Source organism: Streptomyces sp. NPDC051315 (assembly GCF_044455165.1).
Classification (GTDB): domain Bacteria; phylum Actinomycetota; class Actinomycetes; order Streptomycetales; family Streptomycetaceae; genus Streptomyces.
Window position 1 is genome coordinate 56676 of record NZ_JBITEN010000017.1, and the last position, 113893, is coordinate 170568.

Annotated in this window: 100 protein-coding genes, 1 tRNA gene and 19 pseudogenes (2 of these 120 only partly in view); 57 read left to right on the top strand and 63 right to left on the bottom strand. The window is 69.5% G+C overall.

Going from position 1 to position 113893, the window contains the following annotated elements:
- Positions 1-1537 carry the 3' portion of a family 43 glycosylhydrolase gene (locus ACIBBD_RS28755; protein WP_399422587.1) on the top strand. The gene continues 776 nt to the left of window position 1, outside the view, so 1537 of the gene's 2313 nt are visible here — the last part of the coding sequence; the start codon falls outside the window, past its left edge; it ends in the stop codon at positions 1535-1537.
- 532 nt (positions 1538-2069) lie between these two features.
- Here the strand turns inward: ACIBBD_RS28755 and ACIBBD_RS28760 are convergent.
- Positions 2070-2924 carry a PaaX family transcriptional regulator C-terminal domain-containing protein gene (locus ACIBBD_RS28760; protein ID WP_399422588.1) on the bottom strand — a complete coding sequence of 285 codons (855 nt, stop codon included), beginning with the start codon at positions 2922-2924 and terminating at the stop codon, positions 2070-2072.
- A gap of 79 nt (positions 2925-3003) precedes the next feature.
- Positions 3004-4395, bottom strand: coding sequence for an alpha/beta hydrolase family protein (locus tag ACIBBD_RS28765; protein ID WP_399422477.1), 1392 nt, complete (start codon positions 4393-4395; stop codon positions 3004-3006).
- 434 nt (positions 4396-4829) lie between these two features.
- On the opposite strand from ACIBBD_RS28765, the gene ACIBBD_RS28770 reads away from it, so the two are divergent.
- From ACIBBD_RS28770 to ACIBBD_RS28785, 4 genes are read left to right on the top strand one after another with little or no spacing between them, the layout of a single operon-like run.
- Positions 4830-5807, top strand: a complete 978-nt coding sequence (locus ACIBBD_RS28770) for an ABC transporter substrate-binding protein (protein WP_399422478.1) — start codon at positions 4830-4832, stop codon at positions 5805-5807.
- The gene (locus tag ACIBBD_RS28775) at positions 5804-6655 is read left to right on the top strand and encodes an ABC transporter permease (protein WP_399422479.1); all 852 of its coding nucleotides are present in this window, start codon (positions 5804-5806) and stop codon (positions 6653-6655) included. The genes ACIBBD_RS28770 and ACIBBD_RS28775 overlap by 4 nt, the downstream gene beginning before the upstream one ends.
- A complete protein-coding gene (locus tag ACIBBD_RS28780; RefSeq protein ID WP_399422480.1) occupies positions 6652-7437 on the top strand; it encodes an ABC transporter permease in 786 nt (261 codons plus the stop codon). Before ACIBBD_RS28775 ends, ACIBBD_RS28780 begins: the two co-directional genes overlap by 4 nt.
- A 37-nt stretch (positions 7438-7474) precedes the next feature.
- Positions 7475-8326 (top strand): ABC transporter ATP-binding protein, encoded by an 852-nt coding sequence (locus tag ACIBBD_RS28785; protein WP_399422481.1) that lies wholly within the window; start codon positions 7475-7477, stop codon positions 8324-8326.
- Here ACIBBD_RS28785 and ACIBBD_RS28790 read toward each other — a convergent pair.
- The 4 genes and pseudogenes from ACIBBD_RS28790 to ACIBBD_RS28805 form a co-directional block, all read right to left on the bottom strand.
- Positions 8305-8478 (bottom strand): helix-turn-helix domain-containing protein, encoded by a 174-nt coding sequence (locus ACIBBD_RS28790; RefSeq protein WP_399422589.1) that lies wholly within the window; start codon positions 8476-8478, stop codon positions 8305-8307. The genes ACIBBD_RS28785 and ACIBBD_RS28790 overlap by 22 nt on opposite strands.
- 225 nt (positions 8479-8703) lie before the next feature.
- A complete protein-coding gene (locus ACIBBD_RS28795; protein WP_399422482.1) occupies positions 8704-9000 on the bottom strand; it encodes an SDR family oxidoreductase in 297 nt (98 codons plus the stop codon).
- Between the two features lie 102 nt (positions 9001-9102).
- Positions 9103-9333, bottom strand: a complete 231-nt coding sequence (locus ACIBBD_RS28800; RefSeq protein ID WP_399422483.1) for a hypothetical protein — start codon at positions 9331-9333, stop codon at positions 9103-9105.
- Between the two features lie 101 nt (positions 9334-9434).
- A pseudogene (locus ACIBBD_RS28805) lies at positions 9435-9710 on the bottom strand (replication-relaxation family protein); the annotation flags it as partial.
- Between the two features lie 72 nt (positions 9711-9782).
- On the opposite strand from ACIBBD_RS28805, the pseudogene ACIBBD_RS28810 reads away from it, so the two are divergent.
- Positions 9783-10607: pseudogene (locus ACIBBD_RS28810) on the top strand (transposase); the annotation flags it as partial.
- Between the two features lie 124 nt (positions 10608-10731).
- Here the strand turns inward: ACIBBD_RS28810 and ACIBBD_RS28815 are convergent.
- The 9 genes and pseudogenes from ACIBBD_RS28815 to ACIBBD_RS28855 all read right to left on the bottom strand — a co-directional run bounded on the left by ACIBBD_RS28815 (position 10732) and on the right by ACIBBD_RS28855 (position 18291).
- On the bottom strand, positions 10732-11655 hold the full coding sequence (locus ACIBBD_RS28815) for an NADP-dependent oxidoreductase (protein ID WP_399422484.1): 924 nt from the start codon (positions 11653-11655) through the stop codon (positions 10732-10734).
- A 105-nt stretch (positions 11656-11760) separates the two neighbouring features.
- Positions 11761-12156, bottom strand: a complete 396-nt coding sequence (locus tag ACIBBD_RS28820) for a MerR family transcriptional regulator (RefSeq protein WP_399422485.1) — start codon at positions 12154-12156, stop codon at positions 11761-11763.
- 402 nt (positions 12157-12558) lie between these two features.
- Positions 12559-13216 (bottom strand): annotated as a pseudogene (locus ACIBBD_RS28825) (IS5 family transposase); the annotation flags it as partial.
- Positions 13217-13812: 596 nt separating this feature from the next.
- The gene (locus ACIBBD_RS28830) at positions 13813-14388 is read right to left on the bottom strand and encodes a hypothetical protein (protein WP_399422486.1); all 576 of its coding nucleotides are present in this window, start codon (positions 14386-14388) and stop codon (positions 13813-13815) included.
- Positions 14385-15782: a hypothetical protein gene (locus ACIBBD_RS28835; RefSeq protein WP_399422488.1), complete on the bottom strand. Its 1398-nt coding sequence runs from the start codon at positions 15780-15782 to the stop codon at positions 14385-14387. Before ACIBBD_RS28835 ends, ACIBBD_RS28830 begins: the two co-directional genes overlap by 4 nt.
- The gene (locus ACIBBD_RS28840; RefSeq protein WP_399422489.1) at positions 15779-16612 is read right to left on the bottom strand and encodes an ABC transporter ATP-binding protein; all 834 of its coding nucleotides are present in this window, start codon (positions 16610-16612) and stop codon (positions 15779-15781) included. Before ACIBBD_RS28840 ends, ACIBBD_RS28835 begins: the two co-directional genes overlap by 4 nt.
- Entirely contained in the window at positions 16609-17427 is an 819-nt protein-coding gene (locus ACIBBD_RS28845; protein ID WP_399422490.1) for a zf-HC2 domain-containing protein, read from the bottom strand. Before ACIBBD_RS28845 ends, ACIBBD_RS28840 begins: the two co-directional genes overlap by 4 nt.
- Complete coding sequence (locus ACIBBD_RS28850; RefSeq protein WP_399422491.1) at positions 17424-17954, bottom strand: RNA polymerase sigma factor; 531 nt, start codon at positions 17952-17954, stop codon at positions 17424-17426. The genes ACIBBD_RS28845 and ACIBBD_RS28850 overlap by 4 nt, the downstream gene beginning before the upstream one ends.
- Positions 17914-18291, bottom strand: coding sequence for a hypothetical protein (locus tag ACIBBD_RS28855; RefSeq protein WP_399422590.1), 378 nt, complete (start codon positions 18289-18291; stop codon positions 17914-17916). The genes ACIBBD_RS28850 and ACIBBD_RS28855 overlap by 41 nt, the downstream gene beginning before the upstream one ends.
- Positions 18292-18336: 45 nt before the next feature.
- On the opposite strand from ACIBBD_RS28855, the pseudogene ACIBBD_RS28860 reads away from it, so the two are divergent.
- The 10 genes and pseudogenes from ACIBBD_RS28860 to ACIBBD_RS28905 all read left to right on the top strand — a co-directional run.
- A pseudogene (locus ACIBBD_RS28860) lies at positions 18337-18646 on the top strand (RacP protein); the annotation flags it as partial.
- Complete coding sequence (locus ACIBBD_RS28865) at positions 18570-18983, top strand: Tn3 family transposase (protein ID WP_399422492.1); 414 nt, start codon at positions 18570-18572, stop codon at positions 18981-18983. The pseudogene ACIBBD_RS28860 and the gene ACIBBD_RS28865, both read left to right, overlap by 77 nt.
- A gap of 13 nt (positions 18984-18996) precedes the next feature.
- Positions 18997-19293: pseudogene (locus ACIBBD_RS28870) on the top strand (Tn3 family transposase); the annotation flags it as partial.
- The gene (locus ACIBBD_RS28875; RefSeq protein ID WP_399422493.1) at positions 19247-19846 is read left to right on the top strand and encodes a Tn3 family transposase; all 600 of its coding nucleotides are present in this window, start codon (positions 19247-19249) and stop codon (positions 19844-19846) included. The pseudogene ACIBBD_RS28870 and the gene ACIBBD_RS28875, both read left to right, overlap by 47 nt.
- Before the next feature lie 149 nt (positions 19847-19995).
- Positions 19996-20505: a hypothetical protein gene (locus ACIBBD_RS28880; protein ID WP_399422494.1), complete on the top strand. Its 510-nt coding sequence runs from the start codon at positions 19996-19998 to the stop codon at positions 20503-20505.
- A gap of 266 nt (positions 20506-20771) precedes the next feature.
- Complete coding sequence (locus ACIBBD_RS28885) at positions 20772-22805, top strand: tetratricopeptide repeat protein (RefSeq protein ID WP_399422495.1); 2034 nt, start codon at positions 20772-20774, stop codon at positions 22803-22805.
- 335 nt (positions 22806-23140) lie between these two features.
- Positions 23141-23449, top strand: a complete 309-nt coding sequence (locus ACIBBD_RS28890; protein ID WP_399422496.1) for a DNA/RNA helicase domain-containing protein — start codon at positions 23141-23143, stop codon at positions 23447-23449.
- A 125-nt stretch (positions 23450-23574) separates the two neighbouring features.
- On the top strand, positions 23575-23919 hold the full coding sequence (locus ACIBBD_RS28895; RefSeq protein WP_399422497.1) for a helix-turn-helix transcriptional regulator: 345 nt from the start codon (positions 23575-23577) through the stop codon (positions 23917-23919).
- Positions 23920-23928: 9 nt separating this feature from the next.
- The gene (locus ACIBBD_RS28900) at positions 23929-24495 is read left to right on the top strand and encodes a hypothetical protein (RefSeq protein WP_399422598.1); all 567 of its coding nucleotides are present in this window, start codon (positions 23929-23931) and stop codon (positions 24493-24495) included.
- A gap of 149 nt (positions 24496-24644) precedes the next feature.
- On the top strand, positions 24645-24905 hold the full coding sequence (locus ACIBBD_RS28905) for a hypothetical protein (RefSeq protein ID WP_399422498.1): 261 nt from the start codon (positions 24645-24647) through the stop codon (positions 24903-24905).
- Between the two features lie 654 nt (positions 24906-25559).
- Here the strand turns inward: ACIBBD_RS28905 and ACIBBD_RS28910 are convergent.
- Entirely contained in the window at positions 25560-25943 is a 384-nt protein-coding gene (locus ACIBBD_RS28910) for a hypothetical protein (RefSeq protein ID WP_057582352.1), read from the bottom strand.
- 164 nt (positions 25944-26107) lie between these two features.
- Here ACIBBD_RS28910 and istA point away from each other — a divergent pair.
- Positions 26108-27698, top strand: a pseudogene (gene istA / locus ACIBBD_RS28915) (IS21 family transposase).
- A gap of 123 nt (positions 27699-27821) precedes the next feature.
- Here the strand turns inward: istA and ACIBBD_RS28920 are convergent.
- The 8 genes and pseudogenes from ACIBBD_RS28920 to ACIBBD_RS28955 all read right to left on the bottom strand — a co-directional run.
- A pseudogene (locus ACIBBD_RS28920) lies at positions 27822-28124 on the bottom strand (transposase); the annotation flags it as partial.
- A gap of 58 nt (positions 28125-28182) precedes the next feature.
- Positions 28183-28587, bottom strand: coding sequence for a helix-turn-helix domain-containing protein (locus ACIBBD_RS28925; protein ID WP_399422499.1), 405 nt, complete (start codon positions 28585-28587; stop codon positions 28183-28185).
- A gap of 186 nt (positions 28588-28773) precedes the next feature.
- Positions 28774-30258 (bottom strand): SulP family inorganic anion transporter, encoded by a 1485-nt coding sequence (locus ACIBBD_RS28930; protein ID WP_399422500.1) that lies wholly within the window; start codon positions 30256-30258, stop codon positions 28774-28776.
- A 13-nt stretch (positions 30259-30271) separates the two neighbouring features.
- Positions 30272-30853 (bottom strand): carbonic anhydrase, encoded by a 582-nt coding sequence (locus tag ACIBBD_RS28935; protein WP_399422501.1) that lies wholly within the window; start codon positions 30851-30853, stop codon positions 30272-30274.
- 920 nt (positions 30854-31773) lie between these two features.
- Positions 31774-33021, bottom strand: coding sequence for a Mu transposase domain-containing protein (locus ACIBBD_RS28940; protein WP_399422502.1), 1248 nt, complete (start codon positions 33019-33021; stop codon positions 31774-31776).
- 399 nt (positions 33022-33420) lie between these two features.
- Positions 33421-34107, bottom strand: coding sequence for a response regulator (locus ACIBBD_RS28945; protein WP_399422503.1), 687 nt, complete (start codon positions 34105-34107; stop codon positions 33421-33423).
- Positions 34104-35519 (bottom strand): ATP-binding protein, encoded by a 1416-nt coding sequence (locus ACIBBD_RS28950; protein WP_399422504.1) that lies wholly within the window; start codon positions 35517-35519, stop codon positions 34104-34106. Before ACIBBD_RS28950 ends, ACIBBD_RS28945 begins: the two co-directional genes overlap by 4 nt.
- 11 nt (positions 35520-35530) lie before the next feature.
- On the bottom strand, positions 35531-37516 hold the full coding sequence (locus ACIBBD_RS28955; protein ID WP_399422505.1) for an APC family permease: 1986 nt from the start codon (positions 37514-37516) through the stop codon (positions 35531-35533).
- A gap of 642 nt (positions 37517-38158) precedes the next feature.
- Here ACIBBD_RS28955 and ACIBBD_RS28960 point away from each other — a divergent pair.
- Together ACIBBD_RS28960 and ACIBBD_RS28965 are read left to right on the top strand one after the other, a co-directional pair.
- Positions 38159-38353: a cold-shock protein gene (locus ACIBBD_RS28960; protein ID WP_399422506.1), complete on the top strand. Its 195-nt coding sequence runs from the start codon at positions 38159-38161 to the stop codon at positions 38351-38353.
- Between the two features lie 615 nt (positions 38354-38968).
- Entirely contained in the window at positions 38969-39139 is a 171-nt protein-coding gene (locus ACIBBD_RS28965) for a hydrophobic protein (RefSeq protein WP_386645971.1), read from the top strand.
- A gap of 210 nt (positions 39140-39349) precedes the next feature.
- Here ACIBBD_RS28965 and ACIBBD_RS28970 read toward each other — a convergent pair whose 3' ends face one another.
- The 3 genes from ACIBBD_RS28970 to ACIBBD_RS28980 all read right to left on the bottom strand — a co-directional run bounded on the left by ACIBBD_RS28970 (position 39350) and on the right by ACIBBD_RS28980 (position 41841).
- Complete coding sequence (locus tag ACIBBD_RS28970; protein WP_399422507.1) at positions 39350-39829, bottom strand: ATP-binding protein; 480 nt, start codon at positions 39827-39829, stop codon at positions 39350-39352.
- 195 nt (positions 39830-40024) lie between these two features.
- Entirely contained in the window at positions 40025-40390 is a 366-nt protein-coding gene (locus ACIBBD_RS28975; RefSeq protein WP_399422508.1) for an STAS domain-containing protein, read from the bottom strand.
- A gap of 8 nt (positions 40391-40398) precedes the next feature.
- Complete coding sequence (locus tag ACIBBD_RS28980) at positions 40399-41841, bottom strand: PP2C family protein-serine/threonine phosphatase (protein ID WP_399422509.1); 1443 nt, start codon at positions 41839-41841, stop codon at positions 40399-40401.
- 602 nt (positions 41842-42443) lie between these two features.
- On the opposite strand from ACIBBD_RS28980, the gene ACIBBD_RS28985 reads away from it, so the two are divergent.
- Together ACIBBD_RS28985 and ACIBBD_RS28990 are read left to right on the top strand one after the other, a co-directional pair.
- Positions 42444-42800 carry an STAS domain-containing protein gene (locus ACIBBD_RS28985; protein WP_399422510.1) on the top strand — a complete coding sequence of 119 codons (357 nt, stop codon included), beginning with the start codon at positions 42444-42446 and terminating at the stop codon, positions 42798-42800.
- Positions 42801-43426: 626 nt separating this feature from the next.
- Positions 43427-44266: an RNA polymerase sigma factor SigF gene (locus tag ACIBBD_RS28990; protein WP_399422511.1), complete on the top strand. Its 840-nt coding sequence runs from the start codon at positions 43427-43429 to the stop codon at positions 44264-44266.
- Between the two features lie 244 nt (positions 44267-44510).
- Here the strand turns inward: ACIBBD_RS28990 and ACIBBD_RS28995 are convergent, their stop codons facing one another.
- On the bottom strand, positions 44511-45404 hold the full coding sequence (locus tag ACIBBD_RS28995; RefSeq protein ID WP_399422591.1) for an alpha/beta hydrolase: 894 nt from the start codon (positions 45402-45404) through the stop codon (positions 44511-44513).
- A gap of 375 nt (positions 45405-45779) precedes the next feature.
- Here ACIBBD_RS28995 and ACIBBD_RS29000 point away from each other — a divergent pair, with 375 nt between their 5' ends.
- Entirely contained in the window at positions 45780-46085 is a 306-nt protein-coding gene (locus ACIBBD_RS29000; protein WP_399422512.1) for a DUF6233 domain-containing protein, read from the top strand.
- Positions 46086-46935: 850 nt separating this feature from the next.
- Here ACIBBD_RS29000 and ACIBBD_RS29005 read toward each other — a convergent pair.
- The 6 genes and pseudogenes from ACIBBD_RS29005 to ACIBBD_RS29030 form a co-directional block, all read right to left on the bottom strand.
- Complete coding sequence (locus ACIBBD_RS29005) at positions 46936-47997, bottom strand: GNAT family N-acetyltransferase (protein ID WP_399422513.1); 1062 nt, start codon at positions 47995-47997, stop codon at positions 46936-46938.
- A gap of 548 nt (positions 47998-48545) precedes the next feature.
- Positions 48546-49259, bottom strand: coding sequence for a 3-oxoacyl-ACP synthase III family protein (locus ACIBBD_RS29010; protein ID WP_399422514.1), 714 nt, complete (start codon positions 49257-49259; stop codon positions 48546-48548).
- Positions 49260-49375: 116 nt separating this feature from the next.
- A pseudogene (locus tag ACIBBD_RS29015) lies at positions 49376-49637 on the bottom strand (IS630 family transposase); the annotation flags it as partial.
- Positions 49634-49861: pseudogene (locus ACIBBD_RS29020) on the bottom strand (winged helix-turn-helix domain-containing protein); the annotation flags it as partial. The pseudogenes ACIBBD_RS29020 and ACIBBD_RS29015, both read right to left, overlap by 4 nt.
- Positions 49862-49965: 104 nt before the next feature.
- On the bottom strand, positions 49966-50559 hold the full coding sequence (locus ACIBBD_RS29025; protein WP_399422515.1) for an isochorismatase family protein: 594 nt from the start codon (positions 50557-50559) through the stop codon (positions 49966-49968).
- Between the two features lie 236 nt (positions 50560-50795).
- A pseudogene (locus tag ACIBBD_RS29030) lies at positions 50796-50918 on the bottom strand (HNH endonuclease); the annotation flags it as partial.
- 190 nt (positions 50919-51108) lie between these two features.
- Here ACIBBD_RS29030 and ACIBBD_RS29035 point away from each other — a divergent pair.
- Positions 51109-52362: an esterase/lipase family protein gene (locus tag ACIBBD_RS29035; protein ID WP_399422516.1), complete on the top strand. Its 1254-nt coding sequence runs from the start codon at positions 51109-51111 to the stop codon at positions 52360-52362.
- A 416-nt stretch (positions 52363-52778) separates the two neighbouring features.
- On the opposite strand, the gene ACIBBD_RS29040 is transcribed toward ACIBBD_RS29035, so the two are convergent.
- Both ACIBBD_RS29040 and ACIBBD_RS29045 read right to left on the bottom strand, forming a co-directional pair.
- Positions 52779-53174, bottom strand: a complete 396-nt coding sequence (locus ACIBBD_RS29040; protein WP_399422517.1) for a DUF6188 family protein — start codon at positions 53172-53174, stop codon at positions 52779-52781.
- A pseudogene (locus ACIBBD_RS29045) lies at positions 53171-53975 on the bottom strand (IS30 family transposase); the annotation flags it as partial. The pseudogene ACIBBD_RS29045 and the gene ACIBBD_RS29040, both read right to left, overlap by 4 nt.
- 628 nt (positions 53976-54603) lie before the next feature.
- Between ACIBBD_RS29045 and ACIBBD_RS29050 the strand changes: the two are divergent.
- The 3 genes from ACIBBD_RS29050 to ACIBBD_RS29060 all read left to right on the top strand — a co-directional run bounded on the left by ACIBBD_RS29050 (position 54604) and on the right by ACIBBD_RS29060 (position 58528).
- Complete coding sequence (locus ACIBBD_RS29050) at positions 54604-55653, top strand: hypothetical protein (RefSeq protein WP_399422518.1); 1050 nt, start codon at positions 54604-54606, stop codon at positions 55651-55653.
- Positions 55654-55912: 259 nt separating this feature from the next.
- On the top strand, positions 55913-56644 hold the full coding sequence (locus tag ACIBBD_RS29055) for a PDZ domain-containing protein (protein WP_399422519.1): 732 nt from the start codon (positions 55913-55915) through the stop codon (positions 56642-56644).
- A gap of 357 nt (positions 56645-57001) precedes the next feature.
- On the top strand, positions 57002-58528 hold the full coding sequence (locus ACIBBD_RS29060; RefSeq protein ID WP_399422592.1) for an RICIN domain-containing protein: 1527 nt from the start codon (positions 57002-57004) through the stop codon (positions 58526-58528).
- Between the two features lie 50 nt (positions 58529-58578).
- Here the strand turns inward: ACIBBD_RS29060 and ACIBBD_RS29065 are convergent, their stop codons facing one another.
- Positions 58579-59133 carry a hypothetical protein gene (locus ACIBBD_RS29065; protein ID WP_399422520.1) on the bottom strand — a complete coding sequence of 185 codons (555 nt, stop codon included), beginning with the start codon at positions 59131-59133 and terminating at the stop codon, positions 58579-58581.
- A 15-nt stretch (positions 59134-59148) separates the two neighbouring features.
- Entirely contained in the window at positions 59149-60261 is a 1113-nt protein-coding gene (locus ACIBBD_RS29070) for a hypothetical protein (RefSeq protein WP_399422521.1), read from the bottom strand.
- Between the two features lie 411 nt (positions 60262-60672).
- Here ACIBBD_RS29070 and ACIBBD_RS29075 point away from each other — a divergent pair, with 411 nt between their 5' ends.
- Together ACIBBD_RS29075 and ACIBBD_RS29080 are read left to right on the top strand one after the other, a co-directional pair.
- Positions 60673-61404, top strand: coding sequence for a hypothetical protein (locus ACIBBD_RS29075; RefSeq protein WP_399422522.1), 732 nt, complete (start codon positions 60673-60675; stop codon positions 61402-61404).
- Between the two features lie 67 nt (positions 61405-61471).
- On the top strand, positions 61472-63118 hold the full coding sequence (locus ACIBBD_RS29080; RefSeq protein ID WP_399422523.1) for an RICIN domain-containing protein: 1647 nt from the start codon (positions 61472-61474) through the stop codon (positions 63116-63118).
- A 342-nt stretch (positions 63119-63460) separates the two neighbouring features.
- On the opposite strand, the pseudogene ACIBBD_RS29085 reads toward ACIBBD_RS29080, so the two are convergent.
- The 3 genes and pseudogenes from ACIBBD_RS29085 to ACIBBD_RS29095 all read right to left on the bottom strand — a co-directional run.
- Positions 63461-63678: pseudogene (locus tag ACIBBD_RS29085) on the bottom strand (IS5/IS1182 family transposase); the annotation flags it as partial.
- A 167-nt stretch (positions 63679-63845) separates the two neighbouring features.
- Positions 63846-64178, bottom strand: a complete 333-nt coding sequence (locus tag ACIBBD_RS29090) for a hypothetical protein (RefSeq protein WP_399422524.1) — start codon at positions 64176-64178, stop codon at positions 63846-63848.
- A gap of 126 nt (positions 64179-64304) precedes the next feature.
- Complete coding sequence (locus ACIBBD_RS29095; RefSeq protein ID WP_399422525.1) at positions 64305-65216, bottom strand: SDR family oxidoreductase; 912 nt, start codon at positions 65214-65216, stop codon at positions 64305-64307.
- A gap of 122 nt (positions 65217-65338) precedes the next feature.
- On the opposite strand from ACIBBD_RS29095, the gene ACIBBD_RS29100 reads away from it, so the two are divergent.
- A complete protein-coding gene (locus ACIBBD_RS29100) occupies positions 65339-65929 on the top strand; it encodes a TetR family transcriptional regulator (protein WP_399422526.1) in 591 nt (196 codons plus the stop codon).
- Between the two features lie 568 nt (positions 65930-66497).
- Here the strand turns inward: ACIBBD_RS29100 and ACIBBD_RS29105 are convergent.
- Positions 66498-66958, bottom strand: a pseudogene (locus tag ACIBBD_RS29105) (DNA primase); the annotation flags it as partial.
- Positions 66959-66974: 16 nt separating this feature from the next.
- Positions 66975-68228, bottom strand: coding sequence for an MFS transporter (locus ACIBBD_RS29110; RefSeq protein ID WP_399422527.1), 1254 nt, complete (start codon positions 68226-68228; stop codon positions 66975-66977).
- 61 nt (positions 68229-68289) lie between these two features.
- On the opposite strand from ACIBBD_RS29110, the gene ACIBBD_RS29115 reads away from it, so the two are divergent.
- Positions 68290-68850, top strand: coding sequence for a CGNR zinc finger domain-containing protein (locus tag ACIBBD_RS29115; RefSeq protein WP_399422528.1), 561 nt, complete (start codon positions 68290-68292; stop codon positions 68848-68850).
- Between the two features lie 55 nt (positions 68851-68905).
- Here ACIBBD_RS29115 and ACIBBD_RS29120 read toward each other — a convergent pair whose 3' ends face one another.
- From ACIBBD_RS29120 to ACIBBD_RS29140, 5 genes are all read right to left on the bottom strand, one after another.
- Positions 68906-70252, bottom strand: a complete 1347-nt coding sequence (locus tag ACIBBD_RS29120) for a hypothetical protein (RefSeq protein ID WP_399422529.1) — start codon at positions 70250-70252, stop codon at positions 68906-68908.
- A gap of 92 nt (positions 70253-70344) precedes the next feature.
- Entirely contained in the window at positions 70345-70761 is a 417-nt protein-coding gene (locus ACIBBD_RS29125; RefSeq protein ID WP_399422530.1) for a thioesterase family protein, read from the bottom strand.
- 164 nt (positions 70762-70925) lie between these two features.
- Positions 70926-72071 (bottom strand): acyl-CoA dehydrogenase family protein, encoded by a 1146-nt coding sequence (locus ACIBBD_RS29130; RefSeq protein WP_399422531.1) that lies wholly within the window; start codon positions 72069-72071, stop codon positions 70926-70928.
- A gap of 60 nt (positions 72072-72131) precedes the next feature.
- Entirely contained in the window at positions 72132-73409 is a 1278-nt protein-coding gene (locus tag ACIBBD_RS29135) for an aminotransferase class III-fold pyridoxal phosphate-dependent enzyme (protein WP_399422532.1), read from the bottom strand.
- A 158-nt stretch (positions 73410-73567) separates the two neighbouring features.
- The gene (locus ACIBBD_RS29140) at positions 73568-74617 is read right to left on the bottom strand and encodes a 3-oxoacyl-ACP synthase III family protein (protein WP_399422533.1); all 1050 of its coding nucleotides are present in this window, start codon (positions 74615-74617) and stop codon (positions 73568-73570) included.
- A 547-nt stretch (positions 74618-75164) separates the two neighbouring features.
- Between ACIBBD_RS29140 and ACIBBD_RS29145 the strand changes: the two are divergent.
- Together ACIBBD_RS29145 and ACIBBD_RS29150 are read left to right on the top strand one after the other, a co-directional pair.
- Positions 75165-75691 (top strand): annotated as a pseudogene (locus ACIBBD_RS29145) (dihydrofolate reductase family protein); the annotation flags it as partial.
- Between the two features lie 141 nt (positions 75692-75832).
- Entirely contained in the window at positions 75833-76447 is a 615-nt protein-coding gene (locus ACIBBD_RS29150) for a hypothetical protein (protein ID WP_399422593.1), read from the top strand.
- A 744-nt stretch (positions 76448-77191) separates the two neighbouring features.
- On the opposite strand, the gene ACIBBD_RS29155 is transcribed toward ACIBBD_RS29150, so the two are convergent.
- Positions 77192-77782 carry a TetR/AcrR family transcriptional regulator gene (locus tag ACIBBD_RS29155; RefSeq protein WP_399422534.1) on the bottom strand — a complete coding sequence of 197 codons (591 nt, stop codon included), beginning with the start codon at positions 77780-77782 and terminating at the stop codon, positions 77192-77194.
- Between the two features lie 73 nt (positions 77783-77855).
- Here ACIBBD_RS29155 and ACIBBD_RS29160 point away from each other — a divergent pair, with 73 nt between their 5' ends.
- The 3 genes from ACIBBD_RS29160 (at position 77856) to ACIBBD_RS29170 (ending at position 81224) form a co-directional block, all read left to right on the top strand.
- Positions 77856-78695, top strand: coding sequence for an SDR family NAD(P)-dependent oxidoreductase (locus ACIBBD_RS29160; protein ID WP_399422535.1), 840 nt, complete (start codon positions 77856-77858; stop codon positions 78693-78695).
- Positions 78692-80119 (top strand): coniferyl aldehyde dehydrogenase, encoded by a 1428-nt coding sequence (locus tag ACIBBD_RS29165; RefSeq protein ID WP_399422536.1) that lies wholly within the window; start codon positions 78692-78694, stop codon positions 80117-80119. The genes ACIBBD_RS29160 and ACIBBD_RS29165 overlap by 4 nt, the downstream gene beginning before the upstream one ends.
- Before the next feature lie 199 nt (positions 80120-80318).
- The gene (locus ACIBBD_RS29170; protein WP_399422537.1) at positions 80319-81224 is read left to right on the top strand and encodes an NmrA family NAD(P)-binding protein; all 906 of its coding nucleotides are present in this window, start codon (positions 80319-80321) and stop codon (positions 81222-81224) included.
- A 540-nt stretch (positions 81225-81764) separates the two neighbouring features.
- Here the strand turns inward: ACIBBD_RS29170 and ACIBBD_RS29175 are convergent.
- Positions 81765-82295: a hypothetical protein gene (locus tag ACIBBD_RS29175; RefSeq protein WP_399422538.1), complete on the bottom strand. Its 531-nt coding sequence runs from the start codon at positions 82293-82295 to the stop codon at positions 81765-81767.
- A gap of 62 nt (positions 82296-82357) precedes the next feature.
- On the opposite strand from ACIBBD_RS29175, the gene ACIBBD_RS29180 reads away from it, so the two are divergent.
- Positions 82358-85750 carry a CHAT domain-containing protein gene (locus ACIBBD_RS29180; RefSeq protein ID WP_399422539.1) on the top strand — a complete coding sequence of 1131 codons (3393 nt, stop codon included), beginning with the start codon at positions 82358-82360 and terminating at the stop codon, positions 85748-85750.
- Positions 85751-87096: 1346 nt separating this feature from the next.
- Here ACIBBD_RS29180 and ACIBBD_RS29185 read toward each other — a convergent pair.
- Positions 87097-88794, bottom strand: coding sequence for a competence protein CoiA (locus ACIBBD_RS29185; protein WP_399422540.1), 1698 nt, complete (start codon positions 88792-88794; stop codon positions 87097-87099).
- A 397-nt stretch (positions 88795-89191) separates the two neighbouring features.
- On the opposite strand from ACIBBD_RS29185, the gene ACIBBD_RS29190 reads away from it, so the two are divergent.
- Both ACIBBD_RS29190 and ACIBBD_RS29195 read left to right on the top strand, forming a co-directional pair.
- On the top strand, positions 89192-89395 hold the full coding sequence (locus ACIBBD_RS29190; RefSeq protein WP_399422541.1) for a cold-shock protein: 204 nt from the start codon (positions 89192-89194) through the stop codon (positions 89393-89395).
- 56 nt (positions 89396-89451) lie between these two features.
- Positions 89452-89525 (top strand) — tRNA-Met (locus ACIBBD_RS29195).
- Between the two features lie 143 nt (positions 89526-89668).
- Here ACIBBD_RS29195 and ACIBBD_RS29200 read toward each other — a convergent pair.
- The 5 genes and pseudogenes from ACIBBD_RS29200 to ACIBBD_RS29220 all read right to left on the bottom strand — a co-directional run bounded on the left by ACIBBD_RS29200 (position 89669) and on the right by ACIBBD_RS29220 (position 92337).
- Positions 89669-90046 (bottom strand): fic family toxin-antitoxin system, toxin component, encoded by a 378-nt coding sequence (locus ACIBBD_RS29200; protein WP_399422542.1) that lies wholly within the window; start codon positions 90044-90046, stop codon positions 89669-89671.
- On the bottom strand, positions 90046-90282 hold the full coding sequence (locus tag ACIBBD_RS29205; protein WP_399422543.1) for a hypothetical protein: 237 nt from the start codon (positions 90280-90282) through the stop codon (positions 90046-90048). Before ACIBBD_RS29205 ends, ACIBBD_RS29200 begins: the two co-directional genes overlap by 1 nt.
- A 90-nt stretch (positions 90283-90372) precedes the next feature.
- Positions 90373-91425 (bottom strand): annotated as a pseudogene (locus tag ACIBBD_RS29210) (IS5 family transposase).
- The gene (locus tag ACIBBD_RS29215) at positions 91317-91718 is read right to left on the bottom strand and encodes a transposase (protein WP_399422544.1); all 402 of its coding nucleotides are present in this window, start codon (positions 91716-91718) and stop codon (positions 91317-91319) included. The pseudogene ACIBBD_RS29210 and the gene ACIBBD_RS29215 overlap by 109 nt, the downstream one beginning before the upstream one ends.
- Before the next feature lie 184 nt (positions 91719-91902).
- Positions 91903-92337, bottom strand: a complete 435-nt coding sequence (locus ACIBBD_RS29220) for an Rrf2 family transcriptional regulator (RefSeq protein WP_033325690.1) — start codon at positions 92335-92337, stop codon at positions 91903-91905.
- A gap of 123 nt (positions 92338-92460) precedes the next feature.
- Here ACIBBD_RS29220 and ACIBBD_RS29225 point away from each other — a divergent pair, with 123 nt between their 5' ends.
- The 4 genes and pseudogenes from ACIBBD_RS29225 to ACIBBD_RS29240 form a co-directional block, all read left to right on the top strand.
- Complete coding sequence (locus ACIBBD_RS29225; RefSeq protein ID WP_086741804.1) at positions 92461-93210, top strand: SDR family NAD(P)-dependent oxidoreductase; 750 nt, start codon at positions 92461-92463, stop codon at positions 93208-93210.
- 336 nt (positions 93211-93546) lie between these two features.
- Positions 93547-93645: pseudogene (locus ACIBBD_RS29230) on the top strand (transposase); the annotation flags it as partial.
- Between the two features lie 207 nt (positions 93646-93852).
- Positions 93853-94683 (top strand): aminoglycoside 6-adenylyltransferase, encoded by an 831-nt coding sequence (locus ACIBBD_RS29235; RefSeq protein WP_399422545.1) that lies wholly within the window; start codon positions 93853-93855, stop codon positions 94681-94683.
- 86 nt (positions 94684-94769) lie between these two features.
- A pseudogene (locus ACIBBD_RS29240) lies at positions 94770-95292 on the top strand (IS5 family transposase); the annotation flags it as partial.
- 245 nt (positions 95293-95537) lie between these two features.
- Here ACIBBD_RS29240 and ACIBBD_RS29245 read toward each other — a convergent pair.
- Together ACIBBD_RS29245 and ACIBBD_RS29250 are read right to left on the bottom strand one after the other, a co-directional pair.
- Positions 95538-96044 carry a DUF6624 domain-containing protein gene (locus ACIBBD_RS29245; protein WP_399422546.1) on the bottom strand — a complete coding sequence of 169 codons (507 nt, stop codon included), beginning with the start codon at positions 96042-96044 and terminating at the stop codon, positions 95538-95540.
- A gap of 123 nt (positions 96045-96167) precedes the next feature.
- Positions 96168-96633, bottom strand: a pseudogene (locus ACIBBD_RS29250) (transposase); the annotation flags it as partial.
- Positions 96634-96860: 227 nt separating this feature from the next.
- On the opposite strand from ACIBBD_RS29250, the gene ACIBBD_RS29255 reads away from it, so the two are divergent.
- From ACIBBD_RS29255 to ACIBBD_RS29275, 5 genes are read left to right on the top strand one after another with little or no spacing between them, the layout of a single operon-like run.
- Positions 96861-98441, top strand: a complete 1581-nt coding sequence (locus tag ACIBBD_RS29255) for an ABC transporter substrate-binding protein (protein ID WP_399422547.1) — start codon at positions 96861-96863, stop codon at positions 98439-98441.
- 23 nt (positions 98442-98464) lie between these two features.
- A complete protein-coding gene (locus tag ACIBBD_RS29260; protein WP_399422548.1) occupies positions 98465-99433 on the top strand; it encodes an ABC transporter permease in 969 nt (322 codons plus the stop codon).
- On the top strand, positions 99423-100304 hold the full coding sequence (locus tag ACIBBD_RS29265; RefSeq protein ID WP_399422549.1) for an ABC transporter permease: 882 nt from the start codon (positions 99423-99425) through the stop codon (positions 100302-100304). Before ACIBBD_RS29260 ends, ACIBBD_RS29265 begins: the two co-directional genes overlap by 11 nt.
- Positions 100301-101278, top strand: a complete 978-nt coding sequence (locus ACIBBD_RS29270; protein WP_399422550.1) for an ABC transporter ATP-binding protein — start codon at positions 100301-100303, stop codon at positions 101276-101278. The genes ACIBBD_RS29265 and ACIBBD_RS29270 overlap by 4 nt, the downstream gene beginning before the upstream one ends.
- Positions 101271-102008, top strand: a complete 738-nt coding sequence (locus tag ACIBBD_RS29275) for an ABC transporter ATP-binding protein (protein WP_399422551.1) — start codon at positions 101271-101273, stop codon at positions 102006-102008. The genes ACIBBD_RS29270 and ACIBBD_RS29275 overlap by 8 nt, the downstream gene beginning before the upstream one ends.
- A gap of 42 nt (positions 102009-102050) precedes the next feature.
- On the opposite strand, the pseudogene ACIBBD_RS29280 reads toward ACIBBD_RS29275, so the two are convergent.
- A pseudogene (locus tag ACIBBD_RS29280) lies at positions 102051-102185 on the bottom strand (Fe-Mn family superoxide dismutase); the annotation flags it as partial.
- A gap of 460 nt (positions 102186-102645) precedes the next feature.
- Here ACIBBD_RS29280 and ACIBBD_RS29285 point away from each other — a divergent pair.
- On the top strand, positions 102646-103425 hold the full coding sequence (locus ACIBBD_RS29285) for a hypothetical protein (protein WP_399422594.1): 780 nt from the start codon (positions 102646-102648) through the stop codon (positions 103423-103425).
- Between the two features lie 36 nt (positions 103426-103461).
- On the opposite strand, the gene ACIBBD_RS29290 is transcribed toward ACIBBD_RS29285, so the two are convergent.
- The 4 genes from ACIBBD_RS29290 to ACIBBD_RS29305 all read right to left on the bottom strand — a co-directional run bounded on the left by ACIBBD_RS29290 (position 103462) and on the right by ACIBBD_RS29305 (position 106103).
- Positions 103462-103944 carry a hypothetical protein gene (locus ACIBBD_RS29290; protein ID WP_399422552.1) on the bottom strand — a complete coding sequence of 161 codons (483 nt, stop codon included), beginning with the start codon at positions 103942-103944 and terminating at the stop codon, positions 103462-103464.
- Between the two features lie 11 nt (positions 103945-103955).
- The gene (locus ACIBBD_RS29295; RefSeq protein ID WP_399422553.1) at positions 103956-104675 is read right to left on the bottom strand and encodes a DUF6152 family protein; all 720 of its coding nucleotides are present in this window, start codon (positions 104673-104675) and stop codon (positions 103956-103958) included.
- Between the two features lie 304 nt (positions 104676-104979).
- Complete coding sequence (locus ACIBBD_RS29300; RefSeq protein ID WP_399422554.1) at positions 104980-105189, bottom strand: hypothetical protein; 210 nt, start codon at positions 105187-105189, stop codon at positions 104980-104982.
- Positions 105190-105209: 20 nt separating this feature from the next.
- Complete coding sequence (locus ACIBBD_RS29305; RefSeq protein WP_399422555.1) at positions 105210-106103, bottom strand: helix-turn-helix transcriptional regulator; 894 nt, start codon at positions 106101-106103, stop codon at positions 105210-105212.
- 222 nt (positions 106104-106325) lie between these two features.
- On the opposite strand from ACIBBD_RS29305, the gene ACIBBD_RS29310 reads away from it, so the two are divergent.
- The 9 genes from ACIBBD_RS29310 to ACIBBD_RS29350 form a co-directional block, all read left to right on the top strand.
- Positions 106326-107342, top strand: a complete 1017-nt coding sequence (locus ACIBBD_RS29310; protein WP_399422556.1) for a zinc-dependent alcohol dehydrogenase family protein — start codon at positions 106326-106328, stop codon at positions 107340-107342.
- Positions 107343-107371: 29 nt separating this feature from the next.
- Positions 107372-107782 carry a cupin domain-containing protein gene (locus tag ACIBBD_RS29315; RefSeq protein WP_399422557.1) on the top strand — a complete coding sequence of 137 codons (411 nt, stop codon included), beginning with the start codon at positions 107372-107374 and terminating at the stop codon, positions 107780-107782.
- A gap of 149 nt (positions 107783-107931) precedes the next feature.
- A complete protein-coding gene (locus ACIBBD_RS29320; protein WP_399422558.1) occupies positions 107932-108639 on the top strand; it encodes an SDR family NAD(P)-dependent oxidoreductase in 708 nt (235 codons plus the stop codon).
- Positions 108612-109154 (top strand): cyclophilin-like fold protein, encoded by a 543-nt coding sequence (locus tag ACIBBD_RS29325; RefSeq protein ID WP_399422559.1) that lies wholly within the window; start codon positions 108612-108614, stop codon positions 109152-109154. Before ACIBBD_RS29320 ends, ACIBBD_RS29325 begins: the two co-directional genes overlap by 28 nt.
- Before the next feature lie 40 nt (positions 109155-109194).
- Entirely contained in the window at positions 109195-110454 is a 1260-nt protein-coding gene (locus ACIBBD_RS29330; RefSeq protein WP_399422560.1) for an MFS transporter, read from the top strand.
- Positions 110455-110491: 37 nt separating this feature from the next.
- The gene (locus ACIBBD_RS29335) at positions 110492-111259 is read left to right on the top strand and encodes an SDR family NAD(P)-dependent oxidoreductase (protein ID WP_399422561.1); all 768 of its coding nucleotides are present in this window, start codon (positions 110492-110494) and stop codon (positions 111257-111259) included.
- A gap of 158 nt (positions 111260-111417) precedes the next feature.
- Positions 111418-112065, top strand: a complete 648-nt coding sequence (locus tag ACIBBD_RS29340) for a (2Fe-2S)-binding protein (protein ID WP_399422562.1) — start codon at positions 111418-111420, stop codon at positions 112063-112065.
- 12 nt (positions 112066-112077) lie between these two features.
- On the top strand, positions 112078-113058 hold the full coding sequence (locus tag ACIBBD_RS29345; RefSeq protein WP_399422563.1) for an FAD binding domain-containing protein: 981 nt from the start codon (positions 112078-112080) through the stop codon (positions 113056-113058).
- Positions 113055-113893, top strand: the beginning of a protein-coding gene (locus tag ACIBBD_RS29350) for a xanthine dehydrogenase family protein molybdopterin-binding subunit (RefSeq protein ID WP_399422564.1). The gene runs 1357 nt beyond the window's last position; only the first 839 of its 2196 coding nucleotides appear in the window; it begins with the start codon at positions 113055-113057; its stop codon lies off the right edge, out of view. The genes ACIBBD_RS29345 and ACIBBD_RS29350 overlap by 4 nt, the downstream gene beginning before the upstream one ends.

A 113893-nucleotide genomic window follows, 5' to 3' on the forward strand; every position in this document is an offset into this window, starting at 1 on the left:
GCTGAAGATCGCCGCCATCGTCGACGACGCGGGCAGCAGGATCACGCTGCCGATGAAGGAGGGCACAGACCTCACCGCGCTCGCCCCGCGGTTCACCCTCGCCCAGGGCGCGTCCATCAGCCCGGCCTCCGGCACCCCGCGCGACTTCACCAAGCCCGTGACGTACGAGGTGACCGGCTCCGACGGTGCGAAACGCACCTGGACGGTCTCGGCGCTCATCATGAAGAGCCCGGTCCTGCCCGGGCTCAACGCCGACCCGAACATCGTGCGGTTCGGCGACACCTACTACATCTACCCGACCACCGACGGCTTCGCGGGCTGGAGCGGCACGCAGTTCAAGGCCTACTCCTCCAAGGACCTGGTCCACTGGACGGACCACGGCGTCATCCTCGACCTCGGTCCCGACATCAGCTGGGCCGACAGCCGCGCCTGGGCCCCGACGATGACCGCGAAGAACGGGAAGTACTACTTCTACTACTCCGCCGACACGAACATCGGCGTAGCGGTCTCCGACTCCCCCACCGGCCCGTTCAAGGACCCTCTGGGCAAGCCGCTGATCACCCGCGGCGCCTACACCGGCCAGATGATCGACCCGGCGGTCTTCACCGACGACGACGGGCAGTCGTACCTCTACTGGGGCAACGGCCGGGCCTACGTCGTCCCGCTGAACGACGACATGGTCTCCTTCGACTCCTCGAAGGTCACCGACATCACCCCGAGCGGCTACAACGAGGGCACCTTCGTCATCAAGCGCAACGGCACCTACTACCTCATGTGGTCGGAGAACGACACCCGGGACGAGAACTACCGCGTCGCCTACGCCACCGGCTCCTCCCCCACCGGCCCGTGGACCAAGCGCGGCGTGATCCTGGAGAAGGACCTCTCCCTCGGCATCAAGGGCCCCGGTCACCACTCGGTCGTCCAGGTGCCGGGCACCGACGACTGGTACATCGCCTACCACCGGTTCGCCATCCCCGGCGGCGACGGCACCCACCGCGAAACCACCATCGACAAGCTGGAGTTCGACTCGGCGGGCCTGATCAAGAAGGTCGTCCCCACCCTGAGCAGCATCGACCCGGTCTCCGGCGGCACCGCCCTGCCCACGAACACCACCCGCTCGCTCCAGTCGGTCAACTTCCCCGGCCGCTACGCCGTCGTACGGTCGGACAGCCTGGGCTACCTCGACCCGGTGACGTCCTCCAGCACCACGGCGGTCAAGCAGAGCGCCACCTTCACCGTCGTCCCCGGCCTGGCCGACGGCAGCTGTTACTCGTTCCGTGACTCGTCCGGTCGCTACCTGCGCCACCTGGACTTCCGGATCCGCTTCGACGCGAGCAACGGCACGACACTCTTCAACAAGGACGCCACCTACTGCGCCCGGCCGGGTTCGGCCCCCGGCTCGGTCGGCCTGGAGTCGTACAACTACCTCGGCCGCTACCTCCGCCACTTCAACTACGAGCTGCGCGTCGACCCCTTCCAGGACAACGCCACGTTCCGCGCCGACAGTTCCTTCAAGGCGGTCAGCCCCTGGGCCTGACCGCATTCCCTCGCCCGCCAGGTGACCCGTACGGATCTGCCGCGCGGGTCACCTGTCTTCCGTCACCCCGGCCCGCGCCGGAACATGCTGCGCGGCCATCTCCTCGGACGCCATCTCGTGGAACGCCACCTCACAGAGCGCCCCGAGACCCTCGCGGTGTGAACGATGCCCGCTATCCGACGGCCCAGTCGCCGGAGTACCCGAGAACCGGGAGAGGCAAGGCGAAGGCCGCGCACCATCAGCCCGTCGCGGTGCGCGGCCGTGCCTGTCGCAGGTCGAGGTCGGTCGACGAGCACGCCGGTCCGAAGGAGGCCCATGGATAAGCCACCCGTGTTCACACCGGAGAAGATCGCCCGCTTCCGGGCCGAGTTGGCGGTCCGACGGGCGCCCGGTGCGTACGAGCCGGGGCGCTGGTCGTGAGCCCGCTCAACCGGCGTGCGGACGTGGTGGGTTCACTGCCTGCGACGGTCCGACTCGGGACGCCACCCTGCGCCGCGGGCCCGGTACACGGAGCCCAACGACAGGGAACCGCTCAGGAGGTCTGCAGCGGCGTTGTCTCCAGCAGTTCGGCGGCCACCCGGCGGGCAGGCTCCCTCGTCTGTTCCGCGATGCGCCGGAAGGTCTCCTCCGCCGATCGGGCGGGCCAGTCGGGCGGCAGGTGCCGGGCGGGCAGCCGGGGATCCGTGCGGATGGTGTCCAGCCACTCGGCGACCAGGCGCAGGTGGGTGGCCAGCGGATCGCCGTACTGATTGCCGACGTGGGTGATCCATCGGTTCTCGAAGGCGGTGTGGCGTGCGGCGATGGTCTGAAGGTCCCAGGTGTCGCGGATCATCACGTCGATGTCGGTTGCCGCGTAGGCGCGCGCGTGGAAGATCTTGACGTGGTCTGCGATGCCCAGCTCGGCGACTATCTCGGAGACGTCGACATCACCCGGCGCGATCCACAGCCCGCTGTAGAGGGAACCGAAGCCGGACCAGGTGAGATGTGAGCGCAGGTCGTGGCGCTGACGCTGCCAGGCTTCGGGCAGCGAGAAACCGAACAGGGTCCAGGTGCCGTCCCAGTCGTCGTTGACCGCGCTGGTGTGCCAGATACGTTTCCGGCCGTTGTGAAGGATTTGCGCCGCGTGCGGGGTCAGGCCGAAGTACATGCGCCGTCCTTGCCGCCGGCGCTGCAGCAGGCCGCGGCCCACCATCCGGGTGAGGGTGGAGCGGACGGCCTGCTCCCCGACTCCCACCCTTCCGAGGACGTCGATGATGCTGCCCGAGTACACGCACAGCGGGCCCTCTTCCAGGACGTGGTTGCCGAAGAAGGCGAGCAGCAGCGACTGGGGGCGCAGCTGCGGGCCGGCCGGGGAGTCCGGGGCGGCATCGGGGTACCTGTCGTCCACGTTGAGGGAGTTCACCGGGGAGAGGGTCACCTTGGCAAGGGTATGGCCGCCCGCCGTGGGCACGGCGGGCGGCGTGGCGTCAGGGGCGGTACCGGTCGGTGGGGTGGGCCAGGTCGTAGGGGCGCGGGTACTGTGCCGGCTGGTAGCTCACGTAACGCGCCGGTTCGGAGGGATCGACCTCCGTGGCACGGGCGTTGAGGGAGGCTGGATCGGTGCCCTGCCAGTGGCCGGTGGTGATACGGGTCTCCAGGGTGTGCAGGGCGGCGACCCCTTCGACACTGCTGAACGTGCAGTGCCCCGCGTTCTTGACGAAGGCCTGACGCAGCAGGGGGGCGGCGCCTGCCGCGGTGACCGCACGGTTGTAGGCGCTCGCCGACTGTACCGGGATGAGGCCGTCGCCCGTGGTGTGCACGGTCAGTTGCGGCTTGGCCAGCCGGCCGGTGAAGGAGCTGGTGAGGGCCATCTTGTCGACGGCCTGGGTGTCGGCGGCGATCCGGGGAGCGCTGTTCAGTGTGGTGAGGTCCTTGGTCAGGGACAGACCGGCCTTGGCATAAAGCTCGCTGACCTCCTTGTAGAGGGGGGAGTTTTGAAGCATCGCGGCGTAGTCGACGCCGGTGTTCCAGGACATGTTGCCCCCGACCCGGCTTTCGGCTTCCTGACGCCAGGAGAAGGCAGGCATCTGCACCAGGCCCATGACCGTCTGGAACTGGTTGGCCTGCTGGGCGTCCCAGTCAGTCGGTTCCGGCTGGGTCTGGGAGGTGTCGTTCCAGCCGGGGATGTTGTGCAGGGCGGCGGCCAGCGCGATACGGGCCCGGCCCGAGGCCGTGTTCTGCGCCTCGCCGACGGCCCCGGCCAGAGTGCCGGACGCCTCGGCGGCGGCCGCCTGGCTCCCCAGACCGGTCAGGGGGATGTCCGCATCCGGGGCAAGCAGTGTCTTCAACGCGAAGACCGGGTCGAGGGTGCTGTTCCAGTTGGCCACGCCGCCTTGGAGCAGGCCGCACATGGACAGTGATCCGCTGATGCGGTCCGGGTGGCGCTCGGCGATCATCGAGGTCACGAGCCCGCCGTAGGAGGCGCCCCAGGCGATGGTCCGCCGGGCTGTGCCGAAGCGCGAGGTGAAGGCGTCGAGCGTGGCGAGCTGGTCCGGGACCGCCTCGCTCACCGCCCACCCGTTGCTCGCGTAAGAGGAGCCGATGAGCGCGTAACCCTCCTTCAGCAGAATGGACTTGGTGGCGTCGTCGGGGGCGTTCCGCGCGGGATTGGGCAGGCCCGCCGGGGTGTAGCCGTGGCTGAACAGCAGGACCGTGCCGTTCCAGGATTCCGGCTTGTCCATCACGTAGCTCGCGCCGGACGGCAACGTGCCTTCGACGTGGGTGTCGGTCTCGGCCGCCTGGGCGGACGGGGCGAGGGGTGCGGCGAGCAGTAGTGCCGCCAGGGCGACGACCGTACGTCTGCGGATGCGGGGCTTCACGATGCGGACTCCTTTGTCTCGGTGAAGGTGGCGGGAACAGCACTGCGCGTGGGCGACAGGGGAGTCCCGTCTCCTCCGGGGGAGGGGCGCAGCCGGAGACCGGGAAGCCGGGGCAAGCCTTCGCGATCCCTCTGTGCTGGGGCATGACATCGCGAAGTTAGGCGTGTAGATTGCGGCCGTCAAGAAGCTGCACAACATACACAGCTTCGGCCCCGACGTGATCCGCCTGACTCCCTGCGGAGTCACAGCGGGAGGCCCAGCCACAGCCCACAACCCACGCCGGCGGAAGCCAGGCGCCCTTCGCGGAACTTCCGCGACTCTCCCATTGACGACTTGTTCAGAAACGCCATAACGTTCGCGCAACTCGCTCAACTCGGCGCATAAATGCGCAAATTAATCATTTTCTCATTCACGCTTCCGTCAGGAGGAGCCCTATGCGACGGCGCATTCTCGGGCTTGCGATAGCAGTGGTCACGGTCGCCGGTGCGGCCGGATGCGGGTCCTCGTCCGATGGGACGAGTGGTTCGTCGTCCTCGGGCGACGGCAAAACCACCCAGGTCAAGGTCGGCATCATCCCGATCGTCGATGTCGCGCCGCTCTATCTGGGCCAGACGAAGGGCTTCTTCAGCAGGCGCGGCATCCATCTGGAGATGGTGAGCGCCCAGGGCGGCGCAGCGATCATCCCCGGTGTGGTGAGCGGACAGTTCCAGTTCGGGTTCAGCAACACGACGTCGCTGATGATCGCCCAGACCAAGGGAGTTCCGGTCACGTCGGTGGTCAACGGAGCGGCCACCAACGGCAAGGTCGGCGCCGACGTCACCGGCGTCGCCGTCAAGAAGGACAGCCCGGTCAAGTCCGCCAAGGATCTCGCCGGCAAGACGGTCGCGGTGAACACCCTGCAGAACATCGGTGACACCACCGTGCGCGAGGCGGTCCGCAAGGACGGCGGCGACCCCTCGAAGGTCAAGTTCGTGGAGATGGCCTTCGACCAGATGCCGGCCGCCCTCGACGGCGGCCAGGTGGACGCGGCCTGGATGGGCGAGCCCGCGCTGACGATCGCCAAGTCCCAGGGGGCCCGGGTCGTGGCGTCGCCGTTCGCCGAGACCGACCCCAAGCTCACGGTGGCGACCTACTTCGCCTCCACCCAGCTGACGAAGGAAAAACCCGACCTGGTGAACAAGTTCGCCGAGGCGATGACCGAGTCACTCACCTACGCCTCCGCACACCCGGACGAGGCACGCCAGATCCTCACCACGTACACCAAGATCGACGGCGCGGTGCTGAAGAACCTGACACTGCCCTCCTGGCCCGCGCAGTACGACATGGCCTCCTTGGAGAAGCTGGCCGCGCTCGGCGAGAAGGACGGTCTCTTCAGCGACAAGAAGCCCGACCTGAACGCCCTGTTCTCATGACATCGGCCATCACGTCCGTGAAGACGAGGCCCGCCGGGACCGGTACCGGTTCCGGCGGGGCCCCCGCCCGGCGCGGCCCGGGCACCACCGTCGCACTGCGCGGGCTCGCCGGCCTGGCAGGTCTGGTGGCGGTCCTGGAGGTGCTCCCCCGCACCGGCGCGGTCTCGGCCGACTACCTTCCGCCCGCGTCGGAGACCGGCCGCGCGCTGTGGCACCTGCTCGCCGAGAGCGCGTTCTGGACGGCGCTCGGTGACACCCTGACCGGGTGGGGCCTGGGCCTGGCCATCGCGGTCGTGGGTGGTGTGGTCGCCGGCGTGGTGATCGGCTCCGTTCCGGTCCTGCGCGCGGTGACCGCCTCCACCATCGAGTTCCTGCGCCCCATCCCGTCGGTGGCCCTGATCCCGGTGGCGGTGCTGCTCTACGGCACCGACCTGGAGTCGAAGCTGCTGCTGGTGGTGTACGCCTCCTTCTGGCAGGTGCTCGTCCAGGTGCTGGCAGGCACACAGGACGTCGACCCGGTCGCCGAGGACACCGCCCGCAGCTATCACATGGGCAGTTGGGGGCGGGTGCGGTACGTCGTATGGCCCACCGCGCTGCCGTACGTGATGACCGGCGTGCGGCTGGCCGCGACGGTGGCACTGGTCCTGGCGATCACCGCCGAGCTCGTCATCGGCGCGCCCGGCCTGGGCAACCAGCTCGCGGTCGCGCAGACCTCCGGCGCCGTACCGCGGGTCTACGCCCTGGTCCTGGTCACCGGACTCCTCGGGGTCGCGGTCAACCTGGTGGCGCGGGCGGTCGAGCGGCGGGCACTGCACTGGCACCAATCGATGCGCAGGGAGGGACAGTGACGAACGTCCTCATACTGGCCAGGCGGACCGGGCTGGTCCTGGGCCTGCCCACGGTCCTGTTCGCCGTGTGGTGGTTCGCCACCGCGGACAGCACCGACTTCTACGTCCCCCCGCTGTCCACCATCCTGGGCAGGTTCGGGGAAGTGTGGACGGGCGAACGGCTGCTGTCAGACGTCGTACCCAGCCTGGCCCGGCTGGTCGCCGGCTATCTCCTCGCCGTCGTCGTCGGGGTGGGGCTCGGCCTGGTGGTCGGCATGAGCCGCCTCGTGCGGGATGTCCTGGAGCCCGTCCTGGAACTCTTCCGGGCCATCCCGCCCCCGGTGCTCGTGCCCGTCATCATGCTGTTCGCCGGCATCGGCGACACCATGAAGGTGATCGTCATCGTCAGCGGCTGTATGTGGCCGATCCTGCTCAACACCGTCGAAGGCGTCCGCGCCGTCGACGAGGTGCTCAGCGACACCTGCCGCTCCTACGGCATCACCGGCGTCGCGCGCCTGCGGCACCTGGTGCTGCGCTCGGCCAGCCCGCAGATCGTCACCGGCATGCGCCAGGCCCTGTCCATCGCGATCATCCTCATGGTCATCAGCGAGATGTTCGCCGCCAGCAACGGCCTCGGCTTCACCATCGTGCAGTTCCAGCGCTCCTTCGCCATCCCCGAGATGTGGAGCGGCGTCCTGCTGCTCGGCCTGCTCGGATTCGCCCTGTCGCTGCTCTTCCGCTTCGCCGAGAACCGGGTCCTGGCCTGGTACCACGGCCTGCGCCGCGCGCAGCGCAACCCCTGACGCCGCGCCCGGCGCAACCCCCGACAAGGAGACGTCGATGCTCGACGTACGCAACCTGCAGAAGATCTACACCGGCCGGCACCGCAACGTCGAAGCCCTGCGGAACCTGACTTTCCACATCGGTGCCGGTGAACTCGTGTGCCTGGTCGGCCCGTCGGGATGCGGCAAGACCACACTGCTGAAATGCATGGCGGGACTGCTGACCCCTAGCGGCGGCGAGGTAACCCTGGACGGCCACCCGGTCACCGGGCCCCCGCCCGGCATGGCCGTGGTCTTCCAGGAGTACGGCCGCTCCCTGTTCGCCTGGATGAACGTACGCGACAACGTCGCCCTGCCCTTGCGCCGCAAGAAGCTCGGCAAGGCCCGCGAGAAGGAGCTGGTGGACCACGCCCTGGAGGTCGTCGGCCTCGCCGACGCCCACCAGGCCTACCCCTGGCAGCTCTCCGGCGGAATGCAGCAGCGCGTCGCCATCGCCCGCGCCGTCGCCTTCGAACCGAAGGTGCTGCTCATGGACGAGCCCTTCGCCGCCGTCGACGCGCAGACCCGCGCCGAACTGGAGGACCTCATCCGGCGGTTGTGGCAGGAACTGGGCGTCACCGTCCTGTTCGTCACCCACGACATCGACGAAGCCGTCTACCTCGGCCAGCGCACCATCATCCTGTCCACCTCACCGACCGTGGTGCAGGAGGACCTGACCATCGACCTCCCCGACAAACGCGACCAGTTGCACACCCGCTCCAGCACGCGCTTCGCCGAACTGCGCGCCCACGTCTACGAACAGATCCAGCGCGCCAAACACCACAACGGCGACACGGCTTCGGGCGACGTGGCCCAGGATCTCGGCCTGGAATTGCAGGGAAGCGAGGCTCATGGCCGCCGCACCCCGTAGCCCACGGTACGCACCGTGTGGATCAGGTCGGGCGCGCCGGCGTCGGCGAGCTTGCGCCGCAGACAGCCGACGCAGCACGCCAGATTGTTGGTGTGCGGCCCGCAGTCGTAGCCCCATATCCGGCTGGAGACCGTCGAGGGTGCCAGCAGGATCCCCTCGTCGCACCATCAGCTCCAACAGATCGGACTCGGTCCTCGACAGCTGCAGTTCCTCGTCGGCCCACCAGGCTCGGCGAGCGTCCGGGGCGATGCACAGGGAGGCGGTCCCCAGCAGGCCGCCGGCCGGTATGTCCCCCCGGGCTTGCGGCGAAAGCGCGGCCTGGCACCGCAACGCAGGCAGGCGAGCGAGCAGATCGGGGAGGCGATTAGCGCGGCCCGTCAGTAGTGGATGGGTCCGCGCATTCCTCCGCTGGCGACGACCGGGTCGCCGTTGAGGGCGACGCCGCGGGGGCTGGCCAGGAAGGCCACGACGTCCGCGACCTCCTCGGCGGTCACCATGCGGCCGATCGAGACTGTCGACGCCGCCAGGCGCTCCGCCTCCTCGACGGAGATGCCCCGGGCTCGGGCCAGCGACTGAACGTGCTGTTCAAACGCCTCGGTGCGGGTCGGACCCGGGTGTACGACGACCACGTTCACCCCGTGAGGGCCGAGTTCGTCGGCGAGGTTCTTGCTCATGGCCGCCACCGCGATGTAGCGGACCACTTGCAGCCGCCACCGACAACGAGAGCGTGAAGACGACGGTGGGCCCGGCCTGGGTGGAGGCCGGGCCCACCGTGCTCACCGTGCCTTCGGCAGCGCGGCCAGAGAACAGCGGTCCTCGCCGCGGCCGTTGCCGACGACCCGCCACACCGGCCCATCGGCGCCGTGCCGGGTCAGCAGGGGCAGGGTCGTGGTCGCCACGGCGGGCCGGTAGTTCACGCTGCCAACGCGGCGGGCGCGGTCGTGGAAGGCGGCCTCCCTCGTTGCCGGGGCCGCGCGGCGCGGGGCGGGAGCGAAGACGAACAGCACCGGCGGGAAGGGCCGCTCCAGGGCCGGCCCGGCGTAGGTCTCCTGCCAGTGGCTGCGCGGGGCGCGGGCTGCGTTGCCGCGCCGGACGGCGGCGCGTTGCGCTAGGCGTCGTAGCGCTCCAGCTTGGCGACCAGACGGGCGTAGGACATGGTGCGGTCGATCTCCACGAACGCGCTGGAGCCGTCGGCCAGGAGCACCACGGCGTCGGGGACCAGGGAGCCGGCTGGGGTGGGGTGGGCGACTTCGAGTTGCCAGTCGGCGTGGTCGGCAGCCTCCGCCTGGTGGAAGGCGATGACGGTGTCGACCAGGGCGAGGCCGTGCTCCCGAAGGCCCGTCTTGCTGGAGGCGATGCGCTTCCCGGTGGTCCGGCCGACCGTCGGCGCGAGTTCGCCGGAGGCGGCGGCTTCGGCGAGGCCCGCCGGGGTGCAGTACCAGTAGCTCTGCTAGAGAGCGACGATACTGCAGGGTTAACCCAGCTCACAGACCTACTGACCGAACACGGAGACAGCGATGTCGCCCCGATCCCCATGGCGATCGAGACGTCACGCGGGCTCCTCGTCGCCTGCCTGCGTGCCACTGGGCGGCCGGTCTTCGCGATCAACCCGATGGCAGTTGCCCGCTACCGAGACCGCCACTCCATCGCCCGCGAGAAGTCGGACGCCGTCGACGCCGCGGTTCTGGCCAACATCCTGCGAACCGATATGGCCGCCCACCGACCGCTGCCTGCGGACTCCGAGCTCGTCCAAGCCATCGCCGTGCTCGCTCGGGCCCAACAAGACGCCGTCCGGGCCCGCGGCCAGGCCCACAACAAGCTTCGGTCCCAGCTCAGAGAGCTCTACCAGGCGATCCTCGACGCCTTTGCCCAGCACAAGAACGGATTGTGTTCGAGGGAAGCCCGCGCCATACTGGCCGCGGCACCCACTCCTGCCATGGCCGCGAAGCTGATGCGGCGACGCCTGCAGACACTGCTCAAGCAGGCCGGCCGGATCCGCCGCATTCAGGCCGACGTCGAACGGCTCCACGAGGTCTTCACACGCAACCGCCTCCACCAGCTCCCGCAGGTCGAAGCAGCTCTCGGACACCAGACCTCCGCTCTCCTCAGACAGCTCAACACCGCCTGCGGCAACGCCGAACAGCTCGATGAAGCCGTTACGCAGGCTTTCGACGAGCATCCTGATGCGACCGTCATCCGCAGCTTTCCAGGACTAGCCGCACTGACCGGTGCGCGAATCCTGGCGGAGATCGGCGACGACCGAGCCCGCTTTGCCGACGCCTGTCGGCGTACGCCTGAACGTGGTAACCCTGTACAGGTGAACGTGCTCAGTTGACGATGCGCTGACCACAGGCTCTCGGCAGTCCGCAAGGGATCGTCGACGGTGTTGGGCGGCCGGGCACCTCTCACGCCACCTTGATGACCACCTTGCCCGCAGTGTGGCCGTTCTCGACGGTTGCGAGGGCGGCCGGGGCGTCGGAGAGCGAGTGGACCGCGGTGATCACGGGTGCGAGGACTCCGTCGAGGGCCAGCCGGGCCGACCGCTCCAGGTTCTCCCGGTCGAGGCGACGCTCGACGAAACGCCCACCGAGATCGGGCACCGACATATCACCCACAGCGATGACCTGGCGTGGATCCCGGGCCAGCGGAGCGACCGTCCGCAGCGGGGTGCCTCCGACCAGGTCGACGATCCCGTCGAAGCCGTCCGGAACTAGCTCGCGTGCCGCGGCGACGACGTCCTCGGCGGTGTAGTCGATGAACCGCACCCCGATGGCCTCGGCGTGCTCGCGTTTGGCGGCACTCCCGGTGCCGATCACACGCAGCTCGCGCCCGACGGCCAGCCGGGCGACGGCGAGGCCGACCCCGCCCCCGACCCCGTTGACCAGGACCGTGGCATCGGCCGGGAGACCGAGCTGGTCGAGCACGTCCACCGCGGTCGTCCCGGCCACTGGAAGGGTTGCCGCCACGGTCGCGGACAGCCCTTCCGGGATGCGCGCGGTGTTCGGCGCGGACAGCACCGTCGTCTCGGCGTAGGTGCCGCCACCGGTGAGCGCGAGGCCGAAGACCGCGTCACCCACCTCGAGCTCGTCGATGTCCTCGCCCAGGGCGAGAACGGTTCCGGCTGCCTCCACGCCCAGCACGCGGGGAAACGGACGCCCGCCGTCGAGCCCGTCGACCAGACCCGAGCGCAGCATGTGGTCGAGGGGATTCACCCCGGCGACGTCCACCCGGATCAGCACCTCACCGCGGCCGGGTACGGGGTCGGGTCGTTGGAAGAACTCCTGCACCTCGGGCCCGCCATACCTGCCGAAACCCCATGCCTGCCCCATCTTCCGCCGCCTCTCGGTGACCGACCCGGTGATTCCGGGCGTTGTCGCCATCCTCACCTCTGACATTGATGTAAGGGGCAACCGGATGAGACGCAGATCACAGCATCAGGTCTGCTGTGCCACCGGTTCCGCGCCCGTGGACAGCTCCGCCCGGTGCCGACTGTTGGCTCTGATCAGCACGTCAAGTGCATTCCGGGTCTCGATCAGGTGGGCGATGTCGGCGTCGATCCGGTCGCGCTCGCGCATCATCGCCGTGTACGTCTTCTCGGCGACGCCCAGGTCACCCGGAATGTCCACGCATGGCAGCACCGTCGCGATCACCCGGCTGGACATACCCGCGTCGAACAGTTGTCGGATGAGCGACACGCGCTGGACCGCCGCAGCCTGATAGTGACGCTGCCCGGTATCGGAGCGTGAACTGGTCAGCAGGCCCTGCTCTTCGTAGTACCGCAATGAGCGCGGACTCACGCCCGTGCGCTTGGACAGCTCGCCGATCCGCATTCCTCAAAGCCTACGCTCGCGTGCTCCAGGTTCAGACCGCCGGCGAGCGATGGGCACCCACGGACACCGCCACGGCCGCGGGGTTGTCGTCCCGGTTCCACGACTGAGCAGGTTTGTCTGTACACGCCTGAGCACTTTTCTCAGTACGCCGACAACGCCGGATCCTTGAAGGCATACGCGGGAAGCGCTCCGGTCACAGAACCAGCGGCAAGAGCTGCAAGGTCATGAGCCGGAGGGTCACGAACCAGCGACTGGCCGCCGTCGGCTACGTCTGGGCCTTCGTCTCTCTCACCAAGTCACCAGGCGCCAGAGCCCACTACGACCGCAGACGCGCAGTCGGCGACCGCCACGTCGCGGCACAGCGGCACCTCTTCAATCGTTTCATGGGCATGCTGTTCCACTGCCTCCAGAACGGTCAAACCTACGACGAAGCGATCGCCTTCCCACCGCCTCCGGACATACCGCAGCGGCAGCTTGACGCTTATCCGCGTAGGATGTCTTGTCGGCAAGGACTACCTCCGGCCGGGGCCGAGGTCGTCCGACACGGCGGGGGACGCGCAGTCGTGGCATCACGTCAGAGAAGGCGGGTGGGTGGGTCGCCGGCCTGGCCTGCCGTGAGTACGACTGCCAGAGGTCGGCAGTTGCCGTCGGCGGCGAGATGGATCTTCGTGGTCAGCCCGCCTCGGGAGCGGCCGATGGTGTGGTCTTCGGGCTCGTTGGCCGGAGCCTCCTTTTGCGGGCTCCGGCGGCGTGCTGGTGTGCTCGAACGACCGTGGAGTCCACGGACACCGCCCAGTTCAAGTCCTCGTCGGCGTCTGCCTGGGTCAGCAGGGCGGTGAACACCCGTCCCAAGTCTCGTCGATCGCCCAGTTCCGCAGACGGCTGTAGGCATCCTTCCACGAGCCGAACTCCGCAGGCAGGTCTATCCACGGAGAGCCCGTCCGGTACTTCCAGGCGATGGCGTCGATCACCTGTCGGTGATCACGCCACTTCCACCTCGGCGAGGAGTCCGGTCCGGCAACAGGGGCTCGATCCTGGCCCACTGGACATCGGTCAACACGACCGATACAACGACGGGCTCCCCACAGAGTGTTTTACCCGGCGGCGGCTCTGTTCATGAGAACAGGTTCTGGCTCAAGTTCCGTGACCTGCGCACGCTGAGTCACGGTTCGTGGTCGTGTTGGGCTCCTGAAAGTCGCCCGAAAATGATCAGGGGTGACCTCGGGTGCCTGACAGTTCGGGACCGTGGAAGAAGTGGTCCTCCAGCTGGAGGAGTTGCTGTTCCCGTCGATCGCGGACGTGACGGTGGTGTCGGTGGACGTGAGCAACGAGACGATACGAGTCGAGGCCCGCAGCACAACGGCCGGTTCGGCGTGTTCGGGCTGCGGGAACTGGTCGATCCGGGTTCATAGCTCCTACCTGCGGTTTACTGCGGATGTTCCCGGCGCGGGGCGCCGTGCGGGATTTCGGGCGCACGATGCGTCCCCACCCGCCGAAGTGACCGAAGCGATGGGTGGTGGCCGGGGCGATCGGCCACCACCCACCGTTGCGTCACCATGGGACACGAAGCACCACAGGGGACGGCGCGCACGGTCACGGCCGGGTCCCGACCGGTGGCCCGGACCGGCTACCGCCGGACGTGTGGCCCCGGAGCGGCTACCGCCTCGGTCCTGAGAAGGCGTAGACCGTGGTGCCGGTGACCGCGAGGACCAGGGCCGTCCAGGTGCCCGCCGCCGTGTCGGGCGGCAGCAGCATCCAGGTCGCCACCTGCACCGGCGCACTCGTCGGGGGCGGGGCGAAGAACGAGAACGAGAGCCAGGCGAACGGCAGCGTCCACCCGAACTGCCCGCCGGCGAGCGCCGCGCCCAGAGCGGCCAGTCCCATCAGGCCCGCGCTGTCCCGGACGACGAACGCGGCGGTGGTCATGTCCTCGCCCATCGTCTGCACTGCCAGCGGCACCGCGGCGACGACCGCGCCGCCGAGCAGCACGTGGGCCGCTCTGCGGGGCACCCAGCGGATCGCGGCCGTCCGGTCCAGCGCGAGGTCCTGCCCTCCGAGCCCGATGGAGACCGCCATCGCCCCGGTAGCGAGAACGAGCGCGGCCGGCCGCGGATCCCCGGACCCCGCACCGCCGTCCCGGGCGAGCGCCCACATCGCCACCGCGCTGATCACCACCATGGCGAGCGACGCGGGCACTTGACGCGAGCGCGCGTACAGCGTCAGCCATCTCACCGGGACGCACCGCCGGACAGCGCATCGAACGGGTTGCCCTCGCAGGAGAGCGCGGCGGCGCGCATCGCGTTGATCCGCGAGAGCTGCTGGGCCCGCGGAAGCGCCTTGAGTTCCTTCCACACCGGGAGGGTCGCGGCGTCGACCTCGCGGCGCACACCTGCTGACTGTGTGCCCGGAAGCGGCCTGAGGTCCCCGAGGACCCAGCCCGCCGCGACGGTCTGCGCGAATTCGTCTCCCCCGAAGCCGCTCCAGCCGACGGGGGTGCACCCCGGCACCATGCCCTTGGCGATCAGGGCCCGGGTCAGCTCCTCGCCCTTCGCGGCGGCGATGACACCGTCGTCGAAGTCGAAGAGCACGGTCTCGCGGGACCACTGCGGCGTGGAGCCCTCCGGCAGTAGGGCGGTGTTCTCCCGGACCGAGACCGGCGCCCTGCCGCCCAGGGCGCCGCGCAGCAGGCGCAGTGCCTCCTTGCCGGGGCCCGCCAGGTCGGCGAGTCGCGCCTGGTGCGTCTTCGTCACGCACACCGGGCCGTCGCACACCAGCTCCGCGGCGGCCTCGTCGACGACGTACATCCGGCGCGGGTCTGAAGGGAGGACGAGCAGGGCGATCACCGCACCCGCCAGGACGGGCGTCAGGGCGAGAAGCCGGGCGCTCCAGGTCGCGGCGACCAGCAGCGCGAAGCCGGTCGCGGCCATGCCGAGCAGCCAGATCGTCTGCCCGACGTGCACGGAGGCGGAGAGCGTGACGAGCACATCGCGCACCTCCTGCACCGCCGGTGACAGCAGGGACACCCGGTTGGGCTCCGAGATGGGGATCCCCGTCGCCGTGGTCGTCTCCGTCCGGCCCAACGACATGTGCATGAGGGCTGTGAACACGAAGGCGCTCATGGCCAGCGCCGGAGGGGTGAGCGCGGACGGCAGGGCCCGCCCGGCCCCCATGCCCAGCACGGCACCCGCGACGAGGAAGAGCGCCCCCACCAGCGAGACGGGCAGCCACCCGAGGTGCGTGTACCCGGAGTTGGCGAACACCTGTGCCCCGCCCGCGAGGACGAGGAGCGCGAAGGCCGAGGCCAGCGCGATCGCCGTCGTGCCCGCGAGCGTGGCCGCGCGGTGCCAGGCGGGCCGCGGCGTGCTGGTGAGCAGCTCGTCCATCTTCGAGCGTTGGTCGCGCAGGCCCTGCATCGCCCCGAGCCCCACGGCCAGCGGCCACAGGTAGAAAAGCAGGGAGCGGGTCCACATCGCCAGGGGCGTCCACTGGGCCGTCCATGCCGTGGTGCCGCTCCACCACTTGGCGTCCACCAGGTACAGGAACGCCAGCGCGCTCGTCAGAACCGCGACGCCGGCCCACGGGGCGACGGAGCGTCTCAGCTCGATGCGCAGGATACGGACGTTCACCACGTGCCCCTTTCCCGCGCCGGACCCTGGAGCAGTGCCGAGTAGCCGCGCTCCAGCGGACTGTCGCCCACGTGCCCGGGGCCGCCCGCCGCGGCCAGCTCGTCGGGGGTCCCCTGGAAGACGAGCCGGCCCTCGGCGAAGAGCACCACGTCGCTGCAGGCGGCGGCGACGTCCTCCACCAGGTGGGTTGAGACCAGCACGCAGGTGTCCGTCCCCAACTCCTGAAGCAGCTCGCGAAATCGCAGCCGCTGTGCCGGGTCCAGGCCGACCGTCGGCTCGTCCAGCAGCAGGATCGACGGATCGTTGACGATGGCCTGGGCGATGCCGACCCGCCGCACCATGCCACCCGACAGGGCCTTCATCCGCTCGTCGGCGCGGTCCGCCAGACCGACCCGCTCCACGGCACGCTGGACCGCCCCGGGGATCTCGGCCTTGGGCACCTCCTTCAGCCACGCCATGTACTCCACGAACTCGCGCACCGTGAAGCGCTTGTAGTAGCCGAACTCCTGCGGCAGATAGCCGATTCGGCGGCGCAGCGCACGGTGCTCGCCCATGCCGACCACGGACTCGCCGAGCAGCTCCAGATTGCCCTCGGTGGGGCGCAGTACGGTGGCCAGCGTCCGGATGAGGGTGGTCTTGCCCGCCCCGTTGGGGCCGAGCAGACCGTGCACGCCGGTGCCCAGCGACAGGTCGAGTCCGTCGACCGCCATCCGTTTCCTGCCGACCCTGACCTTCAGTTCGGTGGCCTTGATCTGCCAGGCGTAGGCCGTCGGCGCGATGGCGGCCGCGCTCACCGCGGTCCTCATGTGATGCTCCTTTCCGATGGTCATTCATGGGCTCCCAGCACCGAGTACGCGCCCCTGCGGGCGATCAGGACACCGATGCCGAGCGTGAGGACCAGCCCCCACACGGGCAGGCCGCCCGTCTGCAGGGCGAAGGTCGTACGGCTGGTGGCCAGCGTCGGCGCCACGATGACGGCGGCCCACACGGCCACCAGCGCGACGGCGGCACGGGTCACGCCCATGACACCGCCGAGCGCCAGAGTCGTCGAGGTGAAGGCCAGACAGGGCAGCAGCCACTGCGCGGCCGTCACCCCCGTCACCCATCCGCCCACCAGCAGCGCGGGGACGGTCACGGCGAGCACGGACGCGGTCCGCCGCAGCACCAGGTACAGCCCCGCCCTCGGCACGGAGGCCGTCAGCTCGTACGCCGGGTCGAGGCCCCGTGACCAGGACGCCGCGACGCCGAGCACGGGCAGGACCGGGGCGAGCAGCAGCACCGGCGACACGTCACCCAAGCCGGTGCCGGCCAAGTCGAGCAGCAGCGCGATCAGCGTCACGCCCACGGCCATGGCCAGCCACGGCACCATCGTGGGCGTCAGCCACCTCGACAGCCACGCCGACCGGCGCCGTCGGCGCGGCACCGAGGTGGTGGCGGCCAGCCGGGGTTCGAGGCCGGACCACACCGTGCCGACCAGTTCCGCCACGGTCGGCACCTGCGCCGCGACGGCGGCCGACAGCCGGTCACGGCACGCCCGGCACGCCTCCAGATGGGCCTCCAGGGCCCACACTTCGTCGGCGGCGATGTCCGTATCGCCGCGCGCGTAACCGTCGATGATCCGCATCGACGGGTGCTCCACGCTCATGCCAGCGCCTTCCGCATCGCGATCCGGGCCCGGCGGGCACGGGTCTTGACCGTCCCCTCGGGCAGCCCGAGCAGGACCGCGGTCTCCCGGACGGACAGTCCGTCGAGCACCATGGCCTGCAGGACCTGTCTGAGCTCCGGCGCGAGGCGCTGCAGCGCGACCCCGACGTCACCGCCGACGGTCGCCGCGAGCGCCTCCTCCTCGGCGGCGGGCGCCACGGGCGGCGTGGCGGCCGCGGGTGGCGGCTCCGCGTGGTGGGCCCGGCGCCGGAACGCGTCGACGAGACGGCGTGCCGCGATCGTCCACAGCCAGCCGACGGCCGTACCTCCCACCGCGGTTCCGGCGAACGCCCCCGCCGCGCGCCACACCGCCAGGTACGTCTCCTGCATGACCTCGGCGACGATCTGCTCGTCCGCGCAGCGGCGGCGCAGCCGCACCGCCATCCACGGCGACGTACGCCGGTACAGCTCCTCGAACGCCGCCCGGTCACCCCTGGCCACCAGCCGGACGAGGCCCTCCTCGTCCATGTCCCCCGGTGCCTTCCTGGCTGATCTCACACCCGCTAGACGCCCGGCGCGTACGGCGGGTTTTCCCCTTGGTGTGATCCCCGTCATACGCGGCGGCTCCGAAAGTTGTGGTTCGACGGCGTCCCGCCGTCCCTACCGGTGTCACACGGGAGACAGCGTTGCCGCTGCGGCCGTGCCCAGCGAACCGTGTACGTGGACAGGCGGGTCGTTCTCCGCCGGGTGGGACAGTCAGGAAAAGCTGGTCGCGTTCGGCCGGGGGGAGCCGCAGCGTGCGGGCGATGGCCGAGGCCACCTGCGCGGAGGGATTGGTGGCTCGGTCCTGCTCCAGGCGCAGCACGTACTCGACGGAGGGGCCGGCGAGCTCGGCGAGTTCCTCGCGGCGCAGGCCAGCGACCGGAGTCCCGGCCAGGTCCGCTCGGTTCTGGCCGCGTTGAAGGACCAGGCCGCCGAGCGGGGCCGGCCCCCGCTGGCCTGGACCCGGGCAGCCGGCTACCAGCTCGGCGCCGACCGGCCGGTGCTGGGAGGCATACGAACAGGCGGTGGTCAGGGAGAAGCTGACCGAGTTCCGCCGGTTCATCAGCGGCACCGTCGCCCCGCACGCCGCCGCCCACCCGAATGACAAGTGGGTCAAGCACATCGTCGCCCAGCTCAACTCCATCGAAGCCACCCTCGACCTCATCGCCAGCTCCTGACCCGCGGCGGACCGGCCCAGCAGAGCGGTCCCGCCGCGCTCGAAGGCCGGCCGGAGAAGCACCCCGGCCGCGAGATCGTCGACGCCATCCGTTACGGGAGGCGTGCGGGACCTCCTACGACACCCGGGCCTGGACCCAGGGGTGGCACATCCGTGAGGAGACCCTGGCGAGGGCGAACGCCGCGGTCGTCAACTATCACCACCCACTGCCGCTGACCCAGGCGTTCGGCGCAGGCACGCTGTCTTCCTCGGACGGGCAGCGATTCCCGGTCAAGGGCAAGTCGACGACGACGCGGGCGATGAAGAAGCACTTCGCCGGTCAAGGCCTGTCGACGTAACACGAACGTCTCGGACCAGCACACGACGTTCGGCACGAAGGTCATCGTGGTCACCCGCCGGGAGGTGCACTACGTGCTGGACGAGATCATGGGCAACAAGACCGACCTGCCGATCACCGAGCACGCGACCGATACGCACGGCGTCACCCTGGTCAACTTCGCGCTGTTCGACGTCGTCGGGATGAAGCTGTTGCCGCGCATCCGGGGCCTGGGTCACCCTGTACCGGACGGACCCGCAGCGGGACGTGGGCAGCCTCTGGCCGGTGGCCGGGCCCCTGCTCCCCCAGAAGATCAACTTGGGGCTGATTGAGGGGAACTGGGATGATCTGCTCCGTCTGGCCGGGTCGATCAAGTTCGGGCACGCCGCCACCTCGCTGATCGTGGGCAAGCTGTCCGCCTCCTCCTGGCAGAACACCCTCGCCGCGGCTCTGAAGGAGTACGGGGCGCTACGACGTACCGTCTACGCCGCTCGCTATCTGGCGGACGAGACCTACCGCAGGAAGATCACCCGGCAGCTCAACAAGGGCGAGTCTCTGCACTCCCCGCGCCGCAGCCTGCTGTACGCGCACGAGGGCGCGATCCGCCACCGTCAGCTGGCCGCGCAGACCGAGCACGCGTGGTGCCTGACGCTGCTGACCAACTCGGTAGTGACCAGGACGACGGAGTACTACGGCCTGGCCATTGCCCAGATGCGGGCCGAGGGCCGCGCGCTCGACGACGAACTCCTCACGCACATTTCCCCTGCCCACAGCGAGAACGTGAACTTCTTCGGCACCATCAACGTCGAGATCGACACCGAACTCGCCAAGCTCGACCCGGCCGGCTACCGGCCGCTGCGGTCCCGTCGGCCTGCCCCACCGTAGGGGTGTCGGTGAGGCGCGGCGGCGGGCCGCACAGGCGGCCGGGCCCGGGAACTCCCTGCGGTTGCTGGACGTGTTGACAGGTGAACGGTGCGTGGTTACCTGCCGGGACAGCGGCGGGTGGTCGGTCTGTGGGTGCGAAGGGGTGGGGCATGTTGGTCGAGGCGTTGACGGCGTTGGCGGCGGCGGGTGGTGGCGCGGTGGTCCAGGCTGCCGGTACCGATGCGTGGAACGGGCTGCGGCGCCGTGTCGGGGAGATCTTCGGCCGCGGCGACGCCGCACGGGTACAGGCCGAGCTCTCACGCCTGGACCACACCGCACAGGTCCTGGTTCCGGGCGCTTCGGTGGACGTCGCAGCGGAACGGCTGCGGCAGGAAGGCGTGTGGGCCGGGCGGTTCGAGGCCCTGCTGGAGGGTCTCGACGGTCCCGGGCGGGAGCGCGCGGCCGAAGAACTGCGGGAACTGCTGGCGTTCGTCGCCGCTTCGGCCGGTGATGCGGCCGTCGCGACGGGCCGGGCGGTGGCCCGTGACGGCGGCAGTGCGGTCACCGGCATCAAGAACACCGCCGGCGGCCGCCCGGGCCCGACGCGGGCGGTGCACACCGGGGACGCCGATGCCACGGGGGCGGGCTCCAGCGCCGTCAGCGGCATCGTCAACGAATAACCCGCTCCGGCACCGCCGGATATCACCAAGAAACCCAGGGGGACGGCATGGTCAGATGGCCGTGGGGCAAAGACGGTCACGGTCGAGGGGCCGCGGCGCCGGCGCAGGTGGCCATGGGCAGCAGCGGCCAGACGCCTCGGGGCGCCGATGGCCCCCGGCCGCCTATCCTGCCGGGGCCTGGAGGCACCTGGCAGGAGGTATTCCGCAGCGGGAACGCGACCGGCAGCGACGGCGCATTCGTCAACACCGGCATCTACAACTCCAGCGTGAACCTGCCGCCCGAGGCGCTGCGGCACCCCGCCGAGGTGGACGCCCCTGCGGGCCTGGACGACCTGCCGTACCGGCCGGGGCTGTTTGTGGGGCGCGGCCGTGAACTCGAACGCCTGGATGCCGCCCTTGCCACTCCCGGCGCGGCCCTGGTCCAGGCGGTGCACGGGCTGGGCGGGATCGGCAAAAGCACCCTGGCCGCCCACTGGGCCGCCATCCGCCCCCACGGCCGCGCACCGATCCGGTGGATCACCGCCGACAGCCCCACCGGCGTCCGGCAGGGACTGGCCGACCTCGCCACCGCCCTCCAGCCCGTCCTAGCCACGGCGCTGCCAGTCGAGGCACTCGCCGAGTGGGGCCTGCAATGGCTGGCCAGCCACACCGGTTGGCTGCTCATCCTGGACAACGTCAACGACCCGGCCGACATCGCCCCACTGATCGCCCGCGGCCGAGGCGGCCGGTTCCTGATCACAAGCCGGCTCGCCACCGCCTGGGCCGACGCGGCCACGCTGGTCCGCCTCGACGTCCTCGACCCGGACGAATCCATCGCACTGCTCACCCGCATCGCCACCACCACAAGCCCCCAGCGGGACATGGACGGCGCCGCCGACCTGTGCGAAGAGCTCGGCCACCTCCCCCTCGCCATCGAACAGGCCGCCGCCTACCTCGCCCAGAACGCGCTCACCACCCCCCGCACCTACCTGCACCTACTCGCACGCCACCCCGCGGACATGTACCGGAACAGCGCGGTGACCACGCTGGACGAACGCACCATCGCTCAGATCTGGAACATCACCCTGGACCGCATCACGGAAGTTCAGCCCCAAGCCGCCAACCTGCTGCGCACCCTGGCCTGGTACGCACCCGAGAACATCCCCGCCACCCTGGCAAAAACAGACGGCGGTGCGCCCGCAGTCAACGCGGCACTGGGTGTGCTGGCGGCCTACAACATGATCACCCCCGATCGCAACACCGCAACCCTGAGCATCCACCGCCTCGTCCAGGCCCTGGCCCGCACCCCCGACCCCGAGGGTCCCCATCGCACCCCCGAACTCATCGACCAGGCCCGCGAACAAGCCACCAACAGCCTGAACACCGACCTCCCCGCCACCCGCGACGACCCCGCAGCATGGCCCCTCTGGCGTACCCTGCTCCCTCACATCGACGCCCTCGCCGACCACGCCACCCCGGACACCGACACCCCCGTTACCGCCCGCATCCTCAATGAGGCTGGGCTCTTCCTCGATGGCCAGGGCCTGCCCGCTCGCGCGATTAGACACCTCCAACGCGCCACCACCGCCCATGAGCGGGTGTTGGGCGAGGACCACCCCAACACCCTCGCCTCCCGAAACAACCTCGCCAGCGCCTATCGGTCGGCCGGGGACATGGGCCGGGCCCTCCCCCTGTATGAGCGAACCCTGACGGACACCGTGCGGGTGCTGGGCGAGGACCACCCCAACACCCTGACCTCTCGCAACAACCTCGCCGGCGCCTACGAGTCGGCCGGCGACCTGGGCCGGGCCATCCCCCTGTACGAACAGACCCTCCAAGACCGGACGCGGGTGCTCGGCGAGGACCACCCCAACACCCTCGACTCCCGCAACGACCTCGCCGGCGCCTACGAGTCGGCCGGGGACCTGGGCCGGGCCATCCCCCTGTACGAACAGACCCTCCAAGACCGGACGCGGGTGCTGGGCGAGGACCACCCCAACACCCTGACCTCTCGCAACAACCTCGCCTACGCCTACCAGTCGGCCGGCGACCTGGGCCGGGCCATCCCCCTGTACGAACAGACCCTGACGGACACCGTGCGGGTGCTGGGCGAGGACCACCCCAACACCCTGACCTACCGCAACAACCTCGCCAGCACCTACCAGTCGGCCAGAGATCTTGGGCGGGCCATCTCGCTGTACGAGCAGACCCTCGCCGCCTGCCAACGGGTGCTAGGTGAAGAGCATCCGATCACGGTGACGGTCCGAGACAATCTCACTAGGGCCATTGCCGAGCGCGACGGCCGCGCTGGGCCGTCGTAACCGTCCCGTCGGGCTGCGACCGTGGCCAGTACGTCCGCGGGGTCCTCGCCGTCTCGCTCGATCTGCGTCAGGTGGGCGCGAAGTGCGGGCCAGGCCGGGTCCGCCAGAACGGTCTGTGCGCGAGAGGGCACGGCCTGCTGGACGATGCCCGCCATCGGCCACTCGCACGCGGCCGCCAGCCGCTGTCCGGTCCTGGTCCGGGCTGCGGCCGCCTTCTTCCGGCGCGACTTGTACTCGCGGGCTGCGGCTGCGCCCGCCGTCACCTCGACGGCCTCGCGTAGCAGTCGCGCGGCCCGTCCGGCGGCGTGCGCCTGGGCGCGGTGCTCCTGCGCCTCGTGCCACCTGCGGGAGGCCTCTACCGCGGCCACCAGCAGATCGGCTGCATCTACACCGCCCAAGGCCTCGAATACCACCACGCCGGCGCCATCATCGGCCCCGACCTCACCTGGAACAACGGCCGCTGGCACGCCCACCCCGACCAAAGCCAGGACGCCGCCCTCCGCCACCTCAGCCCCGCCCAGTACCTGCCCTACGCCGTCAACATCTACCGCGTCCTCCTCACCCGCGGCACCCACACCACCCGCATCCACGCCACCGAGCCCACCACCCACCGAATGCTCCAACAACTCATCCCCCAACGCTGAACCGGGGGCAGACACGAATCAGCGCCGGACAGGAGGTCCGGCGCTGATTCTCACAGCGGGTATGAGGTGTTTGCGGCTGCCGTGTTCCCCTGCCATGCAGGTGGCAGCCATACTAGAGTTCTTGCATGGCAAAGACGCCGCGTATGACGCTCCAGACCCAACTGGTGCTGCGGACCCTGCTGGAAAGCCCTGCCAAGGCCCGATACGGCCTCGAGCTCTCCGAAGCAGCAGGCCTTCCCACCGGCACCATCCACCCGATCCTCGCCCGCCTCGAGAACACCGGCTGGCTCGAGTCCTTCTGGGAAGACCCGAGCGCGATCGAGAAGACCGATCCGCCCCGGCCACGGCGCCGGTACTACCGCTTCACCCCAGGCGGTGCCGAGTCCGCCCGCGTCGCTCTCGCCGCCGCCTACCAAGGCGGCGCCACCTCCGCACGCCTTCGACCCGCCGCTGACGGCCTGGGGAGTTGAGGCAGCACGATGCATGACGCCGGCAACGAAGCCAGCGGACTCCCCTGGTTGGTCATCCGCCAGGACGACAACGGCGACCAGTACCGGATCGGCAGATACGCGACCCGCGCCGAAGCCCAAAGGATCGCCGACAGCCTCGACAACCGCGGCCATCGGCAGCTGTATTGGGTAGAGCACGTGGGCAGCCCACCCGACATCGTGTCAGCCACCAACATGCTCAGCGTGGAGCTGAGCCCCCTGCCGGACGATCACGCTCGAAACGTTCGGCACTCGCTCGGTCAGACACCGCAATCAGCGCAACATCCTGTGCCCCCTGCCCGCGGAGGGCCCGCGAGTCCGGATGACCGCACCCGCCGGCGCATACGCCGGGCCCGGCTGCTCTTCGAAACACTTGCCCAGGTTCTGCCCGCGGACGCCCGCGAGCGTTGGTGCGAAGAGTGGATGGCCGAGTGGGTCGACCTTGGCGAACAACCCGTACGTACGCGCGTGGCCTACCTTCTGCGGGTCGCGCTGCACAGCGGCCCGTACTTCGCCTGGACCCTACGCCTCGCAGCACGACGGCAGCGTGCCCAATGAGATGCCCAAGGGCAGCAGTCGCCACAGACAACCCGCCGCCTCCACGGCAGGAAGACGCCTACGGGCGGCTGCAGCACCATACACACCCACCTTCAGGCGTCCTGAGCCAGAGCCGGGACTCCAGCAGGCTCCCCGCAAGGAGATCCCCGGTGGCTCAGGACCATCACTCTTCCGAACCCGCCCGCCCGGAACCGCCCAGCCCGCACAGCAATGTCGGATCGCCCTCTACAGCAACGCCGCCGCCGTTCCTGCCGCTGCACACCACAGTGGTACTGCTGGTAGCCGCGTTCATCGGCGTCGCCATGGGCGGACTGATGTTCCTCGCCGACAGGTCCGTGGCCAAGGCCGTCTTCACAGGCCTGACCATCACTGGAGCCTGCATCGTGGGGCTTCGCAAAATGATCGGCTAACCCGCGGCGAGGCCACGCACGGCACGCCCTGCCCGGCCTCGCCTCACCGGCGACCCACGCAGCCGGCCGACGGTAAGGGCAAATACCTCTTATGGGTTTTTGCCGCATTTATGATGGTTGCGCCCATTTGCCCTGTTCGCCACCTTGCAAGCACCCTGCCTGGCCACCTCACTGTCGGACCTGCGAAAGGCTGCCGTCCCCACGTTCAGTGGGCCCTGACCATCGACGGCAAATTCGTGGCGGACGGAACCCTCACCGACACGGACACCCACAAGATCAAAGGAGTGGTTCCCGACAACGCCAAGGTCTCCGACATCACAGCCATATACGCACGGGGCACCTGCACACCGCCACCCTGTCACGGGACATCGGCACCTGCCGAAGACGCTTCCGCTGCGCTCTCTCAGCCCACGGGACTGACACCAGGTCCGGGTCACGTCGGACCCAAGCTGGTGACTGGGGCGCCCGCGCCGCGCTGCCGCCGACGCCGTTGATCCGAAGCGCGACATCTGTCACCGGCAAAGCCGAATGGGCTGGTGAAAGTGCTGGGCCGAAGCAGCGTGGTTGTCACCCAGGAGGCAGGCTACTTGCCACAGACGTTCAATCGGCAGCCTTCCTGTCACCGGGTCGAGGGACGCTCATCCAGTCGGTCGGCTACGGAGCTGCCTTACGGAAGAGAGACAGCAGGGTCCGGGCCGGCAGGGTGTCCGGGTCGAAGAACTGCGTGGCCAGAGCGGGCGGCACCGCCGTTCCCTGCATGCGGACCTCGTGGCAGGTGAAGCAGAACGCAGCCTCGAACAGCGCCAGATCGAGAGAGTCCTCGTATGCCCGGACGCTCCAGCCTGGTGAGAAGCCGCAGCGGTGTTGTTCACTGCCGGGCAGACTCTCGATCAAGGCCAGGGCGGCGGCGGCCTCGCTCCCGGCCCAGTGGGCAACCGCCGTGCCGGGGTACGGGACGTCCCGACTGGTGGGAAGGGCTGAGATCCGTACGACCTCGATCAGCACGGTGGCGGTAACGGCTTCGGTGGGGAGCTGCATGAACGCATTCTGCCCGCCAGGTCGGCGGCCCGGGTAAGGGGTACAGACGCCTTCGGCAGGTGCAGGCCGGTGTCGTTCGATCGACCCAATGCCATCCACCGCGGAAGTCGCACTGGCTTTGTAGGTGAGTTTCGAGAACGTCTGTTGCTCAGCGGTGCGAACGCCTGGTTCCACGGGAGAGTGATGTCGCTGAGTTTCGAGAACGCCCAGGTGCTTGCCTCGGGACCATGGTTGTGCTCTGCACGACGAGGGGGCCCGAGTGCTGCCGAACTCCAAGGTCGATCTGTACGCGGCGATTCGCCGTGATGCCAGGACCGGCTGTGATCGACGCCATCCTGAAGGCGGCCCTGACCGCGCCGCGGAAGCAGCGCCACACGGTCAAGCGGATCTACGACCGGCTGCTGGACGAGCACGAAGCCGTCGACGTCTCCTACTAGATGGTCCGCGCCTACGTCGCCGCCCGCCGTGAGGAGATCCGTCTCCAGGCCGGCAAGGGGGTGGTGGAGGCGTTCGTCCCGCAGACCCACAGGCCCGGGGCGGAGGCCGAGGTCGACTTCGGCGACGTCACAGTGAGGCTGGCCGGCGAGCTGGTGACCTGCTGCCTGTTCGCGTTCCGGCTGTCGTACTCGGGAAAGGCCGTGCACCGCATCTTCGCCTCGGCCGGGCGGGAAGCGTTCTTCGAAGGCCACGTCCACGCTCTCAACGTGCTGGGCGGAGTGCCGACCGGGAAGGTTCGCCACGACAACCTTAGAGCCGCAGTCGCCCAGGTGCTGGGCCTCTCCCGTCGCCGGGTGGAAGCCGAACGTTGGACCGCCTTCCGCTCCCACTACGGCATCGACGCCCTCTACTGCCAGCCCGGCATCCGCGGCGCCCACGAGAAGGGCGGCGTCGAGGGCCAGATCGGCTGGTTCCGCCGCAACCACCTCGTCCCCGTCCCCGTCCCCGAAGTGGACACACTGGCCGAGCTCAACGCGATGATCGACCGGTGGGACCAGGAGGACGACGCCCGCCGCATCCGCTCCCGCCCGCGCACGATCGGCGAGTACTTCGCGGTCGAGCAGCCGCTGCTCGCGCCACTGCCGGAGAAGCCGTTCGAGACCGGCCGACTGTCCACACCGCGGGTCGACCGCTACAGCCAGATCTGCGTCCGGATGAACCGTTACTCGGTGCCGGTGCGGCTGATCGGCCGCACCGTCCGCGTCATGCTCCACGCCTCCGAGCTCGTGGTCTACGACGGCCGCGAGGAAGTCGCCCGCCATGAGCGGCTCATCGCCCGCAATGGATCCCGCCTCGAACTCGACCACTACCTGGAGGCGCTGATCCGCAAGCCTGGTGCCCTGCCTGGCGCCACCGCCCTCGACCAGGCTCGGGCCGCCGGCCGGTTCACTCCCATGCACGACGCCTGGTGGGAAGCCGCCGTCAAAGCGCACGGTGAACGCGACGGCACCCGGGCCCTGATCGAGGTCCTCCTCCTCAGCACTGCCCCACGAACACCTCGTCATCGGCCTCGCCGCAGCCCTGAAGACCGGTGCCCTCACCGCCGATGCCGTCGCTCTCGAAGCCCGCAAGGCAGCCGACGCTGACACCGCACCCGAAGAACCTCCGCAGCCGCCCTCCACCACCAGCCAGACCGCCATCGCTCCTCTGCCCGCGGCCGTCAGGGCCAACCTGCCACCCGACAAGCGGCCTCTGCCCTCCGTCGCCCCCTACGACCAGCTCCTGCGGCTCCGCCGACCCGACCACCCCACCCCGTGAACGAGAACGTGACGCGTTCCAGTCTTTGACCCACGCGCGGATGTCGGCCTTCGAGGGGGGCTGCACGTTTTTGTGGGCGCCGCGGCGGATCATCTGGTCGGCCGGGAAGCCGAACCACCGCTCGGCCTGGTTGATCCACGAGGAGCCGGTCGGGGTGAAGTGCATGTGGAAGCGTGGGTGCTTGGCCAGCCACGTCCTGATCGCGGGCGTCTTGTGGGTGCCGTAGTTGTCGCAGATCAGGTGGACCGCCAGGTGCGCGGGCACTTCCTTGTCGATCCGGATGAGGAACTTCTTGAACTCCGCTGCCCGGTGCCGGCGGTGCAGAGCACTGATGACCTCGCCGGTGGCTACGTCGAACGCGGCGAACAACGTGGGCAGCCCGTCGCGGACGTAGTCGTGGGTGCGGCGTTCGGGCATGCCCGGCATTATCGGCAGCACCGGCTGGAACCGGATCTGCGACTTCTCGAGAGCTTGAAGGTGTCTGTCAGATGCGCTTGAGCTGGAACTTCCGCCAGATCCGGCCGACCGGGGACTTCGACAGGCCGCTGTGCTCCGCCATCGACTTCCGCGACCCGTGGGTGGCGTTCTGCGGGATTTCCTCCAGCGTCGTGACCACGACCGCGTTCACCTGATCAACGCTGATGGTGGGCGGTCGGCCCGGCCGGGGCTCGTCGGCCAGGCCATCCAGCCGCTCCGCCAGGAACCGGCGCCGCCACCTGCGGACGGTGTCGGCGGCCACCCGCAACTCGCGGGCGACCGCGACGATCGGTCGTACCTCCGGACCCGCGCACGCCAGCACGATCCGGGCGCGCAGGGCCAGTGCCTGGGCCGACGACGCCCGCCGCGTCCACCGCTCCAACACCTCCCGCTCGTCATCAGACAACGGCAACGGTTCCAGCTTCGGGCCTCGACGAGGAACTGACGCACCACCAGCAGAAGTCACGCAACTACTAACCGCTCGTCGGGGCGGGGCTACACGGTCCAACGACATGCCCGGCCGGGAGGCTCGGGTCGGGCCTCCCGGCCGGGCGGCAGATCCCTACGGGCCCGCAAGGTTTTTACGGCGTCGTGGCCTTCAAACCGGCTCGGTGGCCGCGACCTTCACCGGTTCGGTGACCTTCACAGGTTCCGTGCCAACAGCGCTGTGTCGCTCGGCCCAGTCCTCCAGGGCCGTACGGCAGGCGTGGTCGAGGTGGTGCAGCCCGGACAGGTTCAGCTCCATCGGGCGGTCCTGGGGCAGGGACTCTAGGCTGTCGAGGATCCTCGGCAGCCTGAGGAAGGTCGCGTTGCCGGACAGGTGCGCCTGGATGGGACCGGCGCCCTTGTCTATGACCTCCAGCTTCACGTACGAGGCCTCCCAGGCGGTCTTGATCACGGATAGTGCGAGACCGATGAGCACGCCCTCGAACATGTTCACTGCGACGATGGAGGCGGCGGTGACGACGAGGATCAGTGCCTCACCGCGGTGGGCCCGCCACAGCGCGGCGATCTGGCGGAACGGGATCAGCTTCCAGCCCGCGTGCACCAGGATGCCGGCGAGGGCGGGAATCGGGATCAGGGCCAGGGCCCACGGCATCGCGGCGGCGAACAGCAGCAGCCACACGCCGTGCAGCACGCGGGAGGCCTTCGTCTTCGCGCCCGCGTGGACGTTGGCCGAGCTGCGTACGATCACCGCGGTCATCGGCAGCGCGCCGAGCAGACCGCACACCGTGTTGCCCGCGCCCTGGGCGATCATCTCCTTGTTGTACTGGGTGCGCGGACCGTTGTGCAGCCGGTCCACGGCCGCCGCGCTGAACAGGCTCTCCGCCGAGGCGATCAGCGCGAACGCGATGATGGTGCCCCAGATGGCCGGGGTGGCCAGCTCGCCGAACGTCTCGGGGCCGGGCGGCTGGATGACGCCGAGCAGGCCCTCCACCTGGACAGTGGCGACCGGAAGGCTCAAGGCGGCCGTGGCGGCCGTGGCCAGGACCACCGCGGCGAGGGCGCCGGGCACGGACCGCACCGCCTTGGGCATTCTCCTCCACAGCACGATGACGGCGATGGTGCCCGCGCCGATCGCGAGCGAGGCCAGGGCCTGGGTACTGCCGAGCGCGTCGGCGAACGCCCCGGGCAGGCCCACGATCTTGCCGATGCCGGTCTCTGGGGCCTTCAGGCCCGCCGCCGCGTAGAGCTGGCCGGCGATGATCACCAGGCCGATGCCGCAGAGCATGCCCTCGACGACGGAGACGGATATCGCGCGGAACCAGCGGCCTATCTTCAAAAAGCCCATGGCGAGCTGGAGCAGCCCGGCGATCAGCACGATCACGCCGAGGGTGGCCACTCCGAACTCACTGACGGCCTCGAAGACGATCACCGTCAGGCCGGCGGCCGGACCCGACACCTGCAGGCTGCTGCCGGGCATGATCCCGGTGACGATTCCGCCCACGATGCCGGTGACCAGTCCGAGTTCGGCCGGGACACCGGAGGCGACCGCCACGCCGACGCACAGCGGCACGGCGATCAGGAAGACGACGATGGAGGCGAGGAAGTCCTGCCTCAGATAAGGGAACTTGGACAGCATGGCACAAGCCCCCTCAGAGCGTCTCGAACGTGTTGGAGGCGGCGCGGTGTTCGCGCACGATGCCGGTGTGGACCTCGTAGTACCAGCCGTGCATCTGGAGTCCACCCGCCTCCAGGCGCTTCTCGATGCACGGGTAGGAGCGAAGCCGCTCCAGCTGCGCCAGCACGTGGTTCTGCACGGCCTCGGCGACCGTCGGGTCGCTCGTGTCGGAGCACTTGGGCTCGTCCGCGGCGTGCGCGAGCCAGTCGCGTACGGCGGGGACGGCCGTCAGATCGTCATGGCGCACCACCGCGCCGACGGCGCCGCAGTGGGAGTGGCCGCACACCACGATGTGCTTGACGCCGAGCACCTGCACCGCGTACTCGATGGTGGCCGTCTCACCTGCGGGGGTGGCGGAGGGGTACGGGGGAACGATGTTGCCCGCGGTGCGCAGCTCGAAGAGCTCGCCGGGACGGGCGCCCGTGATCAGGGCCGGTACGACCCGGGAGTCGGAGCAGGTGATGAAGAGAACCTCAGGGGACTGTCCCTTGGCGAGGTGAGCGAACTCCTCAGGGCGCTGTCCGAACATGCGGGCGTTGTCGATGAGGGGTTGCATGATGTGGTGATTCCTCCTGGCGCGCAGTGGGGGCGCGTCGGGCCTACATGACAGAGAGTGGGAGGACTGCTCTGGTACTCAGCAGCGGAAGACCTGATGCAGGGCCGGAGTGTCGGACGTCGACCATCTCGACAAGCGCTGATGAGCCGCGCCGGGCCCGGCCGGCTGGTACGCGGACGCGGGGTCCCGGGTGAGCAGTGGTCGGTCGGGCGCCTGAGGCCGGAATCGGCGAGGCGAAGACGAGCACGGGTGCCGAGCAACCCGGCCGGGCCCCTATTGCCCGATGGGACGTGGTAGCAGGACGTGAGGGTCCCCTCGCGCAGCGCCTTCCCGGAGAAGCCTAATTGCGGGTTGAGCCTTGGCCTCTGCCTGACCGACTGTGTGCGCATGTGCGAAGGACGCGGCGGGTGCGAACAGCTGGAGGGCGAACAGGACGGCGGCGCGAGCCGAAACCACGGTCCGGCAGTCGTACCCAGGAACATTCGCCCCCCCTCCAGGCAGTTCATCACGACTTGCGCGTACCAGCGAATAGTCAATGACCAGCCAAGAACATCTTAACTAGGTAAAGGCATTTGCAGGGTCAACTGATTCCGGCCGAAGAGAGCCCGAAAACCGAAGTGGAGTCGGCGTGAACCTTGCCTTGGCGGCGAGAGATTGATCGGTTACAGCTCACCGCACTGCACCCTTCTCCGACGGCTCGCCGACGGCGAGCGTGTCGTTCTCGTCCCCCTCAACGAAGGTGAGCCGTGGCTTCATCGGTCCTGGGTGGTCAGGAAGCCGATCTCAATAGGCTCCGGCGCCCAGCGCGATGCGGAAGGAAAGGCGCCGCCATCCGGGCTTGTAGGAGCGGCGCCGCACCTTGCCCCCCACCTCCGGCAAGACGCGCGTGCCCGCGCGCCGGAACGTGGCGTCGGTCCGCTTCACACCGTCCAAGCAGGGCAGCGCGTTTCAGCGTATAAAGGCAAGTAAGGCACATGGCGCGAAATGGTTCGACCGAACCGTTTCATGCCATGTGCCCTGATCGCTGGCCACCGCTCCTGTTCGCGTTTTGTAGGCAGGCGGGGACGTACGACGTGGGGCCTGGCGCTTCTTGACGATGACGTGGGTGTCCTTGCCCGCGCGGCGCCAGGTGAAGGAGACGTTCTCCAGGGCCAGCTTCTTGACGATGAGGTCGGCGACCTGACCTGGGCGTCGGCAGGTCCCGGCGGGACGGAATACAGATTCCCGTCGAAGGAAACGAGGCCCTGCGGGCTCACGGTCCGCTCGACCTCCAGCTCGGCCGGGAACGGCCGGACCGGGACGTCCAGCAGCATTTCAGCGGCGGCAAGCTCACCGACCGTGACCTTGATGCCGTCCACCGACCGGCGGCGTTCGTCCATGCGGACGGCGAGCTTGTCGATGCCGGACTGGACTTGGACAACGGTCAGCGCGTCGGGAACCGTGCGCCACCGGCGTTGGGCTGCCGAGTGGTTGGCCTTCTCGACGACGCCCTTGCGGTTACCTCGACGGGGCGGGCAGATGTCGACTCCGACGCCGTAGTACTTGGCGACAGCGGCGAAAGACGGAGTGACTCGCCCGCTGGAGAGGTAACAGACCGTGGCCATCCGGTCGAAGCGCCACCGCCTCGTGGTCCCGCCCAGCTTGCGGACCACCTGGTCGAGGGCCTGGACCAGGTGCGGGATGTCCTCGGACTCCGCCAGCACCGCCCGCCACCGGCCCGAATGCGCGAGTGCCCCGACCAGCAGGTGAGCGTGCTCGCCCACTCCCCACGACTCGGGCGCGTCCGGAAGCTCCAGCCAATCGAACTGGATCTCCTCGCCCGGCGGATGCGCGATCACAGCGACGTTCCGGCCCGCCGCGGCGTGACACGGCTCGCAGTGCGGCCGGACCTGGTAGCGCCGAGGCGTACGGGTGAAGGTTGAGTAGCCGCCTTCATAGCCCAAGTCCCTGACCTCGTCGAACAGGGTTGAGGCCCACAAGTGCGTATCATCGGCGAGCCGCTGTCTGCAGTACTGCAGGAAGGGCACGAAGGCGTCCGGGCTCTGACGTCGTTGGCCAGGGACCTGATTGCCGTTCAGGTAGGCGCGGATCGTCTTGCGGTCACGTCCCAGATGTCGCGCGATCGCTGAGATCGTCCAACCCTGACGACGCAGTACGTGAGCATCCACGTCTTCATCCCGCGTGAGCATCCAGGCCCTCGACCAGGCCGAACTTGCGCAGGCAGGCTCTCCACGGCACTCCACAGCTCGGCCGGCGGATCGCGAACCAGCCCTGATCATCGGCCGAGGAACAAACCGGCACAGGAGGTCAGCTCATTCCGCATCTGGGGAATCGTGAGCAGGTGTGGGGTCACCCCTGAGCAGGGGGTGGCCGATTTCAAAGAGCGTCATCAGCGACGGCCCGGTCCGGGTTCTCCCAGAGGTCCTGGACCGTCTGCGCGGTCCTATCCGGGTGGCTGCCGATCAGGTAGGCGCCCTCACCGGCCGCCCCGAGCCAGCTGATGCGGAAGACATGGCGCTGCCACCCGGCCCGGTAGGAAGACCGGTTCCGGGGTGGCGACCGCGGAGTCAGGCAGGGATGTCGGGGGTGAAGCGGTAGCCGATGCCGGGTTCGGTGATGAGGTAGCGGGGTCGGGAGGGTTCTGGTTCCAGCTTGCGGCGGAGGTTGGCGAGGTGAACACGCAGGTAGTTGGTCTCCTTCTCGTAGCGGGGCCCCCATACATCATGGAGGAGTTGGCGTTGGGTGACCAGGCGTCCCGGGTTGCGGACGAGGATTTCCAGCAGCTGCCATTCGGTGGGGGTGAGGCGGATTTCACCGGCTGCGGTGGTGACGCGTTTGGCGGCGAGGTCGATGGTGAAGGCCGCGGTGGTGATCAGGGGCTGTTCGTCGGCGGGGGTGGCGCGGCGTAGGGCGGCGCGGATCCGGGCGAGGAGTTCGCCCATGCCGAAGGGTTTGGTGACGTAGTCGTCGGCGCCTGCGTCCAGGGCGTTGATCTTGGCGGTCTCATCGTGGCGGGCGGACAGGACGATGATCGGGGCGGTGGACCAGCCACGAAGGCCTTCCACGATGTTGATGCCGTCGAGGTCGGGCAGGCCGAGGTCGATGACGGCAAGATCGGGGGCGTTGGTGGTGGCGGCCCGCAGGGCGGTGGTGGCGTCGGGGGCGGCGTCGGTGTGGTAGCCGCGGGCGGTCAGGGCGATGGCCAGGGCGCGCAGCAGGTGGGGGTCGTCGTCGACGATGAGGATGCGGGTCATGGTGCTGTCGGGAGGGTGAGGGTCATGGTCAGGCCGCCGCCGGGGGTGTCGGTGGGGGTGAGGGTGCCGTTCATGGCTTCGGTGAAGCCGCGGGCGATGGCCAGGCCCAGTCCGAGGCCGTGACGGGTCGTGTGGTCGTCCAGGCGCTGGAAAGGAGCGAAGATGCGTTCTCGCTGGTCGGCGGGGACTCCCGGGCCGTGGTCGATGACCTGCAGACGGATCACTTGTCCTTCCTGGCGGGCGTGGACGTGGACGGGTTGGTCCGGTGGGCCGGCGTCGAGCGCGTTGGCGACCAGATTGGCGACGACCCGTTCCAGCAGGCCCGGGTCGGCCCAGGCGGGCGGCAGATCATCGGGAACGTCGACGTTGACGGCGCGTCCGGGGGGTGGCGTGGTGTGCAGGAGGGCGGCGGCGGTGATCTCATCCATGGTGGTGGCGCGTGGATGGACGCTGAGGGCGCCGGCTTGCAGGCGGCTGAGCGCGAGGAGGTTTTCGACCAGGTCGTTCATCTTGTCGGCGGAGGCGTCCACGGTGGCCAGGAGTTCGGCCTGCTGGGCGTCGGTGAGTTCCAGGTCGGGCTCACGCAGGCTGGACACGCACGCCTTGATGCCGGCGAGCGGGGTGCGCAGGTCGTGACCGACAGCGGCCAGCAGCGCGGCGCGCAGTTTGTCGATCTCGGTCAACTCCCGCGCGCGGGCAGCCTGGGCGGCCAGGCGCTCGGCTTGCAGCGCGCGGGCGGCGGCTGTGGCCAGCAGGGTGAGAAAGCGCTGGTCGGCGGCGAAGACGGCGGGGCCGTCCGCCACCAGCCGCAGGTGCTCCCCGGCCGGCGCGGACAGCGTCGGATCAGCTGATGGCGGCTCGCCGACGACGGCTACCGGGCGTTCGCCGTCGGCGTCGCGTTCCAGCAGCGCGGCGCCGGTCATGCCGAAGGAGTTCCGCACGTGCTCCAGCACCGCGCTCAGTGGCCGTTCCTCCAGCGGCGCCTCGGTGATCCGGGCCAGCAGAGCGGCCTCGACGCCGCTGCGGGCGGCAGCGGCTCGCTGCCGGGCGGCCAGGTCGACCGCGACGCTGACCGTGGTGGCGACCACCACGTAGACGGCCAGGGTGATGACCAGGTCACGGTTCTCGACCGTCAGGGTGCGGTAGGGCGGGACGAAGAAGAAGTTGACCAGCACATCGGAGGTCACCGCAGCCACCAGTGCCAGGCTCAGGCCGCCGGTGGCGGCCACGAGGACCACCGCCGTCAGATAGATGAGCACGATGCTGGCCAGCGACAGCGAGCCCCTCACGGGCACCAAGGCCACGGTGAGGACCGCCAGGCCCGCCGCGGCGGCTCCAGCCGCGGCGAGCCGACGGCCGCCTGTGCCCCTTCGGCGCCGGCCACGGTCATGGAGCAGGTCCAAACCCTTCATGAGTCGAAACGCTAACCGACCTTCGACCGGACGCCGGGCCCGGCGGGGCACGGCTGCTGTGGGGCCGCGCGATCGCTGGAGTCCAGCTGCCACGGCACGCTGGTGACCATCACCCCGCGTTGGAACAGCAGCCGGGCCTTCAGCCGCAATGCGGACTGGTTGTGCAGTAGTTGCTCCCACCAGTGGCCGACCACGTACTCGGGGATGTAGACGGCGATGAGGCCCTGGGGGTGCTCGCGGTGGAGGCCGGCGATGTACTCCAGCACCGAGCCGGTGATGTCACGGTACGGGGAGGCCATCACCCTCAGCGGCACCGGGATCCGGCGCTCCTCCCACTCGGTGCGCAGCGCGCTCACTTCCTCGTCGCTGATCTTGACGGTGAGGGCGGTGAGGGAGTCCGGGCGGGTGGCCGTGGCGTAGCCCAGCGCACGCAGGGTGGGCTGGTGGAGCTGGGAGACCAGCACCACGGCGTGGGTGCGGCTGGGCAGCACGATGCCGCCCGGCTGCGGGCGCAGCTCGTCTGCCACGCGGTCGTAGTGGCGGCGGATGCCGCGCATCATCGCGTACAGCACCGGCATGGCGATCACCACCAGATAGGCGCCGTGGCTGAACTTGGTCACCAGGACCACGACCAGCACCAGCGCGGTCAGGCACGCGCCCACCGCGTTGATCGCCCGCGAACGGTGGATGCGCCGACGCCGTGCGGGATCGGTATGGTCGGCCAGCTCACGGTTCCAGTGCCGGACCATGCCGGCCTGGGAGAGGGTGAAGGAGGTGAACACGCCCAGGATGTAGAGCTGGATCAGACGGGTAACCGACCCCTCGAAGGCATAGATCAGGGTTCCGGCGACCGCGGCCAGGATGACGATGCCGTTGGAGAACGCCAGCCGGTCCCCGCGGGTGTGCAGCTGCCGGGGCAGGTAACGGTGCTCGGCCAGGATCGCCGCCAGCAGCGGGAAACCGTTGAAGGCGGTGTTGGCCGCCAGGATGAGGATCAATGCGGTCGCGGCCTGGATGTAGAAGAACATCACCGTGTCCGTGCCGCCGAACACCGCCGCAGCAAGCTGGGCGATCACCGTGCGCTGCGAACCGGTCGCGCAGTTGCCGGGAAAGCCCACCAGCTGGCAGGCGTCCTCGACGTACCGGACATCCGCGATCAGAGCCAGCGCCGTGATCCCGGCGAACATGGTGATCGACAGCCCACCCATCACCGCCATCGTGGTGGCCGCGTTCCGCGCTTTCGGCGGCCGGAACGCCGGCACCCCGTTGGAGATCGCCTCAGCACCGGTCAGTGCCGTGCAGCCGGAAGAGAACGCCCGCAGCGCCAGCAGCACCAGCGCCATGCCGGTCAGTCCCGTCTGGCCCGGCTCGGCGTGGACCTGCCACCCGGCGCTCTCGGCCACCGGTGCGTGGCCGAAGGCAGTCTGCAGCAGCCCGATGACGACCATCGCCAGCACGCCGGCAATGAACAGATACGTCGGTACCGCGAACAGCCTGCCCGACTCGCGGACTCCACGCAGATTCATCGCGGTCAGCAGCACCACGAACCCCAGGTTCACCCCGACCCGGTACTCACCCAGCGCCGGCACCGCCGAAATGATGTTGTCCACGCCGGCCGCAACCGACACGGCCACCGTCATCACGTAGTCCACCATCAGTGCGGAAGCCACCACCAGCCCCGCCCCTGGGCCCAAGTTGCGGGAGGCCACCTCATAGGAGCCACCGCCAGAAGGGTAGGCCCGCACCACGTGCCGGTAGGACAACACCACCACCGCCAGCAGCACCACCACCGCGGCCGCCACCCACGGCGCCAAGTGCAGATAGGCCAGCCCGCCCAACGTCAGAACCAGCAAAATCTCCTGCGTCGCATACGCCACCGACGACAACGGGTCACTGGCAAAGACCGGCAGGGCGATCCGCTTGGGCAGCATCTGCTCACGCAGGCGGTCACTACTGAGGGGGCGGCCCACGATCAGCCGCTTGAGTGATATCGACACAACCGGCAGCCAACGCGTCCATCCGGGCGGGGCCCGATTCTTCGCGCGTCCTTAACGCCGCCACCGGCGATCTTCACGCCGTCTTGGCGTGACCATCCAGCAGCACAGCCGTCACAGTCTCAGCGTTGGAATAGCGCACTCCCGGAATACTGCCTCTTCACCAGTTGCTGTCGCTGCGGCTCTTGCCTGGCTGGCGTTTGCGCCGGAGTAGCGCATCGGCCTCGGTGACCGCCTGTCATGGCAGGCGGCCCCTGTTCTTCCCCCGGCGGACCAGGGTCGCGTTTTCGCCCGGTGGAGGATGAGGACATGGCCGCTGACGTGCACCGTGATGACACCCTGCTTCTCGTAGCTTGCGCTTGCCGTCCGGGCACGAGCGTCGGATCCGTCCCCTTGCCGCCCCAGGCGACGAGACGTCCGTGCCCTCTATGGGGGGAACGGCGCCGTTCTAGGGCAGGTGCCGGACGAGACGTGAAGCTACTGGTCGCACGGCTCGTGCCTCGCGAGGTGAGAGCGGGGACGTGCGACGCAGGCGTGGCACCGGGGCGTTTCTCCCTTCCAGCGTCCAGGTGCTCCGCGATGGTCCAACCTACGGCCGCGCGGTACGGTGCCGCGCCGCCCGATCAGTGACGAGGGAGACCAGCAATGGCCACCGGCACGGTGAAGTGGTTCAACGCAGAGAAAGGCTTCGGCTTCATCGAACAGGAGGGCGGCGGGCCTGACGTGCTCGTCCACTACTCAGCCATTGCCGGCGGCGGCTACCGAGAGCTGCAAGAGGGCCAGAAGGTCCGCTTCGACGTCACTCAGGGACAGAATGGCCCGCAGGCCGAGAACGTCTGAGCGATGACATCAGCCCACGCCCGGGCGGGTGCCCTGGCGCAACATCGCAGGAGGGTTGGAGCAGGGCAGCGAAATGTGTCCTGCCTTTCGGACAGCCGAAGCCGCAGGACGACCAGGAGCAGACCCGCCACGGGGGACTGAACGAGCCTGCCCCTGCACGTCGGCACCCGCTTGCCCCCTCCACGGTGTGGAGGTCAGACCCCACCGGGGGATCCCTCTCCTCAGCGCGCCTGACGATCAGAACGTCACATTGTGGCCCCCTCAGGTCAGCCGCGGGATGTCGTGCCGGCGTTCCAGTAGCAGCCACGCGGCGTCCCGGGCTGCGGTCGGGAGCGGGCACGCGCAGGATGATGGCCATGGCGCGGGCGCTGATACCACTGCCTGGGGAGGCCGCCCGGTGATCGTGCGTTGTCGACGGACGCGGACCATCGTCCTGGTCCGTGAGGCGGCGGTCTGTCAGGTATCGCGGTGCCGGAATCTCCCATGAGATCTCACGGGCGATGTGTGCGGTGGTGGAAGCGCGTCGAGTATCCGTACGAGCGGCCGAGAATCCAGGGGAATCGACCGTGTGTTCCTCGATGGACAGGGCATCCGGTGCGTCGGAGGTTGATAACTATGGTTCCCCTGCTTCTGGTTCTGCTGCTGGCTCTGATCCTCTTTGGTGCGGGTTTCGCGCTGAAGGCACTGTGGTGGATCGCCGTGATCGTGCTGGTGATCTGGCTGCTGGGCTTCGTCGTGCGGACGGCGGATACCAGCGGCCGCAAGGGCCGCTGGTACCGCTGGTAACTGTCAAGCGGCAACGCGCCACACTGCGGGCCCCGGGCGCACCCGGGGCCCGCAGACATGTCCGGCACCAGGACATCCCACCCGGCTAAAACGGTGTAATCGCCACCTTCATGGGCACCAGGCCTCATAGCTGGGGCCCGGTGAAGCAGCGGAATCTGCGCCTCCATATCGGACCCCAGCCCACCTCCTGTCGGCCTCCCTATCGGGCCCCTATGGCGCAGTGCGGCCGGCGATGTGCCCGGCGGGGTCGTCGGCCAGCGCGATCAGCGCCGCGACGCGTTTGCCGACCGGTTCGCGGTGGACTTCATAGCCCTGGCTGACGGCGAGGGTGATTTCCAGGCCGTGCCGGCCCACTCGCTGCGGGTCGGTGGCGGCGACGTCCGGCAGGACCGGATCGCTGTCCCACACCGATACCCGTACCGCACCGCCAACGATCTGCAGATCGAGCATGACCGGCCCGGGCGCGTACTTCACCGCGTTGGTGACCAGTTCGCTGACCACCAGCTGCGTCATGCCCAGCGCCCGCTCCGACACCGGCAGCCCGTGCACGGCCTGCACGTCGGTGAGGAAGCCGATGGCCAGGTGCCGCGCGGCACCGATACAGGAAGAGTCGCCGTCATAGGCTGCCGACGCCGACAGCGGATCACTGTCCCCGGTCTTCTGTCCCTCATCCCCCGCCGTCTGCCCCATGCAGCCCGCCCCGCCTCACATGACCGTCACAAGGAATTCACGCTGTGCCCGGCAGGATCGCACAGCTGGCCAGACAGCGCCCATCCGCCTCCCGAACCGCTGCCGAATTGCGTCCGCTGTCGTGGAGAGAGCCGGACTGCCTGGTGCCGCGCTGGATCGCCGCGCAAGCCTCTGGTCTGGCAGGCCAGAAGTTGCTTACCTCTGTGCGGAGGTGGGCGGCCTGTCGGTCACGTCGGCGGCTGTGGCATGGACAGGCAGGAACGAGTCGACGCCGGTCATGCTGAGCATGCGCATCAGGCGGTCGGGGACGGCGGCGAGGCTGAGCGAGCCGCCCGCTTCCTGAGCTGCGTGCCAGATGCCGATGATCGCGCTGAGACCGGCGGAGTCGCAGAAGCCGACCTGTGCCAGGTCCAGGACCAGGCACGGGTGTCCTAGCTGAATGATCTCCAGGGCCCCGGAGCGCAGGGCGGGCGCGGTCTGCATGTCCACGTCCCCGACGATCGTGGCGATCGCGAGACCGGGTCGGGGGTGCTGGACGGTCAGGTGAAGCGTGTCGGTCACGTCGTTCATCACTCCTGGCCGAAGTGTTCGGGTGCGGCAGTGGTGTGGGCGGTGGCGGCGACCCCGGCATCGGGTCCGGTTTCGGAGTCGGACACGGACAGGGCCAGCAGGGCCACGTCGTCGCCGGCTCCGTCGGGCATTGAGGCCAGCAACGTGACGGCGTCTTCCACCAGGGCGGTGGCGGTAAGAGGGCCGGTGCGCTGGTGGAGGAAGCCGGTCAGGCCGTCCTCGCCGAGCATGGCGCCCTGGGGAGTGCGGACTTCGGTCAGCCCGTCGGTGTAGAGGAACAGCCCCTCCCCGGGGGCCAGCAAGAAGGTGGCCTGGGCGAAGGAGGCCTGGGGGAAGGCTCCGATGAGCATGCCGCCCTTGGGCCGGACCGCCTTGACCCATACCTCGCCGCTGTCATCGGGGCGCACATGGTAGGCCGGCGGGTGGCCGCCGGTGGCCACGGTGACACTGAAACCGCCGTCCTCCCGGGGTGCCAGCAGGCCGAAGAGGGCGGTGCAAAAGCGGCTTCCGGCGGTGACGTCGGTGAGCAGGGCGGTGTTGAGCGTGCTCAGGACGGTGACCGGTTCCGGGTCGATCTGGGCCGCGACGCGCAGGGTGTGACGGGCCAGGGCCGTGACGGTCGCCGCCTCGGGGCCCTTGCCGCACACGTCACCGAGGAAGAACGCCCACCGGCTGCCGTCGACGGGGAAGACGTCGTAGAAGTCGCCGCCCACATCGTGTACGGAGGCGGTGTGATAGTGGCAGGCCAGCTCCAGGCCGGGCACCACGGGAAGCGCCGGGGGCAGCAGGGTGCGCTGGAGGGTGGAGGCGAACGCGGCGATGGCGGTCTTGTCCTTCTCCGCCTGTTCCCGCGCGGCCCGTTCCACTTCCCGCCGCTCCTGCTCGTTGCGCAGTGCGCGCAGCGCCGACAGTCGCAGCTCCATCTCGTCCAGCACGATCGCGGCAAGATCGGCCAGTGTGGCGGTGTCGTCCTCGGTGATGGAACGCGGCTTGGTGTCCAGGACGTTGACCGTGCCCAGCCGGTGGCCGTCGGGGGTGATGATCGGTGCGGCGGCGTAGAAGCGCACCCCCATCTCTCCGGCGACCAGCGGATTGTCCGCCGCCACGGGGTCACGAAGGGTGTCGGGAATGACCAGCGCGTGATCGCGCAGAATCGCCGAGCCGCACAGGCCCGGATCGCGGCCGATCTCCTTGACGCCCTCCAGGCCGTGTGCGGCCTTGAACCAGATGCGGTCGGTGTCCACGATCGTGACCGTGGCCACGGGGACATCGAAGAGGCGGGCCGCCATCGCCGCCACCCGGTCGAACGCGCCGTCGGGCGGGGTATCGAGGATGTCGTACCGGCGTACCGCCGCAATACGGACCGCCTCCACATGGGGATCCGGGACCAGCTCGGGGCGCCGCCCGGGCGCCGGGTGGGCCGCCGAAGCCTGCTGCGTCATCGGCTTTCCTCTCCGTCTATGGGCCGCCGCGAGCGGCACGAACCGACGCAGCCTAGATCGAGTCCACGTCCGAACTCCAATGCCGCAGTGAACACCAGATCTATTCGGCAGCGTCGTGAACCTCCTTTCGGTGCTCCTGCTGTGGCTTCGCATGTTCGACAGCAAGGTGTACGCATTACTGCGCCAGAGCCGGGGAGGGGCGGGTAAGCAGAACTCGAATGGGCGGCCGTGCCGGAGGCTGGGGGCGCGTTCCGGGCGCCCGCGCGCCCAGGTCGTACCGCCGTCCACTCCAGCGCCTCGTACCAAGCGGCGGTCGAGCCGTACCTCACCCGTGGGCGGGCATCGCGAAGTCCTCTCCGCGCGGATCTACCGGATCTCGCCACACCACCTGGCAGTGGACGCTGCGCGAGGAGCCGGCGCCGAGCGGACTGGCCCGCCGAAGTGCTGAGCCCACACCCTTCGACCTCGCGGCGATCAACGACCTGAGGCGTCCGCCGACAGGGCCTCCACTCGGGGGTGGTTGACACCGCGGTACGGCGTGCGTTTGCGTGGGCTGTGGCCCCGTAGCGGCAAGTGCTCACCTCGGACGGACAGGAGACGGTATGAGCCAGGCCCACTTGACCGTCACCCAGCACACCACCGCTGACGGCGTGCACGTCCTCACCCTGGCCGGTGAGATCGACCACACCACGGCCGGCACCTTCCGCCAGGCGCTCACCGCCGACGACGGCCCCGTCCGGTACACCGTCGTCGACTTCCGGGACGTCACCTTCATGGACTCCAGCGGCATCAACGTCCTCGTCGCCGCAAACAACGCCGCCCGGGCCTGCGACGGCTGGCTGCGCCTGGCCCACACCCCCACGCCCGTGCTCCAACTCCTGCACATCGTCGGCCTCGACGACGTCATCGAGCTGTACCCCACCCTCCATCAGGCCCTCGCTGAGGAAACCGCCGCCTGATCCCCCCAGGGACCACCCTCTGGCCCAGGTGACCCTCTGCGGCTCCCCAAGGGCTCAACGTCCTGATCAACATCCTGCGCTGCGCACCAGCCGCAAACGGATCAGTGCCCCTGGGCCGCGGTCCCGGACCGCTCGAGGATGCTCCGCCTCACTGGCGTAATCATCCTGCCCGCCCACGGCACCGCCAACGCGACCATGCGGGCCCGCCTCGGCGCTCCGAGCCTTTGTGAGCAGGGCAGACACACAGCACCCGTCCCGGTTCCAGCGGACGGCACCAGCCCCCTGCCCGTACTCGCCGAGGGACGAAGGACGGAATCGTTCACGTGCGACGCGCCAACGCGGCACGCAACTCGGCCAGGACCAAATCCATCCCTCCGCAGCCCACCGCTTTACAGCAGACAGGCTCTCCGGGGTATCGCCCCGAAGAGCCCAGCAAGGCTGTCTTCCAAACCCCGCCACCAGGCGGGTAGCCAACACGCCGCTCCTCATCCCGGCACGGCCAAAATCACGGAGCGAAAAGCTGCTTCCCATCCGCAGGAGTGCTCTCGCCGAGTGCGGGTATGCGCCCTGTCGTCGGCGCTCGGTTGTCGGCACGGCAAGGGGCCGGACACCTGAGAGGACACATCATGACAGTGACGGTGAAGGCGGATGCGCACATAGCCGACCTGCCAAAAGTCGCAGTCCCCTCACAAGTGGCTCCCAAGGACGCCCGTGAACTGTCGCGGCTGTTCTTCGACCAGCTGGCGGTGCTTGAGGAAGGCACTGCCGAGTACCAGTACGCGCGTAACACGCTGATCGAGATGAACATCTCCCTCGTCCGCTACGCGGCCGCCCGCTTCCGCAGCCGCGGACCGGAAGAGATGGAGGACATCGTCCAGGTCGGCACCATCGGCCTGATCAAGGCCATCGACCGGTTCGAGATCAGCCGCGAGGTCGAGTTCACCTCCTTCGCCGTCCCCTACATCGTCGGTGAGATCAAGCGGTTCTTCCGCGACACCTCCTGGGCCGTGCACGTCCCCCGCCGCCTGCAGGAAGCCCGCGTCCAGCTGGCCAAGGCCACCGAGGAACTCCGCAGCCGACTCGGCCGCACCCCCAGCGTCAAGGAACTGTCACAGCTGATGTGCCTGAGCGAGGAGGAGGTCAACGAAGCCATGCTGGCCTCCAACGGCTACAACTCCTCCTCCCTGGACGCCGCCATCAGCTCAAGCGAGGACGGCGAGACCGCGCTCGCGGACTTCATCGGCACCGAGGACGCGGCCCTGGAGCTGGTGGAAGACTTCCACGCCCTGGCTCCCCTGATCGCCGAGCTGGACGAACGAGACCGGCGCATCATCCACCTGCGGTTCGTCGAAGAACGCACCCAGGCCCAGATCGGCGAACACCTGGGCGTGTCCCAAATGCACGTCTCGCGCCTCCTGAACCGCACACTGACCCGACTGCGCGAAGGCATGCTCACCACCCACTGACCACAGCCAGCGCCCGCGGCGTGCCGCGCCATACCTGACGAGCAGTAAGAGCAAGCCGTCTGGCAGGGCCTGATGGCCGGCCAGCGTGAGCTCCTGAGCAGATCTTCACAGCACCCTGCTCTGGCGCCGGTCGTGTGCACAGCCCACTGGACGGCAAGCCGCCTTGCCCGAGACGGCGCGCACCACCACCGCCGGCAGCGCCCGCGGCTGCGTATCCGCCCGTGAGGCACTGCGGCGGCCAGGGTCAGAGGTCCCGGGGCGCTGCGTGCCGCGCGGTGGCGAGGCACTCTTCGGCGAACGCCAGGGCTTTCAGGTGGTAGGCGCGGGCAGTCCAACCGAGGCTGATGTTGTGGCCGGCCTGCGGCAGACGGTCGATGACGATCCGTGGTGCGGCGGACAGCCGCACGCTCAGGTCGGTGATGTCTTCATCGCCGTGGTGCCACCAGGCCTCGTGTTCGGCGAAGGTGAGCCGGACGGGGACGCGGATGCGGGGCAGGATGGCCGCCGACAGGCGTATCCAGTTGGCGACGGTGTTCACCTCGCGTGCGGGCATGGGCGCGACGACCTGCTGGCTCGCCCAGAACGTCTGCGGCGGATACAGGCCCAGCGGTCCCCAGTTCAGCCGCCACAGGCTGCCCCCACGGTCGCACCCGGCGAAACTAGTGTTGACGGCCAGGCGGCGCCCGCACCCGGAGACGTCCATGCCCACCAAATGCGGCGTGTCCCAGTCGGCCGCAGCCGCGAAGGCCACCTTGGCCCCGAAGGAGTGCGCCAGGATAAACGTGCCGGCACCGGGTGCATGGCGTGCCGTGAATGCCTGGACGGCGCACCGCACGGTGGCCGCTTGGGCGGTCAGCGGTTGTCCTGCGGGCAGGCGGGCAGCCGAGGCCCCGTAACCGGGCCGGTCCAGCGCCAGCACCGTGTACCCCAGGCGCGCACCGAGAGTGAGCAACGACACGTCCGGGTGCGCTTGACCGTCGAAATAGCCCGCGTTCATACCGCTACCGTGCAGGGCGATGATTACTGCGCGTGGAGCCGTCTGTGAGGGCTCGCTCAGCAGGCCGGACAAGACGATGCCACCCGCATCGACGGTGACCGGTCGGACGCCGGGTGAGCTCCGCCGGTAACAGGCCTCCAGAGCATTCGCCGGGCTGGCGGGAGCGGGCTGCACGGCGCGGGCATCAACCAAGGCAGGCAGTCCTCAAACTGGGGGTGACGGCGCGCGAGCGGCACTCCTGCACCGGCAGGCGAAGCACGCTGGCCGGGAAGGTCTGTCCAGGCGCGGGCCAGGCTACGTCCCCAGGCCCCGCTGTTCATCCTGCATCTCGCGACGACCGCCGGCCACCCCAGCCACCCACCAGGGTTACCCTCGCCTCCGAGAACAAGGAAATGGTGGCGCGACGAGGACTGCCGCATCGGACACGTCCTCGACCTGGACGTGATCGCAGAGAAGTCGGCTGAGCCGAAATAGCGCACCTCAGGAATACCGCCTCTTCACCAGTCGAACGGCGGCGTGGAGGCGGCGGAGTACCGGGTGTGGGTCCGCGCTCCCGACCATGTGCGGCCGGTCGACGGCGTCGACTACGACCAGGTCGCCACTGATCGACTGGAGCCGTCGCCGAAGTCGGCGGTCCGCGAGGTGCTCGGGGAGCGCCGGCCGCCGGGGTGGGTACTCGCGAAGGTGCGCGAGGGCCGGGGCCCGGCCCAGGGTGTGCTGCACGCGCCGGACTGCGAAGAGGCACCGCAGGGCGCGCCGCTGCTCGATGTGAAGCACGCGCTGAACGTCGTGGAGAACCCTGGATGTCAGGTGAATGGATGAGGCACTCGACTGTCCGTGTCACGCGGGCGTCAACGGTGCTCATCCGTACCCTTTGGATCATTCGGCCGTGTCCCGCTGGCGCATGCCTGCACTGCGGATCAGGCTGGATGGCGGGCTCACCGACCCGTCTGTCGCCTTCGCGGGTAAGCCCTGGTGCCGCCGCCGTTAGCAGCGCGACGACGGCGCCGATAGTAACGCCGGCCGCACCAGCGCTCTCGCCCAGACAGCGAGCAGCACGGTCGCCGGGCTACTCGCCCCGGTACGGCGCAGTCATCGATGGACGGGCTGGTCGTTTCGCCCGCGATGCCTCCGGGCGGTGGCGCCACCCCGCACGCTGGCACCGCGCCCGTCTTGATCCCTCCCGCGCCGAGGTGCCCGGCCTGACGTCGCCGCACTGACGGCGGCCCGACCCGCCGACGGCGACGCTGCGCCAGGGTGCATGACATGCGCACTACGCCGTTCGGCCCCATCCTGAGAAGCGGCCCCATCGGCTCCACAGGCCGACCACCTCCGGGAGGTCCTGTGATCCTGCTCGCCCTGCTCGTGCCCACCCTGATGCTGGCATTCCTCTGCGCCATGGACGCGCTCGAGGACCACCTCTTCCCCCGCCCGACAACCGCAGACGACGCGAGACCCCCAGCCGACGACATACAGACCCGCTCCCCCTGACCGCCCCACGACTCCGCTGCAGATCAGTCAGTCAGCCAAGGCGAGTGCCGCAGCCGACTCGAGAACGCGACTACGGCGCGCGCCGCTCAGTCCGTAGCACAGCAGGAAGACACGCCCCGTGCCAACCGCCGCTGCGGGCCGTGACTGGGGCCCCATCCGGGTGCGGGGTGGGGCACACGCTTCAGACAGGCTCTGCGGTGGGCCGGGCAAGTTCGTCGGGCAGTTCGAGGCACGTCGGTGGTGCACTGACGGCGGAGACGGTCTTACTCCAGCGTGGCCGGTACTGGTCCTTGTAGGCGTGCTGGCCCGGGACGGTGCGGCCCAGATCGAGGTACTCGTATCCGGCCGCGGTCAGATCCTGTGCGAGGTGGCGCAGGAGGGCGTGGCCGGGAGCGAGGTCTTTGTGAAGAGGGTCTATGGCCGGCGCCACGGAGTAGGCCCGGCGGTGTCGTGTCAGGCAGAGCTGGGCGGCGACGATCTCGTCGTCCACGGCGAGGGTGGCGATGAACGCCATGCCGGCGCCGCAGCGCTCGAGCACGGCCGGCCAATAGGGTGCGCCGGGGGCATGGGGTAAGCCGGCAGGCGTCGCGTGGCCGGCCCAGCGGCGCGCGTGCAGGCGGGCCAGGACCGCGTAGGCGGGGAGCAGTTCGTCGCTGTCACGGGTGCGCTGGTAGGTCACCTTGTGGCGTTGGGCGAGTTCCTCCCAGGCGCGTTGGCGTCGCTTGTGATCACGTCGGGTCGAGCGGGACATCTCCTCATAGGCAAGGGGTAAGGAGATCTCGGCGCAGTCGGTGACGCTGGTGTGCCACCGCCCCGCAACGGCGGGGCCGGTGGACGTGAGGTGTCGGGCGAGGGCACTGTCCGCGGGCAGGCCCGCCATATCGACGTGCTGGCCGTCGGACGCCAGCCCTTCGAGGTACCCGGCGAAAGCCTTCGCCACCTGCGGGTCCTCAGCTGCCGGGCCCACGGCGCGGACGTACTCCCCCATCGGCGCCGACAGGGCGAGCGTCCGCGGTCGGGCGCCCACACGGTCGCAGACCAGCGGCACACCGGCCAGGACCTGCCGGGCAGGCCCCTCACACAGGGCAACGACCAGGCGCGAGGAAGGCGGGAGCTGGTGCGCCCACCCGGTGAGCCACGACGGTGACTGGTAAGGGGTCGCCTGCGCGTCCCGCCGGTACAGATCCGCCCACGACGACGCCATGAAAGCGCCGGCAGCGGCCCCCTCCAGCACACGCACCATGAAATTCAAGATCGCCTTCTTCCTTTCCGGGCGCTCCGCACGCCGCCTGTAGCCACATGATCACGTCACCAGAACGACGAATCGCCGCATCAAACCTGAATTCACCCGGATGGGAACATCCCGAACCGCGATCACCGAGCGAGTCAACCCTCGCGAATGGCAGCCGGGGTGGAATGGCACCGAGTGGGAGAACCCCCGGCTGAGGCAGAGGCGAGCCCGCACACGGAGCGGTCCGTATGACCTCCTCCGAAGGCCTGGACTCTCCGGCCACAACGGGGCCGCAGGCGCCAAGGGCGGTGACGGGGCAGTCGTCATCACCTGGTGACGCCCTCGTGCCCGGGCCGGGCACCGCCGTCCCGGGCACGGCCACCGAACTCACAGCAACTGCGGGAGACGAGCGCGCCCTCGGCAGGACATCCCCGCCTGACTACGTCATCCCATACCCGGCATCCGCGACTACCCCACACCGTCCGAACTCATGAACAATCCGGGCCGGTCGGACAACCCCCGCTCCTCCCGCACTTGTTGGGCAGCTGCTTGATGCCCGCTCAGAGGACCTGCGCCGCTGAGGCTGTCCAGTTGATCAGCATGACGCCGCCGCTGGCACCGCTGGCCAGGCCGAACAAGGCGATCTTCACGCCGGGGTACAGGCGGCCCTGTTCGCCGGCGAGGGCGAGTTGCAGGGGCAGGGTGGCGGCGCCCACGTTGCCTGTGCGGGGGAAGGTGGAGACGACCGTTTCGGACCGGAGGCCGAGGCGTTCGGAGATCGTGCGCACGAACGGGACGGACGGCTGGTGGACGCAGACGAGGCGGAGTTCGCCTGGATCGGTGTCATGCCCCTTCAGCCACCGGACGGCCCGGGTGTCCAGACCGAGGAAGGAAGCCAGGAGCTGCTCGGAGTCGATGTCCAGTCCATGGGGCAGGCCGGGGGCCTGGTGGGGGTTGAACAAAGTGGCGGCGGGCCAGCCGGTGGAGTTGGCCATGAAGGTGGCGGCCATGATCCCGGGCTCGGTACTGGCTTCCACGAGGAGGGCTGCGCCCATGTCGCCGCCGGTCATGGAGGCGAGTGCGGTTCGCATCTCGCGGCGGCTGGTCATCGTCCAGCGGCTGAGCCGGCTCAGGACCTCGCCGCAGGACACCAGGATTCGCCGGTATCGGCCGCAGCGGATGAGGGCGTCGCCGACTTCGAGGGCGTTCAGGACACTGTTGCAGGCGTTGAAGACGTCGAAGACCGGGCAGGTCAGGCCGGTTTTGGCTGCCACGATGTGCGCGTTGGCGGGTTCCTGGACATCGGCGCTGACGGAGGCGAACAGCAGCAGGTCGGGTGCGGACGGTACGAGGGCTTTTTGAGGCCGCGGTCCGGCGTTGCCCGGCGGCAGTTGTCCCAGATGAGCGCGATCGGGCCGTCGAGCTGCTGGTGCGCGGCGATCAGCAGGTCTAGGTAGTCGCGCCAGGAGAGGCTCTTACGGCCGTCGCGTCGGCCGTGGTCTCTGCGCGGCCGGTGCATCAGCCTTGCCCGGTGACTGGGTTTGTAGCAGGTCAGCACCGCAATATACGCCCCTCGTGCGGGCACGGCCGCGAGCCCGCACCACTGGGGTCGGGCCACGCTGTGCCCAGGTTTTCGCCTGCGGCGGCGTCATGGAGAATCCGGCTTCGTCCTCGAAGACGAGCAGGGCTCCACGGGCCGACGCGAGTCTTCCGCCCAAGGGCATACCTCCTTGACCCACCCCGTAACGGCGCCGTCGGCCCGCTCCATCGCGCTTCGGGCCGGGACCTGGAAGGACCAGCCGTTACGCACCAGCAGCTTCCGCACGCCCTGGATCGTGTAGGTGAGGTGGAAGCGCCGGCCGATCACCGTCTTGACCCGCGCCCCCGTCTACCGCTGGTTCTCCCGCCGGTCCCCGCCTCCAACTGTGCGAACTGCTTCTCGCTCAGCGTTCCGCTCCCGCGCTGGGCCTGGTGCGGGGGCTACTGCGGTAGGGGTGCCTCACCGGATACGGCGATACCTGCCTGGTGGAAGTCGTCCACGGCCGCGGCTGTCGTGTCCGGGGCGACTCCGACGGAGTAGTCCAGGCGTACCCGTGTGCGGAAGCCGGCCTTCACGGCGTCCAGCGCGGTGGCGCGCACGCAGTGGTCCGTGGCGATGCCCACCACGTCGACGTCCTCGACCCCGCGGGCGCGCAGCCAGTCGGCGAGGGACGTTCCTTCTTCATCGGCTCCTTCGAAGCCGCTCTTGGAGGCGCTGTAGGCGCCTTTGCAGAAGACGGCGTCGACCTTGCCGCCGGTGACGGCGGGTGCGAAGTGGGGGTGGAATTCGCCGCCTTCGTTTCCTGCCACGCAGTGGACGGGGAAGCTGTCCTTGAAGTCCGGGGTCTGGGAGAAGTGACCTCCCGGGTCGATGTGGTGGTCGCGGGTGGCAACGACGTACTGGTAGTCACGGCCCGCTGTCTGCTCCACCAGGTCCGCGATCTTGGCCGCGATCCGCGCGCCACCTGCTACGGGAATACTGCCTCCCTCACAGAAGTCGTTCTGCACATCCACGACGATCAAGCCTCGGCTCACCATGACCACCCTTCAGTACGACGGAACAACCCCGGGTGTACCGGCCCTCGGACACCGCGCGCAGACATAAGCGGCTGGGCTCACCCGCACGGCCCAGGAATTTTCACCGCAGGAACGATCCGCCCCCGCCGAAGACCATGCCGCGCACGGGCCACTGCCCCCTTGTTTGGTGTCACCGCCCCGGCGGCGCGGCGGTACCGGCCCCACCTCCCGGAGGTGGCAGGTTGACAGGTCAGTTACGCGATTGGCTCGTACGTCACGGTCTGGTCCGGACAGCCGGCCGCCGCCTCTCGCAGGGCCGCCACTTCGGCTTCATCGGCCGCAGGGCTCCAGCGGAGCTTGGTTGCGACCCATTCGGCTGCCAGTGCCCCGTCGGCGCAGCCTCGTTAGGGCGCGGTGAAATAAACCCTCCTCAGGGTTGTACCAGTCCTATAAGTGACAGATGCCGCAAGTCTCCTGTTTGCCTCCAAACTGGAGGAAGGATGGTGTTGAGGCATACGTCTCCTCACCAGTCCGCATGCAGCGCTCTCGCTTCGCCGAGGGCGCTGCATGCGCGTGAAGAACAGGGGAATCGCTTTGGCTTCAGAGCAGAACATCGAGCAGAAGATCGGCCGGCTGACGCTCGGGGATGCGATCACGTCCGTATCTCCCCTGCCGTATCCGGTGCCGGAGCCGGACCAGGAGTGGGATCTGCCGAACGGTTTCGCGTGGGTCTACTACGGCGAGGGTTCACGCGGCGTCAGCCGGCCGGTCATCATGGCCGACGGGTTCAACCTGGGCAAGAGCGACCTGACCGTGCTCTACGCGGGCCTCGACCGGGACTACCCGCTGATCACCAAGCTGCGCAAGCAGGGCAGGACCGTCATCCTGCTCGGCTTCCAGGAGCGCACCGCCTCCATCGTCACCAACGCCGAGGCCGCGAAGGCAGCCATCCGGCGCACCGTCGATGAGCGGTTGGACAGCAGCCAGCTGGCCGTCGGCGGCTTCAGTATGGGCGGCCTCATCACCCGCTACGCCCTGGCCGAGCTCGAGTCCGAGCACGTGGCCCACGAGACCGCGTTGTACTTCTCCTACGACACCCCGCACCGCGGCGGTGTGATCCCCATCGGGATCCAGGCGTTCGCCCACTTCATCCCCACCCTGCCGGGTCAGGAGAACGCCTTCGCCAAGCAGATCAACAGCCCGGCCTCGCGGCAGATGCTGTACCGGCACTACAACAGCGCGGACGGCACCAACCGGCAGGACCCGATGCGCACCGATTTCCTGCAGAGGCTGGAAGATGTCGGCGGCTGGCCTCAGGGTCCTCTCAAGATCGCTGTCGCCAACGGCACCGGCAACGGCACGGGCGTCAACGTCCCGCCCGGCCAGATGGCCCTGAAGTCAACCGGCGCCACCGTCTTCCCCGGCACCACCTTCTACACCCAGGCCACCGGGAACGGCGTCACGGTCGCCGAACTGAAGCGGCTGCTGCCGACGGCCTCGAAGACCGTCAAGACCGACGACTTCCCCGAGTTCGACGGCGCCCCCGGCGGCACCCTCGACTCCTACGGAATCATCGCCAAGGCCCTGAAGGAAAAGGGCGGCACGACCGACCTGCGGCACCCCACCGTCTGCTTCGTCCCCTCGGTCAGCGCCGTCGCCATCCGCGACATCGGCAACCAGGACGACCTCTACGTCAAGATCAGCGGGCTCGATGCGGCGGAAAGCGAACTGGACGAGTTCCTGTGCTCCTCCACCACCACCGCCCACACGGAGATCACCGCCGAACTGTGCGAGTGGATCATGGAGCGGCTCCCGAAATGATCTCGCCGTCACTCCCCGGGCCGACGGGCCCCTGACACGTTGGGGGCCCGTCGGCCCGTCCACGGCCACGCGCCCCCATCCAGGCCCTGCTGGGCGAGACGGTCACGTGCACAGCCACCGGCACCACGTCTTCGCCCTGGCCGGACACACCAATCTCCCTGATGGGCCCGTTCCGGGCACGCAGCTGGCCAACTACCGGTCAACGTTCTGGCCAGGTAGGAGTCAACGTCCCGCCCTGACGTGTGGCCTTCGTCGACCGACTGGCCATCTATCTCTCAACGTCGCAGCCGAGTGGGTTCGACCACATCGCCGACTCCTGACCTGCCGTGGTCGGCCCTGTGGTCGGGGCGACCGGGCGGATCCCAGCGGTCGTTGCAACAGGTTGAGTGCCGCAACGGTGTCGGTTGCGGCGATGATCAGTGTTGCCAGTCGGTTTCGCCGCCTGGGCCAACCAGGACGGGATCGATTCCTGAGCCGGTGAGGTACCACGACTCGTAGTCGGGGTCTGGCTCGATGCTGAGCCGAGTGCCGTCGTCGAAGCCGAGGGACAGGGTGCCTTGCCCGGTGACCTCGGTTTCGGTGACGCACTTGGCGAACAGGTCGAGTACCGGCGCCAGGGACGGTCCAGTGGCTGGCATCAGTAGGGCCTGGTGGCCCGAGGAGTCCGTGAGGGTGAACGGTGTCTCGATGACGAGCTCGCCCTCGATGCGGATGCGGCCGTCTGGGGCGTGATCGGTGAAGCTGATCCGGACCTGGTGGTCGAAGGCCGTGCGTGTGACACGGGTGCCGACCAGCTCCGCAGGTACTCTCACCGCTCCCCCTGCCGCGGTTCTGCCGTGTGTCGACGGAAAACCGACGACCGGCTCTGTTGGGCCTTGAGCAGTGTAGACAGGCCCTCGGTCGGCGTTTCCCAGCCGAGCGTTTTGCGGGGCCTGCTGTTCAGCTCGGCGGCGACCGCGTTCAGGTGTTCGCGAGTGTGGACGGACAAGTCGGTGCCCTTGGGAAAGTACTGGCGGAGCAGGCCGTTGGTGTTTTCATTCGAGCCGCGCTGCCACGGGCTGCCGGGGTCGCAGAAGTAGACCGGGACGTTAGTGGCCATGCTGAAGCCGCGATGAGCGGCCATTTCAGTGCCCTGATCAGTGACCGTTTCAGGTCAGGTGGCAGAGGGTTGACCGCGGCGATGAGGGCGTCGCGCACGGCTGCGGAGTTGTAGCCGTCGGGCAGGTGGACCAGCATCAGGTAGCGGGTACTGCGACCAGGGTGGCGATCGCGGAGTGCTTCTCGCGGCCGAGGATCAGGTCGCCTTGCCAGTGGCCGGGGACGGCCCGGTCGGCTGCCTCGGGCGGCCGTTGGCTGATCACGACCTTGTTCTTGACTGCCCGGAAGCGCCGACGATCGGCCAGGCGGCGAGGGAGCCGTCTGACACGTCCGGTGCGTGGAGTTTGGGTCAGTTCGCGGCGGAGTTCTGTGCGGCCTTGGGTGTAAAGGGCCTGGTAGATGGTCTCGTGACTCACGTGCATGTCCGGCCGATGAGTGAAGCGTCTGCGCAGAGCGTGGCAGATCTGCTCAGGGCTTCAGCGCAGGGTCAGGTGCGACTGGATGAAGTCGTGCAGTTCCGAGTGATGTTCAACCTTGGATAACGCGCATGGTGTGACGCTGCGCACAGTTCGCGGGCAATGTTCGCAACAGCGTCAGCGTCACGGTTAGCGGTCTGTCTTGCACTACACCTCGTCAGGGGACTTCAGCATCCCATCAGTTGGGGGCCCGAGCGAAAGAGCCAGTCTTGGACGCGATAGTGGTGGCGCCCCTGATCGCAGGAGTGATCGCTTGTGGTGGGCGCGCGCTGTATCTGTGGCTGCGGGGACGGACCGCAGTCCAGATCGCCCAGTTGAACGGCCGCGGTCTTACACGTCGTGTGCAGGTGCTTCCGCCGGGCAGTCGGGTCCGCAGCGAGGTGGTCATCGAAGTGGCCACCAGGTGGGCGGACGCTGGGTGCGTGCAGACCGCACTGTCGCGCCTCTTCGCGCCTGAATGGCGGTGGGAGTCCCTGTTGTCCCTGCGGGGTGGTGGGGGGCGCAGTGCGGAGGCGCGTTGAAGGCCGCTCCCGGCTTCCGGCGTCTGCTGACGCTCCGTCATAAAGCTGCGACCGGGCCTGACCGCAATCGCGTTGGGTAGTTGATCCAATGCGAAAAGTGATTCCCCCTGCTGAGAGTGCTGGGGTTGCAACAGGATGGGAAGAACATGACAGTTCCTTCGACGCCGGGTATGTCCTGGGGCCCGGTGTCTTCGCTCGGCGGGCAGCTCACGGGTAAACCTGCGGTGGCGCCCGCTTCGGACGGCCGTCTGGAGGTGTTCATCAGGGAGCGCGGAGATGATGTGCTGTTGACCGCGCATCAGCAGACGTGGGGGGGCTGGTCGGAGTGGGAGAAGCTGGGGGACAGCACCTTGTCCGGTGATCCTTTGGTCTTGCGGACAGCCGCGCGGCGCATCGGGGTGTTCTTCAAAAACGGGCAGGGCAACCTTGAGCATCCCTGGCAGACGGTCATCAACGGTGGCTACGGCCCGGGCGTGGCGCTGGCCGACAGCATCGGGGGCGACCCGGTCCCTGGGCTGAATGCCGACGGCCGTCCGGAGGCGTTCTTCCGGGGCACCGACAACGCTCTGTGGCATGTATGGGAGACCACCAAGTCCGGCTACGGCAACTGGACCGGCCCTGCCCGCCTGGGCGGCGCCCTGTCGGGAGACCCGGCGGTGGCGACAGACGCCCGCGGCCGGCTGCAGGTCTTCTTCCGCGGCACCGACGGCCACCTCTGGGTCGTCCGCCAGCAGGACGCCAACGGCACCTTCGCCAGTCCCCAGAACATCGCGCGCGACATCGGCGGCGATCCCGTCGTCGGAATCAACGCCGACGGGCGCCTGGAAGTGTTCTTCCGGGGAACCGACAACGCCCTGTGGCATCTGCCGCAGACCGACGACTACAACGGATGGGCCACTCTGACCAGCCTCGGTGGCACCCTGACCGGAAACCCGGCCGTCGCCCGGGCCGCCGACGCCCGGCTGGCCGTCTTCCACTGGGGCGGCGGCCACCTGTGGGTCAACGAACAGACCGTCGTCAACGGTGCCGACTGGAGCGCCCACGAGCAGATCGCGCAAAACATCGGTGGCGAACCCGTCGTCGAGGCCGACAGCCACGGACGCCTGGAAGTGTTCTTCCACGGCTCGGATCACGCCGTCTGGCACATCGCCCAGATGTTCGGCCAGCCCGCAGCGGGTTACGCGGTGTCCAGCTGAACGCTTGCCCCCCGGCCGCGGTCCAAGCCAGCCACTGCTCTGCCCGGCCGGATTGGCGGTCGACGGGCACAGCGTCAGCGGCGCCTTTAGGCCGTGGTCCGCGAACAGCGCTTCCGAAAGCCGCCCGCCGCTCGTGCGGCCAGCCGGTCAGGCCGTGCCAGCGTGCAGAAGGTGGGAGCGCTATATGACTAGCTCATCCCCACGCATACGTGTCATTTGCAGTTATATGGCTACTTCGGTAGTCAGAGGTGGAGGGTTCATGCGCAGGTCCATGGCGGCATGCACGGTGCTCGCGCTCGGAGCGAGCCTGCTGGTCGGAGGGATGACGCCTGCAGCCACCGCTGCGGTCAAGTCCGGCGCGACCATGGCGTTGCAGGCGCCAACTCCCCCGTCGGCTATCCCCGATCTTGACGCCCCAGGGCCGGCCAAGCCCATCGATTTCCCACCGGACCAGCAGGTACATGACCCGGGACAGGTCACAATCCAGGCCCCGCAGTACACCCGCATCACCCAGGTGGACCCCCGCTGCAGTGGCTTCGCCTGTCCGGTGACCATCGCCCCCGACGGCTCGTCCGCCACCATCGACTTCCCAATCCGCACCCACTGGATCTGGCCGTGGACGGTCTACGTCGCTGCCAACGATGATGCGCCGCTGGCGGGCGGCCAGTTCACCGGAAGTCTCACTTTCGAAGGCGCGACGGTGGACTGGACCGTCAACATCACGCAGGGCGTCCCGGGCGCCTTCGGCGGGTTCGTCCAGAACGTCCCCGGAGGAGGAGGTGTCCGAGTTCGATACGTCGATCCCGACTTGAATGCCGCCGCCGCAGGGTTCGTGATCAACGACATCATCACATCCGTCGACGGGCAGCCCGTCAGGACGTCGTCAACCCTCAACATCGCCCTCGCAAGCAAGCGAGCCGGGAGCACCGTGCCCGTGGGTATCACGCGCAACGGCACCCCCATGACCCTGCAGTACACGATCGACCAGTGATCACCGCAGCCCAGACCGCCGTCCGCGCGGTGCGCCGTCCGACGCAACGCTTGGGCTGCCCTCGGCTCGACGTGCCCTAGTCACCCAGGCGAGCGGCCAGGGCAGGCATCGTCAGATCGGCCCTTGGCCGCCACCAACTTTCGGAGTGCGTCGGTCTGATCTAAGACTGCCGCCCCGCCGAGCAGACCCGTCCGGGCGATGGAGCGGGTGACTGCCGAGCCGGTTCGGTGTCTTGGCTCCGTACTCCACAAGGACCACGCGGAAGTGGACCTGCCAATCCCCCATGCCCACATGACTCTCTCAAATCCAACTGGCAACCGCCCGTACATGCGGTCGGTGCACGGCGAAGGGATGACGATGAGCACTGCCCACGCGGCAGCCGCAGATGGTGGAGACTCCGCCCCTCGGATCAGGACGGTCGCAGGGACCGGCGAGGCGGGGTTCGCAGGGGACAACGAGCGTGCCTTCTCAGCCCAGTTGAATCGTCCGTACGGGGTCGTGGTGGACAGCAACGGCACCCTCTACGTCTCCGACAACAACAACCACCGGGTCCGGAAGATCACCACTGACGGGAGGATCAGCACGGTCGCGGGGACAGGCGTCGCAGGATTCAGCGGGGACGATGGCGCCGCCGTCTCGGCCCAGCTGAACGATCCGCGTGAGGTGGCGGTGGACAGGGCAGGCAACTTGTACATCGCCGACGCCGAGAACCATCGGGTCAGGAAGGTCACGGCCGACGGGAAGATCAGCACGGTCGCCGGCACGGGCACCGCTGGTTTCAGCGGTGACGACGGCCTCGCCACCGCCGCCGAGTTGAACTACCCGTACGGGCTCGTCGTGGACAGCAACGGCACCCTCTACGTCTCCGACAACAACAACCACCGGGTCCGGAAGATCACCACTGATGGGAAGATCAATACGGTGGCGGGGACCGGAGCCGCAGGCTTCGAGGGAGACGGTGGTCCAGCGGCTTCAGCCCAGTTGAACAGCCCGTACGGGGTGTCGGTGGATGGCGCGGGCGACCTCTACATCGCCGATGCCGACAACCATCGGGTCAGGAAGGTCACGGCCGACGGGAAGATCAGCACGGTCGCCGGCACCGGCGCCGAGGGCTTCGACGGTGACGACGGCCCGGCCGCTTCGGCCCAGCTGAACTTCCCTCTGGCTGTGGTGGTGGACAACGCCGGCACCCTCTACGTCTCCGACCACAACAACCACCGGGTCCGGAGGATCACGACTGACGGGAAGATCAGCACGGTCGCGGGTACCGGCACCGAGGGCTTCGACGGTGACGACGGCCCGGCCGCTTCGGCCCAGCTGAACTACCCGTTCGGGCTGGCTGTTGACTGCGTCGATGCCCTTTACATCGCCGACTACGTCAACAACCGGGTCCGGAAGGTTGCGTCGGCAGCCATGGCCGGACTGCCCGAGTCGGGCACGGTGGTCTCCTGGGCCAACGTCCGCAGCGGATTGCGGATGGCGGTCGTGCGTGAGTCCGCCAAGGACGGCGCCGAGATTCACCAGACCCTCGCCGTCTCCAGGGATCACCAGCGGTGGCGGCTGGTCGTGTCGGGCCAGGACAACGGCGACGTCCTGTACAGGCTCGAGAATGTGCGCAGCGGCAAGGTCCTCGAGGTCGTCGACGGGCGAAAGGCGGCCGGGGCGATGGTCACGCAGCGCGCCTACGAGGGTGGCGACGCACACCACCAGCAGTGGAGGTTGATCCCGGTGGGCTCGGTGACCGACACCCCGCGGGTGTATGAGATCGCGAACCGCAACAGTGGTCTGATCCTGCAAGTCGACACCAACGCCCGCGCGGTGATCAAGCAGCACGGGTCGCAGAGCGACCACCGAAACCGGCAGTGGCAGCTGCTTCCCGTGTAACGCACGAAGGGGGCAGGGGCGGCCGCCCCTGCCCCCTTCGTGACCGGGTACTACTGGGAACCGGATGGCTCCCCCGTGGCCGTTGTGGCCTTCTTGGTTTCCCCTAGAGTCTGCGGCGTCTCAGCGGTCGCCTTGGGCGCCGCAGGGGCCTCCGCGGCCTGGGGAGCTTCCGGGGTCTTGGGGGCCTTGGCGTAGTCCCCCCTCTGCGGCTTCTCCTTCAGGTCGGAGTTCTTCTGCAGCCCGTCGTCCTTCGGGATGTTCGAGCGGGCATCCTGCATGCCCTCGGACGCCGAGGTGAACACCGAGCCGGCCTCACTGGCGTACGTGGACTGCGTCTCGGCCGAGTCCTTGGTGGTCTGGATGAAGGAGCCGAGGAATCCCAGGATGACCCGCGCTTCAGGCGATTGCTCCTGCACGACTTTCGCCCGGGAGGAGGCCCCGTGGATCGCGTTGCTGAACAGGCTCGTGCTTTTGTCGTCGTAGGTGCCGTCCACGGAGTCCTCGAAGTCGACGTCCGCCCCCCATTGCTGCTTGGAACTGTCGGTGGTCACCGCGAAGAGCCCCGTGCCTGTGATCGCGGATCCGAAGATGTTGTGGAACACCATGGTCGTCCCTCCTGGTCATCCGTTGGAAGGCTGCTTGTGCAGCGCCCGGTCGCTGTTGGTCAGGCTCTCGCCCTCGAACATCGTGTGGTGGACATCCAGGGCGGAGACGACCTCGGCCCACCCGTGCATAAGGAATCCGCCGCCGGCCAGGTGGAGGTCGCTGATGGGGCGGGCCACCAGCTGGTCGAGACCGGGGTAGTCCCCGGGCTGCGGGGGAGACAGGACCGCCACCGGCACGGCGTAGTGCACCGCGATGAACCCGGAGAAGGTCACCGGGATCTCGTACCTGTACTGCCTGCAGCAACGCCGCTGCGTGACGATGATTTCCACACGGGAGTTCGGCCCGACCTTGCCGGAGATCTGCGACTTCGAGGCCCAGCTGGTGGTCAGGGAGCCGCCGACGGTGGCTGCGATGCCCAGCGCCAGCGAGGCGTTGAGCGACGCGGTGCCGGTGGCGCTGCCCTGGGTCGTGAACGCAATCGAGTCCGTCACCGAGTTCGTCGCGGAGTTCGTTGCCGCGTTCCGCGTGGCCGACTCGGTGGCGTTGGCGTTGTCCACGCCGACGCTGTCCTTGCTGTTCTTGTTGGTCACGGTGTTGGCGTTCTTGTTCGACACTTCGTTCTGGCACTGTGTCTGAAACTGCGACTGCAGGTCCATCTTGAGCTGGTTCTGCAACTGCAGCTGCAGCTGTCCGCTGACGCTGCCGCCGAATGTGAGCTTGGCATCTCCGCTCAGCGACCACGTGATGCCGTTCGACACGGTGAAATCGACCGAGTCGGTGAAGGTCATCGGCTCCGTCTGGCTGCGGTTGACGTAGGAGCGGCAGGAGAACGTGTCGGGCGGGGGCTGGTCGATGTCGCACCGCTCCTCGATCAGCGGTTCCCCGAGGTTCATGTAGGCGAGCCAGCCCAGCTGGAACGCCGACACACCCTTGGGGAAAGTGCCGAAGCTCGACTTGTTCACGGAGAACCCGACCGGCTTGTGCCGCACGCCGTAGTCGTCGACGTAGACCAGGTTGGGGTGGTCCAGGATGGACTGCCAGGTCTGATCGATGTTCAGTTCCCGCAGGTTCTTCTTCGTCAGCGGCTGCCGCTTGGCCCGGTCCAGGTTGTACGCGTTGGAAGGCATTCCCCGTCCTCGACTGATCTGGCCGAAACTCGCTCGGTGAAATGGGAACAGAAATCTGCGCGCTTTCCGAATTTCGAAGCTATCAGGGGATCCATTGCTCGGGAAGACGGCTTTGCCTATCACGCTCAAACGAGTGAAATGGAATCACCGCCCGTTCCCAACTCGGCGGGTGAGGAAGTAAGTTGAAGCGCTGTCGATTGATTGGTCGACAGTCTCACGAGACTCCTGCCTGCGGATTTTTCAGACTACTGCTGTTGCCGCGGTGAGGATATTCCCGATCGGGTCGTCCATTGATTTTCGGAACCCCTTTCGGCCGACGGTGTGGGGTCTTCGGTAATGCCGCGCGACAGGCCACTGCACCGAGTGTCCGGCGCATTTTCTGCCACATCGAGAACAGGTGAGGTTTACGCGATGTACACCCAAGAACGCACGGCGATGGCGAATTTGGTGGTCGGCGGCCCCGTAGCGGTGAACAGCTACGACAACGCCATCGTGGCAGCGCTGGTCGAGAACCGGCCGGTCATGCTCGTCCACGCCCTCAACGGCGGCTACCTGCGGCCCGCCGAGCTGGCGGACTCCAGCCACACCCAGGGGGTCAAGCTGGCCACCGCACTCGACCCGGCCACCAAGGAGGCGCAGGGCCACCTCTGGCACATCACCCCCGCCGGCTTCTTCGGGCAGCGACCGCTGTACTTCATCGAGAGCGCCGCGGGCCAGGTGCCGCCCAAACCCGCCGCTGCGGGCCCCGGCGCAGGCGCAGTCGACGACGGGCGCGGCGACGACGGCGCGCCCAAGCCGCTGCGCCGGCGCATCACTGTCCACCAGGAGGCTCCCAAGAGCACGGCCGACACCGTCCAGGTCGGCCTGCCCGACGCGGTGGACGCACTGTGGCGAGGGAAGAACGGCGCGCCCGAGGACACCCAGCTATGGGTCGTCACGGTGACGCCGTGGGGCGGGATCACCTTCGTGCCGATCACTCACCCCGACACCATCCTCGGGTTCAAGGACCACGCGGTGGCGGCCGACAGCGAGGTGCGCCTCACCTACAACTGGGGCGGGGACTTCACGGGGACGGTCATCAACACGTTCTACCCGCGGCTGCCCAGCGAGTGGAACGTCCCCTACCACCACGTCTTCACGTGATCCGCGGCCACCGCCGCGCCGCCGCCGTCCCGAGCCCATGCCCGCACCGCCTGGAAGAGGCAGCCCGATGCCCGTGCCCACGGAAGAACTGAAACTTCAGATCGTCAACGCCGCCACGGGGCAGACCCTCGGCGGCAAGGTCACGCCGGGCGCGGACGGGGTGCTCGTCGTCCGCGATTTCCCCGACGGCGGCCCGAGTCCGGAGCAATGGCAGCTCACTCCTGTGCAGCCCGCGCCGGACGACCCGGCGTATGTGATCCGCAACGCGGTCAGCGGCAAGGTGCTCGACAACCCCGCCGCAGCGGACCGCGGCGTCCGTCAGTGGGACGCCGCCGCCAACACCGGCCAGCAATGGCGCCTCGTCCCCGTCGAGGGCGAAGCGGGCCTCTACTTCATCGAGGGCGCATCCGACGGCGCAGTTCTCGACCTGACCGACCCCGGCCCGGACGACACCCGGGTCGTCCTGCGCGCGTATGACGACAGCGCGGAAAGCCAGCGGTGGCGCTTCGTCCCGGCCGAGCCCGAACGCACCAGCGACCCTGTGCTGCGCTGGGCACCCTTGAGTCACTGGAACGGCCGCCGGTCCTGGCGGCTGGCCTGCTCGACCGCGCTGCGGCCGGCACCCGGTGCGACGCCCTGCTTCAGCGACATGCTGCTGGTTCTTGAGCGATTCGGGAGCGACCAGGACGCCGGCGGGTGGAAGAGCGTCGGAGCAGGCTGCTCTCCTGGCGGGCAACCGGGCTGGGCCGGTCTCGGTGAAAGGTTCCTCGCCGACACCACGGGAGCGGGCCGAGCGGACATCGTTGGGCTCAAACCCGCGAAGGGAGCCGTGACGTCGTCCAGCCAAGGCGACGGCACGTTCGACGACGACGAACGCCTCCTGCACCAGCCCGCACCCTCCCCCAGCCCCAAGGATCTGTGGACCCTTGCGGACACGACGGGCAACGGCAGGCCCGACGCCGTCGTGCTTGCCGCCGACGGTCTCCGGGTGTCCCTGCAGGACGACGACGGGACGTTCGCGTCCGCGGGCGGCGAGCCGGTCCTCCGGGCGTTCGGCCACGCTGAGGAGGCAGGTGGCTGGCTCGCCGACAAGCATCCCCGCTTCCTCGCCGACACCACCGGCGACGGGCGCGCCGACATCGTCGGCTGCCACGACGACGGCGTCTGGATCTCCCTCCAGGACCAGGACGGCACCTTCGCCGACCCTCTGTACATCCTCGACGACTTCGGGACGGAACAGGGGTGGAGCTCGGTCCAGGAACACCCCCGATTCCTGATCCCGACCACCGATGGCGGAGCGCTGGACATCGTTGGGTTCGGCCCGCAGGGCGTCGCCGTCGCACACGGGCGCGGCGACGGCACGTTCGAGCCCTCCAAGCTCGTCCTCAACGACTTCGGGCTCGCCCAGGGATGGACGAGCGGCAAACACCTCCGCTTTCTCGCCGACGTCACCGGCGACGGCACCCCCGACATCGTCGGCTTCGGCGACGAAGGCGTCTGGGTGTCGCACAACCTCGGCGACGGCCGGTTCGACCAGGCCCAGCTGGTGTGCCGCGGCTTCGGGTACAACGACGACGCCGGCGCCTGGCGGGCCGACCACCACCCCCGCTTCCTCGCCGACATCACCGGTGACGGACGCGTCGACATCGTCGGCTTCGGCGGCCCCGGCGTGTACGTGGCCCGCAACCTCTTCCGCCGCTTCAGAACCCGATAACCCTCCACGGACCTCCACAGCCGCAGCACGACGACCGGCCATCGGCGTGCCGGAACCTGTCGCGCCGACACGAGATGCGGCCTGGCAGCCTACGAGCCGCTCATCGACAGCGTCCGCATCGCACCAAGGCCCTGACCCGCACGCGAACTGGCGCCTAAGGACTGTCCGGCGGGTCAAAAGCGAACCCAGAGCGAATGGCAGCGACGGTCAGGGTGCGTCACCACAGAGCGGCGGCGGCACCCGGGCGGGTGCCGCCGCTGTTTCACGTGGTCCTACTGGCCGAAGGTGCCGCCCTTTTCGCAGATCCGGCCGACAGTGCTGGGTCTGCGGTAATGCCGCGCGACCCGGATAGCCACCGACGGGGATCGTCATGGTGCCGAAGGCGGCCTTCGCGCCGGACTCTTCCCACGCCTTGCAGTCGTTGCGGTTACCGGGAAGGGGCCGGCCGATCACCACGACGAGTCGAGTGTCGCGTCGATGATGACCTGGTGGTTCGTGGAGTACTGGTAGTTCTTGGAGTGCTCAGCGATGGTGTGATCGCGGGTGGGCACCAGGGTGCCGAACTGGTCTCCGCCCAGCGCTGGTCGGTGAACTTCTCCCCCACGCCGTAAGCACACCGGCTGCCGCGCCTCCCGCTCAGCGGCCCGGCGCTGCTCCTCTTCCGCTTCGGCGCGTGCGGCCTGGCGGCGGTTTAGAACGTCGCCGTCAGGGTTGTCGAGCGCGGCCGTCAGCGTCTGCTCGCCCGTCCCGGCCGCCGCCACACCGCCGCGCCAGCGCCGTGCTCCTTCAGCTGCTCCGAGGTGGTGACGAGGACGGGCACGGCCTGGCCGCAGTTGAGGGCGGTCCCGCCGGTGGTAAATCTCGTACCGTCACGGCACCAGTAGCGGCGGCCCGCCCTCCCCAGCGCGGCGACCGTGTTGGCGACCTTCGCGTCTGCGGTGTCCGCGAACACGAACGTCACCGGCGGCAGCCCCTGCCGGCCGGTCGGCGGGCAGACCCGGCGCCCCAGCCGATGCTGATGGGGATTCTTGGAAATGACCAGGGCTACTCCTCGCCTCACTTGGTCGATTCCTCAAGCGAATGAGGAAATTCCGTGAGCGCCGAGCCCGGGGTGAGGCGAGGCGCCCGCTTGGTCAGCGTGCGAGCCAGCCTGTAAAGGGCGCCTGCGGCGTCGCTCATGAGAGGGTCAGGCGGCCGGCGTGGCCAGGTAATCGCCGTGTTCGAGGCTCTCGAGCAGTGTCGGGTGGGTGGGCGACCAGCCGAGCAGTTCCTGGGTGTGAGTGCTCGAGACAGGTCCGTCGAAACCGTAGGCGGTGGCCATGAACGGGCTCACGAAGTGCGTGGCGGCCTCAGCGGGGGTCAGCGAGACCGTGGGCAGATCCAAGCCCCGGGCGATCGTCTCCGCGATGCTCTTCAGGGTGACGCCGCTTTCGGCCACTCCGTGCAGCACGCTGCCTGCAGGTGCCTTCTCCAGTGCGAGGCGGAACAGGACCGCCGCGTCGAGCCGATGTACGGCAGGCCACCGGTTGGTGCCGTCGCCGACGTAGGCCGACACACCGGTCTTTCGCGCGGTGGCGATGAGCATGGGGATGAAACCGTGGTCTTCGGGACCGTGGACGGTGGGAGCGAGACGGACCACACTCGCGCGCACTCCTCTGGCGGCGAAGCCCAGGCACGCTCGCTCACCGGCGATGCGGAAGGCGGCGAGCCCGGCCGTGTCGGGTTCGTCCTTCTCGGAGGTCTCCCGGTCGGCGGGCATGACCAGGGTGCCCGAGGTGATGACGAGCGGCTTGCCCGAGTGTTCCAACGGCCGGCCGAGCGCCTCGATCGCAGTCCGGTCGCGCCTCATCATGTCGTCGAGGTCGGAGAAGTCGCCACCGTAGGCCAGGTGCAGGACGCCGTCGGCGGCTTCGGCGCCGCTGCGCAGGCTGTCGAGGTCGTCCAGGGATCCGCGATGCGGTGTGGCCCCCAGTGACTCCAGTCGGGCGGCGGCGGTGTCCGAGCGTGCCAGACCGGTGACGGTGTGGCCGGCCGTGATGAGCTCGGCGACGACTGCGGGGCCGGTCTGGCCGGAGCCGCCAGTGACAAATACATGCATGAAACACCCTCCCGTTTAACGCCAGTGACTGACGCTATGTAGCGCCAGTCGCTGACATTAAGTAGCGCCAGTGACTGGCGTCAAGTGACGCCAGTCACTGGCACATGCGGTATCCTCGGAGGGTGCCACGGAGCGGAGCAGAAGCGCGCCGCCGCCTTCAGCAGGCGGCTCTGGAGCTGTACCGGGAACGCGGGTTCGACCAGACCACCACGGCTGAGATCGCCGCCCGCGCCGGCGTCAACGAGCGCACGTTCTTCCGGCACTTCCCGGACAAACGCGAGGTGCTCTTCGACGGCGAAGCCGACCTGCGCGCCGCGCTGATGCAGGCGGTGGCCGAAGCACCCGATGGTCTGCAGCCTCTCGAGGTGCTGCTCTGCGCCTTCCGGAAAGCCGGACGCATCCTTGAGGAGAACCGCCCGTTCTCCGAACCGCGACTGGCGATCATCGCGGTGACACCAGCGCTCCGCGAACGCGATTTGGCCAAAGCCGCGTCGCTCACTGAAGCCGTAGCGGAAGCGCTACGGCAGCGCGGTGTCGCCGACCGGCTGGCCGGCCTGGCTGCTCGGACCGGCTGGGCCGCCTTTCACCACGCGGCCCAAGCCTGGATCGACGACCCCTCACAGAGCTTGGACGCGCATCTCCTTCAAGCCTTCGACGATCTGCGGACCCTCTCCGTGATCGCCCTACCGGCACAGGCACAGCCCGAGAGTTGATGTCGCCCTGCCCGCGATCACCGATCATCGCTAGCGAACCGCGGCGCGGCCGCTCTGTCAGCCGCTCGATCTCCGAGTGCACGCCGACCCAACAAGCAGTTTGGCTGGGCTGGCCCCACCGCCTGGCCCTGGTGCTGGCGCACTATCAGGCGGCCCCGTCCGCGTGGCGCTCGTCCGCGGGTCAGCGCGGGGCTGCCTGGGGAATCAAGCCGAGCAACTCTGCGGCCGCCCCGATCAGGGAGTGGGGAGATTGAGACATTCCCATCAATGCTCGTGGTCGATGCCCCGATCGCGTCCGGCGGGGAGCGACCTGGTCCACGACCCTCTCCAACTCCTCAACATCTCTCCTCCCGGGCGCACCCGCTGCGCAGCGGAAGCTCCGGACTGAACTGCTCCGCCAGGTTCCTGCGGTGCTCACTGGTCTGCGGAGGCGTGGGTGGCGTCGGCACGACACAACTCGCCATCGAGTACCTCCACCGCCACCAGTCGGAGTACGACATCGTGTGGTGGATCCCGCCGAGCGGCCGAGCCGGGTTCTGGCTACAGCGGGAGTTGTATGCCGAGTTCCTGCGTAGTCGCCGAGCAGTTTCATCATGACGTCCAGGAGGACGGACTTGCCGTTCTTGCCCGTGCCCCACAGGAAGGGGAGGATCTGGGCTCCGACGTCGCCGCTGATCGAGTATCCGAGCAGCAGGTGCAGGTAGTCGATCATTTTGAGGCCTTCGGCGTCGTCGCCGAAGGTGTCGGTCAAAAAGCGCAGCCAGCGCGGGACGGGCATCTGGCGGGCCGACGGTGGTCGATCGGCTGTGGAAGTCCTTGTTGGGGTCGGGGGCTCTCAGCAGTCCGGTGCGCAGGTCGACGACCCCGCGGGGGGTGCACAGGGCGTAGGGGTCGGCGTCCAGGCGGTCTGCTTTGAGGACCACGCCGGGCGCTGATCCGGCCTGAGTGAGCATCGCGTTCATGCCGGAGGTCGACATGGCAACGGGTGCGGTGCTTGTGCAGGGCGGTGGTGGTGAACAGGCCGCGGGGGGCGGGCGGTGTGCCGTCAGGTCGTGGTGTGCTGCGGGTGGGGCTTCCCCACCGGGGCGGGACCGCTTCCTGTCCTTCCGGCGCGTTCGCCCAGACCCGCGATCAGGCCGATCAGGGTGGTGACCGCCGTACAGACGACGATGGTGACGGCCGGGGTGGTGGCGTCGATGAGGGCGGCCGTCAGGAGGGCGGCGGCGCCGTAGCCGAGGCCGCCCGCGGCGTAGAGGAGGGAGAAGCCCGTGGCCCAGACGTTCTCGGGGAGGCGGTGCTGGAGTGCCAGGTTCCTGATGATCATGAGAGGGCTGTAGAAGAGGCCGCCGAGCAGGAAGGCGGCGAAGAAACCCCAGAGCCGGCCGGTGACGGCGCACAGCGTCAGCGCCGCGGTCATCGCGGGCAGCAGGGCGAGTGTCTGGGAGCCGGGGGTGCCGGGCCAGGTGCGGTGGCCGTAGACGAGGCCGGCCGCGATGCTGGCGACGGCGAAGAGGCCGGTGATGACGCCGGTCAGCGCCAGTTGCTGTCCGGTCGTCTCCAGGCGGGCCGGCAGGGCCACGTCCATCGCGCCGACCAGGAACATGATGGCGGCGGCCAGGAGCACGGTGGGCCAGGCCATCCTGACGACGCTCAGGGTTCCGGCGGGAGCGCGGTCCTGTTCCCGCGGGGCGGGGGTGCGGTGGCGGATGCGGCCGGCCATGAGCAGCGGGGCGGCCGAGACGGCGGCCATGAGGGCGAGCGCGACACGCGGGGAGAGCTGGGTGGCCACGAGGGAGGCGAGCATCGGTCCTGCGGCCCAGACGGCCTGGTTCAGCGCGCTCTCCAGGCCGAGCGCGGTGGCGCGCAGGTGTTCGGGGGTGGTGCTGGACAGCTGCGCGCGCATGCCGCCGGGTACGCCGGCGGCGACCGCTCCGGCGGTGAAGGCGAGGACCACCAGGAGGGCTGTCGGGGTGTGGCCCGCGAGGACGGCGAGGGCGGCGAAGGCGAGCGCCTCGGCGAGCAGGGCGAAGCGCAACTGGCCCAGGAAGGGTTTCCGGTCGAAGCCGCGACCCATGAAGGGCGCTCCGACAGCCTCCCCCAGTGCGTGGGCGGCGGCCAGGAGGCCGCCCTGGGAGAAGGATCCCGTGCTGTGGCCGAGGAAGACCAGGGCCAGCGGGGCCATGGCGACGGGGGTGCGGATCAGCCCCATGGCGACGTACCAGGCGGTGCCGCCCTCGCGGCGGAGGACGTCGCGGTAGGTCGGGGCGGGCGGCGCGGCCGACGGCGTGTTACCACTCATGGTAATAAGCGGTAACCGAATACGGGGGCCGCAAACCCTGTTTACCGACTAAACTCTACGTATGGGCAATCAAGCGGGAACCACGGTGGCCGGGCCGCAGGTGGAGGAGATGAGGTCCTTCCTCAACACCTGGGTGATCCCCAACGACACGCGCGAGGAGACGGAGACCCTCCCCCGTCTCGCCTCGTCCGCGCAGGAGTGGGCGCGCGTGCTGCCGCACATCCCCCGCCCGCGCACCGACGAGCTGGCGGAGCTGCTGCGGCTCCGCGACGACCTGCGCGAGGACGTGAGCGGGCGCGGCACCCGGCGGCTGGACGACTGGCTCGCCCGCAGGCCGCAGACGGTGCGCATCGGCGAGGGGGAACTACGCCTGGAGGGGCCGGCGGCCCCGGTCGACGTCGTCCTGCGCCAGGCGGCCCACCTGGTGCTCGCCGAGCGCTGGCGCCGGCTCCGGGCGTGTCCGGACTGCCGCTGGGTCTTCTACGACCAGTCGCGCAACAACACGCGCACCTGGTGCAGCATGTACGCCGGGGAGAGCGGCCGGGCCTGCGGCAGCATCGCCAAGGTCCGGCGGATGCGCGCGGCGCAGAAGCAGCGGGCGACGATCACGGAAGCGGGGTGAGGACCCCGGCCGGGCCGGTGTCCCCACCCCGTGACGGTACGGCGGTGACGGGCGGTCAGATGGCGGCGGCGGTCTGCCGCAGCAGGCGTTCCGTCTCCTGGGCCGCCTGCGGATCGCGGTCGTAGACGAGGTACTCCGCGGTGTGGTTGTAGGGGCTGTCGTCGACGAGGATCACGGCGCCGCTGTCCGCGTCCGGGCTGAGCCGGGGGTCGTGGTCGACGGCCCAGGCGAGCTTGGCGAAGTCCTGCACCGGCAGGTCGTTGCGGGTGAGGATCGTGTGGCTGCGCTGGTAGGCGTCGCCCAGCAGCCGCCGGGCCGCGGCGTGCACGTGGGTGCAGCCGCCCACCCTGGCGTTCACCTCGCTGAAGAGCACCTCGCCCGCCGGCGTGACGATGGAGTCGCAGTTGAGGTAGCCGCGGTAACCGAGCCGGCGGATCGTGCGGGCCATGGCCAGCGACGCGTCCAGCATCCGCTGCTCCGCCTCGGCGGGCAGGGCCACCGGCGGGATGGCGAAGCCGTTCCACACCGGCTCCATCCGCATGTCGCCGTGGTCGAGGACGACCGGCTCGCCGGGCGGGTCGGGAAGGAACAGTTCGCTGTAGAGGGTGCGGCTGTGGGGGTGGTACACCTCGACGACGGCCTCGCTCGGACGCAGGCCCGCGGGGAAGTCGCGGACCTCCTCGACGACGGGGAAGGAGGCGGCGAGCGCCGCCTCGATCTCCGCGGCCGAGGGGTCCGGGTCCATGACGTGCCGGGCGGACGCCCCGATGGAGGGCACGCCGGCGTCGGTGGTGAACAGGACGTTGCCGTAGCCGCTGGCGCTGAAGTCCTGCTTGACGATGACGCTGCCGGTGTGGGGCAGCAGCTCCCGCACGGCGCGCGCGGTGGCCCCCCGGCTGCGGCAGACCTCGCCCCGGGCCACGGGTACGCCGGTGCCGGTGGCCCACGCCCGGAAGAAGGACTTGCTGTTGAAGAAGTCGCTGCCGCCCTGGGCGAAGAACGCGGGAGCGGCCGGGCTCAGCCCGAGCCGGTCGGCGAGTACGGCGACGGTCCGGTCGTACAGGTACGGCGTAAGCGTCCAGTGCGGGCCCACGGTCGCCCGCAGCCGCTCCAGCAGCGGTGCGGCCAGCGCGGTGCGGGCGTCGAGGAACGTGCCCTCGTCCGGTCCGTCGGGGGTGAGGAACGTCAGCTCCGCGGGGTCGAGACCGAGCAACGAGACAAGGTAGTCGCGGAAGTCGGGCGTGAGCCGCCGGTGAGCGAGCATCGCGTCACCGTCCTCGAGCAGCCACGCCGTCCGGGTGGAGATGGCGTGCTGCTTGTGGGCTTCCTTGCGGCTGAACCCGGTGAGCGGACTGGCGAACATGTACTCGCTCGTCACGTTGCCGATGACGAGTTGGGGCACGGAGGGATCCTTTCGTGCGGGTGCTGCTGCGGACTCGTACGGGTGCTCCGGGGCGGCGCGGGGCCGCCCCGAGGCGCTCCCCCGGCGGGGCGTCAGGCGCGTTCGGCGAGCTTCCTCTCGAACGCCTCGCGGTGGACGACGGCCCGGCCGTGGACCCCGCGCAGGATGACGGCACGGCTGTCGCGTGCCTCCACCGCGAAGGTCAGGACCTTGCCGTCGACGCCGGTCAGCGTGGCGGTGACGGTGATCTCCTCGCCGATGGGCGTGGGCGCGACGTGCGCGGAGTCGTGGTGGAGGCCCACCGTCATCCAGGGCGTGGTGACCTCCTCGCGCAGGACGTCCATGGCGGTGACCTCGCTGAGCCACAGCAGGACGGGGGTGGCGAGGACGTCGACGTCGTTGTCCCAGGCGGTCGCGGAGTCGCGGGGCCCCACCACGTGGTGGCGGGTGGCCGAGGAGCCGACGAGGGATTCCAGCGCGGGACGCGGCGGGGCGGTGGTGTCGGACATGGCTGCCTTTCGGAAGGAGGGACGGACGGGCGGGCGCCCGGACGGGCGGGCCCCGGAAGGGACACGGGCGCTCGGAACCGGCGCTCGGACGGACGGGCGCCCCGGCTGTCGGCGTCAGGGACAGGGCGCCCCGGCTGTCGCGGTCAGGGGCAGGACGGGCGGGGTCAGGAGGCCTGCGCCAGGGCCCGCATCTGGTTGAAGACGTTCTTGCGCTGCATCTCCGCGGTGCCACCGGCGATGAGGGTGCCCAGGGCGTCCTGGAGGGCGTGCGCGGCGGGGCCGTCCATGTAACCGAGGTGGCCGTAGACGCGCAGCGCGGTCTCGGTGCCGAGCCTGAGCGTCTCGCCGGCGTGGTACTTGGCGGTGGAGCACAGCAGTGACGCCTGCCGGTCGCCGCGCAGGAGGGCGTCCAGGGCGCCGTAGGAGACGTAGCGGGTCGCCTCGATGGCGAACTTGGCGTCGGTGATGCGGCCCTGGACGTACTGGTGGTCGGCGATCGGCTGCTTGAAGGCCCGCCGCCGGCGCGCGTACGCGAGGACCTCGTCCAGGTGGGGGTCGAGGTAGGCGGCGGCCAGCACCCCGTACAGCAGGCGGTCGAGGGCGATGGTGTTGTAGATCGCCTCGATGCCCGCGCCGATCTCGCCGACCAGGTGCCGGGCATCCACCCGCACGTTGTCGAAGGCGATGGGTCCGGTCGGGCTCGTCTGGTTGCCGATCATGCGTTCCACGGGCCCCCGGGTGACACCCTCGTCCTGGAGGTCGACCATGAAGAGGGTGATGTCCCGGTCGCCCTGCTCGGGCACGCGGCCCAGGACCAGGGCCATGTCGGCGACGGGGCCGTTGGTGATGTGGTCCTTGTGGCCGTTGAGGCGGTAGACGTCGCCGTCGCGGACGGCGGACGTCTTGATCCGGGTGACGTCCGAGCCGCCGGTGGTCTCCGTCAGGGCGGTGGCGCCGACCTCCCCGGAGAGCAGCCGGGGCAGCCAGTAGCCCTTCTGGTCGTCGGTGCCGTAGATGAGCAGGGACCGGATCAGTCCCGCCTGCGCCACCATGGACAGGGAGAAGCCGAGGTCGCGGCCACCGGCTGCGACGCCCTCGAAGGCGGCGGTGAAGTCCCACCAGGTGCCGCCGTCGCCGCCCCACTGCCGGTCCACGGCGAGTCGCCATATCCCGGCGTCGCTGATCTCCTGCCAGGACTCGCGGTCCAGGACGCCCTGCGCGCGGCAGTCGTCGGCGCGCTTGGCGACGGAGGAGGAGGCCAGGTCGGCGTAGCGGGCGCGCAGGGCCGGGTCGGTGAAGTGCTGGAGCATGGGTGCTGGTGTTCCTTTCGAACGTGGGGGGTCGGTTGACGGGCCGGCGCGGCAGCCGGTTCAGCGGGCGGCGGCGGCCAGTTCGTGGACTCGCGCGGCGGGGGCCGGGGTGAGTGCAGCCAGGCTCCGGTCCAGACGGACCGTCAGCTCCTCCAGCTCGGCCTCGGTGCTGTTCAACGGGGGTGCCACCATCACCGACTCCGTCAGGGCGTTCACACCGGACGGGTACAGCAGCAGCCCGTTGTCGCGGGCCGACCGCACCAGGTCGTGCGAGACGCCGGGCGAGCGGTCGGGGTCGGCGTGCAGGCCGAGGGCGAGTTGCAGGCCCCGGCCGCGGACGTCGCGCACCACGGCGTGGCGGGCGGCGACGCCGTCCAGGAGCGCGCGCAGGTAGCGGCCGGAGCGCTCGGCGCGGGCGGGGATGTCGTGCTCCTTCAGGTACTCGACGGTCGCAAGGCCCGCCGCGGCGGCGAGCGGCGCACCGGCCATGGTGTGCCCGAACAGCACGGAGCCCAACGGCTGGTCGAAAGCGGCGGCGATCTCGTCGCGGACGAGGACGGCGGACAGCGGCGCGTATCCGGCGGTCATGCCCTTGCCGAGCACCATCACGTCCGGCACGATCCCCGCGTGGTCGCAGCCGAACCACGCGCCGGTCCTGCCGAGGCCGGTCATGACCTCGTCGGCGATCAGCAGGAAGCCGTCGCGGTCGGCGAGTTCACGCAGCCTGCGCAGGACGGCCGGGTCGCACGGGACGGCTCCCGAGGACGCCCCGCCGACCGGCTCGACGATCACGGCGGCCAGGTTCTGCGCCTGCACCTCGTCGATGGCCCGTTCCCACTGATCGACGTCCGCGCGCATCTCGCCGTGCCGGGGACGCACCTTGGCGACGGTGGCCTGGTTCGCCAGCAGGGGGGTGAGGTCCTGCCTGCGCAGCGGGTGTCCGGAGGCGCCGAGGGCGCCGGCGGTCATCCCGTGGTAGCTCGGCTCCTCGGTCAGCACGGTGCACTTGAAGGGCCGGTAGGCCCGGGCGTGCAACAGGGTCGTCAGGCGCAGCGCCATCTCGATCGCCTCGGAGCCGGAGTTGCAGTAGAGGGGGTGGCCGAGGCTGCCCGGAGCGAGGTCCGTCAGCAGCCCGGAGAGCCGCTCCAGCGGCTCGGAGGTGAACTGGGTGCGGTACGCGAAGCTGATGGCGTCGAGCTGCCGGTGCATGCGGGAGGTGATCTCGGTGAGTCCGTGCCCGAGGTTGGTGTTGATCGCTCCGGAGCAGCCGTCCAGGTACTCCCGGCCGTCGGTGTCGTAGACGTGGACGCCGTCACCGTGACTGACCGTGGGAAGCATGTGTGTCTCCTAGCTGTGCGTGGGAGGGAAGTCGTGCGGCGGGTGACCCGCCTGTGATGCTGCGTGATGCGGTGTGATGTCCGTGATGCTGCGGTGGCTGGACGCCTGTCGCCCTTGTCGTGGCCGGCGCGCGGTGACCGGCCCGTGGGGGGGGGTGATCAGTACCAGGTCATGACGGCCGCGCCGGCCGTCATGCCGCCGCCGACGGAGGCCATCAGGACCCGGTCGCCGCGCTTCAGCGGCGCGACGCGGTGGCTCTCGCTCAGGGTCAGCGGGATGGACGCGGCGGCGGTGTTGCCGTAGCGGTCCGCGGTGACGGCGACCTTGCGCGAGTCGATGCCCAGCGTGTCGGCGAGGGTGTGCACCAGTCGCAGGTTGCCCTGGTGGAACACCGCGCGGTCGATGTCGTCGAGGCGCAGGCCGGACTCGTCCAGCGCCTGGTGCACGGCCTTGGGCACGTGCTGCACCGCCCAGTCCTTGACGGCCCGTCCGTTCATCCGGAAGTAGTGGGCGCCCGGGTCCGTGAGGGTGGCGGCCGGCCGCCGGGAGCCGCCGCCCTCGACCCGGACGTGGTCGGTGGTCGTCCCGTCCGCGAGCAGGGAGGTCGCGTGGATGCCGTAACCGTCGGGGACGCGTCCCACGAGCACGGCGCCGGCGCCGTCACCGAAGAGGCTGACCGTCCTGCGATCGGTCCGGTCCATGATGGTCGAATAGGTGTCCGCCCCGATGACCAGGACGTTGCGCCAGTCGCGGTGGGCGCACAGCATCGCGTCGGCCACGTCCAGGGCGTACAGGAAGCCGGAGCAGACGGCGTTCAGGTCGAAGGCCGGGACGTCGCCCAGCCCGAGCCGCGCCTGCACGAACACGGCGGTCGCCGGCTGGGGCTGGTCAGGGGTCGTGGTCGCCACGATCAGCGCGTCGATCTCGCCCGGCTCGTACGGGGTTCCGTGCGGAGGGTTCAGCAACCTCTCCGCGGCTGCCGCGGCGAGGTCGGACGTCGCCGACTCCTCGTCCGCGTACCGCCGTTCACGGACGCCCGTACGCTCCTCGATCCATTCCTCGCTGGTGCCGGCCCAGGCGCCGACGCGGTGGTTGTCCACGATCCGGGACGGCACGTGTCCGGCTACACCAATTATTCCGTTCGGCATGGATTTCCCCTTTGGGAAGCATTGATCCCGCAATGACCAGTCGATGACTGCGGAACCCATCTACCTCAGGCCTACGGCGGTAAACAAGGGTGACGGCGCTTGTGATGGGTATCACTGAGTGACATTCTTGCCACCGAAAGTGATCTTCAAGGAGGGCAATCACCACTGAATTCAGGGCATTTCCGGCACGCTTACAGCCTCCGACGGGCCGGAAAGACACACGGTGCCGAAGCGTAGGGAATTCGGCCACCACTGACGTCGGAGCAGGTAGCAGACGGCCGACCTACGAGGCGGAACACCGGGCCGCCCGCTCCATGCCTGCGCTGCACAGCAGTTGAACCGTCTGCAAGAGCCGCCTTCAGGTCATGGCCGAAGGCATCCGGTCCGCGGGCCGCGACATGGGGTTGGGACGGTCGTTACCTGTGACAGCATTCGCCGGTAAGCATGAGGGGCCGCGAGGTACACCGCCGACGGCGCCACTCCCTGACCCTCCTGACACTGCTGGGAAAAGTCGCGGACCGCTGTCGATGCGGCCACGTCCCGTTCGACGTTCTGACGTGCGGCGCGTCGCCGCACGACGACACGACAGGACCGGGCGAGGAAACACGTGGATCAACTGCTGAAAGTCATGAACTTCAACGTCTCGAGTGACGGCGTCGGGGCCGGTGAGCACCAGAGCCTCGAGCGGCCGTTCGGCCACGACCGCCCCGAGCGGCTGTTCGCCTGGGCCGGGGCCACGGCGAGCTGGCCCCTGCGCACCGATCCGGGCGGGAGCCGGGGACTGGACGACTACTTCACACGGGACTTCGCACGCGACATCGGCGCCGAGATCATGGGCCGCAACAAGTTCGGGCCCCAGCGCGGGCACTGGCAGGACGACGGGTGGCGCGGCTGGTGGGGGGAGGAGCCCCCGTTCCGCACGCCCGTGTTCGTCATGACCCACCACGAACGTCCGTCGTTCACGCTCGCCGACACCACGTTCCACTTCGTCAACGGCGGTCCGGCGACGGTCCTCGAACAGGCGCGGGAGGCGGCGCGGGGCAAGGACGTCCGGCTCGGCGGCGGCGTCACCACCATCCGGCGTTCCTCGACGCCGACCTAGTCGACACCCTGCACGCGGCGGTCTCACCGGTGAGGAGCCGCGAACTTCAGGTGCGTCAGCCGAACCAGACGACCAGCCGGACGTCGCCGTCTCCGTGCTCGGTGGCGAGGCGCCGCATCGCGTGCCACACCCCGGCCCAGGGCGCCCGGCCCGGAGGGGCGAGCATCCGCGCTGTGAGGATCACGGGACGGTACACGGCACCGCAGGTGGACGCGGTGCGCGCCGACCGCACATGGGGCCTCATCCTGGCCGGCACCACACCCGAGCCGCTCCTGCGGACCCTTTTGATCAGCCTCACCCACGAAGTCGTCGGTGGCACCACACTGCTGGCCCGGCGCCGGGGAGGCGACTCGGGCTACGTAGACGCCGACCAGGTCGAGCAGGCTGTTCCAACGGCTCGCCGCGCGCAGCCGGATCCGGGTCGCCTACCGTGCCCTCCCGCTACGGGGCCCGCACGGCGGTCGTCACCGCCACCGGCCGCGCTGTACGTCGCCACGCACCCCGAGTCCGGCGTCAGCCTGCTGCGCCCGCTGCTCGAAGGGGTGGGAAAGACGGTCCTCGCGGTTCCGGACAGGTACGTGACCACCAGCGTCGACGTCACCCCCTGGGTCGACGTGAAGTGGCGCGCCATCCTCGCGCACCGCGGCGAGGTCGCACGCGAACGACCCCTACCCGGCATCCTCGCCCGCCTCCCCCAGGGTGACCGCACCCAGATCATCCAGACTGAGCACTTCACCCGCCTCTCCCCCGGCCCCACGAAGGGCGACCCAGCCGAGCTGACCGTCTGACACCCCGCCCACGAGCGCGCAGGCAGCACCGATCGGAGAGAGATGACGACGACTTCCACACCCGACGAACGTCCCAGCGTGGCGATGAGCGGGGATGCGTGCGGGGCGCCGCGTGCTGCGGCTGCCCTGTGGGCCGGAACCTCCGTGTTCAGCAATGAGCGAGGGCAGGTCCTGATCCAACGCGTGATTTACCGGCCCACCCGTCTGCTGCCCGGCGGGGCCGTCGACAGGGCGAGTTCCCCGCCCAGGGCGCCGCCCGCGAGTCGGAGGAGGAGCTCAGCGTCACGGCGACCGTCACCTGCGGGCTGGCTGTCGTCTGGGTCTCCCCCGCCAGCCGCACAACGCCTCCGGCCATTCAGGTCCGGGCACCATGGTGCGCAGGTGGGCGGCGTCGGTCGCGCCGAGCTCGCGCAGCAGCTCCTCGGCAGCACCAGCCCTGCCCCACCCCGGCCCAGCCGTCCGTCCCGCAGCGCACGCTCGCCGACACAACCGCCGGGGCCCGCCTGCCCCCGTACGCCGACCTGTTGCCCGCCGGCACCCGCTCGACGCACCTGCACCGGCTCGGCCACCGAAGTCAGGGTTCTCCAGGCTGACAGATGTCTCACGAGACACACCAACGCCCACCCCCGCGCGGGTGTGACCAGGGCTGTACTTGGCACCCAGGGCCGTCGCGGACCAGCACATGTGCCATTCGGGCCCTGGTTCCCACGCCCGCGAGTGGGGTGGTGCTGGATGCGGCCGGTTTCAGGTGGGGCGGCGGATTGCCTGTACGGCGGTGTCGTAGAGGTCGAACATGTCGGCCTGTCCACCCAGGCGTACCCATTCCTCGTTGGCTGCCTGCAGGCAGATGATCGCTGCGGCTGCGATCGCGCGGGCTTGCAGGGTGCGGCGGTCGGAGTCGGGCAGTCGCGGCTCGATCAGCGGCGCGAACAGGTTCTGCCAGCGGGCTTGCTTCTCGGCGTGTCCGGCGCGTAGGGAATCGTTGCCGAACAGCAGCGTTATGAACTCCAAGCGCCCTTCGGCTGTCATGTCGATCTCCTCGAGCACCTGGAACGCCGCGCGCAGCGCCGCCCAGGCATCCTCGTCGGCCGGGCGCTCGGCGAGGCGCGCGGCGATCAGTTCGCCCTGTTCGTCCAGGCCGCTGAGCGCGAGGTCTTCCTTGTTGCGGAAGTAATTGAACAGGGTCCGCCGGGAGACGCCCGCGGCGGCGGCGACCTCGTCGAGGGTCGTGTCGTCGTAGCCCTTGGCGGCGAACAGCTCGATAGCGGTCCGGGCCAGCAGTGATCGGACCACTGAGCGGGTCTGTTCCCGAAGCGGTGTCGGTTTCTGAGCCATGCACCGATGGTACGTCGTCTCACACGATGCATCTATTTGCACTCAGTGCAAAAGCGTGCGTAGAGTGAATGCCATGAGCGAAATCGACTACCACCGCCAGACCGTCATCGTCACCGGCGCCAGCTCCGGCCTCGGCGCCGCATTCGCCCGGCAGCTGGCCCGCCGCGGCGCGAACCTCGTGCTGGTGGCCCGCCGGGCGGACCGGCTCGAGAGCCTGGCCGCCGAACTCATTCGCGCCCACGGCGTCACGGTGACGGCCGTCGCCCGCGACCTCGGCCTGCCCGATGCCGGCCGCACTCTGCGCGCCGAACTCGAGTCCCGCGGCATCCACGCCACCGGACTGGTCAACAACGCCGGCTTCGGCACCCACGACGCGTTCACCGACGAGGATCCCGACCGCCTGCAGAGCATGATCGCGCTGAACGTCAGCGCGCTGGTCGACCTCAGCCGCGCCTACATCGACCCGTTGACCTCCGCCGACACCGGCGTCCTGATCAATGTCGCGAGCCTGCTGGGCTTCCAGCCGACCCCCTACCTGAGCGTCTACGGCGCCACCAAGGCCTTCGTTCTCAGCTTCACCGAATCGCTGTGGGAGGAGACCCGCGGCACCGGCCTGCGGGTGCTGGCCGTGTGCCCCGGCGCCACCCGGACCGAGTTCTACGACGTCGCCGGCAGCCAGTCCGCCGACTACGGCACGAAACGGGCAACCCCCGAGCAGGTCGTGACGATTGCCCTCGACACGCTCGACCGCCGGTCCGCGCCCCCCTCGGTGATCACCAACGGCCGGTCGCTCGCCCTCGCCGGCAAGCTCCTGCCGCGCCGCTCGATGGTTCGGCTCATGGGCTGGATGGCCCGCCGCCAGCGCCCGCAACACCCCGTCGCCCGCACCAGCAGCTATGGAACACCGTCATGACCAGCACCGACGTCACCAGACAGCCCACCGACGCGGAGCGCTTCCATCACATCCTCCAAGCTCAGCGCGCCGCCTACCTCCGCGACGGAGCGCCGTCCCTGGAGGCGCGGCGCAGCGATCTGACCAGGTTCAAGGCGGCGCTGATCGCCCGGCGCGGTGCCATCGAGGAGGCGATCAACGCCGACTTCGGACATCGCTCGCGACACGAGACCGCGATCATGGAACTCGTGGGCGTCGTGCAGGGCATCGACTACCTGCAGCGCAACCTTCGCCGATTCATGCGCTCGACCCGCCGCCACATCGACCTGCCGCTGCGTTTCGGCAGCAACCGCATCGAATACCAGCCGCTCGGCGTGGTCGGCGTCATCTCGCCGTGGAACTACCCCGTCAACCTGTCGCTGATGCCCGTCGTCACCGCGATCGCCGCCGGCAACCGCGTCATGCTCAAACCGTCGAAGCTGACCCCGGCGACCAACGCGGTGCTCGCGTCGATGCTCAGCGAACTCTTCCCGCCGGAGCAGGTCACGATGGTCAGCGGCGACGGCTCCGCGTTCTCCTCCCTGCCGTTCGACCATCTCGTCTTCACCGGCAGCACCGAGGTCGGGCGAGCCGTGATGAAGGCGGCCAGCGACAACCTCGTCCCCGTCACGCTGGAACTCGGCGGCAAGTCTCCGACGATCGTGGCCAAGGGACACGTCCGGGACCAGGCCGTGTCCGACATCGTCTTCGGCAAACTTCTCAGCGGCGGGCAGACCTGCATCGCCCCCGACTACGCCCTGGTGCACGAATCCGAGATCGACGCCTTCATCGCCGCCTACGACCGGCTGGTGAAGACCGCCTACCCCGACGGCCCGACCAGCGACGACTACACCTCGATCATCGACGACAAGCAATACAAGATCCTCACCGGCCTGATCGACGACGCCCGCGCTCACGGCGCGCGGATCATCGAGGTCGGACACCGGCCGGGCGACGCGGCCCGCCGTCCGCACACCCTCGCACCGACCGTCGTGCTCGGCGTCACCGACGACATGCGCATCGCCCACGAGGAGATCTTCGGCCCCATCCTGCCGATCTTCGGTTACCGCGACATCGACGACGCCATCAACCACGTCAACGCACGACCGCGTCCGCTCGCGCTCTACTACTTCGGCGACGACGGCCCCGACCGGCGCAAGGTCCTTAACCGCACGACCTCGGGCAACGTCACCGTCAACGGCACCATCATGCACGTCGCCCAGGACGACCTCCCCTTCGGCGGCGTCGGCGCCAGCGGGATGGGCAAATACCACGGCATCGAAGGGTTCCGCACGCTCAGCCACCCCAAGGGCATCTACGTACAAGCACGCTGGAACGCCACCCGCCTGCTGTACGCCCCCTTCGGCAAGCGCACCGAAGCTCTCCTCGACTTCTTCCTCCGATGAAGGAGGCACCACCGGCGCCCGCTGGCCCAGAGCACCACATCCACACACACAAGTGCGGCCGGCCATTCATCGAGACCGATCGGCGGATCGGCGGAAACGGTGCTCACCCCGAGCGGCGACGTGGAGCACCAAAACGCACTACCACCCGTGCAGCGGCCAGGGCCTGGCCGAGGCGAACACCTCCGGAAGGAAGCCACCGATGGCTGATCACGACCTCGTTCTCGTCACCGGCGCCGGCGGCATGGGCCGCCTCGTCACCGAGCGGCTGCGCGCGCAGAACGTGCCGGTCCGCGTCCTGATCCGCCGCGAGGACGACCGCGCGGCCGAGGTGCGGGCATTGGGCGCCGAGGTCGTCACCGGGGACCTGACCCGGCCCGAAACGGTGGCGGCCGCGCTCGACGGCGTCCGCCGGACGTACTTCGGGCTCAGTGTGTCCCCGGACCACCTGCTGGCGGCGACCGTCATGGCCACGGTCGCGAAGGCGCACGGCGAACTCGACGTGCTCGTGGACCTGTCGCAGATGACGGTGTCGCAGATGACCGCCACCAGCACCGCGGAATCCCACCAGCAGCGGCTGCACTGGCTGGCGGAGCAGGTGCTGGACTGGTCGGGCCTGCCCGTGGTGCACGTGCGCCCGACGACGTTCCTCGACAATCCGTTGTTCACCGCCCTCGCTGCGCGGTCGATCCGCGAGAACGGCACGCTGGCGCTGCCGTTCGGGACCGGACGCACCTCGCCTGTCGCGGCCGACGACGTCGCCCAGGTGGTCGCGACCATCCTGCGCAATCCCGGGGAGCACGCCGGGAAGGTGTACGAGCTGACCGGACCGCGGGCGCTCGACATGACCGAAGTAGCCCAGGAGTTCTCCAAGGCGCTCGGCCGCACGGTGACCTATCTGGACGTCCCCCTGCAATGGTGGCGCACAGAGGTACTCGCGAACGCGGGCCTGCCACAGCACACCGAGCAGCACATCGCGACCATGGCGCAGCTGCACCGCGCGAACCGTTACGACAGGGCGACCACCGACGTCGAGCGCATCACCGGGAAGCGGCCCCTGACCGTCGAGGAGTTCGTCGCCGTCCGCAAGGACTTCTACCTGGGCTGACTGCCGCGGGAATCCCAGGAGGAGGGGCCATCACCGAAGTCGCGGTCGGGCACGTCGACGGTGGGCCCGAAAGCGACTGCCATGGGCGACACCTCTGACCCGTCCTGGGTGCCGCGGCCCCGTGAATCGACGCTTGGTGCTGGACGGGCGTAGACATGGCCGGTGTTGGGCTGACATGACCCACCTTTCCCGTCTCTCAAGTCGGCTCACTCTCGGCGGGCGAGAGGCAGTGGGACCACGACGTCGGAGCAGTTGGTGAGTTGCTCGCGGAGGGCAGCGTTCTCGCCGGGGATTCCGTTCGCCGGCGTCGAGCTCGGCCAGCTCCTCGCCCCAGCACCTGGGGCACTCGTACGCGACGGGGACGGGCTGGGCGGTGCTGCACCCCGCCGACCAGCAGCCCGCCCCTCGTCCGCCGTGACCTGGTGGCCGGGTCGGTTGCGGTCGGTGGTGATCGTCATGCCGGTGACGGTGGCGAGCGGAGGCTCACCGGCTTGTCCTGCCTGTCGGCGAAGGTCCTTGGCAGCCCTCCGTCGGCCGCTCTCAGCGTGCCGCCGGGGTGACAGAGCTGTGCGTCATCCGAGGGCTTCCCGGCTGGGGGGCGGGTGCCCACCAGGTGAGGACCGTCCCGATGAACAGACAGGCCAGCGCCAGCGCGACGGTGCGGCGGGCGAGCGTCAGCCGACGCTCCGCCCGGATCGCGATGGCGACCTCGAAGCCGTCCACCGAACCGTACTCGCGGTGGATGTCGGCCAGCGTGACCGCCAACGGCCTCGTCCCGGACTGCGCGGCCAGGGCGTGCCACAGGCCCGTCACGGCGAGGGCAAGACCGCCGCCGATCAGTACAGTGACGGCCAGGCGCCACAGCGGGGGAAGGTCGGCTGTGGTGGTCTGCCCCTTGATCACGACCGCTGCGCCGATCAGGGTCACAAAGGCCGCCAGGCCGTTGCGCCATGCCTCCGCACTGGCCCGCACGCTCGGCAGCGACTCGCGCACCAGGACCTGGAACCGGTCCCGCTCGGCCAGATCGGTCTCGGTGGGCGGTTGCGCGGGGAGGCGGGGCACCAGGTTCATTCGGCGACCAATTCGATCCGGAAGCTGGCTCCGCAACCGGTCGCCCCCGCCGGGGCGTTCCCGTGTTCGCTACCGCAGCTGCAGGTCACGTCCAGCATCACGACGGCCGGCTGCTCACTGTCTCCACCTCGGCTGGGTCCGGACAGGCCGGTGAGCGCGGTGGTTACCTGACGGTCCACCAGGTGGTGGTCGCAGCGGGGGCACCGACCGGAGACGACAAAGCAGGGCGCGCCGCTTCCTGCGTAAGGGGTGACGGTGAGTTCGCCCGCCGCCAGGAGTTCGAAGGCGCGTTCGGTCCACCTGAAGTCGGTGGTGGGCAGGTAGTCGAGGGCAGTTGCTTCGAACATGGCATCACTGTAGTGAGCGGTGGCCTACGCTGGGGCCGCTTCGAACCATCTGCTGCGGTAAGGGGGGCCATGGCGGCCAATGAGGGCGAGTACGGCGGTTTATACCGGAACGGCGTGCGCGCGTTGAGACGGCAACAGTATGCGGAGGCGTTCTACTGGTTCTCCCGCGCGCATGGTGCCGGGCACTCGGAGGCGGCCGACCAGATCTACCAGCTGGTCCGCACTGCGGGCGAGCCGGGTGATCCCCTTTTCGTCTGGCGGCCGACGAGCGAGCCGGTGATGCTCTACGCGGCTGCGGCACGCTCGTACCGGAAGTTCATGGGCACAGGCGATGTTGGCCTGCTGGACCGGGCGGTCGACATCAACCGGAGGGCTGTGGGGTCGGCGCCTCTTGGTCTTCCCGCACGTATCCTCATGCTGGCTTCGCTGCGTGACGTGCTGAGAGACCGGTATGAGCACCGGGGACGGACCGAGGACCTCAACGAGGCGCTCGACGTCGCGTACCAGGCGCTGAACGTCCTGCCGACCGGCCACTACGCGCGGTTGAGGGCCGCTCAGGTCCTGATCGCCCTGGAGCGGGCTCGCTACGAGGCCACCGGGGAGGCGGGCCCGCTCCGCACTGCCGTCGAGGAGACCGGCAGACCGGCCCTGGCCCAGCCCGGCGGCACCCTGGAGGACCGGGTGGCGCTGGAGTCGAGCCTCTGCGCGGCGCTGGCGTCCCTGGTCCGGCACGGCGACGCGGAGCTGCTCTTGGACGAGGCCGTCGAGCTGGGCCGGGCAGCGGTCGGGCACACTACCTCCGACGACGCGGTGTCACGGATGAACTTGGGAGCCGCGCTGGTCGCACGCGGCACACGGCGCAGTTCCCTGGATGATCTGAACGCCGCGGTCGAAGTGCTGCTGGCGGCAGTGGAAGCGGACGACGTCCAGCACGCCTCCGCGACGGCGACAATGCTCAAGGCGGCGTTGCAGGCACGGGCTGACATGACCGGACGGGCCGCGGACAGGCGGGACGCCGAGGCAGTCGAAGAGTACCTACGGAAGGCCCTGCGGGGTGCCCCGGTGGGCCATCCGCAGCGGCTGGTGCAAGAGGCGTTCGCCGGTCGCGGCGGGGCTGCCGTGGATGCGGCCCGGCGCGCGCTGGACTCCCTGCCGCCAACCCATGTGGAGCGGCCGATCGTTGCGGCGAAGCTGGCCCAGGAGCTTGAGGCCGCCGGTCGGCGGAGCGAGGCTGTCGAGGTGGCGCGGGAGGCGGCTGCGCAAACAAGCGGCGGCAGGCTGGCGGTCGAAGCGAACCGAATTCTCGGCAAGCTGCTGATGGGCGCCGATGAGCACGGAGTCGTCGTCCAAGAGGGCGAGATGTTGGCGGCCTTCACGGCGGCCGCCGCGGCGTGCACCGAGACGGACTCCGTCTACGCCGAGGTGAAGACCGGCCAGGCCGTGGCGCTGATCGACCGGTTCCTCCGCGACGGGGACGAGTCGGACCGCCGGGCAGCGGTGGCGGCTCTCCGGGCGGCGGCGGAAGCGACGGGTTCCTCCGTCCAGGACCGGCTGTTCGCCGCGCGCTGCTGGGCCGGGGTCGCCATGGAGGTCGACGACCGGGTCGACGCCTTGGCGGCGTCCTGCGCCGCAGTCGCGCTGCTGCGGGAGTTCGGCTGGGCGGGCCTGGACCGGGACGACCAGGTGCGGAGTATCCAGGACGGCGCGGCGATGCCGCGCGAGGCGGCAGCCCTGGCGATCGGCACTGGGCAGCCCGAACTGGCCGTGGAACTGCTCGAACAGGGTCGGTCGGTCCTGTGGGGCTCGACGCTGCACCTGCGTGCGGATCTCGCTGCCCTCGCGGCCCACGACCCCGCTCGCGCCGCTGAGCTGGAGCAGGTACGCGCGACGCTCAACAAGGACAGCCGACTTGACCAGGAAGCACGTCTGCGGCTGGCCCGACGCTGGCAGCAGCTGGTGTGCGAGGTAAGGGAGCTGCCCGGATTTGCCGCGTTCCTCGGCCCGGCCGCGTTCGACGCGCTCGCACCTGCTGCGGCGGAAGGGCCCGTCGTCATCGTCAACATCAGCACCATCCGCTGCGACGCGATTCTCCTGTTACCGGGCGGGGGGATCGAGGTCGTGGAACTGCCCGATGTGAACGTGCCGGGCATCGACGCGGTCGCCAACACCTACCTGGGCCACCTGGCGGCTGCAATAAAGCCAAGCGCCACCGGCCTGATACGCGAGCGTGCCCGGCACACCATGCACGACACGTTGGAGTGGCTGTGGGAACACATCGCCAGGCCGGTCCTCGATCGGCTGGCCTGGCCGCACGAGTCGACGGCCCCGCCCCGGCTGTGGTGGTGCCCCACGGCGTCCCTCACCGCTCTGCCGCTGCACGCCGCCGGACGCTACCCGCGCGGCGCCGCCGACCGCATCGAACCGGTCGGCCTGCCGTACGCGGTTGTGTCCTCGTACACCACCACCTTGTCCGCTCTCATCGACGCCCGGCGGCGGCCCGCGCCCGCGGATCCCACACTGCTGGCGGTCGCGCTGACTGACACCGAACGCGGCCACGCCGTGCTGCCCGCAGTGGCGGCGGAACTCCGTGCGCTCGGCGAAATCCTCGGCCGCCGCCGGCTGACGGTTCTGGCCGAGGACGCGGCCACTTCGGCGGCCGTACGGCAACAACTGCCCGCACATGCCTGGGCACACTTCGCCTGCCACGGCTGGATCGACATGACGGCACCCGCCGGCTCGGGCCTCTGCCTGCGGGACGGTGACCTCAACCTCCTCGACATCGCGGACCTGCGGCTCGACACAGCTGACCTCGCGTTCCTGTCCGCCTGCCACACCCGACTGGGCGCCGCGCATCTCCCGGACGAGGCCGTGCACACCGCTGCCGCACTGCGCATCGCAGGATTCCGGCACGTCGTGGCGGCCCTGTGGTCCATCAGCGACCAGGCCGCACCCCAGGTGGCCGCCGCCTTCTACCGCCACCTCGCCAGCCCGGACGGCCCAGCCTCTGCCGAGGCCGCGCGGGCCCTCCACCACGCCGTCGCCGAGCTCCGCACCCAGCATCCCACCGACCCGACCCTCTGGGCCCCCTTCGTCCACGACGGCCCGTAAGCAAGACTGCAAGCCAGCCAGGTCGTTCACCGTGGGCCGGCAGCCTGCGGCCGTGAGCGGCCGATCGACCCACACCAGGGGCGGCATCAGCCCTGCACGCGGGACCACCGGGCATGCGCGACGGAGGCGTCGGCCGTCCAGTACGAGGAAGTCGCGTTTTCCTTGTCATGCGCGTCCGTCGTCTCCCTCGGCCCGTGGGCCGAGGGAGACGACGGCGGCTCCAAAATGCCAGGACCCACAACCCGGTTCCAGCATGCGCATGGGAAACCAGAAGGAACCCGAATGGATCACTACTCAGTTCTCGAAACACCACAGCAGGGAAGCTCGATCTGATTTCCGACGCCCGGAGTAATGCTCCCGACCGCCGTCCTCATGAGCAATCATGACCGTGGGAGTGGGAAATCACATGACGTTCAAGCGGGTGGAACTGGGGAATTGCGTGACCGCTGACAACCGGCTCTCGTGCAGCACGTAGGCGTCGACGGCGGCTTCAAGCGACGCCCATTGCATCCGCGGCCCCTCAGCTGCTCGTGTTTCCCGAGCTTCCAGCCGTTCACGGTCGTTGACCGCCTCTGGGTCCAGCTCGGCCAGTCGATGCCGTGGCGCAGGTAGTGCAGCGGCCGTTGCCGTCGGAGCGGGCTCGCCGGGAAGTGGGGGCAGGTGCGGCAAGGCGGCCAGCCCAGACAGGCCGGACAGGCCGGACAGATGTCCTTGCCCGGGGCGGTCTCGGGCACCCGCAGCCGGCGCATTCGACAGGTGCCCGCCACGTCAGGGTCTCATTCACGGTGCGGGCGGCGGCCTTGGTCGAGAGGCGTTCCGCCGATAGCTGCTCGGGGACCGGCGCGGCGAGCGGTTCGGCCGGCCGGTGGGCGCCACCGGCCACCCCGCTCACCGCAGCCGACGGCCGGTCGTGGATCAGCGCCGACGAACTCAAGCACCCCGGACGGCCCGAACAGCACATCACGGTCGTCCATCAGGGCACGCAGTCGCCGGATGCCGGTCCTAGGCGCAGGACCACGACCTGGTCGACCGTCCGCCGATATGACTCACTTGACGCAGTGTCCGTCATAACATGCCGCTGTCATACTGGCGGCGCGCCACCCCTTCGCGGGGTGGCGCGCCGTGGTGGTGAAGGTTGGGCTGTGCCGGTACCGGGCCCTGGCTGACGGCACTGCTCGCCCAGGGGTCAGTGGCGGTGGCTGCGGTGGCGGTCGTGGCCCCGGGACTCGCCGTCGATGAAGCGGTCGCGGTCGCTGCGCAGGGTGGCGGTGTCGGAGGGATTGTCCCACAGGCAGTGGCGGCGCTGTTCTCGCCGATCGCGGTGACGATCTCGCCGCGCTTGAGGTTCAGGTCGACGCCGTCGACGGCCGGGCGTTCGCAGCCGGGGTTTGCTGCCGCGGAATGGGTGTGTTGCTGGTCCGGCGCCACGGTTTGTCATACCGGCTGCCGCACGTGCGACACTCCGCGCGGAAGGGTGCAGCGGCCGGGGCCATTCGCTCGCTCGGCTCGGCGGAGTACTCCGCGTTCTGGATCTTCGCGACGAGCTGCGGGGTGGTGCAGGTGCACGAACGAGTGTTCGAGGCACAGCTGGGCTCCACCGGGATCTCGGCAAAGTCGGTGCGGTAGCCGTCGATCGGCCGGTGCTTCTTCTTGATGTTCGACGCGTTCTCGAAGCGGCGCTGATCCGCCTTGCTGGGGAACATCAGCAGGAGTCCGGCCAGCAACAGGAACGCCTCCCCGCGCACGCGGTTGGGGTCCGGATCGAAGACCGCCACTGGGGCACCGTCTTCGCCAACGAGGGGTACGCCGCCGGCGTATCGGGGATCACCGGTGCTGTAGCCGACGGTCGCGGTAACGCCGTACTCCTCTGCGAGCTTGGCCAGGGCCTGGTCGACGCCGCGGCGGAAGACGCGGGCCACCTGCCAGAGTCTGCCGGGCGGCCGGGTACGGGCGGCCCGCTCGGCGGCGGTGGCCTCGACCAGGGCCTTGGCCCGGGTGACTGCGTTCCTGGCGCGGATCTGCTCCCGTCTCTTCTCCTTCTCCCGTCGCAGGGCCTCAATCCGGGCCTCGTAGAGGCGTTGTCGCTGCTCCTCTTCCTCCAGGTGCACGGTCTCGGCCGTGATGTACTGCGGGGCCGTCCACACCGTGGTGAGCGACCGCTGCGGGTAGGACAGCGGGGTCCGCGGGCTGTGCGGGACGATGCGGTCGGAGAACACCCAGCCGAGGAACTCGGTGAGGGAGGCCGGGACCGGCTTCCAGCCACGTCCGGCAAACTTCACCAGGCCCTCGACGACGGCGAGGCGCTTTTCCCCGTCCGACGGGGCCACGCGTACGGAGGGGACGGTGCCGAGCCAGGGCGGGCGGGGCCGGTCGCTGAACCAGATCGCGGCGACGCGGTCGGCGCGCATCTTCTCAGTGCGTGCGGTGATGTCGGCGTCTGTGATCGGTGCGAGCTGGGCTTCCAGCGCCGTCTTCCAGGTCCCGGCGGGGTCGGTGGCCAGCACGTCCGCCCGCCAGGTGCCGTCGGGACCGCGGGTTTCGAGCTCGGCGTGCGCGCCGGCATCCCGGGCAGCGGTGGCCAGCTCCAGCTTCAGGAGGTGGTGGGCGACCGACTCCAGGCCGAGCGCACAGGTGGGGGCACCGGGGGCGTGAGCGAAGAACCGTAAGCCGGTGCGGGAGGTCTTGGCGAACATGCCGTGACCGCACTCGTCGCAGGTCAGCGGCGCGGGCGGGCTCACCTTCCACACCTGGTCCCACGAGCGCCCGCAACCGAGATCGGGCAAGTGCGCGAAGACGGTCCCCCACTGCGCGTGCACGGCCCGGAACGCCATCGGCCCCTCCTGGCTTGGTAGTCGAGAAGGCCAGTGTGGCGGGTGCCACTGACAACGCATCAGCACGCGATCCGGCTGTTTCGAGATCTGCGGGGGGCCGGGCACGGTGGCCGCCATCTCTGCCAGCCGCTCGGGCAGCAGTCGCACAACGGCGACGGCGTCGTGCGGGCCGCCGAGCGGCTGGCTGCGGTAGGTGGCCCGTTTGCGGACCACAGGCCCAGCCATCCGAGGCCGACCGCGTCGTGCTCGACGACGACCGCCAATCCGCTGGCGTACGGCTGCTCGCTCCGCCGCGGCGCCGGCACGGCAGCCCACCCGCGCTCGATGAGCGCCCACAGCCGGACACGGGCCGAGTCGGCCGTCAACCAGAACCCCGCCATGATTCGCGGGCAACGCGCCCGGCGAGAACGGCTCCCACCCGGTCGATCTGCTAGAGCGGCAAGCAACAGATGTTCCGTACGCCCTGGAAGCCATGCACGGCACGCTTTGACGGGCGCGACAGTCGGATAACCGCGCGAAGAGGGGGTAGAACGGATGCCGGGTGCCTTCCCGTTGCGGTCGGCCCCGCCCAGACACCAGCCAAGTTTCCGGCGATATCGAAGGACAGAGCATGGCCAGCGGCACCGTGAAGTGGTTCAACGCCGAGAAGGGCTTCGGATTCATTGCCCAGGACGGCGGCGGACCGGACGTCTTCGCCCACTACTCCAACATCACCGGCAACGGCTACCGGGAGCTCGTCGAGGGCGAGTCGGTCACCTTCGACGTGACCCAGGGCCAGAAGGGACCGCAGGCCGAGAACATCGTCCGCGGCTGACGACCGAGGCACACACCGCCACGCGCCGCAGCCACTGTGTAGAGTGGCACCACCGACGCGGGGTGGAGCAGCTCGGTAGCTCGCTGGGCTCATAACCCAGAGGTCGCAGGTTCAAATCCTGTCCCCGCTACGAGAAGAAGGGGCCCGGCACCAGCCGGGCCCCTTCCCTTTTTCCCTCCGGCGTCGGAGGACAGCCTCGGAAGGAAGGCAGCGTCGGCCGGCCACGGTTGCCCCCGCGCGGTGGCGTGCGGACTCGCGGCCACACGCTGGACGTCAGGTGGCAGTGGGCCAGGCACGCAGCAGAGCGGCGATCTTCCCAGCGGTGCAGGCAGGGTCGAGGAGCAGGTCCTTCAGGGCGACCGCGTCCTGGCGGGCGGGCTTGACGGGGATCCCGGCGGCTTCGAGGTACATGACGCCGGTCGCCGCGGCGACGGCCATGTTGGAGCGCTCCAGCCAGCGACACCGACCCAGCGTGTGCACCAGTGCGGCTGCCTTGGCGTAGGGGCCGTCGTAGACGGGCTGCTCGAACAGCTCGGCCCGGTGGCGGGCGACCGCCGAGACGGGGATGCCGTAATCGTCGGGGGCCGGGTCGTTCGCTCCGGCGGCCTCGGCGACCTGGAGGATCCAGGGGACGTCGATGTGGAGTTCCATCAGGCCGCGCCCGCTCCCCGCCTCTGCTGGGCTTCCTCGGCGTCGTCGAAGACTGCCTGGTGTTCGGCCAGAAAACGGGCTGCCGCGTCCACCGCACGGGCACGCAGGCCGCTGGCATCGTCCTGGACGAGCCGGGCAAGGTAGTCACCGACACTCAGGCCCAGGTCAGCAGCGCGCTTCTTCGCGAGCTCCGCGACGTCTTCATCTACGCGTGCACCCAGCTGTGTCTTCGCCATACCAGCATGGTAACAGCCGTTACCACGAGGTCCAGGGGCGGTGCTGCGGTTAAGTGAGCGTTCGGTTCCTGCTTGTCCGTTTCATTGGGCTCAGCTGTCGCGCCAGTTCGGGATGGCTTCATCGGTGAGGCGGCGGGTCATGAGGTTGATGGCGGCGAGCTGAATCATTGCGGCTGAGCGGGGGGGGTGGGTTTCATAGTCGTGCGCCAGGCGACGGTGGTGCATGAGCCGGCCGAGGGTGCGTTCGATGACCCAGCGGCGGGGTTGGACGTGAAAACCGCGGACGGTGGGGTCGCGCTGGACGATTTCCAGGTCGATGTCCATCTGGGCGGCGTGTTCGACGGCTTTGGTCTTGCAGCCGTTGTCGGCCCGGCTTTGGTGACCGTGGGGCGGCGTTCGGCCACCTCGGTCAGGAGTTGGGTGCCGGCGGTGACGTCGTGGACGCTGGCGGCGGTGACGGCAACGGCCAGAAGCAGACCGAGCGTGTAGGTGACGATGTGCCGCTTGCGTCCGATGATCTTCTTGGCCGGGTCGAGGCCTTGGCTGGTCAGGGGAACGGCCGCGGGAGGTCCTGATGCTCTGGCTGTCGATCAGGCAGGCGGTGGGTTCGCTGGTGCGGCCTTCGGCTTGGCGGACTTTGCCGCGTAACAGGCCGGTGAGCTGGTCGAAGATGCCGTCGGCTTCCCAGCGGGCGAAGTAGCCGTAGACGGTCTGGTGGGGTGGGAAGTCGTGGGGGAGGTAGCGCCAGGGTATGCCGGTGCGGTCGACGTAGAGGATGGCTTTGCCCAGGCCCTTGATGTTCGGGGCGCCCTTGCGGGAGATGACCGGCAGGATCCGCCGCTTGCGCACCTCCCGGCGGGCGGGGTTGGAGTCGTAGCCCTTGTCACCGAGGAGCGAGTCGGGGCGGCGGCGTGGCCGCCCGGGCCGTCCGGCCACGGGCGGGATGCCATCGACCAGGGCGAGGGTCTGGGTGACGTCGTTGACGTTGGCCGCGGTGGTGCTGACCTTGAGCGGGGTGCCGCGTCCGTCGCAGATCAGGTGGTGTTTGCTGCCCGTCTTGCGGCGGTCGACCGGCGACGGACCGGTGTCGGCGCCCCCTTTTTCGCGCGGATGTGGGAGCCGTCCACGCGCGCGCGGGACCAGTCGAGTTCGCCGGCCGCGTTCAGCTCGGCGAGCAGGATGCGGTGCAGTTGGTCGAAGACTCCGGCCTGCTGCCAGCGGTCCAGGCGCCGCCAGCAGGTCTGTCCCGAGCCGAATCCCAGCTCCAGCGGCAGGAGTTGCCAGGCTATGTCGTTGTAGAGGACGTACAGGATGCCCTGCGTACACAGCCGGTCCGGTACCGGCCGTGGGCCCGGCGACTTCTCTGGCCAGGGCGGCAGCAGCGGCTCGATCAGCGCCCACAAGTCGTCGTCCACGATCCATGGCCGGGTGCTCACATCCTCCCGAACGGCGGAATCGTCACATCGGTCACGCCGGACCAGGGCACTACAACGTGATCAAGTTACGAGCTCGTAGGACACGGTCTGATACCGCAACGGTCTTCGGCGTGACTGGTTGCCAGGCTGTTCGCCGGCCGGGCATGGATGGGGGTCTTGGTGATGTCAGGGCGTAACGGGGAGGCTAGCGAGGTGCCGCGAGTACGTCCCGGAGTACGTTCGCGAGCGTGACGCGGGCCAGCTCGTGTCTCAGGGTCTCCTCGATGCCCTCGTAGATGCTCTGCATCGCCGGCTGGATGCCGTGACCCACCACGCATCCCTGGTCCGGGGTGGTGCGGTGCATTGCGAACAGCGGGCCGGGTTCCACTGCCTCGTACACGTCGAGCAGGGTCATCGACTCCAGCTCGCGTGCCAGCGACCAGCCCGCGCCCACGCCCCGCCGGGACTCCACGAGCCCGGCCCTGCGCAGCTCGCCGAGCAGCCGTCTGATCACCACTGGGTTGGTGTTCGCGCTGGTCGCGATCTGCTCGGAGGTGGCGACCTCATGGCCCTGGCGCTGGTAGAGGCCGATCCAGGCCAGCGCGTGGGCGGCGATGGTCAGCCTGCTGTTGGCGCTCATGGACTCCTCCTCTCGGCCGCAACGCTTCATGTTACGGCAATCGTAACAGTGAAGGTTGCAACAGTCTGTCGTAACAATTAATGTTGCGACTGCCGGGAAGGGTCAATCAACGAGGTGAGAAGAATGAGCAAGCCACTCACGGGCAAAGTCGCCTTGGTCACCGGGGGGTCGCGCGGACTGGGAGCCGCGACCGTGCGACTGCTGGCCGAGCAGGGCGCCGACGTCGCCTTCACCTACGTCAGCTCCGAGAAACAGGCGCAGGCCGTCGTCGACGAGGTGCACGGCAAGGGAGCCAAGGCCGTCGCCTTCCAGTCCGACCAGGCGGACACGAGCCGGGCGCCGGCGCTGATCGACGACGTGGTCGCGCACTTCGGCGGCCTGGACATCCTCGTCAACAACGCGGCGATCTCCGTGGCTGGCACGGTGGACGACCCGGATGCCGACACCGCCGCACTGGACCGGATGCACGCCACCAACTACCTCGGCGTGATCGCCGTCATCCGGGCCGCCTCCCGAGTGCTGCGCGCGGGCGGCCGCATCATCACAGTGAGTTCCGGACTGGGCTCCCGGGTCGGCGCCCCCGGCCTCGCCGACTACTCGGCGACCAAGTCCGGGATCGAGAGGTACACCATGGGCGTCGCACGCGACCTCGGGCCCCGGAACATCACGGCCAACGTCGTGGAGGCCGGACTGATGGAGGGCGGCATGCAACCGCCGGACCCCGAGACCCTCAAGGCCCTGGTCAGCTCGCTGTCCCTGCAACGCATGGGGCACCCCGACGAAATCGCCGCGGCGATCGCCTTCCTGGCGAGCCCCGCCGCGTCGTACGTCACGGGCGCAGTGCTGGACGCCCACGGCGGCTACAACGCCTGAACCCGAACCCCTGCCGCGCGCTCCGAAGGACATCGCGCCTTCGGGGCGCGCACCGCCAACGACCCGCGTGTGCGTGGACACGCCTCAAGAAGCCCGGATTGTGATCGTGTTACGAGCTCTATAGGAGTCGGGAGCTCTTGCAAGGAAACCGGCGCATCATCGCTCTGCAGATTCACACATAAGCCATGTTCCCGGCAGCTTTTCAGGCTTATGCCCGCACTTGGTCGCTCAAAATCAGCACGGACCTCCTGATATACCAACCAAACACTCACCCAAGAGATCGTCTCAACTGGCGTGTCCGTTGGGTTGAGTGCCGTGATGGCAATGTTGGAGCGTCGCCGGTATGGGGACCGGCAGGTGCTGGCAGCCATCGTGTTCGTGGCCATGACAGGCTGTACATGGCGGCAGCTGCCGCCGGGCTTCGGCCCGTCCGGGCCGCAAAGCTGAGCATTTCCTGGCCCTCGCCGGTATCGCGGCCACCCTGATCTGCTGCCGCCGACACAGCGGCTGCCCCGTCCCCTATGATCTCGATCATGGGCAACTTCTCCTGAGCGGGCCGCAACGGTCCACAGACATCCGCCCGGCAGGTGCCGGGCCCCGTCAGCGTGCCCGCACGCTCACCTCAGGAGACACAACCACACCATGTCCGTTCACTCTGCCCGTTCCGCCCTGGACGACCGCATCGCACGCCTGCGACAGCTCGCCCACGCCGACACCCGGCTGGAGGGCGTACTGCTCTACGGCTCGTGGACCGTGGGCGAGGCCGATGCCCATTCCGACATCGAGGCATACCTCTACATCCAGGACGACCGCCTCGCCGACTTCGACGGCCCAGCCTTCCTGGCACAGCTCGCGCCGCTCCAGCTCGCCTACACAAACATGTACGGCATCCTCGCCGTCGTCTTCGACGACCTGATGCGCGGCGAGTTCCACCTCACCCCGGCCGGTCCCGGCATCGACGAAGTCCCCACCTGGCAAGGGATGGTGCACTTGCCCCGACCCGACAACGCCATCCTGCTCGACCGAACCGGCCGACTCACCCGGGCCGCCCGACAGCTGGCCACCTTCCGTCCACCCGAGCCGGAGACCACCGCCCAGCAGCTCACCAACGAGCTGACCAACTGGACGCTCATGCTCGCCCACGTCCTGGCCCGCGGCGAGATCGCCCGCGCCCACGCCCTGTTGCACACCGTCATCGCCCCCCAACAACTCCAGCTCTGCCGCCTGTTGCGCGACAGCACGGCCCACTGGCTCACCCCCAGCCGCGCGCTCGAAAAGGACCTGCCTTCCACCGACCGCCACCGCTACGCCTCCACCACGGCCGCCGCCCGCGACCAGGACGTGCGCACGGCAGCGCGCAACAGCTGGCGCTGGAGCCGGGACCTGGCAGCCGAGGCAGCCGATCGCTGGACCACCCACCTGCCGCGCGAACTTCACGAACAGATCAGCAAACTCCTCAACGACCCTCGCTGACCACCTTCGGCAGGGAGGCCACCGGCCCAGCCAGTGGCCTCCGCCTGGCGCCCCCAGCCCAGCGCAACGCCAACTGTTAGCATCTCTCACTGATCCCCCGCGCCCACCAGCACGCCGCCGCCACCGGCCGAAAAGGGGGATCCGCCGGCCGGACGAACCGGACGATCACGCCCTCGGCCGATCCCGAGGCGGGCTGACCACCAAGATCCACCTCGCCTGCGGCGGCAAGGGCCGCCCCCTCGCGATCCTCGTGACGCGCCGGGCCAACGCCATGACAGCGTCTGCGCACACCCTCTCCCGGAACGGATCCGTGTGCCTCGCACCGGCCTGGGCCGACCGCGCTGCCGGCCGGACCATGTCATTGCAGATAAGGCCTACAGTTCCCGCGGCTTCCGCGCCTACCCAGAGAGGACCGACCAGCGACGGCACCGGCACAATCGCGGTCACCGCGGCGGGCGGCCGCCTGCACTCAACCGGGAGACCTATCGCCGCCGCAACGTCATTGAGCGCTGCTTCAACCGGCTCAAAGGGTTCCGCGGCATCGCCACCAGATCCGAGAAGACCGCCACCTCCTACGAAGCAGCGGTCACCCTCGCATCGTTCCTGCTCCGGGCAGAATCCGTTCGAAGACGGACCCTAGTGCTCACGCCTCAGTCCTCTCGTCCGGTGTCGGCGCCCCGGTGGTGCTCTCCTGCTCGCGCGTCGGCTGGGCATTAGCGCTGGGGCCGCGGGTGCGGATCTTGTGGTGAAGGAAAGGCCCCGGCGACGGCCACGCCGGTGAGGGCGGCGCCGATCATGCCTGTGGCAGGCGAGCCCTGGCGGTGATCTGCAGCACGCGACTGGGAAACAGCGCGTCAGGCCAGGGAGAACTTGGCAACGTACTCGTCGAAGGGCTCGATGCCGACCTCTGCACGGAGTTCGTTCATGCGCTCGGGCTCTTCACAAGGCCACGGAATCGGTGCCCCGTCCTTCACGCCGGCGATTTGAGTGCCGTAGAGCTGCTTGCGGCCCTCATTGACCAGCGTGCGGTCGCGCAGGAAGGCCAGCTCGCGCGGGCTGGCCAAGCCTGCTGACACCGCCTGCTGCATCAGGTGGAGGGCGCGCCGCTGAATATCGAGCTGCCGGTCGGCGTGCTGGGCGATCAGCCATGCTGCGCGTGCGGCCTCCTCACCGACCAGTTCTGCCGTCGGCCAGCCCCAGTCGTCCATGATCTCGCCCAGCCGGTCACCGTGCCGGGCGGTCAGCCGCCGCCAGGCCAGCTGCTCGGCAGGGTCATCGCTGTTCGCGCGAACTGCGGACTGATGGTCGGCCGCAGCCATGTCCGCGAGCTCCACGGCCAGCGCGGCAATGTCGTGCGTCACTCTCAACTCCCAGATCAGATGAGCGTGTTGTGCCCGTCGCGCCCGAGCCTAAAGGCGCACATCAGGCGTAAAGATCATTCTGGAGAACGGTGACAAACACTTCCCCGCACGGGGATAATGGATCTACCCCCGAAGCCAGAGCCGGATCGCTACGACAGTCACAGTGCCCTGGAAGACATGGGCACGCTTGTCGAACCTCGTGGCTACGGCCCGGAAGTTCTTGAGGGCGTTGATCGTCCGCTCGACTTCATTCCTTCGCTTGTAGACCGCCCTGTCCAAACCGGTGGGCCTCCCGCCGCGACTGCCGCGGCGCTTCGGTTGGCCCGCTGATTGCCCGGTTCGGGGACGGTGTGTTTGGTTTGCCGTCGGCGCAGGCAGCGGCGGTTACGGCGCGAGGAGTACGCCCTGTCACCGCCGAGATGGTCCGGTCGGATGCGAGGGCACCCGCCACCGAGGCGACCCACGCGGATACGCTCCATGACGGAAATGAGCTGCGGGGCACCGCCCCACGCGGACGGCGCCCGCACTCTCCGGCGAGATGAATCTTGCAGGTGAGACCGCCCCGGGATCGTCCGAGCCCCCTCGTCGGGACGGCGCTGCCGCTCGAGTCCCGCCTACCGTAGGTGATCTCGGCCCGAAGGCGCTCACGTCGTCAGATACCACCGACCCGGCGAGTGGCGTGCCCCGGCCCTACTAGGTATGCGGCGAACCGGCCACCGAGTGATGCGAGCGGCGGACTGCCCTCCGGCTCACCGAGCAGCCCTTATTGCGACTAACATGCAACCGCTTTACTTCTTCAATAAGGGTGTGAGGTCCATGACGGTCCGACGGATACGGACAGCTGCCACTGCGGCGATACTCACTGGTGTCGCCGCCTGCTCGGCCCCCGGCAACACGGGCAGCGGTGATGCGGCCGACTCCGTCGTGATCGGGGTCGCCTCCGAGCCGGACACGCTCAGTCCGCTGCTCGGCTACGGCAAGGACGGCAACTCGAAGATCTTCGACGGTCTGCTCGCCCGGGACACCGACCTGAAGCTGAGACCGGCGCTGGCGAAGGCGCTGCCCCAGGTCAGCGACGGCGGCCTCACCTACACCTACATCCTGCGCGACGGCGTGAAGTTCAGCGACGGCGAACCGCTCACCTCCGCCGACGTGGTCTTCACGTACAAGACGATCCTCGACGCGAAGACCAACAACACCTCCCGCAGCGAGCTGGACGTCATCGAGGAGGTACGGGCGGACGGTGAGGACAAGGTCGTCTTCACCTTGAAGTACCCCTACGCCCCCTTCGCCGGGCGCACGGTGCTGCCGATCGTGCCTGAGCACGTCGCAGGCAGGCAGGACCCCAACACCGGCGCCTTCAACACCGAGCCGGTCGGCACCGGCCCGTACGTCCTCGCCGGCTGGAGCAAGGGCGAGAAGCTCACCTTCAAGGCCAACCCCACCTATTGGGGCGGCGCGCCGAAGGTGAAGAAGGTGACCATGGCGATCATCGAGGACGACGACGTGCGCGCCACCCGGCTGCGCTCCGGCGACCTCGACGGCGCGGTGCTCCCGCCCAACCTCGCCGCCACCTTCAAGAACGACAAGGGGAAGAAGACGTACGACACGAAGACGTACGACTTCCGCACCGTCACCCTCCCCACGGCGAACAAGGTCACGGGCGATCGCGCCGTCCGACAGGCCCTGGACGCCGCCGTGGACCGCCAGACCATGGTGGACAAGATCCTCGACGGCGCAGGCCACCCGGCATACGGACCGTTGCCCGTCGACGACCCCTGGTTCGCCGAGGGCATCGAACGCAAGCAGGACCTCGCCAAGGCCAAGCGGATCCTCGACCAGGCGGGCTGGAAGACCGGCGACGGCGGCATCCGCGCCAAGGACGGACAGCGGGCGTCCTTCACCCTCCTCTACCCCTCGGGCGACAAAGTTCGCCAGGACCACGCACTCGCCTACGCCTCCGACGCCAAGAAGGCCGGCATCGAGGTGAAGGCGGAGAGCGCCACCTGGGAGGTCATCGAGCCGCGGATGAACAACACCGCGGTCCTCGCCGGCTTCGGCAGCAACGGCGACCCCGACTTCGGTCTCTACACACTGTTGCACTCCTCCCTCGCCGGCGACGGCTTCAACAACATGGCCCGTTACGACGACGCAGTCGTGGACAAGGCGCTCGACACCGGCCGTCGCAGCTCGCACGCGGCGACCCGGAAGGCCGCCTATGAGGAACTCCAGCGCGAGCTGGTAAAAAACCCCGGATACACCTTCCTCACCCACATCAACCACGTCTACGTCCTGGCCGACCGCTGGGACGGGCTGACCACGCAGGTCGAGCCGCACGAGCACGGCTTTGCCAGCGGTCCGTGGTGGAACCTCGAAACCTGGCAGCCGAAAAAGTGACGCTTTCCTTGCCCTGGGGCGCGATGGCACGCCTGGCGGGGCGGCGGCTGCTGTTCGCGGCCCCCGTCCTCCTCGTCGTCACCTTCGGCGTCTTCGCCATCGCCGCCGCTTCCCCTTTCGACCCCGTCAAGGCGTACGCCGGTACGGCCGCGCTCGGCGCCGACGCGCAGACGCTGGAGCGGCTGCGGGACAACCTCGGCGTGGACCAGCCGTTCACTACACGCTGGTGGAACTGGCTGACCTCCGCGCTCGGCGGCGACCTCGGCCAGTCCAGCGTGATGCGACAGCCGGTCGCCCAGGTCATCGGCGAACGCCTCGTGTGGTCCGCGCTGTTGTGCGCGGTCGCGTTCGCGGTGGCCGTGCTGACCGGCACGGTGCTCGGAGTACTGGCGGCCCGCCGTCCCGGATCCGTGCTCGACCGGATCGTCACCGCCCTCGCCTACGCCCTGGAGTCGGCACCCGTCTTCTGGATCGCCCTGCTCGTGATCTGGTTGTTCGCCCTCCAGTGGGGTGTGCTCCCGGCGGGCGGTCTCACCGACACCGCGAGCGAGCAGATCACGCCGGGGCAGGTCGCGAGCCACCTCGTACTGCCGGCCGGGGTGCTCGCCGTCTCCCAACTCCCGTGGTTCACCTTGTACGTCCGCCAGGGTGTCGGCGACGCCCTCGCGGAGGACCCCGTACGCGGCGCCCGTGCAAGAGGGCTGAGCGAACGCACCGTCCTGCTCGGCCACGCTCTGCGCTCCGGACTGCTGCCGGTCCTGACCTTGGTCGGCTCCCGCGTGCCCGAACTCATCACCGGTGCCCTGCTGGTGGAAAGCGTCTTCAGCTGGCCCGGCATCGCGGCGGCCACCGTGGAAGCGGCCACCGCCGTCGACTTCCCGCTGCTCGCCGCGCTGACCACGCTGGCCACCGCCGCCGTACTCATCGGCAACCTGCTCGCCGACCTGCTCTACGGCCTGTTCGACCCGAGGGTGAAGTTCAGTGACATGTGAACCTACGGCCGAGACCGCCTGGCGGTCCTACGGCACCAACCGCCGCTCCACCCGGGCGGTACGCGTGCGCGTCTCGGCCACGCTGATGACCGCGACGGTCCTGGCCGTCCTCCTCGTACCGCCGTTGGTGCAGCTCGACCAGCAGGCCGTCGACCTGGGCGCGAAGCTGCTGCCGCCGAGCTCGTCCCATCCCTTCGGCACCGACGACCTCGGCCGCGACCTGCTCCTGCGCTGCGTCTACGGCCTGCGCGTCTCCCTGCTGGTCGGAGTGACGGCGGCGCTCACGGCGACCGTGATCGGCACGGCCGTCGGGGCGACCGCCGGAGCCCTGGGCGGCTGGGTCGACCGGGGCGTCATGCGGGTGGTCGACACGTTCTCTTCCGTACCCCATCTGCTGCTCGGCATCTTCATCGTCGCCATGTTCCGGCCCGGCGTCTGGCCGGTGGTGGTATCGGTCGCCCTCACCCACTGGCTGTCCACCGCTCGGATAGTCCGCGCGGAGGTGCTCTCCCTGCGCTCCCGGCCGTACATCGACGCCGCCGTCTCCGGGGGTGCGTCCCGTTGGCGGGTGGCGGTACGGCATCTGCTGCCGGCCGTGCTGCCGCAGGCCGCACTGGCCGCCGTGCTGATGGTGCCGCACGCCATGTGGCATGAGTCGGCCCTGTCCTTCCTCGGGCTCGGCCTGCCCACCCACACGGCCAGCCTCGGCACCCTCATCCAGGGAGCCCGGGGATCGCTGCTCGCCGGGCAGTGGTGGCCCACCCTCTTTCCCGGTCTGTTCATCATCGTCCCCACCCTCGCCATCGCCGGTCTCGCCGGAGCCTGGCGGGAGCGGATCAACCCCCGCCGCCGATCGGAGCTGATGCTGTGACCGAGCGACCCCCCGTCCTTTCGGTCCGCGGGCTGTCTGTGCGCTTCCTCATGCCCGGCGGCCGCCGGATCGCCGCCGTCACCGACGCACACTTCGACGTGGCGGCCGGCGAGTGTCTCGCCCTGATCGGCGAAAGCGGCTGCGGCAAGTCGGTCCTCGCCTCCGCTCTCCTGGGCCTGCTCCCCGCCAACGCCCAGACCACGGGCGAGGCCCGCCTGGGCGACCTGAAGCTGATCGCCGCCGACGAACGCACCCTCGCCCGCACGGTAAGGGGCCGACTGATCGGGCTCATCCCGCAAAGCCCCGCAGCCCATCTCACACCGGTGCGCACGGTCCGCTCCCAACTGGAGGAAACGGTCGCCGCGTTGACCGCCGTCCGGGGGCGTGCCGCCGTCCGGGCCGCAGCCGAGGCAGCGGCTGAACGCGCCGCGTTCCCCACGGACCACCTCGACCGCCATCCGCACGAGCTCTCCGGCGGACTCGCCCAACGCGCCGCGACCGCCCTCGCCCTCCTCGGCGACGCGCCCCTGCTGCTGGCCGACGAACCGACCACCGGGCTTGACCGCGACCTGGTGGACCACACGGTCGACGAACTACGGCGCCACGCCGACGGCCACGACGGCGGTCCGGGACGGGCCCTGCTGGTGATCACCCACGACCTCGCTGCCGCCCAACGCATCGCCGACCGGATCGCTGTGATGTACGCGGGACGCATCGTCGAACTCACCGACTCGGATACGTTTTTCGGCACGCCAGGCCCCCGCCACCCGTACAGCCGCGGCCTCCTCAACGCCCTCCCCGACCGCGCCTTCACCCCGATCCCCGGCATGCCGCCCGAACTCGGTGACCTCCCCGACGGCTGCGCCTTCGTCCCGCGCTGCGAGCGGGCCACCGACGCCTGCACCGCGCTCCCCCCGACGACCAGCGGCCTCGCCTGCCACCACCCGCACGTACCGAAGGACATCCGTGCTTGAACTGCACGACATCACCGCCGGATACGACAGGAGGACTCCCGTCGTCCGCAACGCCACCGTGACCGTCGCACCCGGCGAGGCCGTCGGCCTCCTCGGCCCCAGCGGCTGCGGCAAATCCACCCTCGCCCGCGTCGCGGCCCTGCTGCACCGCCCCGACGCCGGAACCTTGATGCTCGACGGCGAGCCCGTACGGCGCTGGCGCCACCGCGCCCCGCGCGCACTGCGCACCGCCGTCGGCGTCGTCTTCCAACAGCCTCGCCTCTCCGCCGACCCCCGGCTGCGGCTCACCGACCTGATCGCCGAACCCGCGCGCGCGGGCGGTCGCCGCGACGAGATTCCCGAACGCGTCGCCGAACTGTCCGCAGCTGTCGGCCTCACCCCTGACCTGCTGGACCGTCGCCCCCACGAGGTGAGCGACGGCCAGCTCCAACGCGCCTGCCTCGCCCGCGCACTCGTACTACGCCCACGCTGGCTGATCTGCGACGAGATGACCGCGATGCTGGACGCGTCCACCACCGCCGCGCTGGTGGCCGCCGTCGAGGACTACCGCGCCGCCACCGGCGCCGGCCTGCTCGCCGTGGGTCACGACCAGGTGCTCCTGGACCGCTGGTGCGACCGCACGCTCCACTGGGACGACGTCACCGGCCACACCCCGCCGACACCGGGACGGCTCCCGCAGGCACCTGGCCTGCGGGAGCCGTCCGTTGTGCCGCCTGCCGGTGAACGGTGAGAAGACGATCACACGGCAGGACGCCGGGGGTGCTCTACGCCGTCACGGAGCGAGCAACAGGCTGTCGCCACGCTCCCTGGCGGCGGCGCAGCGCCTGGTCACGTCTGCCAGTTGACGACGGCCCACATCGCTGAAGTCGACCTTCTGGTTCTTGCACTGCAGGTGGAAGGCGTGCTCCCTCGGAGGACAACGACCGCTTCGGCGGCCACGTCCTGCTCGCCGACACGGTCAAGGACGGCAAGGCGGACCTCACGGTCGTAAGCCCGGGCGAGGACGGGGCGACGGCGCGGTCTGGTTCTTCAAGGACCTGACGAACTGTTCGGAGTTCGGCCCGTCCGCCACCGGCGTCTCCACCTCGGGCGCCCCGGCGTTCGGCACGACCCTGGGCAGCTGAGCCCTCTTTCCTGCCCCACCTGTCCGCACCTCCGACAAGGGTCGAGAGCTGTGCTGGTGGGCGGGGTACGCAGTGCCACGGTACGAGGGCGTGCGGGAGGTGGCTGATCATCGACCCGGCCGTCGGGACGTGCCCGTCCGGCCCTTGACGGGGTGCCGCTTCGACGGAGGATGAGGGAAGAGAGCGGGTCTGCGTGGTGAAGTGCGGGCCTCACAACTCCGACAGCAGGGAGCGCTTCTTCCGATGACCACACAGCCCGCACGTCCTGAACGCAGCGGTCCCGAGACCGCCTCGGTCATGGATTCCTCGCCGTTCAAGCCTTCTCTCGTCAAAGCGGTGTTCAGGGACGTGACCTCGATGCACGTCTCTCGGTCGGCCGCGTGGGCCGCCGCGTCGGTGACGCGGACAGTGCTGACGGCAATCATCGACGGCGCGAGGAGAGCGGCGGCGGCGGAGGCCCGGAAGAAGCTGATTCCCCGGGACCTTCTCTCGGCGATCGACCGGAACGTCGAGCTCGAGGTGGGACACAAGTGGTACGACCACAGCCCGACGTTTCAAGGCCTGACCGGTGTCCTGTACGACGCCGAGGGTGTCATCGTGCCTTCTCGTAAGCGCAGCAGGTCGCGCAAACCGAGTGCGGTGGTCGGCGCCCACAGGTTCGAGGCGGGGGTCCGGAAGCTGCTGCGGAGCCAGAGGGCCACGGCCGTCCCAGCGATGGTCCGTGACCTGGACGGAATCGCGAGCGTGTTCCTGACGGACCTCGCCCGGGACGCGGCCATGGTCGTCCGCGAGGGCGGGGTCAGACGTTTCGGTACGGTCACCCCTGTGATGTCGGACGAACCGGCTCCGCCCCCGTCTCTCGCGGATTCCCTCCGGGCCCCGTCCACCCGCAGGGGGGACGGGCGGACCATCGGCAGGGATGACATCCTGGCCGCTACCACGATGCAGTTGTTCGGCGGCCACCTCAGGCAGCGAGCCCTCACCGAAGCACGCGAGGCGACACAGACCACTTCGGCCGGCTGAGCGGGTGCGACCAACATCGTCCGGCCCAGGTGGTGTTCAGGTGTAGGCCAGGAGTCTCCCCGCGATCGTGGCACCTGACCACGAGGTGAGGGAGACGACCGCGGCGAGGCGGGCCGCGACAGGTGTCGGCTGGTCCGTATCCCAGTCGGCGACGCTGCGGTAGGCCCGCCGGTGGAAGATCAGGATGTTCAGACCGGCGAGCAGGATGAGGCCGAGCTTCCACGGAGCACTGCCACGGTCGGCGACGAGGCTCGCCCCGGGCAGGAACATGGCCACGCCGGTGGCTGCCGCGATCACGAAGCCGAGGTGGGACAGGCGGAGAAGGTAGTTGGCTGCGGTCGTCACCCGCAGCGCCCGTCGGCCGAGCCCGAGCAGCCGGAGGTCGAAGGCTGCGGCTGGGCCGACAAGGAGGGCGATGCCGATGATGTGGACGCTTTCGAGCATCGGATACAGGTAGGCCGTGCCGCGGACGGCCTCGGCGAACCAGGTGTCCTCCAGCCAGGAGAAGACGTTGTCCATGACGAGCACCATCACGTTCGGCGCGAGTGGGCTCGCAGGTAGAAGACCCCGCCCGCGATGGCGGCGACCAGTACGGCACCGACTGCGGCCCACACCGCAGTCGGTGACGTGTCCTCGGATTCCGCTGAGGCCGACGGCGAATCCTGGTCGGCGTCAGCGGACGGTGCGTCGCCCTGCGGGTACGGGACCGGCAGCGGCGTTGCCGGGAGTTCCTCGTTGAGGACCTGGTTGACGGGCTTCCCGTCTCCGACCCAGAACACGACCGGACGGAACTCGTCGTCGTGGCTCTTGCCGACGTAGCCGACGGCTTCGATCCGTTCGCCGTCGTTGAGCTTGCGGTCGAGGCCCCACATCGACGTGAAGCTTGGCGGCGCGATGGTGACCGCCAGCTCGTCGTGAGGACCGCTGTAGGACGGTGCGGCGTTGATCGGGTCGCTGTCGGCGGCGTCCCGCAGTCCATCAGGCAGATCGCGCTCGGGCGTATCGGCGGGGAGGCCGTCTTCGACGGTCACGGTGAAGTAGGAGTGCGGCTCGCCCCAGCGGACCTGCGAAACGGTACCGGCTATGTAGTGGAGGCGGTCGGTGTCGAAGTCGTCGAACCCATGATGCGCCTGCGCGGCCCCCGCCGAGACCAGAAGGAGCATCGTCGCGGAGAGCAGGGACGCTGTCGCCAGCCTGGCGCGACGGATGCTGGTGCGAGCCAGCGGTGCCGAAGTCGTGATGAAGCGCATGCCGAGTCGGTCCTTCCAGACGCCTTGGGGTGTTCGGCGCCCAGCGAAGCTCTTCTCGCGAAGGAGAGGGAGTCCCTGTCAAGGGAGGTACTGACAGAGCATCCTTCAGCGGGGTCTTCGACGCGGGCTTCGGATACGGGCCTTGAGCCGATACTGCTCGGCGGCGCGGGTGCGCATCCCGGTCTGAGCGCGGCGTCCGGCCGGCTCGGTCGGCTCCCATGATGGCGATCAATTACGCAGCGGGCAGCGGTGACAGGTTCGGCGTCGGGGACTACAACACGCAGGAAGTGCCCGACGAGCTGCGCTACGCCCAGGAGAACGTCGGCCCGATCCCGAAGAAGGACAGCAAGCGCATCCTGGTGACCGCTCCGCCGGCGGTCTCGGCCAGCTCACCGCCGCCCACCGCCTCACACGCGGGCACAGCGTCGTCGCCCACGCGCGCAACGGCCGGCGCGCGGCGGACGTACAGCGGGACCTCCCGGGGTATCTGTGCGCCGACAGTGCCGAACCCCATGGGGTTGGACGCTGACGCGGTCAGCTGGTCGCAGATCGCTCCGAGTCTGGGTCGGCTTCCTGGGTGGCGGCCCAGGTGGCGAGCAGACGCAGTCCTTCTTCGGAGGGTGAGCCGGGCTCGGCGGTGTAGATGGTGAGGGTGAGGCCGGGTGCGGCGGCCATCTCCAGGCCCTCGAAAGCAAGGGAGAGGTCGCCGACGGCGTGGTGGTGGAAGTGCTTGGTGCCGGTGCCGTGGTGGCGGACGTTGTGCGTACCCCACCGGGTGCGGAAGACGTCGCTGCGGGTGCACAGCTCCCCGACGAGATCGTGCAGGTCCTTGTCGTGGGGGTTGCGGCCGGCTTCCGCACGCACAATGGCGACGGTGATGTCGGCGAAGGCGTCCCAGTCCGGGTAGAAGCGGCGGGATGCGGGGTCGAGGAAGGTGAAGCGGGCCAGGTTCTGCTGGTTGTCGGGGGTGGCGTAGACGTCGGTGTAGAAGGCGTGGAAGAGCCGGTTGGCGGCGAGGATGTCCATCCGGCCGTTGCGGACGAACGCCGGTCCGGCGGTGATCGCGTCCAGGGTCCATTGCAGGCTGCGGTGGGGTGTCCACTGCCGGGTGGTGGTACGGCGGCGGGGGCGGGTGAGGGCGTCGGAGCCGTCGGCGACCTGGGCCAGGTTCAGCAGGTGGGCGCGTTCGGCGTCATCGAGCTGCAGGGCGCGGGCGAGGGCTTCGAGGACGGCCGGGGAGACTCCGGCGAGGTTGCCGCGCTCCAGTTTGGAGTAGTACTCGACGCTCATGTCGGCGAGCGCCGCGACCTCGCTGCGGCGCAGGCCAGGCACACGGCGGCGGGATCCGGAGGGCAGCCCTGCCTGGTCGGGGGTGATTTTCGCGCGCCGCGAGGTGAGGAACTCGCGGACCTCCTCACGGTTGTCCATGCCTTCGACGGTACGTCCCGCACGCGGCGATAGGGATGTACTGCCGGTACACCCCTTGTCAGTGACTCGCTACGCGCGGGAAGAGCGAGTTACCTGAAATACGTGGTGCTTCTCCTTCCGGCCCCGAGGGCGGTGAAGGCGGGGTTCCGCACCCGGCTCGGGCGGTCCGCCACCCGTGCTCCGGGTCCGCACCCTCTACCCGGTACGCAAAAGGAACCTCTCATGCGCGGCGCAGTGATTCACGCTCCCGGCGACATCCGCTTCGAGATTCTGGAGGACCCGAAGATCATCGAGCCGACCGATGCGATCATCCGCACGGCCGTGACGTGCGTGTGCGGCTCGGACCTCTGGCCGTATCGGGGTGCGGAGCCCACCGACGCGGCGCATCCGATGGGTCACGAGTACGTCGGTTTCGTGGAGGAGGTCGGGCCGGAGGTGACCGCAGTGAAGCCGGGCCAGTTCGTCGTCGGCTCGTTCGCGACCTCGGACAACACCTGTGCGAACTGCCGCAACGGGTTCCAGTCGAGCTGTCTGAACCGCGAGTTCATGTCCACCTGCCAGGCCGACTACGTCCGCATCCCCAACGCCCAGGGGACGCTGGTCGCCACCGACGGCGTGCCGGACGAGCGGTTCTGGCCCGGTTTGCTGGCCGTCTCGGACGTGATGGGCACCGGCTGGTGGGCCGCGGAGGCCGCCGAGGTCAAGCCTGGCTCAACCGTCGTGGTCGTCGGTGACGGTGCGGTCGGCCTGTGCGCGGTGATCGCCGCCAGGGAACTGGGAGCGGAGCGGATCATCGCCATGTCCCGCCACGAGCCCCGGCAGAGGCTCGCCCGCGAGTTCGGCGCGACCGACATCGTCACCGAGCGCGGTGAGGAGGGGGTGGCCCGGATCAAGGAGATGACCGGCGGGATCGGCGCGGACAGTGTGCTGGAGTGCGTCGGCACCGCCCAGTCCATGAGCCAGGCCCTCCACTCGGCCCGCCCCGGTGGCAACGTCGGCTTCGTCGGCGTCCCGCACGAGGTCGCGATCGACGGACAGGAGCTGTTCTTCTCCCACGTCGGCGTGCGCGGCGGCCCCGCCCCCGTACGCCGCTACCTGCCCGACCTCATCGACCGCGTCCTGACCGGCGCGATCGAACCGGGCAAGGTCTTCGACCTCACCCTCCCCCTTGACCAGGTCGCCGATGGCTACAGGGCCATGGACGAGCGCCGCGCCATCAAGACCCTCCTCACCCCCTGACCCGCCCCGCACTCGCACGAGGAGCAACCGTGCAGATCACTCGCAGCTCGATCGACACCGCCAAAGGTCCGGCCGGCTGGTTCACCGGCGACGTCTACATCGATGCCGTCGCCGCGGCACCCGCCCCGTCCCGGGTCACCGCGTCCCTGGTGCACTTCATGCCCGGTGCCCGCACCCACTGGCACCGCCATCCGCTGGGCCAGACCGTCTTCGTCACGGAAGGGATCGGACTGTGCCAGCGCCGGGGCGGACCGGTGGAAGTCATCCGGCCCGGCGACCGCGTCCTGTTCGAGGCCGACGAGGAGCACTGGCACGGTGCCGCGCCGAACCGGCTGATGGTCCACCTGGCCATCAACGAGAGTGACGACGACCACGACGTCGTGCACTGGCTGAACCCCGTCACCGACGAGGAGTACGCCACAGCCCCGGCCACCGGCTGAACCCGAGCACCCTGGTTCAGGTCGCCGACGGCTGCACGGCCATGGACGAACGCCGCGCCGTCAAGACTCCCCGTGCACCACACCGCTCTTCCCTCGGGCGGTCCTGATACGTACGGCCCGCCGCGCCCACGTTATGGAGGAGAACCACCGTGACCACCTTCGCCCTCGTCGGCGCCGGCCCCGGCCTGGGGCTCGCGGCCGCCCGTCGCTTCGGCGCCGCCGGCCACCGCGTCGCCCTCCTCTCGCGCAGCGCCCAGCACCAGGACAACCTCGCAGCCGAACTGGCGAGGGAGAACATCCACGCCCGCGGCTTCACTGCCGACGTCCTCGACCCCGCCTCCCTCACCGAGGCCCTGCGCGAAGCCGGGGACACGCTGGGGCCCATCGAGATCCTGCAGTTCAGCCCGGTGCCCCGCGGCGACTTCATGAAGCCGGTCCTGGACACCACCGCGGCCGACCTGGACGATCCGCTGGCCTTCTCCGTCAAGGGGCCGCTCACCTGCGTGAACGCGGTCCTGTCCGGCATGCGGGAGCTCGGCCGGGGCACGCTGCTGTTCGTCAACGGCGGCAGCGCGGTGCGCCCGCACCCCGACCGGGCCGGCACCTCGATCGCGTTCGCCGCCGAGAGTGCCTACGCGGCGATGCTCCACACCGCGCTCGCCCCGGAGAACATCCACGCCGCGCAGCTCATCGTGCCCGGGGCGATCAGCCCCGACTCCGCGCATTCCAGCCCCGAGGCGCTGGCCGAGCGGCTGTACGGCCTGCACACCGAACGCAAGGGCTTCCGCCACTACGCCGAGCCCCTGCCCGACCCGCAGGACGACGCCCCATGGCCTTCTCCCTTCGCCGGGCCCTGACCGCCACGGCCACCACCGGCGTGCTGCTGCTGGCCGCGACCGCCTGCTCCGACGGCTCACCCGCCGAGCAGCCCCCCTCCACCACCACGTCATCGTCCGCCCCGGCGTCCGGGCAGCCGCAGACTTCGGCGTCAGCGAGCCCGTCCGCATCAGACAGGAGCACTCCGATGGACATCCGCGTCACCATCGACGGCCGGCCCGTCGACGCGACCCTGAACGACAGTCCCGCCGCCCGAGACCTGGCCTCCCTGCTCCCCCTCACCCTGGACCTGGAGGACTTCGACGGAACCGAGCGGGTCGCCGACCCGCCGAGGAAGCTGACCACCGAGGACGCCCCCGAACCACAAGCACCGAAGACCGGGGACCTCACCTACTACGCCCCGTGGGGCAACCTCGCCATCTTCTACAAGGACGGCCCCTCCGCCTCCTCCGACCTGCTGATCCTCGGCCACATCGACGCCGACGCCGACCGGCTGTCCGGGGCCGACCTGATCACCATCGAGGCTGCCTCCTGACCTCGCCCACCACCCTCCTCGTACGGGAAGAAGCTTTCGCATGCCCTCCGCCACCGGGTCCGCCCCCGACCGACTGCCCTTCGTCGTCTGGGTGCTCGCCGCCGGCACGTTCCTGATGGGCACCACCGAGTTCGTCATCGCAGGGCTCCTGCCCGAGATGGCCGCCGACCTGAACGTGAGCGTGTCGCACGCCGGCCTGCTGATCACCGCATTCGCCGTCGGCATGATCGTCGGCGGGCCCACGATGGCCATGGCCACCCTGCGCCTGCCCCGGCGCCACACCCTCGTCGGCGCGCTGGTCGTCTTCGCGGTGGGGCACGCCGTCGCCACGCTCAGTACTTCCTTCACCGTCGTGCTCACCGCCCGCGTGGTGACCGCCCTGGCCACCGGCGCGTTCTGGGCCGTCGGCTTCGTCATCGCCACCACCACCGCCGGGCCCGCGAGCGCCACGCGGGCGGTCGGCGTCATGATGGGCGGCCTCACGCTGGCCAACGTCGTCGGCGTGCCGATCGGCTCGTTCGTCGGCCACTACACCGGCTGGCGCGGCCCCTTCTGGGCGCTGGCCGTCCTCGCCACCCTGGCCGCCGCCTTCGTCGGCCGGTTCATCCCCCGTACCGAGCAGCGGGCCGAGGTGTCGGTGCGGGCCGAGTTCAGGACCCTCGGGCAGGGACGGCTGTGGCTGGCGCTCGGCGCTGCCGTGCTGATCATGGGCGGGGTCCTGGCGACGTACACCTACATCACACCGCTGCTGACCGAACGGGCGGGCATCCCGGCCGGCGCCGTGCCGCTGGTCCTGATCGCCTTCGGTATCGGCGCGCTGAGCGGAACCGCCATCGGCGGCCACCTCGGGGACAGCCGCCCGATGACCACGACGATCACCGCGGCGGCGGCCACCGCCCTCATCCTGCTGGCCCTGGTCCCGGCCTCGAACAGCCCGGTGGCCGCGATCGCCCTGGTCTTCGGCATGGCACTGACCGGATTCACCGTCAACCCGGTCGTCACCTCCCTCGCCGTCCGCTTCGCCGGGGACGCGCCCACCCTCACCTCGGCGCTGACCACCTCCGCGTACAACACCGGCATCGCCGCGGGTTCGGCCCTCGCGGGCCAGGCTCTGGACTCCTCGCTCGGGCTCACCGGACCAGCCCTGACCGGCGCAGTCCTCGCCGCACTCACCCTGCTGCCACTGATCGCCCTCGCCCTCAGCGGCACCACCCGCCCCTCCCGGATCGTCGCCCACCACACCACCGGCACCGGCGAGCCGCAGCAGGCAGCCGATGCAACCGCGACGACCGCACGCTGAACTCCACGTCCGCACACCTTGGTCGGGAGCACCCGTCATGAACCCCACCTACGACTTCTCCGGACAGGTCGCCTTCGTCACCGGTGCCAGCTCCGGCATGGGCCTGGCAACCGCCCGCGCCTTCGCCGCCTCGGGGGCCGCCGTCACGCTCGCCGATATCAACGAGGACGCCGTGAACGCCGCCGCCAAGCAGCTCGCCGATGACGGCCACCAGGTCCTCGCGCTGGTCTGCGACGTCTCCGACGAGGACCAGGTCGCTGCTGCCGTCGACCGCACCGTGAAGACGTTCGGGCGGCTCGATGTGGCCTACAACAACGCCGGCATCATGCCCCCGCCCACCGACGCCGCCGACGAGAGCGCGGAGCAGTTCGACCGCGTCCAGGCCATCAACCTGCGCGGCATCTGGGCGAGCGTGAAGCACGAACTGCGCCACATGCGCGCCCAGGGCAGCGGGGCCATCGTCAACTGCTCCTCCCTGGGCGGTCTGGTCGGCAACCCCGGCCGCGCCGCCTACCACGCCACCAAGCACGGGGTGATGGGCCTGACCAAGAGCGCCGCCCTCGAATACGGCTCCCGCGGTGTCCGTGTCAACGCCGTCTGTCCCGGCACGATCAGCACCCCGATGGTCGACGCCATGGTCGAAGGCGGAGAACTCGACCGCAGCCAGGCCGAATCGGGCCAGGCCATCGACCGGCTGGGTACCGCCGACGAGATCGCCCAAGCCGTGCTGTGGCTGTGCAGCGACGGCGCCAGCTACGTCACCGGCATCGCCCTGCCCGTCGACGGCGGCTACACCGCCCAGTAACCGCTTCCGGCCGGGTAGTCACGACGCCTGGCTCTCGCTCTCGTACGAGCCGAACTAGCGCGACCCTCCTGGGCGCCAGGAGGCGGTGGGGCCCTGCCCCCCCGCACGGGCGCCACCGCTGTGTCGACCCCCTGTCCACGACGCGAAGGTCTCCCCACATGCCCACCGAACCCGTCCCACACGAATCCGTAGCCGGGACCGCCGAGCCGGAGTCGCGTACAGCGCCGACCCGGCGCACCTTCATCGCCACCGGTACGGCCGTCGGCACCGCCGTGGCCGCCGGCGGCGTCCTCGGAACCGACCTCCTGGCCCAGCCCGAGGCGACAGCCGCCGCCTCGGCGCCCTCCAGCCGCCTCACCGTGACTGTCAACGGCACCCGCCACACGGTCACGGTCGACAACCGCACCTCCCTGCTGGACCTGCTGCGCGAGCACCTGGGACTGACCGGCTCGAAGAAGGGCTGCGACGCCGGCGCCTGCGGGGCCTGCACCGTCCTGGTCGACGGCCGCCGCCAGAACGCATGCCTCACCCTCGCCGTGCGGACGCAAGGAGCCGAGGTCACCACGATCGAGGGCCTGGCCGACGGCGACCAACTCCACCCGCTGCAAGAGGCGTTCATCGACCAGGACGCCTTCCAGTGCGGCTACTGCACCCCGGGCCAGATCCTCTCCGGCGTCGCCTGCATCCAGGAGGGCCACACCGGCTCCCGGGAGGAGATCGCCGAGTGGATGAGCGGCAACATCTGCCGCTGCGGCTGCTACCCGAAGATCGTGAACGCCGTCCAGCAGGCCGCCGGAAAGAAGTGAGGACCGCCGCCCATGCATCCCTTCACCTACACCCGCGCCGCCAGCACACGTGAGGCCCTGACCGCCGGACGGCGCGGCGGCCGGTACATCGCCGGGGGCACCACCCTGGTCGACCTCATGCGCGAAGGCGTCGAGCACCCCGACACCGTTATCGACATCAGCGCCCTGCCCCTGGACGAGATCCGGGCCACCGAGCGCGGCGGCCTGCACCTAGGCGCACTGGTGACCATGGCCCAGGCCGCCGCCCACCCCACGGTCCGCACCCTGTTCCCGGTCATCTCCCAGGCACTCGAGCTGAGCGCGTCGGCCCAGTTGCGGAACATGGCCACCATCGGCGGGAACGTCATGCAGCGCACTCGCTGCACCTATTTCCGCGACGTCACCGCAGCCTGCAACAAACGCGACCCCGGCAGCGGCTGCGCGGCCCGCGACGGGTACAACCGCACCCACGCGATCCTCGGCACCTCCACGGCATGCGTGGCCACGCACCCCTCCGACGCCGCCGTCGCCTTCGCCGCCCTCGGAGCCAGCATCCACCTGCTCGGACCCGACGGCGAACGCCAACTGCCCTTCGCCGACTTCCTGCTGCGCCCCGGCCGCACCCCGCATCGTGAACAAGCCCTGCGAAAGGGCGAGTTGATCACCGGGGTCCAGATTCCGGCGCTGCCGCGCCCGCTGGCCTCCGGCTATCTGAAGGTCCGCGACCGGCAGTCCTACGAGTTCGCCCTCACCTCGGCCGCCGTCGCCCTGCACATACGGCGCGGCGTGATCCTCGAGGCGAAGGTCGCTGCCGGCGGGGTCGGCACCGTCCCCTGGAAACTGCCCGCGGTCGAGGACCGCCTCATCGGTGAACGGCCCTCCGCCGCCCTGTGGAAGGCCGCCGCGAAGAAGGCGGCGGACGGGGCGCGCCCGCTCGCCCACAACCGGTTCAAGGTCGAGCTGCTTGAGCGGACCGTCGAACGCCAGCTGCGCATCGTTGGAGGACACGCATGAGCCCGCAGCCGCAGGCCGCCGTCGGCGCTCCGCTCTCCCGCGTGGACGGCCGCCTCAAGGTCACCGGCCAGGCCCGTTACGCCGCCGAGCACGACATCGAGGGCACCGTGCACGGGGTCATCGTCGACGCGAGCACAGGCCGCGGCCGTATCACCGCGATCGACACCCGCCAGGCCGAAGCACATGCCGGGGTGCTGCGGGTGCTTCACCACGGCAACACGCCGAAACTCCCGTACCGCGACAACGCCGCCTCGAACAACCCGCCCGGGGATCGGCTACGGGTCTTCCAGGACGACCGGGTCCTCTTCCATGGCCAGCCCGTCGCCGTCGTGATCGCCACCACCCTGGAGGCCGCCCAGCACGGGGCCCGCCTGGTCAAGATCGAATACCAGGCCGAGAAACCCGACACCGACCTGAGCGACGCCATACCCGACAAGCCCACCACCTACGCCCGCGGCGACGCCGAGGCCGCCCTGCGCAAGGCCCCGGTGCGCCTGGACCTGAGCTACCGCACGGCCCGCAACCACCACAATCCGATGGAGCCGCACGCCACCGTCGCCCGCTGGGAGGGTGGCAAGCTCACCGTCTGGGACAAGACCCAGTGGGTGGTCGGCACCCAGACCGAACTGGCCGCCGTGTTCGGGCTGCCCCTGGACTCGGTTCGGGTCATCTCCCCGTTCGTCGGGGGCGCGTTCGGCACCGGACTGCGCTGCTGGCCCCACACCACCATCGCCGCGCTCGCCGCCCGGACGGTCAAGCGCCCCGTGAAACTGGTCCTCAGCCGCCGCCAGATGTACTTCGGCAACGGGTTCCGCCCCGCCTACGCGTACCGGCT

Bases quoted from the DNA above. Each gene is read 5' to 3' on its own strand.
- ACIBBD_RS28770 (WP_399422478.1), top strand. From the start codon at position 4,830: ATGCGACGGCGCATTCTCGGGCTTGCGATAGCAGTGGTCACGGTCGCC.
- ACIBBD_RS28775 (WP_399422479.1), top strand. From the start codon at position 5,804: ATGACATCGGCCATCACGTCCGTGAAGACGAGGCCCGCCGGGACCGGT.
- ACIBBD_RS28785 (WP_399422481.1), top strand. From the start codon at position 7,475: ATGCTCGACGTACGCAACCTGCAGAAGATCTACACCGGCCGGCACCGC.
- ACIBBD_RS28795 (WP_399422482.1), bottom strand. From the start codon at position 9,000: ATGAGCAAGAACCTCGCCGACGAACTCGGCCCTCACGGGGTGAACGTG.
- ACIBBD_RS28815 (WP_399422484.1), bottom strand. From the start codon at position 11,655: ATGGGGCAGGCATGGGGTTTCGGCAGGTATGGCGGGCCCGAGGTGCAG.
- ACIBBD_RS28820 (WP_399422485.1), bottom strand. From the start codon at position 12,156: ATGCGGATCGGCGAGCTGTCCAAGCGCACGGGCGTGAGTCCGCGCTCA.
- ACIBBD_RS28840 (WP_399422489.1), bottom strand. From the start codon at position 16,612: ATGACCATCGGAAAGGAGCATCACATGAGGACCGCGGTGAGCGCGGCC.
- ACIBBD_RS28845 (WP_399422490.1), bottom strand. From the start codon at position 17,427: ATGAGCGTGGAGCACCCGTCGATGCGGATCATCGACGGTTACGCGCGC.
- ACIBBD_RS28850 (WP_399422491.1), bottom strand. From the start codon at position 17,954: ATGGACGAGGAGGGCCTCGTCCGGCTGGTGGCCAGGGGTGACCGGGCG.
- ACIBBD_RS28865 (WP_399422492.1), top strand. From the start codon at position 18,570: ATGACAAGTGGGTCAAGCACATCGTCGCCCAGCTCAACTCCATCGAAG.
- ACIBBD_RS28880 (WP_399422494.1), top strand. From the start codon at position 19,996: ATGTTGGTCGAGGCGTTGACGGCGTTGGCGGCGGCGGGTGGTGGCGCG.
- ACIBBD_RS28895 (WP_399422497.1), top strand. From the start codon at position 23,575: ATGGCAAAGACGCCGCGTATGACGCTCCAGACCCAACTGGTGCTGCGG.
- ACIBBD_RS28900 (WP_399422598.1), top strand. From the start codon at position 23,929: ATGCATGACGCCGGCAACGAAGCCAGCGGACTCCCCTGGTTGGTCATC.
- ACIBBD_RS28910 (WP_057582352.1), bottom strand. From the start codon at position 25,943: ATGCAGCTCCCCACCGAAGCCGTTACCGCCACCGTGCTGATCGAGGTC.
- ACIBBD_RS28930 (WP_399422500.1), bottom strand. From the start codon at position 30,258: ATGCTGTCCAAGTTCCCTTATCTGAGGCAGGACTTCCTCGCCTCCATC.
- ACIBBD_RS28935 (WP_399422501.1), bottom strand. From the start codon at position 30,853: ATGCAACCCCTCATCGACAACGCCCGCATGTTCGGACAGCGCCCTGAG.
- ACIBBD_RS28945 (WP_399422503.1), bottom strand. From the start codon at position 34,107: ATGACCCGCATCCTCATCGTCGACGACGACCCCCACCTGCTGCGCGCC.
- ACIBBD_RS28950 (WP_399422504.1), bottom strand. From the start codon at position 35,519: ATGAAGGGTTTGGACCTGCTCCATGACCGTGGCCGGCGCCGAAGGGGC.
- ACIBBD_RS28960 (WP_399422506.1), top strand. From the start codon at position 38,159: ATGGCCACCGGCACGGTGAAGTGGTTCAACGCAGAGAAAGGCTTCGGC.
- ACIBBD_RS28965 (WP_386645971.1), top strand. From the start codon at position 38,969: ATGGTTCCCCTGCTTCTGGTTCTGCTGCTGGCTCTGATCCTCTTTGGT.
- ACIBBD_RS28970 (WP_399422507.1), bottom strand. From the start codon at position 39,829: ATGGGGCAGACGGCGGGGGATGAGGGACAGAAGACCGGGGACAGTGAT.
- ACIBBD_RS28980 (WP_399422509.1), bottom strand. From the start codon at position 41,841: ATGACGCAGCAGGCTTCGGCGGCCCACCCGGCGCCCGGGCGGCGCCCC.
- ACIBBD_RS28985 (WP_399422510.1), top strand. From the start codon at position 42,444: ATGAGCCAGGCCCACTTGACCGTCACCCAGCACACCACCGCTGACGGC.
- ACIBBD_RS28990 (WP_399422511.1), top strand. From the start codon at position 43,427: ATGACAGTGACGGTGAAGGCGGATGCGCACATAGCCGACCTGCCAAAA.
- ACIBBD_RS29005 (WP_399422513.1), bottom strand. From the start codon at position 47,997: ATGGTGCGTGTGCTGGAGGGGGCCGCTGCCGGCGCTTTCATGGCGTCG.
- ACIBBD_RS29035 (WP_399422516.1), top strand. From the start codon at position 51,109: ATGCGCGTGAAGAACAGGGGAATCGCTTTGGCTTCAGAGCAGAACATC.
- ACIBBD_RS29050 (WP_399422518.1), top strand. From the start codon at position 54,604: ATGACAGTTCCTTCGACGCCGGGTATGTCCTGGGGCCCGGTGTCTTCG.
- ACIBBD_RS29055 (WP_399422519.1), top strand. From the start codon at position 55,913: ATGCGCAGGTCCATGGCGGCATGCACGGTGCTCGCGCTCGGAGCGAGC.
- ACIBBD_RS29060 (WP_399422592.1), top strand. From the start codon at position 57,002: ATGAGCACTGCCCACGCGGCAGCCGCAGATGGTGGAGACTCCGCCCCT.
- ACIBBD_RS29065 (WP_399422520.1), bottom strand. From the start codon at position 59,133: ATGGTGTTCCACAACATCTTCGGATCCGCGATCACAGGCACGGGGCTC.
- ACIBBD_RS29070 (WP_399422521.1), bottom strand. From the start codon at position 60,261: ATGCCTTCCAACGCGTACAACCTGGACCGGGCCAAGCGGCAGCCGCTG.
- ACIBBD_RS29075 (WP_399422522.1), top strand. From the start codon at position 60,673: ATGTACACCCAAGAACGCACGGCGATGGCGAATTTGGTGGTCGGCGGC.
- ACIBBD_RS29080 (WP_399422523.1), top strand. From the start codon at position 61,472: ATGCCCGTGCCCACGGAAGAACTGAAACTTCAGATCGTCAACGCCGCC.
- ACIBBD_RS29095 (WP_399422525.1), bottom strand. From the start codon at position 65,216: ATGCATGTATTTGTCACTGGCGGCTCCGGCCAGACCGGCCCCGCAGTC.
- ACIBBD_RS29110 (WP_399422527.1), bottom strand. From the start codon at position 68,228: ATGAGTGGTAACACGCCGTCGGCCGCGCCGCCCGCCCCGACCTACCGC.
- ACIBBD_RS29115 (WP_399422528.1), top strand. From the start codon at position 68,290: ATGGGCAATCAAGCGGGAACCACGGTGGCCGGGCCGCAGGTGGAGGAG.
- ACIBBD_RS29125 (WP_399422530.1), bottom strand. From the start codon at position 70,761: ATGTCCGACACCACCGCCCCGCCGCGTCCCGCGCTGGAATCCCTCGTC.
- ACIBBD_RS29130 (WP_399422531.1), bottom strand. From the start codon at position 72,071: ATGCTCCAGCACTTCACCGACCCGGCCCTGCGCGCCCGCTACGCCGAC.
- ACIBBD_RS29135 (WP_399422532.1), bottom strand. From the start codon at position 73,409: ATGCTTCCCACGGTCAGTCACGGTGACGGCGTCCACGTCTACGACACC.
- ACIBBD_RS29140 (WP_399422533.1), bottom strand. From the start codon at position 74,617: ATGGGTTCCGCAGTCATCGACTGGTCATTGCGGGATCAATGCTTCCCA.
- ACIBBD_RS29155 (WP_399422534.1), bottom strand. From the start codon at position 77,782: ATGGCTCAGAAACCGACACCGCTTCGGGAACAGACCCGCTCAGTGGTC.
- ACIBBD_RS29160 (WP_399422535.1), top strand. From the start codon at position 77,856: ATGAGCGAAATCGACTACCACCGCCAGACCGTCATCGTCACCGGCGCC.
- ACIBBD_RS29165 (WP_399422536.1), top strand. From the start codon at position 78,692: ATGACCAGCACCGACGTCACCAGACAGCCCACCGACGCGGAGCGCTTC.
- ACIBBD_RS29170 (WP_399422537.1), top strand. From the start codon at position 80,319: ATGGCTGATCACGACCTCGTTCTCGTCACCGGCGCCGGCGGCATGGGC.
- ACIBBD_RS29175 (WP_399422538.1), bottom strand. From the start codon at position 82,295: ATGAACCTGGTGCCCCGCCTCCCCGCGCAACCGCCCACCGAGACCGAT.
- ACIBBD_RS29190 (WP_399422541.1), top strand. From the start codon at position 89,192: ATGGCCAGCGGCACCGTGAAGTGGTTCAACGCCGAGAAGGGCTTCGGA.
- ACIBBD_RS29200 (WP_399422542.1), bottom strand. From the start codon at position 90,046: ATGGAACTCCACATCGACGTCCCCTGGATCCTCCAGGTCGCCGAGGCC.
- ACIBBD_RS29205 (WP_399422543.1), bottom strand. From the start codon at position 90,282: ATGGCGAAGACACAGCTGGGTGCACGCGTAGATGAAGACGTCGCGGAG.
- ACIBBD_RS29220 (WP_033325690.1), bottom strand. From the start codon at position 92,337: ATGAGCGCCAACAGCAGGCTGACCATCGCCGCCCACGCGCTGGCCTGG.
- ACIBBD_RS29225 (WP_086741804.1), top strand. From the start codon at position 92,461: ATGAGCAAGCCACTCACGGGCAAAGTCGCCTTGGTCACCGGGGGGTCG.
- ACIBBD_RS29235 (WP_399422545.1), top strand. From the start codon at position 93,853: ATGTCCGTTCACTCTGCCCGTTCCGCCCTGGACGACCGCATCGCACGC.
- ACIBBD_RS29255 (WP_399422547.1), top strand. From the start codon at position 96,861: ATGACGGTCCGACGGATACGGACAGCTGCCACTGCGGCGATACTCACT.
- ACIBBD_RS29260 (WP_399422548.1), top strand. From the start codon at position 98,465: ATGGCACGCCTGGCGGGGCGGCGGCTGCTGTTCGCGGCCCCCGTCCTC.
- ACIBBD_RS29285 (WP_399422594.1), top strand. From the start codon at position 102,646: ATGACCACACAGCCCGCACGTCCTGAACGCAGCGGTCCCGAGACCGCC.
- ACIBBD_RS29290 (WP_399422552.1), bottom strand. From the start codon at position 103,944: ATGGACAACGTCTTCTCCTGGCTGGAGGACACCTGGTTCGCCGAGGCC.
- ACIBBD_RS29295 (WP_399422553.1), bottom strand. From the start codon at position 104,675: ATGCGCTTCATCACGACTTCGGCACCGCTGGCTCGCACCAGCATCCGT.
- ACIBBD_RS29300 (WP_399422554.1), bottom strand. From the start codon at position 105,189: ATGGGGTTCGGCACTGTCGGCGCACAGATACCCCGGGAGGTCCCGCTG.
- ACIBBD_RS29305 (WP_399422555.1), bottom strand. From the start codon at position 106,103: ATGGACAACCGTGAGGAGGTCCGCGAGTTCCTCACCTCGCGGCGCGCG.
- ACIBBD_RS29310 (WP_399422556.1), top strand. From the start codon at position 106,326: ATGCGCGGCGCAGTGATTCACGCTCCCGGCGACATCCGCTTCGAGATT.
- ACIBBD_RS29325 (WP_399422559.1), top strand. From the start codon at position 108,612: ATGGCCTTCTCCCTTCGCCGGGCCCTGACCGCCACGGCCACCACCGGC.
- ACIBBD_RS29330 (WP_399422560.1), top strand. From the start codon at position 109,195: ATGCCCTCCGCCACCGGGTCCGCCCCCGACCGACTGCCCTTCGTCGTC.
- ACIBBD_RS29335 (WP_399422561.1), top strand. From the start codon at position 110,492: ATGAACCCCACCTACGACTTCTCCGGACAGGTCGCCTTCGTCACCGGT.
- ACIBBD_RS29340 (WP_399422562.1), top strand. From the start codon at position 111,418: ATGCCCACCGAACCCGTCCCACACGAATCCGTAGCCGGGACCGCCGAG.
- ACIBBD_RS29345 (WP_399422563.1), top strand. From the start codon at position 112,078: ATGCATCCCTTCACCTACACCCGCGCCGCCAGCACACGTGAGGCCCTG.